Here is a 115343-nt window from a genome sequence, read left to right as displayed (position 1 = left end):
TCTGACGTGGGCGGCCACGCGGTGCCCGCGCCCGTGCGGGGCGGTACCCGAAGATGACGGCCAACGGCACCCGGCCGAAGGTCGCGCTGGTGACCGGCGCCAACCAGGGCATCGGCCGCGAGATCGCCGCCCAGCTGGCGGAACGGCGCATGACCGTGCTGCTCGGCGCCCGCGACCCGGGCAAGGGCGAGGAGGCCGCCGCCGCGCTGCGGTCGGCGACCGGCGCCGACGTGCGCACGGTCACGCTCGACGTGACCGACCGCGCGTCGATCGACGCGGTCACCCGGTACGTCGCCGAGCGGTTCGGCGTGCTGGACGTCCTGGTGAACAACGCGGGCATCCTCGGCGACGTGGCCGGGCAGGACCCGTGCGACGCCGACCTGGAGGTGGTCAGGGAGGTCTTCGAGACCAACGTCTTCGGCCTGATCGCGGTGACCACGGCGATGATCCCGCTGCTGACGCGCTCGCCCTGCGGGCGGGTCGTCAACCTCACCAGCGGCCTCGGCTCGCTGACGCTGATGAGCGACCCGGCGGGGCCGTTCGCCCGCAGGCCTCCGTCGGCGGCGTACGTGCCGTCCAAGACGGCGGTGAACGCGCTGACCGTGCAGTACGCCAACGCGCTGCGCGAGCACGGCGTGCTGGTCAACGCGGCCGACCCGGGCCCGTGCGCGACGGCGTTCGCCCCGGCCCTTTCGGGCATGGCGCGCACCGCGGCCGACGGCGCCGCGATCGCCGTGCGGCTGGCCGTCCTCGCGCCGGACGGTCCGACGGGCGGCTGCTTCGGAGCCGACGGCCCGCTCCCCTGGTAACGCTCGCGACCCTGGTGACACGGCCCGCACTCGTCGGGAGTGTCGCCTCAGCCGGGCAGGTCGTCCCCGTTCCCTTCGCCGGGGAAGGGGACGGCCTTGCCGGGGTTGAGGATGCCGTGCGGGTCGAGCGCCCGCTTGACCGCGCGGGTGACCTCCGCGCACTCGGCCGACATCTCCCGTTCGAGCCAGCGCCGTTTGAGCGTGCCGACCCCGTGCTCGCCGGTCAGGGTGCCGCCGAGCTCCAGCGCGCGGGCGAAGATCTCGTCGGCGGCCCGCGACACGTTGGCGGGGATCCCCGTCGTCCCGTGCGGCAGGACGAACAGCGGATGCAGGTTGCCGTCCCCGGCGTGGGCGACGGTGGCGATCTCGCAGGCGTGGGCGGCGGCGACGGCCTGGATGTGGCGCACCATCTCGGCGAGCCGTGACCGGGGCACGCACACGTCCTCGGTGAAGGGGACGCCGCGCCGGGCGAGCGCCGGATAGGCCAGGCGCCGCAGTCCGACGAGTTCGGCGGCCTCGGAGGCGGTCTCGGACCGCAGGGCCGTCCCCGCGCCGCCGCGGGTGAGGACCGCCAGGGCGGCGTCGGCGGCGTCCTCGCGGCCGGCGCCGTCGAACTGCACGAGCAGCAGCGCCGCCGCGTCCTCGAAGTCCATACGCGTGTGGTCGCTCAGCGCGGCCAGGGTGGCCGCGTCGAGCAGTTCCATCAGGCCGGGGTCGAGCCCGGCCCTGGTGATCTCCAGCGCGGCGGTGGCGGCGGCCTCCAGCAGCGGGAACTGCGCCACCACCGTGACCGGCGCGCCGGACGGGCGGGGGCGCAGCCGCAGGGTGGCCTCGACGATGACGCCGAGCGTTCCCTCCGAGCCGACCAGCAGGCCGGTGAGGTCGTATCCCGCGACGCCCTTGACGGTGCGCCGCCCGGTGGCGAGCACGCGGCCGTCGGCGAGCACCGTCCGCAGGCCGAGCGTCCAGTCGCGCGTCACCCCGTACTTGACGCACCGCAGCCCCCCGGCGTTGGTGGCGAGGTTGCCGCCGATGGTGGAGGTCTCGTGGCTCGAGGGGTCGGGGGCGTACATCAGCCCGTGCCTGGCCGCCGCGCGGTCGAGGTCGGCGGTGATCACGCCGGCCTGGACCACGCAGTACTGGTCGTCGGCGCGCATCTCGACGATGCGGTCCATGCCGGCCAGGCTCACCACCAGGCACCCGTCCACGGCCGTCGCGCCGCCTGCCAGACCGGTCCCGCCGCCGCGGGGCACGACGGCGACGTGGTGCCGGTGCGCCCAGCGCAGGGCCTGCTGGACGTCGCCCTCCTCCCGGGCGCGCACGACGGCGAGGGGCACGCCGGGCGCGGCGAGCGGGGCGGCGTCGTGGCGGTAGGCCTGCACGGCCTCGCCGGTCAACAGGCGGGGGCCGAGCCGGGCGCGCAGCTCGCCCACGCTTTCCGTCATATCACGGGATAAAGAAGTCACGGGGCCTCGCCATTAATTCGGGAGCGGTATCACATCCGGCCTTTAGTCATTTCTCACCGGTATAGCACAGACACCGCCGGGAACAACCGGGCGAGGAGACGCGCCGATGGCGTGCGAGCGGGCGCGACCGGCGTCGATGACGGTTCGCCCGTCACCTAACCATCCCTCGGATAACGTGGTCGGCGTCGTCCCGGGCGTCGGCGGAGACTGCTCGTCCATCGGCGCGACGGCCCAGCGCCGGCGGCATGACCGCGCCGCCGTAAAAGGGCTGCCCGCGTTTTCCGATTCCGTGGATCACAGTCCCGCCGCGGCCGGAGAAACACCCGGCGGACCACAAGGAGAAACCGATGGAACACCGGAAGCTCGGGGAATTGGACGTGTCCGCGATCGGCCTCGGCTGCATGGGAATGTCGCAGTCGTACGGCCCCTATGACGACGAGGAGTCCATCGCCACCATCCGGGCGGCGCTCGACCTCGGCATCACCCTGCTCGACACCTCGGACATGTACGGATACGGCAACGGCCACAACGAGTCGCTGGTCGGCCGGGCCATCGCCGGCCGGCGCGACCAGGCGGTCGTGGCCACCAAGTTCGGCATCAAGGGCTGGACCGGCGACGGGAGTTTCGTCCTGGACTCCAGCCCCGAGTACGCCCGCGAGGCGTGCGAGGCCTCGCTGCGCAGGCTCGGCGTGGACGTCATCGACCTGTACTTCCTGCACCGCCGCGACCGCGAGATGCCCATCGAGGAGATCGTGGGCGGGATGGCCGAGCTGGTCACCGCGGGCAAGGTGCGCTACATCGGGCTGTCGGAGGTCAGCACCGACACCCTTCTGCGCGCGCACGCGACCCATCCGATCACGGCGCTGGAGAGCGAGTACTCGCTGTTCGAGCGGTACGTGGAGAAGGACGTGCTGCCGGCCTGCCGCGAGCACGGCATCGGCCTGATGGCGTTCTCCCCGCTCGGGCGCGGCTTCCTCACCGGCACCGTGCGCGACATGGGCGCGCTGTCGCAGGACGACTACCGGCACACCGACCCCCGGTTCAAGGGCGCCAACCTCGCCCGCAACCTCGCGCTGGTGGACCGCGTGCAGAGCATCGCGGCGGAGCTGGAGATGACCCCCTCCCAGATCGCCCTGGCCTGGGTGCTCGCGCAGGACGAGCACATCGCGCCCATCCCCGGCACCAAGCGGGTCACCTACCTGCGGGAGAACGTCGCCGCGGCGCAGGTGCGGCTCACGCCGGAGCAAGTGGGCCTGCTCGAGAGCGCCGTCCCCGCCGGTTCGGTGGCCGGCGAGCGCTACCCCGAGGGGATCATGCGCACGGTCGACGCGTGAGCTTCCCGCCGCACCGAGTCCACCCGCCACCGGAGGGCGACATGTCCGTTCCACCCGCCGGGTCCGAGGAGATCGAGACCCGGACCGTACGCAAACTCGTCCGCAGGCTCATCCCCTTGATGATCGTGCTCTATTTCCTGAACTTCCTCGACCGGGTGAACATGAGCTACGCCGCGCTCGACATGAACGCCGAGCTCGGGCTGACCGCGTCGATGTTCGGCCTGGCCGCCGGCGTCTTCTTCATCGGGTACGTGCTGTTCGAGGTGCCCAGCAACATCGCGATGCTCAAGTTCGGGGCCCGGGTCTGGATCGCCCGCATCGCCGTGACCTGGGGCCTGTGCAGCGCCGCCCTGGCCTTCGCCCAGGGCCCCGGCAGCCTGTACGCGCTGCGCGCGCTGCTCGGCGTCGCCGAGGCGGGCCTGTACCCCGGGCTGCTGCTCTACGTCGCCCTGTGGTTCCCGGCCCGCCGGCGGGCGCAGATGCTGTCGATGTTCCTGCTCGGCATCCCGCTGTCGTCGGTGCTCGGGGCGCCGCTGTCCACGGCGATCATGCAGTACGGCGACGGCCTGTTCGGCATGTCCGGATGGCGCCTGCTGTTCCTGGCCGAAGGCATCCCGTCGGTGATCGTCGGCGTGTGGGCGTTCTTCTGGCTCACCAGCCGCCCGCAGGAGGCCCGCTGGCTGGCCGACGACGAGCGCGCGTGGCTGGTCGGGACGCTGGAGGCCGAGAACCAGGCGCCGCCCCACCAGAAGGGGGCGCTGGGCCGGACGGTGCGCAACCCGCGCGTGCTGCTGCTCGGCGTGGTGCTGTTCGGCCAGGCGTTCGGGCTGTGGGCGCTGACCTACTTCCTGCCACAGATGATCAAGGGGCTCGAGACGGCCTTCGGCACGAGGTTCTCCTACCTGCAGGTGGGCCTGGTCACGGCCATCCCGTTCGCCGTGGCCACGGTGGGCTTCGTGTGGTGGGCGCGCCACTCCGACCGGACGGGCGAGCGGCGCCTGCACTGCGCCGTGCCTCTGCTGCTGGGCGCCGTCGCCGTGGTCGCGTGCGTGCTGGCGAGCAACCCGTACGTGCTGGTCGCCGGCATCGCGCTCGGGCTGACCGGCATGCTCAGCTCCACCGTCGCCTTCTGGCAGCTGCCCGCCCGGGTCGTCGCGGGGACGGGCGTGGCGGCCGCGGGCGCGATCGCCCTGATCAACTGCATCGGCGCGGCGAGCGGCTACCTGGGCCCCCACCTGTTCGGCCTGCTGAAGGACTGGACGGGCTCGTTCGGCGCCGGCCTGTACGTCGTGGCCGGCTTCATGATCCTCTCCGCGGTGACGGTGCTGCTGGTCGTCCCGGCGCGCCGCGGCGCCCCGGAGACGGCCGAACCGTCGCGCGCGGTCGTCGCGTGACGGGCACATCTCGACCCACAGGGAGAAAGATCGCATGCGAAGCGGGATGATGGAATCTCCGCTCACCATTCCCGGGATGGTCACCTCGCGCGCCGAGCGGCTGTTCGCGAGGCGGCCGGTGGTCACCCGGTCACGGGCCGGCGTCACCCGCCTCACCTGGGGTGACGTGGTGGCCCGTGCCCGCCGGCTGGCGGGGGCGCTCGCCGCGCTCGGGGTCGGCCCGGGCGACCGGGTGGCGACCTTCGCCGGTGGCACGCACCGGCACGTGGAGGCCTACCTCGCCGCCACCTCGATGGGGGCGGTGCTGCACACGGTCAACGTCCACCTGCCGGCCGAGCACGTCGCCTACATCGTCGACCACGCCGACGACACGCTCGTGCTGTGCGAGGCGGGCCTGCTGCCCGCCTGGGAGGAGGCGGAGTCCCGGCTCACGCGCCGCCGCCCGGTCGTCGTGCTGCCCGACGGGGACGGCGACGAGCCGCCCGCCGGCGGGCGGCTGGGCTACGAGCGGCTGCTGGCCGAGGCCGACCCGCTGAAGGCCTGGCCGGAGGTGGAGGAGGCCGCGGCGGCGCACGTCAGCTACACCACCGGCACCACCGGACGCCCGAAGGGCGTGGTCTTCAGCCATCGCAGCACGGTGCTGCAGAGTTTCTGCGCCGGGCTCGCCGACGCCGAGAGCCTGTCGTCCGGCGACACGCTGCTCGCCCTGGTGCCCCTCTCGCTGAGCCAGGTGGGGTTGCCGTTCAGCGCGGCCATGCACGGCTGCGGCCTGCTGCTGCCCGGAGGCGACCTGACCCCGGCCGGGGTGTGCGAGCTGATCGAGCGCGAGAGGCCGACGGTGTCGGTCGGGTTCGGCGCCGCCCTCACCGGCCTGCTGGACCACTGGCGCCGCCACCGGCCCGACCTGTCCTCGCTGCGGCGCATGGTGTGCGGCGGCTCCCCCGTGCCGCGCGCGGTCTCGCGCGCCTTCGAGGAGGAGGTCGGCGTCCCGATCGTGCAGGTGTTCGGCATGACCGAGACCAGCGGGCACGGCAGCTTCAGCCGGCCGCCCGCCGAGGCCGGGGAGCGGCCCTCGGAGGAGACCCGCGCCTACTACGCGGTCTCGCAGGGCAGGCCGCTGGCCATGGTCGACATGCGCATCGCCGACGACACGGGGGGCGAGGTGCCGTGGGACGGCGCGTCCATGGGTGAGCTGCAGGTGCGCGGGCCATGGGTGGTGCGCGAGTACTTCCGCGACGGGTCGCCGCCGGACAAGTTCCAGCAGGGCTGGCTGCGGACCGGCGACGCGGCCCGCATCGACGAGCTCGGCTACATCCGCATCGTCGACCGGATGAAGGACCTCATCCGGGCCAAGGGCGAGTGGATCTCGACGGTCGAGCTGGAGGAGCACCTCATGGCGCACCCGGCGGTCGCCGACGCCGCCGTGGTGGGGGTGCCCGACGCCGAGTCGGGTGAGCGCCCGCTCGCCTGTGTGGTCCTGCGTGAGAGCGACGGCGCGCGGCCCGCCCCCGAGGAGTTCGCCGCTCACCTCGCCGGCCGGGTCCCGCCGTCGTGGCTGCCGACCGTGCGCGTCGTCACCGAGCTGCCCAGGACCGGCGTCGGGAAGGTCGACAAGCGGGCTCTGCGGGAGCGTTTCGGCGCCGCGCGCCCCGCCCCCGAGGCCTGACCGCCGCGGGCGTCGCCCTTCGCCCGCCGACAAGAAGAGAGAGAACCGATCACATGAACGTCCGGAATATTTACGGCCCGGCCGTCAGCAGCCAGGAAGTTCGCGCCCGCCTGGCCGCCCAGGGCAGGTCGCTGCCCAAGCCCTGGCAGCTCCCCGACCAGATCAAGATCGCTCCGAGCCTCGTCCGGGTGCTCGGAAACCGGGTCCTGGTGTCCGGGCACGTCCCCATCGGCGAGGACGGCACGGTGGCCGGGCCGTCGGGCAAGGTCGGCTCCGAGGTCGACCTCGCCACCGCCCAGGAGTCGGCCAGGCTCACGCTGCTGGGCATCGTCGCCGACCTCGAACGGGAGCTCGGCGACCTCGACCGCGTCGGGGCGTGGTGCCGCCTGAACTGCATGGTCAACGCCTCCCCGGACTTCATCGACTTCCCCGCCGTGTTCAACCCGGCCTCGCAGCTCCTCCTCGACGCCTTCGGCGACGAGGTGGGCGGGCACTCTCGGGTGGCCGTCGGCGTCGCGGGCCTGCCGTGGAACATGCCCGTGGAGATCGAGGCGGAGCTGGAGCTCCGCGGCTGAGAGTGGCCGGCCACCGGCCGCGCCACCGGCGAGGGAGGAAAGAAGGCCGCGGTGGTCGCGTCCCCACGAGGACGGGACCGCCGCGGCCCCTCACGTCCGGCCCGCCTCACGCTCCTGCACGGCCCGGCTCGGATCCCAGCCGTCTCACGCCGGGTTCGGCGCGCGTCCGGCCGGGCTCAGGGCCGGTCGAGCCGAGCGTCGGTCGAGCTGAGCGTCGGCCGGGCTGAGCGTCGGCCGGGCTGAGCGTCGGCCGGGCTGAGCGTCGGCCCGGGCGCCGCCGCCGTCAGAAGGTGTTGTCCGGACGGGTGGCGATGAGGATGCGGTGCATGGGCGCGTCGATCAGGGCCACCCGCCTCAGCCCCGCCGACTCCAGCCACCGGTCGTAGCGGCTCAGGCGGTAGGCGTCGCCGCCGCCGGTCGCCAGCATCGAGGCCGCGAAGAGCCGGGCGAACCGGTCCTGCTCGGACTCGCCCCGGCCGGTGTCGTCCACGATGTGGTCGGCGATGCAGATCAGCCCGCGCTCCGACAGGGAGCCGGCGGCGGTGGCGGTGAGCTTCGCGGCGCTCTCCGGCGTCTGCAGGTGGAAGATGTTGGCGAAGAACACCAGGTCGAAGCCGGCGCCCCAGGCGTCGGCCCAGAAGTCGCCGACCATGCCGCTGAAGCGGTCGTCGACGCCCAGCCGCTGAGCCTGGGCGCGGGCCAGCTCGATGATGCGCGGCGCGTCCACGCCGGTCACGTGCCAGTTCTCCCGCCGGCGGAGCATGAGCTGGCCGTACAGGCCGCTGCCGCAGCCGACGTCGAGCACCCGCGCGGGGACGCTCGCGTCCCATCCGGAGGCGTCGAGCCAGTCGTGCAGCCGGGCGACGATCGGCGGAGCCCAGAAGTTGATGCCCAGGGCCAGCGACTCGTAGTCGGCCTCGGAGATCTGGTTGGCGCGGTCGTGGCCGGCGGCGTCGCGCGAGCCGTGCCGCACGGCCTCGGCCAGGCTCCGCCACGCCGGCCAGGCGACCGCCCGGTCGTAGTCCATCTTCCCGGTCAGGCTGTAGACCCCGCCGGGCAGGACGGACGGGAGCATCCGCTCGCCGAGCACGTAGCGGGTGATGCCGTCCGGCGGCACGACGGCGTCGACCATCGCGTAGGCGTGCAGGGCGTCCAGCATGATGCGCGTGGCGCGTTCGTCGGTCTTGAGCGTCTCGGCGACCTCGACCGCGGAGGCCGCGCCCTTCGCCAGCTCGGCGAACATGCCGAGGTCGTGGGCGGCCTCGATCACGCCGGGCGCCCACAGGCCGATGAGGTGCTCGTACAGCCGGTGCGCGGCCTGGATCCGCCGGTCCTCGTCGGTGTCGCCGTCCAGCCGGGTGTGGTCCACCAGTGGCTGGACGCCGACCTCCGAACCGGGTGTCGGCGCCCGGTCAGGGCGCGCGGCCATCGCTTCGGAAAACCCATAAGACATGAGTACTCATTTCTCGGGGATGGATGATCGGTTCCCGCGGCGGGCGTGCCGGCGCGCCTGGCACCGGCACGCGCGCCGGCCACCCGGTCGCGGGTGGTCAGGCGGAGGGGCGCGGCGCGAACCGCGTGCTGACGGAGGTGTGCGAGCGGGGCAGGTGGCCGAGTTGCTCCTCGCCCTCCACCTCGATCGACCACAGCCGCAGCCACCCGTCCTTCGCCGCGATGAACACATCGTCGTTCTCGTGGCGCACGGTCCCGGGGGTGACGGAGGCGGGGTAGCGCGTCCCCACCGCCTCCATGGACAGCACGACCATCACCTCGCCGTCCTCGGTGAGGACGTAGGCTCCCGGGCGGCGGTAACCGGCCCGGACGGTGCGCAGGATGGTCTCGGTGTCCTGGGTGAAGTCGAGCCAGTGGTCCTGGTCGCCGGGTTTGCTGAAGTAGGTGCGCTTCCCCGGGTCCTGCGGAGTGAGGGGCAGCCGTCCCGCGGCCAGGCGCGGGATCAGCTCGCGCAGCAGCGCCACGTTGGCCACCGTGTGCGACTCCCTGATCTCCAGGGCCGTCTCGGTGCCGCTGAGCATGATGGGTTTGGCGGCGATGACCGGTCCCCCGTCGATCTGGGTGGTCATGGCGATGGCCGTGACGCCGCTGCGGGTCTCCCCGGTGCGCGCCATCCAGAAGAACGGCGCCCAGCCGGCGTACTTGGGCAGCGGGCTCGGGTGGAAGTTGACCGAGGTGATGCGGGGCACGCCCAGCAGGTCCGCCTTCAGGATCTGCTGGTAGTTGCCCACGATGATGTAGTCGGGCTTCAGGGCCGCGATGGCGGCGACGCTGCCGGGGTCGTTGACGTTCGCCGGGCGCATCGGCGGGATGCCCCATCCGCGTCCCTGGGCGTCGAGGTCGACCTGGTCCTCCTCGCCCAGGAAGTACGGGCAGAGCCGGCCCCGCGGGCTGGTCACCACCCCCACGAGCTCGACCAGGGGATGCTCGGCCAGGATGGACAGGAACGGCGCCCCGAGCTTCGAGTTGACCTCCGACATCAGGACGACGCGGACGGGGAGGCTCACCTCTCCCACCACTTGCCCGGCACCATGCGGGCCGTCCAGTTCTTGGAGTCGAAGATCGCGTAGCCGGGCTGCACGGGCAGCGGGGCCACCCCCGGCAGCTCCATGATCTCCATGGCCAGCCGCTCGACGAGGATGCCCTCGGCCATGGGCGGGCAGGCGCCGAAGATGGGCATGCGGCGCATGTCGAGGAACCAGCGGTCGATCTCGGCCCGGTCGGGGTAGTCCGGCATCACCGCGATGGCGCGCTCGACGAGCTTGCGCACCACGTCGTCGGTGAACTCGGCGTCCTCGGGGATGTCGTAGACCTCCTCGATGGTCATCGAGTCGTGCGTGTACTTGTAGACGATCACCGTGTGGCCGACGGTGGGGATCTTGAGCATGAACTTGCAGCGGTCGGAGGCCCGGAACGCCCTGTGCAGCGCGTAGCGGTTCTTGACCTGGTAGAACTCCATCTGGTCCATGACGTAGTCGCAGCCGTCCATGAACTCTTCCGCGCTGCCGGGGGTGATCCCCTCGGGGTAGACGTCGATGTTGACGTCCCGCGTGAGGTCGAAGGCCATCTCGGCCACCACCTCGGCCTTGTTGCGGCCGACGGTCGCCAGGTCGGCCCCCATCTGCCGCTGGATGTTCGTCACGTCGAACTCGTCGGGATCGGCCAGCTTCAGGTTGCGGGCGCCCATGCGGACCAGCCGGAGCGCGACCGCCCCGCCGATGCCGCCGGTCCCGACGATGCCGATCACCGAGTCGCGCAGCTTCTCCTGACGCTTGCGCTGCTCTTCCGGGGTGTCACCGAGCCATCCCAGATTACGATCCACCCGCTCCCAATAGAGAGCCTCGTCGTACTCGCCGCGGTATGTTTTCCGATCGGCCATGACGTCCCCTCACGAGTGAGAATCCGGTTCTCGAAACCGCGCCCGATATGCCCGGATCGCGGTATATCGAAGGACGCCGCGAAGCTTAGCAAGCCGACCGTTAGGTATCGGCCTAACTATTGATGGCACAGTCCGGACAAGGCGGGCGTCAAATACGGTTCAGCCGTACCGAAAGCAGCAAATGATGAACGCCGAAAACAACGGGGACGTCCAATGTGCCGGCCGCGTGCGAGAACGTTTCGGCCGTGACCGAATCAACCGCTCGTTATTGTGCATCGTGGATCCGCGGCGGCGCCGGCCACGCCGCCACATCGGCACGTCATCCATAATCGATTGTCAGGAGCCGACGATGACCACAGAGGCCTCGATTTTCGCCGTCGGGGACGTTTTCATCGACCGCGACGACCCGTCGACCGCGTTCCACTCCGCCAAAGAGTTCCTGCGCGGCGGCGACGTGCTATTCGGCAACTGCGAGGGCGCGTTCAGCGACATCTGGGAGCGTGCGCCGAGTTCGGGCTCGCCGGTCGTGGCGCCGGCCGTCAACGCCCGCCCGCTGGCCGAGGCGGGGTTCGACGTGGTGTCGCTGGCGAACAACCACAGTGTGGACGGCGGGTACGGCGCGCTGCTGAACACCTGCGCAACTCTTGCGGAACTCGGCGTCTCGCCGGTCGGAGCGGGAGCCGACATCGCGGCGGCCCGCCGGCCGGTCGTGGTCAACCGCGGCGGCCTGCGCGTCGCCTTCGTCGCCTACGCCTCGGTCTTCCCCTACGGCTACGAGGCCAAGGCGGCGGTGCCCGGGCTCGCGCCGCTGCGCGCGCACACCAGGTACACGCCGTGGGAGCCGAACGAGTGGCAGCCCGGCCTGGTCCCCCGCGTCACCACCGAGACCCTGGCGCAGGACCTCACGGCGCTGCGCGAGGACCTCCGGGCGGCGCGGGAGCGCGCGGACGTCGTGGTGGCCAGCTTCCACTGGGGCGACTTCACCCGCCCGTACGTGCTCACCGACCACGAACGGCGCTGCGCCCGCGTCGCGGTGGACGCCGGCGCCGACATCGTGCTCGGCCACCATCACCACATGCTGCGCGGCGTCGAGTTCTACCGCGGCAAGCCCATCTTCTACGGCCTGGGACACTACCTGTTCGACCTGCCCCGGCTGCGGGAGCGGCTGGCCAAGGACGGATACCTGAGCGCCACCGGCCCCGAGGACGAGCTCGCGCTGAGCCGCCGGTTCGGGGAGTACCGCATCCAGCCCAAGGAGGGCTACCCGCTGCTCCCCTTCCACGAGGACTCCCGGCTCACCGGCGTCGCGGTGGTCAGGGTCTCGGCGAACGACGGTCCCGTGGCGGTCGGCTTCCGCCCGGCCGTCATCGGCCCGGACAACGAGCCGGTGCACGCCTCCCCGGGCAGTGAGCAGTGGAAGAGCGTCGTGACCTACCTCGAACGATGCTGCGCCGAGGAGCGGCTCGCGACGCGGTTCGTCCCGCGCCAGGCCGGCTCTGGGCTGCCCGAGGACTGCGTGCAGATCCTGCCGGAGGACCGCGGCGAGGGCGGAGGCGCATAATCGAGTGACGGCCAGGGGTCGTGCGCTTCGCAGCGGGGAACGAGGAGACATGACCAGGACGGTTGAGAACAGGATCGACGCCGGTCCCGACATCGCCGCGGTGGCCGGGCTGCTGGGAGACCGCACCCGGGCCACCATGGTCAAGGCGCTGGTGGCCGACCGCGCCATGCCGGCCAGCGAGCTGGCCGCCCTGTCGGGGGTGTCGCGCCCGACCGCGAGCGAGCACCTGGCCCGGCTGGTCGAGCACGGCATCGTCAGCGTCGAGCGCTGCGGCCGCCACGCCTACTACCGGCTGGCCGGCCCTGAGGTCGCGACCGCCCTGGAGGCGCTGGCGGTGCTGGCGCCGATCCACCCGCCGAGGTCGCTGCGCTCCTCCTTCCACCTGGACAACCTGCGGCGCGCACGCACCTGCTACGACCACGTCGCGGGCCGGCTCGGCGTGGCCATCGCCGACGTGCTGCAGAGCCGGGGGCTGGTCAGGCGCACCGGGGACGGGCTGGAGCTCGACGTCCCCGTCTGGCAGGACCTGCGCCCGCTGGACATCGACTGCCGGCCGTCGCTGAAGGGCCGCCGGCCGGCGATCAGGGCGTGCGTCGACTGGAGCGAGCGGCGCCACCATGTGGCGGGCGCCCTCGCCGGAGCCATCACCCACCGGCTGTTCGAGCTGGGCTGGATCGTCCGGCCCCGCGACGGCGAGCGCGTGGTGAAGGTCACCGACGAGGGCTTCGACGGGCTGGCGCGGTCCTTGGGCCTGCCGGCGTCGGTGCTGAGGACCGACTCCGCGGACGATGAGCGCGGCGCCGCCTCGAGCTGACGAGCACGCCCCGGCCTGCCCGCCGCGAGGGCCGGCGCCGCTCCTGACCCTCCCGGCGCGGGCCGGGAGGGCCGGTGTCGATGGGCCGGTCAGTACCCGTGCGACAGCCGTACGCCGGGGCCGGTGACGCGCGGGTCGTCGATGTTGTCGACCAGGTTGCCGCTGGTGACGACGGACATGCCGTCGCCCTGGCCCTTCTTGAACAGCATGCCGGTCTCGCGCTTGACGCCCTGGCCGAGGATGGTGTTGCCGGTCACCGCGGCGTGCCCGGTGCCGTAGTTGACCTCGTCGAGCGCGAGGTAGACGTACTTGGCGTCCCGGGGCGGCGCGCCGGTGAGCCGGCGGGCGCGCGGGAAGGGCCCGATGCCGAGCTTGCGGGCCTTGCCGTAGGTGGCCAGCACGTCCGGCGGCGGCAGGAAGCGGTGGACGCGATTGCCGGTGACGGTCGTCGCGGCCTCGCCCTGCAGGTCGCAGCGGATGCCGTAGTAGGTCTGGCCGGCCGTCCCCTCGGCGCCGAAGTCCTCGATGTAGTTGTTCTGGATCGAGGTGCCGAAGCAGCGGTGGGCGTCGATCGCGTGCTTGGGGGTGGCGTACAGGTGCAGGTCGCTGAAGGTCCACCCGGCCGCGTTGTCGGACTCGATGGCGCTCGCGCCGCTGAAGCCGATCCAGGAGCGCTGGAAGGTCCAGTCGGTGACGGAGTTGCCGGGGTCCACCACCCGCAGGCCCGCGCCGCCCGACCCTTCGATGTCGGCGTCGCTGATGATGCTGTTCACCATCGTGTTCTGCAGCAGGGTCCCGTTCTTGGAGGGGTTGCTGATGCGGATGCCGTCGGAGGGCGCGCCGTAGACGTCCACGTCGTAGATCCTGGCGTTCCACGACCGCAGCATGAGACCGACGGTCCCGGTGTTGTTGTCCCGGTTCCCGTCGAGGGTGAGCCGCTCGACGCGCACGGTGTCGGAGCTGTACTCGGCGTCGTTCACCCAGGACTCCGAGGCGAGCATGGCGGGCAGGTTCGCGCCGTCGGCCTGCTTGATGACCGTGCCGGCCTTGCCGTCGCCGCGGTAGGTGCGGCGGTCCAGGAGGGTGATGGTCGCGTTGATCAGGCACGGGCCCTTGAAGACGACCTCGTCGCCGTCGTGGGAGCCGTCGATCGCGGCCTGCATGACCGCGGCGTCCTGGCCGGCCGCGGCGCAGGTCACCTCCACGCGGGCGGCGGAGGCGGGAGCGGTCGGCAGGAAGGCCGCGACACCGGTCGCGGCCAGGGCGAGGGCGGCGGCGCCCGCCAGAGTGCGGGCGCGCGGCCGGGCGCCGGGCAGGAGTCGTAAGCCGGTCAGCGACCGGAGTCGTAAGCGGACCGCCGGGCGGTGTGGCGCGTTGGTGGAAGACACTTCCGTCCCCTTCGGAGTTCCGGTGGAGGTTCATGGAGGCACGCGGCGCGACAATTTCCCCGTATCCCCGCATGCCGGGATCATCATGACAGCTTCCGAAAACAAACGACGATCTTCACCGGCCCGGCGGCGGTGGCGCCCCGGCCCGCGTCGGCGGCGGGAAGCAGGCCCCATGAGCTGCGGAAAGTCCGCCGCATCGCATGAATGCGATATGTCGCGGCTACTGAAACTTTCAACTCTCTGGCGTAATATTTCATTACTCGGACCTGTCAGGTAATATCCCCTTAACATATGGGAGCGCTCCCACCCACCGGAACCCCCCCACCGGAAGACGGAGAACGCAACGATGCAACGTCCTGACCTGGCGCGGCACCCTCGCTGGACGATCCGCGCCCTCGCCCTGCTGACCGTGGCCGTCCTTGCCCTGGTCCCCTGGTTCGACACCGCCTCCGCACACGGGTCGGTCATCGACCCCGCCTCCCGCAACTACGGCTGCTGGCAACGCTGGGGCAACGACTTCCAGAACCCCGCCATGGCGCAGCAGGACCCCATGTGCTGGCAGGCCTGGCAGGCCAACCCCAACGCCATGTGGAACTGGAACGGGCTCTACCGCAACGGCGCCGCCGGCAACTTCCAGGCCGTGGTGCCGAACGGGCAGCTCTGCAGCGGCGGCCACACCGAAGGCGGCCGGTACAACGCGCTGGACACCGTGGGCGCGTGGAAGACCACCAACATCTCCAACACCTTCACCATCAAGCTGTACGACCAGGCGAGCCACGGCGCCGACTACTTCAAGGTCTACATCACCAAGCAGGGCTTCGACCCGAGCACGCAGCAGCTCGGATGGAACAACCTGGACCTGGTGACCACCACCGGCAGGTACGGCCAGAGCCAGAATTACTCGATCAACGTCAGCACCTCCGGGCACCGCGGGCGCGCGGTCGTCTACACCATCTGGCAGGCCTCGCACATGGACCAGGCGTACTTCATCTGCAGTGACGTGAACTTCGTCTGACCCGCCGCACCGGATCCGGCAGGCCCCGACGCCCGACCGCCGGACCACCTCTCCGCCCCGACCGCTCCGCCGGACGCCGCCGCGTCCGGCGGAGCTCGCGTCCGGGGGGGCGCCCGCCACCGCGTTCCGCGCGTTAGGCTGGTCACGCACCCCCGTGCCCTGGCGCGACACCCTGCCCCCGTGAAGGCGGCCAGCGACCCTTCACCCGAGACGCATCGTGAGCGCCACAGGCTCCGGCCGACGCCCGCGAAGCCGCGTTCCACCCGGATGAAGTGCCGGCGGGTGTCTCGAGTCGCGGGCTTCGGAGAGTGGGCAGGGCGTTGGTAAAGTCACTGGGTAGTCGTTCCGCGTCCTGGAGCGCCGTCCTGGCGAGGCGGGCTCCACGGCCGCCGGGCGGCGCGCGCCCTGGGGAAGGTGGCTGATGGGGACGGACGGCGGCGAGCGCGGGCGGCGATCCGCCCCCGTGACCACCTCGTCGGACGGCGCGGGACCGCCGCACACCGGCTCCGACGGCGCCGGACCGCGGCACACCGGCCCGATCACCGGCCTGGACGGCGTGCGACCGCGCACCGGCCCGAACGGCGCCGGACCGCGCACCGGCTCGGACGGCGCCGGACCGCACACCGGCTCGGACGGCGCCGGACCGCACACCGGCTCGGACGGCGTGGGATCGCGTACCGGCTCGGACGCCTTGATCCAGGCCGTGCTGGACGGCGTCCCCTCCCAGACCGCCTGGTACACCCCGATCCGCGACCAGGCGGGGGCGATCGTCGACTTCGAGATCCGCGCGGCCGCCCCGCAGGCCAAGGACGTGTACGGGCGCGTCGGCAAGGAGCTCGTCGGCCTGCGCACGGTCGCCTCCTATCCGGCCGTCGCCGGCAGCCCGCTGTGGGAGGGCTACCTGCGGGCGATGGAGACCGGCGGCCCGGAGGAGATCGCCCGGTACGTGCACGTGGACACCGTCGAGGGCGTGCCGCACCGGTCCAGCTTCACGGTGAAGGCGACGCGCGTCGCCGGAGGGTTGCTCGCCTCGTGGGCGCGCGACGACGACGAGCAGCGGCTGTTCGCCCGTCTCGCCCACACCGAGCGGCTCGGGCACCTGGGCTGGGGCTATTGGAACCTGGACACCGGCGACATCGAGTGGTCGCACCAGATGTACGCCATCCACGGCCGCGACCCGGACGACGGGCCGCTCGACCTGCGCGGCTACGCGGCCATCACACACTCCGAGGACCAGCCGGTGCTCCACCACGCGCTGGCCACCATCACCAACGCCGCGGGCCCCCACGAGTTCGAGATCCGCGTGTACGTCGGCGACGCGCTGCGCCATCTGCGCATCGTGGGCGAGGCCGGCCGGGACGGCTCGGGTCAGGCCGTCGAGGTCCACGGCGTGGCTCAGGACGTCACCGAATGGCGGTACGCGCACGACCAGCTGGCCCAGACCCGGCGGCGACTGGAGGAGGAGCTGCGGCTCACCGCGGAGCTACAGCACATCATCATGCCGGTGCAGGAGAGCCTGATCCACCTGCCGGGATTGCGGGTCGGCGTACGCTACGACGCCGCCCAGACGGCTCTGCTCGGCGGCGACTGGTACCAGGCGATGCCGCTGAGTGACCACCAGGCACTGCTGGCCGTCGGCGACGTCGCCGGGAGCGGGCTGCCAGCCGCGTCGGCGATGGCGAAGCTGCGGCACGCGATCACCGGGCTGGCATTCGCCGACCACGACCCCGACCGCATCCTCGGGGCGCTGAACCGCCTGCTGCGCGCGGTGCGCCCTGACGTGCTGGCCACCGCCGTGGTCGGCCGGTTCGACCGGCGCGACCGCACGCTGACCTTCACCCACGCCGGCCACCCGCCGATGCTGCTGGTGCGCGGGAGCGCCGTGCACCGGGTGCTGCATCCCGGAGTGCTCCTCGGGGTCTTCGACGACGCCAGTTATACTCACGCCGGCATACGACTGGAACCCGACGACCTTCTGGTGATGTACACCGACGGTCTGATCGAGAGGCCCGGTCGTGACCTCTATGAGGGGTTGGACATCTTGGCGGCCACCATCGCCGAGGTGATGCGCTCCGGGCCCCCGGACCGCCTGTCCGCCGTCATGGAGGCTCTGGTGCCGAGCAACACCAGCGACGACACCTGCATCCTCGTCGCGCACGTGACGCCGAACGTCCAGGAGAGCACCTGATGTCCGATCTGTACGTCTCCACCGATGCCGCCCAGTTCGCGGCCGAACGCCGCGGCGCCGTCGGACTGGTGACGCTCAAGGGCACCCTGGACTACACCGTCCGGCTGACCTTCGAGGACTTCCTCGACCAGGCGTTCACCCGGTGCGGGCCCGACCTGGTCATCGACCTGCTCGACCTGGACCTGCTCGACTCGCGGTCCACCGGCCTGCTCGTCAACTGCTGGAAGCGGTCGGTGGAGGCGGGCGGGTGGCTGGGGCTGGCCGCGGTGCAGCGCAGCGCGGCGCGCGTGCTGTGGATCACCGGCCTGGCCGCCCGCATCCCCGTCTACCCGACCGTCGAGGAGGCCCTGGCCGCCGCTCCCGCCACCGGCGGCTGACGCCGTCGCGCGGAGTTTCGCGGCCTGCACGTCACGCCCTCGTCGTACGGGAGCCCCGTGGCCGGCGTCCGCGACAGGACTCTCTGCGTCCGCGGTCAGCGCCGGCGACAGGACGCGCTCGTCGGCGGCGGCCGCGGTCAGCGCCGGCGACGGGACTCGCGCTCGGCGGCGTCCAGGGCGGCGGCCTGCTCGGGGGTCGGGGCCGCGCCGCCGAGGTGGGCGGGCTGCCACCACGCGCCGGCGGCGTCCGCGGCGCCGGGGTAGGCCCGCTGGACGCCGTCGAGCCGCCGCTCCATCGTGGCCCGCAGGGCGGCCGTCAGCTCCTCGGTGTCCTGCCCGGGCTTGGGGTACAGCGGCTCGCCGACGTCGATGGTGACCGGGATGTGCCGCTGGGTGAGGCGCTTCGGCCGGCCCTTGGTCCACATGCGCTGCGTGCCCCACAGAGTGACCGGGATCAGCGGCACCTCGGCCTCGGCCGCCATCCGCACGGCGCCGTTCTTGATCTGCTTGACGGTGAAGGAGCGGCTGATGGTGGCCTCGGCGAAGACGCCGACGACCTCCCCCGCCCGCAGGCGCGCGACGGCCTGGCCGTAGGCCCCCGCGCCCGCCGAGCGGTCGACCGGGATGTGGCGCATCGCGCGCATCAGCGGACCGGAGACGGGATGGGCGAAGACCTCCTTCTTGGCCATGAACCGGGTGAGCCGCCCGGCGGGCAGGGCGCCGTAGCCGACGAAGAGGAAGTCGAGGTAGCTGATGTGGTTGCTCACCAGGACCGCTCCCCCGCTCGCCGGGACGTGCTCGGCCCCTCTCACGTCGATGCGCACGTCGAGCGCCTTGAACAGCCCGCGCGCGGTCGTGATCACCAGGGGGTACACGATCTCAGCCATGCCTGCACCGTAACCTACGGACGGGTAACCTGCGGTGCGGGCGGGACGGCGGCGCCCGGCCGGCGCCCGGCCGGCGCGGTGGGCGAGCCGTCCGGGACCGGGTCAGTGGCCGCGGAAGGCCTCCTCCAGCCACCACGAGCCACGGTCGGCGGTGATCTTGGCGTGGACGAGCAGCGGGCGGTCGCGCGGGCCGTCCAGCCAGCGCGACACCCCGGCCAGGCCTGCGGGCTCCCGCACGGTCACCGTGTCCCAGCCGTACCCGCGGGCGACGGCGGCGATGTCGCACGGCGGGAACCGCACCCGGTCCAAGGCGTGCCCCTGCGGGCCGAAGTGGTGGACCTCGGCGCCGTAGGCCTCGTCGTCGTACACCACGACCACCATGGGCAGGCCCAGCCGGACGACGGTCTCCAGCTCGGCGACGCCCATCAGCGCGCCGCCGTCGCCGAGCGCCGCGACGGGAAGCAGGTCGGGACGGGCCAGCGCGGCGCCCACCGCCGTCGCGAGGCCCAGCCCGACCGACTGGAACGCCTGGGTGAAGCAGAAGGCGTTCTCGTCGGGCACCGACAGGTACATCGACGGGTAGCCCATGAAGTTGCCGGAGTCGACGGAGACGAGCCGCCCGGCGGGCAGCAGGTCGTCCAGGGCGATCGACAGCGTACGCGGGTCGATGCGGCCGCCGCCCGAGCCGTCGGTGTACGGGACGTCCCGCCAGGCGACCTCGCGGGCGATCCGCTCGGCCAGGGCAGGGGTGCGCCACCCCTCGTCGCCGCCCCGCGAATCCACGGCGCCGCCGCCGGACCCCGAACCCGGCGTCTCTCCGCGTGCACGCGAGCCCGGGCTCTCGCCGCGGGGGCGGGGCCCGAGGGCCTCGGCGACCGCGCGGGCGGTGGCGGCCACGTCGCCGGCGACGCCGAGGGCGACCGGGCGGTGCGCGCCGAGGGCGTCGTGGTCGAGGTCGACCTGGACGACGGTCGCGGAGGGCCCGATGAGCGCGCCGTGCCGCGTGGTCCACATGTTCAGCCCGCACCCCCAGCCGACGACCACGTCGGAGTCGCGGATCAGCTCGGCGGCGAGCGGCGAGGCGAACCCGCCGCTGACGTCCAGGCTCCACGGGTTGCCGACGAACAGGCCGCGGGCCACGGCCGAGGTGGCGAGCAGCGCGCCGGTGCGTTCGGCCAGCCGTTCCAACTCGCGCCGAGCCCGCCTCGCCCCGCGTCCGGCGACGAAGACGGGACGGCGGGCCCCGGCGAGCACCTTGGCCAGCTCGGCGGCCGCCTCGGGCGAAGGCCGCGCGCCGTGCTCGCCCGCGCCGTGACGCGGAACCGTGACGCCGTTCCCGGCGGGAGTCTCCACGTCGTCCACCCGCGCGTTCTGCAGGCCGAGCGGAAGGTTCAGCAGGACGGTCGCGCGCCGGTCGGCGGCCAGGCGGAAGGCCCGCGCGGTGTCGGCGACGGCGGTGGCGGCCGACTCCACCCGCGCGGGCACGGCTCCGACGGCGGCGGCCAGGGCGCTCTGGTCGATGTGGAAGTTGGAGCGGGGTTCGAGCGCCTCGGCGGCCAGGACGAGCAGCGGGGTTCGGCTCTTGGCCGCCTCGGTGATGCCGGTCATCGCGTTGGTCAGCCCTGGCCCCTGGTGCACGCTGAGGACGCCGACGGTGCCGCTCATGCGGGCGTAGGCGTCGGCCATGGTGGCCGCGCCGCCCTCGTGGCGGGCGGCGACGAACCGCACGCCGTGCTCGGCCAGCGCGTTGACCAGGTGGAAGTTGCCGCTGCCGACCAGCCCGAAGGCGGTGCGGACGCCGAGCTCCGCGAGGGCGCGGCCGACGGCGCGAGCGACGGTCATCGCTCGACGAGCGCCAGGACGCGCACGGGGCTGCCCGAGCCGCCGACGATGGGCAGCGGCGGGGCCAGGACGACCGATCCGGTGACCGGGAGCCGGTCGAGGTTGCGGAGCTGGGTCAGCCCGTACTTCCCCGCGCCGAGCATGAACGAGTGGCAGGGGAAGGCCGGGTCGAAGGAGTGCCCGGCCCCGGCGTCGGTGCCGACGGTCTCCACGCCGATGCCGCGGATCGGGGTCTCCTCGGCCAGCCATCGCGCGCACTGCGCCGAGATGCCCGGGGTGTGCGAGCCGGTCTCATCGGCGTTGAGGAACTCCGCCTGGTCGCCCGCGCGGGCGTCCCAGCCGGTGCGGTAGAGCAGCCAGCCGCCGTCGGGCAGCGCCCCGTTGGCCTTCTCCCACTCTTTGACGTGCTCGATCTGGAGCAGGAAGTCGTGGTCGGCCGCGGCGTGGGCCGCGAAGTCCAGGACGACGGCGGGGCCGATCAGGCTCGGCGGCGGCACCTGCGCGACGTCCTCGCCCTCGCGGCCGGTGACCCAGTGGATCGGGGCGTCGAAGTGCGTGCCGACGTGCTCGCCGGTCACGATGTCGTTCCAATACCAGGCGGGGCCGCGGTCGTCGTACCGGCTGATCTCGGTGAGCCGGAAGGGGGCGGTGTTGGCGAACGGCTCGGGCAGCATGAGGATCGGGGTGTCGGAGCTCAGTGGGGCGGTGAGGTCGACCACCTCGATGGCCCCGGTCCGGATCCCCTCGACGAGACTGCTCAACACCGACATCCTTGCCTCCCGCTCGTGACCGTAGGAACCGATACTCCTCCCTCCGGCCGCCCCGCGTCATCACCCGCGGCGCGGTCCGCGCCGGATCGCCCGGCGCTTGCCGGATGCCGCGAACGGGGAGAGATTTGCCGAAAGACCACCAACGCGAGTCGAAGGCCGGGTCATGAAGAAGCTCATCAACAGCACCGACTCCGTCGTCACCGACGCGCTCGCCGGGATGGCCGCGGCCCACCCCGACCTGCGGGTCGACCTGGCGCACAAGGTCGTGTACCGCCGGGCGGCGCCCACGCCCGGCAAGGTGGGGCTGGTCTCGGGCGGCGGCTCGGGCCACGAGCCGCTGCACGCGGGCTTCGTCGGCCACGGCATGCTGGACGCCGCGTGCCCGGGAGAGATCTTCACCTCCCCCGTCCCCGACCAGATCATCGAGGCCTCGCACGGCGTGGACGGCGGCGCGGGGGTGCTGCACATCGTCAAGAACTACACCGGCGACGTGATGAACTTCCAGATGGCCGCCGAGGTGTGCGCAGAGGAGGGCGTCGAGGTCGGCACCGTCCTGGTCAACGACGACGTCGCCGTCAAGGACTCCCTCTACACCGCCGGGCGCCGCGGCACGGGCGCCACCGTCTTCGTCGAGAAGATGACCGGGGCGCTCGCCGAGACCGGGGCCCCGCTGGGCGAGGTGGCGAAGCTCGGCGGGCGGGTGAACGCGCGCAGCCGGTCGTTCGGCGTCGCGCTGTCGTCCTGCACCGTCCCGGCGGCGGGCGGGCCGACCTTCGACCTGGGGGACGCCGAGGTGGAGCTGGGCATCGGCATCCACGGCGAACCGGGCAGGACGCGCGCGCCCGCGGCCCCGGCGCGCGAACTCACCCGCGTCGCCATGGACGCCGTCCACGACGACCTGCCGTTGTCCGGAGAGGTCCTGGTGATGGTCAACGGCATGGGCGGCACCCCGCTCGTGGAGCTGTACGTCGTGTTCGCCGAGGTCGCCGCCTACCTGCGCGAGAAGGGGGCCGTTCCGGCGCGCAGCCTGGTCGGCAACTACGTCACCAGCCTGGACATGCAGGGCTTCTCGGTCACCGTGTGCCTGCTGACCGACCAACTGACCCAGTTGTGGGACGCTCCGGTGCAGACCCCGTCCCTGCGCTGGGGCCGCTGACCCATGGACGCCCGGTTCTTCACCGCCTGGGTCGAGGAGACGGCTCGTGCCGTCGCCGCCGACCGTGACCGCCTGACGCGGCTCGACGCCGCGATCGGTGACGCCGACCACGGGACCAACCTGGACCGCGGCTTCACCGCCGTCCGCGAGGCGCTGTCCGCCGCGTTCCCCGGCACTCCCGGAGCCGTTCTCACGCTGACCGGCACGACCCTCATCCGCAAGGTCGGCGGCGCCTCCGGCCCGCTGTACGGCACCGTCTTCCGGCAGATGGGCGCCGTCCTCACCGCCGCGCAGCGCGAAGGGCCGGGCGAGCCGGCGGGTCACGGCCCGGCGGGGCGGTCGTTACCGCCGTCGGCCGGGGACGCTCCCGGGCCCGAGGGGCCCGAGGAGCTCGAAGAGGAGGTCACGGTGACGCTCGCCGATCTCGCCGCCGCGTTCGAGGCGGGGCTGGCCGGGGTGCGCAAGCTCGGCGGGGCGCAGGAGGGCGACAAGACCATGGTCGACGCCCTGGCGCCCGCCACCCGTGCCCTCTCCGGCGCCGTGAGCGCCGGCCGCGGAGCGCGGGAGGTGTTCGACGCCGCGCTCGCCGCGGCCCGGGAGGGGGCCGTGGCGACCGTCCCCCTGATGGCGCGCAAGGGGCGGGCCAGCTACCTGGGTGAGCGGAGCATCGGCCACGAGGACCCGGGCGCCGCCTCCACGGTCCTGCTGTTCGTCGCCCTGCGCGCGGCGGCGGGCGGCTGACCGATGAGCATCCCCGAACGGCGGGTCGGCATCGTCCTGGTCTCGCACAGCGACGCCCTGGCCAGGGAGGCGGCGGCGCTTGTGCGGCAGATCGCGGGCGCGCACGCGCGCGTCGCGCCGGCCGGAGGGACCGACGAGGGCGGCTGCGGCACCAGCGCCGACAAGATCGCCGCGGCCGTCGAGGAGGTCGACCAGGGAGCCGGCGTGGTGCTGATCCCCGACCTCGGCAGCTCGGTGCTCACCGCCCGCCTGTTCGAGGAACCCGGCTCGGTGGTCATCGCGGACGTGCCGTTCGTCGAGGGGGCCATCTCCGCCGCCGTCCTGGCCGCCACCGGCGCCCCGCTCGCGGACGTCCTGGCCGCGGCGCAGGAAGCGAGGACCTACCGCAAACTCTGACCGGCGGCGGGCTCTCCCGGCCGGCCGGGGCAACAGGCGCCGGCCGGGAGACCAGGCCGCTAGGCCGCCATCGGCAGCAGGACGGCGAGCACGACCGACAGCAGGCAGAGGACCGCGGCGGGCGCGGTCTTGTCGAACTTGTCGCCCGTCCGCACGTGGACGACCACCGCGCCCGCCATGAGCAGAGCCAGGCCCACGGCGGCGGCGATGCCCAGCGGCACGACCCACAGGCCGATGACCAGACCGGCGGCGCCGGCGACCTCGGGCACTCCGATCAGGCGGTACTTGGGGTAGTCGATGCCGAGGTGCTGCGCGCTCTCCCGCATCGCCGCCGCTCCGGCCAGCTTGGCCACGCCGGAGGCGGCGAAGGTCGCCGCGAGCAGGATGGTGAGGACGATCACGGCGATGTTCATGGGAACGGCTCCAGCTCTGGGAGTTCAAAGATCGGATGAAGTGCAGGAAGAGTATCTGCTTCAGATTTGGAACCCACAAGGGGTTAGACTCCGGACATGGATGCGGACGGGGCGGACCACCTGGTCTGCGGTCATCTGTTCCACGTCTTCGCGCTGCTGGGCAAGCGGTGGAACGGCCTGATCATCGGAGCGCTGCTCGGCGGTCCCGCCCGCTTCAGCGAGCTCGAACGGGGCATCCCGGGCATCGGCGGTCCCATGCTGTCGCGCCGGCTGGTCGAGCTCGCCGAGGTCGGCCTGGTCGAACGGCACGTCGAGACCGGCCCGCCGGTCGAGGTGTCCTACCGGCTCACCCCGGCGGGCGAGGGCCTGCGCCCGTCGGTGGAGGAGCTGCGCCGATGGGGAGAGAGGTTCTGCGGCTCACCTCCCCCGCCCGCCTGCTCCTGACCGTTGACGGCGGCCGGCCGGGCGCGCCGATCGCCCGGCGCCCGGAGGCGGGCGCGCCGGCCGCGCTCGCGAAACGCTTCGATACCGCGGAGCGAAACCTTTGCGACGCAGGTGGGAACGGGGAGCTAATCGGCCGCCCGGGCCGCGGCGGGCACGGGGACGGCCCCGGACGGCTCCACGTGAACCGGGGCCCAAAACGCCGTGACCGTGTCGCAGGGAATGGCCGATTTCATAACTCGTTGCAAACCCTAACGGCGCCGGCGGCGCCGGCGGCCGGTGGAGGAACGCGACCGGCCCGCCCGGCATTCCCGGACGCCCGTACGCCCCGCCGGGCGCGTACCTCGCATGAGGAGGCGCACGGCGATGCCGCGACAGGCCGCGCCCGAGAACCACGGCGGCACCCCCACCAGGTACGCGGGCATCACCGTTGCGCTCGCACCGGGTCCGCGAGGATCGCCGTGGCGCCCGCGCCGGATCCGCGGGACGAGCCGTGGCGCCCGCCGCGAACATGAATATTCATCGGGATATCACCCCGGATATTCCGGCGTTGATACAAGTGTACCGTGATGGCCGTCTTGACGTATCCGGCGGACGCATCTTAGAGTTTCGACGGGATTAGGGGCAGGGAATGGGGCTTCCTGCGCACGGGGAATCACCATACGCCGGGCGACCGGCCGCGTACTCGACACTTCGCGCGCACTGTTCCGGTATTCAATTATTTAATTCCGGCCGTCGCACATGAGAGTGACTCATGACATACTCCGCCGCGTACTTCGCGGGCCCCCGGCCGTTGGCGGCCGGCATCCGCCGCACACCGCACCGCGCCCCGGCCGGTGAGGGGGGGCGCCGATGAACGACCCCATCGCCATCATCGGAATGGGGTTCAGGCCCCCCGGCCCGTCCGGCCCCGGCGACCTGGAAGGGCCGCTCGAAGACGCCCTGGTCACCGCCGTCGAGCCCCCCGGCCCCTCCTCCAGGAACGCGCCAATGCCCGACCGGCTGTACCTCGACACGCACGCGCCCCCCGTCGGCAGGGGCCGCACCCATCTCGGCGTCGGGGGGCCTTTCGCGCGCGCGGACAGCGTGTACGCCGAGGCGAGGAGGCGCAGGCCCGGCAGGAGGGGGCGGCCGCGGGACGCGCGGGGATGGCTCCCGGACGCGGAGGGGCTCCTGTCGCACGCCGACGGGCTCCTCCCCCACGCGCAGAGGCTTTCTCCGGACGCGGACGGCCTCCTCCCGCACGCGGAGGGGCTCGTGCCGGACATGCACGGCTTCGACGCGGTGCTCTTCGGCATGGACGCCGACCAGGCGGCGGGCCTGGACCCGCGCCAACGCCTGCTGATGATGACCGCGTGGGAGGCGCTGGAGGACGCCGGCCTTCGCCCGAGCCGCGTCGCGGGCGGCCGCACGGCCGTCTTCATCGGAAACGCGCACATGGACGAGCCCGAACGTCCCTCCCGCCCATCCCGTGCCCCCCTCAGGACGCTCACCCCGCGCGACCACCGCGGCACGCTCTCCCGGCGGTTGTCGGCCACCTTCGGACTGTGCGGGCCGAGCGTGACCCTGGACACCGCCTGCACGTCCTCGCTGACCGCCGTCCATCTGGCCTGCCAGAGCCTGCGCACCGGCGATACCGGCCTGGCGCTCGCGGGCGGGATCGACCTGCGACCGCTCGCCGACGAGGGCGCCCCAGGTCCCTGGGACGCGCTGACGGTCCAGGACGCCCGCCGCGGGTTCGCCCGCGTGCCGGCGCGCGGACGCCGCCAGGGGGATGGCGTCCGGGTCGTCGTGCTCAAGAGGCTCGACCGCGCCCTCGCGGACGGCGACGCCATCCGCGGCGTCATCCTCGGCACGGCGGTCTCCAGCGACGGCGCGACGGACGGTCCCGTGCTCAGGCCGGCCGCGTCCGGCATGATCGACGCGCTCCGCTGGGCGTACCAGGACGCCGGAGCCGACCCCACGGCCGTCGACCACCGCGAACGGCCGCCGCTCGCGGGAGCGGACGGAGGTGAAGACGGCTCGGGGCACGTGCGAGCGGACTCCGGCATGGCCGGGCTGATGAGCACCGTCCTGCGCCTGGAGCAGGAGCCGCGGCAGGACCTGGACCTGGATCTGGAGTACGGCATGGCGCCGCCGACGCCCGCTCCCGACGGCCCAGGGACGCCCGTCCCGTGGCACCGGCCGGCCGTTCCCGCGTCGCCCGCGCCACACGACCTGCCCGAGGGGGCCGTCGCCAGGGTGAGCGGCACGGGGTTGTCGGCGGTGAACGTGCACGTCGTGCTCGGCCGGGCACCGGCCGTGCCGCCCCGCCGCTCCCCCGCGTCGCGGCGCCACCACCTGTTCACCATGTCCGCCCTCAGCCAGGAGGCACTGGCCCGGCTGGCCCGCGCCTACCTCGCCCTGCTCGAAGGCGACGACGCCCCGCCGCTGAGCGACCTGTGCTACAGCGCGGCCGTCCGCCGCGACCACCACCCACTCCGGTTCGCCGCGGTCGTGGAGTCGGCGGGAGACCTGCGCGAGGCGCTGGCGGCTTTCCCTCAGCCGCGCCCCTCGACCGGCGCGCCGCTCGACGGCCTCGCCGCCAGGTACCTGCGCGGGGAGGAGCCCACCGACTGGGAGGGCGCCTTCGACGTCGGAGCGGTGTTCGTCCGTCTCCCCCTCTACCCGTGGCGAGCCGCCCCTCACTGGTCCGGCTGACCCGCCACCACGGCCGGCGCACGCCATCGCGGCGCTTCCGCGATCGCGGCCACGGGACGGACGCCCTCGCGGACAGGGGCGGACGCCTCTGTGGTCAAGGGCGGGCGCCTCTGTGGTCAGGGACGGACGCCCCGCGATCAGGGGCGGACGTTCCGGTCAAAGGACGGACGTTCCGGTCAAAGGACGGACGTTCCGGTCAAAGGACGGACGTTCCGGTCAAAGGACGGACGTTCCGGTCAAGGGGCGGCCGTCCTCGCGGCCTTGGCGGCGAGGACGGCGGACGGCGGGACCTCGACCAGGCGGGACAGGACGAACTCCCCGAGTGCCTTGGCCTGGGCGTCGAAGCGGCTGGTCGCCGTCGCCCCCTCCCCCAGCAGGCCGTGCACCACGAAGTTCAGCGCGCGCAGGTTGGGCAGCTCGTGGCGGTCGATCGGCAGGCCGGCGGCCTCGGGGAGCAGTTCGCGCAGCCGGTCGACGGTGAGCGCGCGCCGCATCCAGCCATAGGACTCCTCGTCGCGCGCCCACAGGCCGAGGTTGGCGTTCCCGCCCTTGTCTCCCGACCGCGCGTCGGCCACCTCACCCAGCGGCACCCGCACCGGGGAGTCGCCCGCGTCCTCCGGCGTCACGGCCCGCCCGCTCACGGTCGGTCGCCCGGCCCGCCCCTCCACAGCCGGTTCACTCGGGGGCGGTTCACCCAGGGCCGGCCCGCTGCCGGCCGGGGAACCGGCCGGTCGGCGCATAGTCGGGCCGGTCAGAGCGGGGCCGGTCAGAGCGGGGCCGGTCAGGATGGGGTCGGCGGTGGGGGGCCAAGGGACGGGCTCGACGGTGCCGTCGGGCAGGACGACGCGGTGGTCGACCTCGGTGATCGGGACGGTCGCCGGCCAGTACGTGCCGTAGCTGCGCGCTCCCTGGGGCGTCCCTGTGGCGTAGAACCCGGGATAGCTGCCGAGTGCGAGCCCGACGACCAGGCCGGAGAACGCCCGTCCGACGGCCTTCTCCTGCGGTCCCTTGACCGCGACGCGCAGCAGGCACGAGGCGGCGTTCTGGTCGGCGGCGTCCGGCGCGGCCGTGCCGACGCGCTGGAAGTCGGCCGAGCACCCCTCGCCCAGCCCCTCCCGCACCGCGCGCTCGGCGAGCGCGGCCTTCTCCTCGATGTGGCGGCCGGTCAGCACGAGGGTGATCTCGTTCTCGTAGCCGCCGAGCGCGGTGATCGCGACCTTGGCGAAGGGCGGCGGGGGCGCGCCGCGCGTCCCGCTGATCTCGACGCGGTCCGGGCCGGCCTGCCTCAGCGTCACGGTGTCCAGGAGCGTGGTCACGTCCGGGTTCAGGTACCGGGTGCCCTGGATCTCGTAGACGAGCTGCGCGGTGACCGTGCCGACCGTCACCGCTCCCCCGGTGCCCGGGTGCTTGGTGATGACCGCGCCGCCGTCGGCCGCGACCTCGGCGATCGGGAAGCCGGGACGGGTCAGGCCGGGGAGCTCCAGGAAGGAGGAGTAGTTGCCGCCGGTGGCCTGCGCGCCGCACTCGATGACGTGCCCGGCGGCGACGGCCCCGGCGAGGCGGTCCCAGTCGTCGCGGGCCCAGCCGTGCCACCACGCCGCCGGTCCGGCGGTGAGCGCGGCGTCGCTGACCCGGCCGCAGACGACGATGTCGGCGCCGGCCGAGAGCGCGCGGGCGATGCCCCATCCGCCGAGGTAGGCGTTGGCGGTGAGCGGCGTGAGCCCCGACCCGGCGAGCGGGGTGCCGCGCTCGGCGTGCGCCAGCGGGTGGCCGGCGGCCTGGAGTTCGCCGAGCCGGTCCAGCAGGTCGTCCCCGGTGACGCAGGCGACGCGCGGCGACAGACCGGCGGCGTCCGCCAGGGCGGTGAGACGGGCGGCCAGCCCGCGCGGGTTCAGCCCGCCCGCGTTCACGACCACCTTGGTCCCCCGGTCGAGGACCGCGCCGAGGACGGGGGCGAGCTGCGCAGGAAAGCTCGCGGCGTAGCCGGCCTCGGGGTCGCGGGCCCGCCCCTTGGCCAGGACGAGCATCGTCACCTCGGCCAGGTAGTCGCCGGTGACGACGTCCACCTCGCCGCCGGTCACCATCTCGGCGATGGCCGTGTGCCTGTCCCCGTAGAACCCCGAGGCGTTGGCGATGCGGACCGGCCGGCGCGCGGCGTCCATCGCGCCCTCCTCACCTGCTCACCCGAACGATCTTTCCGCCTACTGTGCCACGCCGGCGGCGTCCGCCGTACAGATCGCCCGGAGGAAGCGCGTGCGGGCCGGCCGGAGCCCGGCCGGCCCGCACGTCGCGATCAGACGAGGTCGAACCGGTCGAGGTTGGACACCTTGACCCACGCGGCGACGAAGTCCTTGACGAACTTCTCCTTCGCGTCGTCGCAGGCGTAGACCTCGGCGAGCGCGCGCAGCTCGGAGTTGGACCCGAACACCAGGTCGGCGCGGCTGCCGATCCACTTGACCTGGCCGGTGGCGTCGTCGCGGCCCTCGAAGGTGCCGGCGTCCTCGGCGGTCGCCTTCCACGTCGTGCCCAGGTCGAGCAGGTTGACGAAGAAGTCGTTGGTCAGGGTGCCGGGGGTCCGGGTGAAGACGCCGAGCGGCGACTGCTGGTAGTTCGCGCCCAGGACGCGCAGGCCGCCGACCAGGACGGTCATCTCGGGGGCGCTGAGGGTCAGCAGGTTGGCCCGGTCGAGCAGCAGGTACTCGGCCGGCAGCCGGTTGCCCTTGCCGAGGTAGTTGCGGAAGCCGTCGGCGGACGGCTCGAGCGCGGCGAACGACTCGACGTCGGTCTGCTCCTGCGAGGCGTCCACGCGGCCCGGCGTGAAGGGCACCTCGACGGCGAAGCCGGCGTCCTTGGCGGCCTTCTCGACGGCGGCGGCGCCGGCCAGCACGATGAGGTCGGCGAGCGAGATGCGCTTGCCGCCGGTCTGGGCGGCGTTGAAGGACTCCTGCACGCCCTCCAGGGTGCGCAGCACCGTCGCGAGCTGGTCGGGGTCGTTGACCTCCCAGCCGTTCTGCGGCTCGAGGCGGATGCGCGCGCCGTTGGCGCCGCCGCGCTTGTCGCTGCCGCGGAAGGAGGAGGCCGACGCCCAGGCGGTGGACACCAGCTGCGACACCGGCAGGCCGGAGTCCAGGACGCGGCTCTTGAGGAAGGCGATGTCCTCGGCGTCGACGAGCTCGTGGGTCACCGGGGGCAGCGGGTCCTGCCAGAGCAGCGTCTCCGAGGGGACCTCCGGGCCGAGGTAGCGCACGACCGGGCCCATGTCGCGGTGGGTCAGCTTGAACCACGCGCGGGCGAAGGCGTCGGCGAACTCGCCGGGGTTCTGCAGGAACCGCCGCGAGATCTGCTCGTAGATCGGGTCGACGCGCAGCGCGAGGTCGGTGGTGAGCATCGTCGGGGCGTGCGTCTTCAGCGGGTCGTGGGCGTCGGGCACGGTGCCGGCCCCGGCGCCGTCCTTGGGCTTCCACTGGTGGGCGCCGGCGGGGCTCTTGCTCAGCTCCCACTCATAGCCGAACAGGATCTCGAAGAAGCTGTTGTCCCAGGTGATCGGGGTGTTGGTCCACGCGCCCTCGAGGCCGCTGGTGATGGCGTCGCCGCCCTTGCCGGTGCCGAAGGAGTTCTTCCAGCCGAAGCCCTGGTTCTCCATGGGAGCGGCCTCGGGGTCGGGGCCGACGTGGTCGGCGGGGCCGGCGCCGTGGGTCTTGCCGAAGGTGTGGCCGCCCGCGATGAGGGCGACGGTCTCCTCGTCGTTCATCGCCATCCGGCGGAAGGTCTCACGGATGTCGCGGGCCGAGGCCAGCGGGTCGGGGTTGCCGTTCGGGCCCTCGGGGTTGACGTAGATCAGGCCCATCTGCACCGCGCCGAGCGGGCTCTCGAGCTCGCGGTCGCCGGTGTAGCGCTTGTCGTCCAGCCAGGTGGACTCGGGGCCCCAGTACACGTCCTCCTCGGGCTCCCAGACGTCCTCGCGGCCGCCGGCGTAGCCGAAGGTCGTGAAGCCCATCGACTCAAGGGCGACGTTGCCGGCCAGGATCAGCAGGTCGGCCCACGAGAGCGCCTTGCCGTACTTCTTCTTCACCGGCCACAGCAGGCGGCGGGCCTTGTCCAGGTTGCCGTTGTCGGGCCAGCTGTTGAGCGGGGCGAAGCGCTGCTGCCCGGCGCCGGCGCCGCCGCGGCCGTCGCTGATGCGGTAGGTGCCCGCGCTGTGCCACGCCATGCGGACCATGAACGGGCCGTAGTGGCCGTAGTCGGCCGGCCACCAGTCCTGCGAGGTGGTCAGCACCTGGGCGATGTCCTGCTTCACGGCCGGGAGGTCCAGGGACTTGAACGCCTCGGCGTAGTCGAACTCCTCACCGAAGGGGTTGGCCACGGCGGGGTTCTTGGCGAGGATCTTCACATTCAGCCGCTCCGGCCACCACTGGCGGTTTCCGCCGCCCTGGGTCGGGTGCGGGGCGCGCTCGTGCGCGACCGGGCAGCCACCTCCGCCCTCCGCCTTGGCGTCGGTGACGATTGCATCATGGTTCTCGGACATGGAGATCCTTAGGGACTAGGCGAATATCAGGGTGCTCAGGAACTGCGGGCGGTGGAACAGTCGTGGCACAGGCCCCAGTAGGTGACCTCGGCCTCGTCTATCGAGAACGCGTGGTCGTCGGAGGCGGTCAGGCACGGCGCCTCGCCGACCGCGCAGTCGACGTCGGCGACGACGCCGCACGAGCGGCACACGACGTGGTGGTGGTTGTCACCGACGCGCGACTCGTAGCGGGCCACCGAGCCGGACGGCTGGATGCGGCGCACCAGGCCCGCGGCCGTCAGCGCGTGCAGCGAGTCGTACACGGCCTGGTGGGACACCTCGGGGAGGTCACGGCGCACGGCGCGGATGATCGAGTCGGTGTCGGCGTGCGGATGCGCGTACACCGCGCTCAGCACCGCCACCCGTGGACGGGTCACGCGCATCGCCGCGCCGCGCAGCATCCGCTGGTATTCCGAGGTCGTGGCCACCGCAAAAGACTGGCCTATTTTCTTGAATCAGTCAAGAATACGCGCCGCCGAGTCGGACGATGTTCACCCGGCGGACACGCGGAGTCCCCGGGCCGGGGAGGATGAGCGGGTCACCTGGCACGGCGGGAAGGATGCGCGCGTCACCCGGCACGGCGGGGAGGGACGGCCGGTGACCGGTACGCGCACAGGACGCCTCAGACCCGGAATCCGGTACGTAGCATGCTGCATGTCAACATTCGGGACGGCAAGGGGTGTTCCGGTCATTCAGCGGTAGAGTCCCCCAGGAGTCGAATCACAGCGGAAAGGTCCCCCCTCGGTGCGAACGGTCGGCGGCGCGTCCAGCCTCACGGAGCAGGTGATCGCGGCCGTCCGTGAGGCGATCCACTCCGGCGAGCTCCGTCCCGGCGAGCTGTACTCGGTGTACCAGCTCGCCGCGCAGCTCAACGTCTCACGCACGCCCGTGCGCGAGGCCATGCTGCGCCTGGCCGAGGCGGGCATGGTCCGCTTCGAGCGCAGCCGGGGCTTTCGCGTGCTGCGGCGCGACCCCAAGGAGATCGCCGAGGTGTTCCAGCTCCGGCTGCTGCTGGAGGTCCCGGCGGCGCGCGTCGCCGCCCGCCGCGCCGGTCCCGAGGTCGTCGAGGGCATGCGCGGCGAGCTGGCGCTGATGCGCGCCGCCGCCGAGCAGGACGACGAGCCGCGTTTCATGCGCCACGACCGCGCCTTCCACGACCTGCTGCTGAACGCCGGCGCCAACCGCAGGCTCGTCGGCATCGTCGGCAACCTGCGCGACGCGACGATGACGCTGGGCGCCTCCACCGTCGACCGCTCGCGCTCGCTGGTGGACATCGCCGCAGAGCACGAGCCGATTTTGGCCGCGGTGGAGGCCGGCGACGCCGCCGCGGCGGCCGCGGCGATGCGCGCCCACGTCGCGCGCAGCGGCGAGCTGCTGCTGGCGCAGGTCGCGGCCGAGAACGGCGTCGCCGCCGACCCCGAGGACGTCGACCTGATCCGCGCCCCCGGCGTCGCCGAGGCCGAGTCCTAGCACGCCGGTCCGCCGGCCCGCGATCCGCCGGGCCGCGGATCGCCGGCCCGCGGATCGGCGGGCCGCCCTGCCGAGGCCCGCGCCTCCCGTGCGCGCCGCCGGCGGGGCGGGGAAGGCTACCGGGGCGGTTCGGCGGGGAAGTCGGTGTCGCGGTACTCCCCGGCGGGGCGGTCGCCGGCGGCGGCGTGCTTGTCCCGTTCGCCGTCGCGCAGCTCCACCCGCCGGATCTTGCCCGAGATGGTCTTGGGCAGCTCGCCGAACTCCAGCCGCCGCACCCGCTTGAACGGCGCGAGGTGGGCCCGGCAGTGCGCGAAGATGGCCGCCGCGGTCGCGGCCGTCGGGTCCCACCCGGCCGCCAGGACCACGTACGCCTTGGGCACCGCCAGCCGCACCGGGTCGGGGGACGGGACGACGGCGGCCTCGGCGACGGCCTCGTGCTCGATCAGCACGCTCTCCAGCTCGAACGGCGAGATGCGGTAGTCCGAGGCCTTGAACACGTCGTCGGTGCGGCCGATGAAGGTGATGTAGCCCTCGGCGTCCCGGGCTCCGATGTCGCCGGTGTGGTAGTAACCGCCGGACATGGCCTCGGCCGTGCGCCCGTCGTCGCCGTGGTAGCCGGCGGTCAGCCCGAGCGGGCGGCGGGCCAGGTCCAGGCAGATCTCGCCCTCCTCGGCCGGCTCTCCGGTGATCGGGTCCACCAGGACCACCCGGTACCCGGGCGCGGGACGTCCCATCGCGCCCGGCTTGAGCTGCTGCCCGGGCGTGTTGGCCACCTGGACGGTGGTCTCGGTCTGCCCGTAGCCGTCGCGGATGGTCAGCCCCCAGGCGGCGCGCACCTGGTCGATCACCTCGGGGTTGAGCGGCTCACCCGCGCTGACCGCCTCGCGCGGCGGGGTGCGCAGGCACGACAGGTCGGACTGGATGAGCATCCGCCACACCGTGGGGGGCGCGCAGAAGGCGGTGACCCCGCAGCGGTCGATCTCGCGCAGCAGCCGCGCCGCGTCGAAGCGGGTGTAGTTGAACACGAACACGCACGCCTGCGCGTTCCAGGGCGCGAACACGTTGCTCCAGGCGTGCTTGGCCCACCCCGGCGAGGAGATGTTCAGGTGCACGTCCCCGGGCCGCAGCCCGATCCAGTACATCGTGGACAGGTGGCCGACCGGGTAGGAGGCGTGGGTGTGCTCCACGAGCTTGGGCCGGGCCGTGGTCCCCGAGGTGAAGTACAGCAACAGCGGGTCGTCGGCCGCGGTGGGCCCATCCGGTTCGAAGGCGGGGTCGTGGTCGTAGGCGGCGGCGTAGTCCAGCCAGCCGGGCACCGGCCCGCCGACGGCCACGCGGGTGTAGGCGCCGGGCACGCCGTCGAACTTGGCGGCGTCCGCCGCGCCCGCGACCACGTGCCGCGCGCCGCCGCGCTCGACGCGGTCGCGCAGGTCGGCGGGGCCGAGCAGCGGCGCCGTGGGGATCAGCACCGCCCCCAGCTTCATCGTCGCCAGGATCGTCTCCCACAGCTCGACCTGGTTGCCGAGCATGAGCACCAGGCGGTCGCCGCGGCGCACGCCCTGGGCGCGCAGCCACCCGGCCACCTGCGAGGAGCGGCGGGACATGTCGGCGAAGGACAGCCTGCGCTCGGAGCCGTCCTCCTCGACGATCCACAGCGCGGGGTCGTCGTTGCCCCTTGCGATGACGTCGAACCAGTCGAGCGCCCAGTTGAACCGGGACGGCGCCGGCCATTCGAACTTCTCGTAGGCGGTGGCGTAGTCCTCGCGGTGGGCGAGCAGGAAGTCGCGGGCCGCGCGGAACACCTCCGTGCCGTCAGTGGTCTGCACCATGTCGTTCTCCTCCCGGCGCTGCCGTGCCTGCACGATGGTGGACCCGGACGGCCCCCTCGTGCCACCCCCGGACGGCGCCGGACGCCGCTCCCGCCCGGCCCGCGCACCGCGTTCACGGCCGTGACCTGCGCCTTCGGGCGGAGTTATCATCGAAGAGAGGAAGCGATCGAACGCCTGAACGCCTTCGGCCTCGCGGCGCCGCCCCGCTCGGGCGGCGCTTGGACCCGGCTCTGCGCATGGCCGACCGCTTCCTCCATCTCTGCCCGCCGCTCCCCGAGGTGTGCGGCGCCGGCGGGGGCGGCGTCCACGGCGAGGTGACGCTCAGAGCGAGGGCGACAGCTGAGGAGAGGCGTTCAGCTCCGGTAGAGGCGCTCGGCGTACTGGGCGCCGTAGTAGCGCTCCAGCTCCGCGAGGCTCTCCTCGGTCGGCTGGATGGCCTTGACGATCTGCGCGTGCGGCGGCAGGACGCCCGGGTCCCAGGTGGCGGGCTTCCAGAGCGACGAGCGCATGAACGCCTTGGCGCAGTGGAAGAAGATCTGCTCGATCTCCACGACGAGGGCCAGTTGCGGCCGGTGTCCCTTGACGACCATCTGGTCGAAGAACGGGGCCTCGCGCAGCAGGCGGGCGCGGCCGTTGATGCGCAGCGTCTCGTTGCGGCCGGGCACGAGGTAGATCAGGCCGACGTGCGGGTTGGCCAGGACGTTGAGGAAGCCGTCGGCCCGGCGGTTGCCCGGGCGCTCGGGGATGGCGATCGTGGTGTCGTCCAGGACGAGCGTGAACCCGGGCGGGTCGCCCTTCGGTGAGACGTCGCAGGCGCCGTCCGCGTCCGCCGTGGCGATCAGGCAGAACGGGGAGGCCGCGAGCCACTCACGGTCGAGCTCGTGCAGGGCCGTGCGCTCCTTGGTGACCGCCCGGGGCATCACCTCGCCGAGCAGCGCGCGCAGCTCGGCTTCGGAGGTGACCTCGGCGTATCCCTCCCGCGAGGCCCGCGTGCCGGACGCCGCGCCGGACGCGCGCCCGATGGCCTCCTCCAGCCGGTCGGCCGCACAGGCGGCCCCGCTCTCCTCGACGTCCTGGACGTTCTCCGGCACGGTGTCCCCTTCCGCTAGCCGATCATGACCGAGGTCAGCCTATTTCATCGGTCTTATACGCTTTTGCGGGGGTCGTCACCCTTTGCGTCACTTCCAGCGGAAGTAGACGAACAGGCGGCCGTGGTTCTTGGCGTCCTTGTCGATGCGGTGGTACAGGGCCTTGACCTCCTTCTGGTCGAGGAAGCGCAGCACCTTCTTCTTGAGCTGGCCGGACCCCTTGCCGGGGATGATCTCGACCTCGGTGGCCTTCTTCTGCACCGCCTCCTGGATGATGCCGCGCAGCGCCCGGTCGATCTCGCCGCCCTTGTTGTAGATGTCATGGAGATCAAGCTTCAGCTTCACGCCCGTGATTGTACGCGGCCCGCTTTGGAACGGTCCGCTAACTGCGACGATCACAGCATTTAACCGTTCCATGTCCACATTTGGTCAGATATTGCTGCTGATCGAGGCTTACCGCGATCTAGGCGGAAAAGTGGCGCGCATCTAGACTCCGTCTGAGTTCGGCGACCCGGAGACGGCTCGCCGGCCAGTGTCGCCCGACGGGGAGGGTGGGGTCCTTTCCCGTGCGCACGGGTGACGCGACTCCTCCATGCCCGCCGGGCGGCGAGTCCAGGTGGTTCACCAGGAGGTGTCGTGCCACGCAAGCCCCTTCCCACCCTCTTATCCCGGTCGCGCCGCGTCGCGGCGGCCGGAGCGAGTCTCGCGGTCATCGCGGTGATGAGCCCGGCCGTGCCGGCGTCCGCCGATCCCTCGCCGAGCACGGCGACGGGCTCGGCGAGCCCCGCGACCGGTTCGACCAGCAAGTGGAAGGCCACCGCGCTGACCCCGGCCGACCGCGTCCAGGGGGCCAGGTCCCCGAGCGGCAAGCTGGCCAGAAGTGACGCATCCCTGTTCGGGGCGACGTCGGCCAAGCCCGTCAACGTGGTCGTGAAGCTCGACTACGACTCCCTCGCCGCCTACAAGGGCGGAGTGGACGGGCTCAAGGGCACCAGCCCCTCGGTCACCGGCAAGAGCCTGGACGTCACCAGCACGGCGGCCAAGCAGTACGAGAAGCACATCGAGGGCGTCGAGAACGCCTTCCTCGGCGAGCTCGGCAGGCGCCTCCCCGGCGCCAGGGCGGGCCAGAAGCTGCGCACCGTCTACGGCGGCATCGCGCTCAGCGTCCCGGCGAACAAGGCCGCCGACCTGCTGAAGCTGCCCGGCGTCGCCGCCGTGCAGAAGGACGACCTGCAGCACCCGCTGACCGACGCCAGCTCCGACTTCATCGGCGCCCCCACGATCTACAACAAGCTCGGCGGCACCAACTCCTCCGGCAAGGGCGTCATCTTCGCCAGCCTGGACTCGGGCGTCTGGCCCGAGCACCCCTCCTTCGCCGACCCCGGCGGCCTGCCCGCTCCCCCGCCCACCAAGGACGGCACGCCGCGCGTGTGCGACTTCGGCGACAACCCGCTGACGCCCGCCGCCGACCCGTTCGTCTGCAACCACAAGCTGGTCGGCGGCCGGCCGTTCATCGACACCTACAACGCCGTCTACGGCGGCGAGGTGTACCCCGACAGCGCCCGCGACTCCAACGGGCACGGCACCCACACCGCCTCCACCTCGGCCGGCGGGCCGGTGGCGGACGCCAACCCGCTCGGCATCAGCCGCGGCCCGATCCACGGCATCGCCCCCGCGGCGGCCGTGTCGGTGTACAAGGTCTGCGGCGCCGAGGGCTGTTTCTCCTCCGACTCCGCCGCCGCCGTGGGCCGCGCCATCCTCGACGGCGTCCGCGTGATCAACTTCTCGATCTCGGGCGGCGCCGACCCCTACAGCGACCCGGTCGAGCTGGCGTTCCTGGACGCGTACGCGGCCGGGGTCTTCGTCTCCGCCTCGGCCGGCAACGCAGGGCCCGGCGCCGGGACCACCGACCACGCCTCGCCGTGGGTGACGACCGTCGCCGCCTCCACGCAGACGCGCACCTTCCGCTCGACGATCACGCTCAACGGGACCGGCGGCGCCAAGGCCACCATTTCGGGCGCCTCCATCACCCAGGGTGTCACCACCGCCCGGCCCGTGGTGTCGGCCGCCGCCCCGCCGTACTCCGACCCGTTGTGCCTCACCCCGGCGCCTCCGGGCCTGTTCAGCGGCAAGATCGTCGTCTGCCAGCGCGGCCCCAACCGGGTGCTCAAGGGCTTCTCGGTCCGGCAGGGCGGCGCGGCGGGCATGATCCTCTACAACGCGACGCCGCTCGACGTGATGACCGACAACCACTGGCTGCCGGCCGTCCACATCGACCAGCCCGAGAGCACGACCCTGCTGAACTTCCTGGCCGCCAACCCCGGCGCGACGGCGTCGTTCACCCAGGGCGCCAAGACCACCTGGCAGGGCGACGTCATCACGACGTTCTCCTCGCGAGGGCCGGCCGGCGACTTCCTCAAGCCGGACGTCACCGCGCCGGGCCTGCACATCCTGGCCGGGCAGACCCCGACGCCGGAGTCTCCGCTGGAGGGCCCGCCCGGCAACCTCTACCAGGTGATCGCCGGCACCTCGATGTCGTCGCCGCACGTGGCCGGGGCCGGCGCGCTGCTGTTCGCGCTGCACCCGGACTGGACGCCGGGCCAGGTCAAGTCGGCGCTGGAGACCACGGCCAAGACCGCGGTCACCAAGCAGGACCGGGTCACCCCCGCCGACCCGTTCGACTACGGCGGCGGCCGCATCGACCTCACCAAGGCCGGCGACCCGGGGCTCACCCTGGACGAGACGGCGGTCAACTACGCGGCCTCGGCGGCCGACCCGCTGAACCGCATCGACCTCAACGTGCCGTCGGTGAACGCGCCGGTCATGCCCGGCATCATCACCGCCAAGCGGACGGTCACCAACGTCACCGACAAGACGCTCACCTACACCGCGACCGGCACCGCGCCCAGCGGCGCCAACGTCACGGTGCTGCCCCCGCTGTTCAGCGTCAAGCCCGGCAAGAGCGCCAAGCTGACCATCGTGGTCACCGCGCCGGACCTGCCCGAGGGGCAGTACTTCGGCCAGGTGAACCTCAAGCAGGTCGGCGGCTCGCGCGACCTGCACCTGCCCGTCGCGTTCTACCGCAAGGAGGGCGTCGTGCCGGTCGACCAGACCTGCGCGCCGGCCACCATCGCCAAGAACACCGGCGAGTCCACCTGCACGGTGACCGTGGAGAACACCACGCTCAAGGACACCGAGGTCACCGCGCTCAGCACCCTGGACGCGCGGCTGCGGCTGAACGGCGTGACCGGCGCGACCAAGGTGGGCACGCAGATCGCCACCACCAAGGCCACACTGGCCGGGCGGCAGCCCGACCGCCCGGCCATCGCCCCCGGCGCCGGCCCGGCGGGCTACCTGCCGCTGGACGCGTTCGGCATCGCGCCGACCCCGATCGGGGACGAGGAGTCGGTGAACTTCAACGTCCCGGCCTTCACCTACGCGGGCAAGAGCTACACCCGCCTCGGCGTGGTCTCCGACGGCTACAGCGTCGTGGGCGGCACCAACGGGTCGGCGGACGTCTCCTTCAGCCCGCAGACCCTGCCCGACCCGGCGACGCCGAACAACGTGCTGGCCGCCTACTGGACCGACCTGGACGGCGGCGGCGCCCCCGGCGTCTACGCCGGCACGCTGACCGACGGCGTGTCCACCTGGCTCGTCATCGAGTGGCGCGTCCACCTGTACGGGACCTCGAGCCTGAAGGTCTTCCAGCAGTGGATCGGCGTCAACGGCGCCGAGGACATCACCTACGCCTACGACCCGTCCAACCTGCCCGGTGATCCCGGCGCCTCCTACGGGCTGACCGTGGGCGCCGAGAACTCCGACGGCACGGCCGGCGCCCAGATCTCCGGGCCGCCGACCGAGGACTACCGGGTCAGCAGCACCCCCGGCGCCCCCGGCGGCAAGCTGACCTACACCATGAAGGTCAAGGGCGTGAGCTCCGGCGTGGGCTCGGTCACGACCGCCACCTCCACCGACGAGGTGAAGGGCATCACCATCGAGGTGGACAAGATCACCGTGCAGTGACCCGGTCGCCTCGGTGCTCACTCAGGTGAGCACCGAGGCGATCTCGGCAAGGGCCCGGTCCCCTCCGCACGGGGCGGCGTGCGGAGGAGACCGGACGGTCGCGGGCGGCGGGCCGTTCGTCAGACGAAGTTGACGTCGCTGCAGAAGTAGTAGTTCTGGTCCGCGTGCGAGGCCTTCCAGATCGTGTAGATCACGTGCCGGCCGGTGCGGGACCCGCGCGAGATGTTGTTGATCATGTAGGTGTTGGCCTGCGCGTACCTGCCGGTCTCCCGGACCAGTTCCAGGTTGTTCCAGCCGAGCGGCGTGGTGAGGGCGTTGTAGCCCTGGCGGGTGATGTAGACCCTGATGTAGTCCGCGCCGTGGGCGGCCTGGTCCATCAGGTTGATGTTGAACGTGCTGCCCAGGTTGGTCATCTTCCACGCGCCGGGCCTGTCCATGGAGCGATAGCGGCCGTTCTCGGTCAGACCGGCGCTGCAGAGCTGGCCGTTGGGGATGACGCCCTGGTGGTTGCCGGCCACGTTCTCGCGGTAGAGCCCGTTCCAGTTCCACATGGCGTTGACGTTGTCCTGCCACGCCTGCCAGCACATCGGGTCCTGCTGCTGCATCGAGGGGTTCTGGAAGTCGTTGCCCCAGCGCAGCCAGCAGCCGTAGTTGCGGGAGGCGGGGTTGACGACCGACCCGTGCGCCGACGCGGTCCCGGTGAAGGGGACCGAGGACAGCAGGACCGCGCACATCAGGACGGCCAGCGCGCGAAAGGCGCGACGGGGTGAGCGAAGAATGCGGTGGGACATCGTGCGGTCTCCGTGTTCCGGTCGGGGGGATTCCGGGGAAGGGGAGCGCTCCCGCACCCGCGACGCTATCTGACGCCCCACCTCCACACAAACGACCTCGGCAGGTCAACCCCGGACTGACCAGCGAAGATCGCCCTATTAGTTTGGCGACCAGCCGAAAGACGCGGCCCCACGGCCATCGGCCCCCCTGAAAATTTCAGCAGGCCGGCTCAGAACCGTCGGAGGTGCACGGCCTTGATGGACGCCTCCAGGATGTCCACGCCGGCGTGCAGCTCGTCCTCGCTGATCGTGAGAGGCGGGGCGATGCGGAAGATGCCGCCCATCCCCGGAAGCTGGACGATGTTCATGTGCAGCCCGCGTTCGAGACAGGCCGAGGTGACCGCCTTGCCCAGCGCGTCGGCGGGCGCCTTGCTCTTCTTGTCCTCGACGAGCTCGACCCCCTGGAGCAGACCCCGGCCGCGGACGTCGCCGACCACCTCGTACTCGTCGCGAAGCGCCAGCAGCCGCTCGGCGAGCAGGCCGCCCAGCGTCGCGGCACGCTGCGGGAGGCTCTCGCGGTCGATGACGTCGAGGACCGTCAGGGCCACGGCGGCGGCCAGGGGGTCGGAGACGTGGGTGGTGTAGAACAGGAAGTCCCGGTCGTGGCAGACCTGCTCGATCTCGGCGGTCGTGACCACGGCCGCCACCGGCAGCCCGGCTCCCAGGGTCTTGGACAACGTCAGGATGTCGGGCGCGACCCCGTCGCGCTCGAACGCGTACATCAGCCCGGTGCGGCCGAGAGCGGTCTGCGCCTCGTCCAGGATGAGCAGCATGCCGCGTTCGTCGCACATCTCTTTGAGGCGGCGCAGATACCCGGGCGGCAGGTCGATGATGCCGCCCGAGGACAGGATGGGCTCGATGAGGCAGGCGGCGAGACTGCCGGCGGACTGCCGGTCGACCAGGGCGAAGCCGTAGTCGAGTTCGGCCTCCCAGTCGTGCGACCCGTCGGAGGACCGGAACGGCGAGCGATAGGCGTTCGGCGCGGGCAGCGCGAGGTTTCCCGGCATCGGGGGACCGTAGCCGCGCCGCCCGGCGGAGAAGGTCGCGGCGGCGGCCCCCTGCGTCATGCCGTGCCAGGAGCGGTCGAATGAGACGATCTCGAAGCGGCCGGTGGCGAGCTTGGCCATCTTGATCGCTGCCTCGTTCGCCTCGGCTCCCGTGGTGAGCAGCAGCATCTTGGCGAGCGACTCGGGCAGGGTCGCGGTGAGCCTGCGGGCCAGCTCCAGCACCGGAGCGCTGAGCATGCCACTGAAGAGGTGGTCCAGCGAAGCGACGGCCGAGGAGACCGTGGCCACGATGTCCGGGTGGGCGTGGCCGAGGATGGCGCTCATCTGCCCCGAGGTGAAGTCGAGGATCGCCCGGCCCTGGCGATCGTAGACGTACGCACCGGCGGCACGCTCGATGACCCGTGGGGTGAAGCCGCCTCCATACCGGACCAGAAGGCGGTCCGCATCGTCCCAGAACGCCGAATCCATGCCAACCCTCTCACCGCGTCCGAAGACGACGCGGGATCTTCCCCTCCACGCCGTCCCCGATCGCGAAACTCGCAACCAGCGAACGAACACGACGCATCATCCTCTTCGGCGGCGTCGGCCGCATCAACGGCTCACCCCTTGGCGCCGGGCGTGCGTCGTCGTTCGGAGGTGACCAGGAGGAGGACGACGAGGGCGAAGGCGGTGAGGACGGTGCCGGTGCGGATGAGGTTGAACATCTCCCACCGGTCGAGGACCGCGGCGTACCCGGGGGGCGGCGATGTGACCGCCCACTTCTCGATCAGCGGGTGGAGGGGGACGTTGCCGAACCGGGTGATCAGGAACGTGGTGAGCACCAGCGCCGCCGAGGCCGCGGCCAGCAGCCTCGGGACGCCGGCGGCCATGACGGCCAGCGCCAGCGTGCTGAGCAGCGTCAGGCCCATCAGCGCCTGCATCACCACGCCGTTGACCTGCATCAACGCCGCGTGGAAGGTCAGGCGCACCGGGACGGGCACGGCGTGGAAGGCGTAGACCACGTTCACGACGCCGTAGCCGAAGGCCCCCGCGAGCAGGCCCGTGGTGAGGGCGGTCAGCGCTTTGACGAGTCGGAAAAGCACGATTGGAAGCTCCTGCCGAGATGATGTCCCCGGACGGCGATCGTCGTCCGAGCGGCGATCGTCGCCCGTCCGGCGCCCGCCCGTCGTCCGGCCGCGGGAGATGCCCCGGTACGCCCCGGAGCGCACGGGCCGGCGGATGTACCACGGCGGGAGTAGGCCGGGTTACGCCCTGGAGCGGAGGAGACGCGGCGCGGCAGGCTCTACCGTGCTGGGATGGGGTTCGCGCACGAAGGCCGGGCACCGGCCGTGTCCTCCGGGCGGCCGTGGCGCCCGCTCGCGATCGACGTCCTGCTCGCCGCCGTGGTCACCCTGCTGTCGGTGGCCGACGCCGTGTCGCTCCCCCGCGCGGACCCGCTGGACTACCTGATCCTGCTGGCCGGCACCTGCTCCGTCGTGGCCTGGCGCAGGGCTCCGGCGGCCGCCCTGGTCGTCGCCACGACGTTCATGCTGGTCTACGCGCTGCGGACGCACCCGGGGCCGTCGGCGGCCTTCCCGGTGCTCATCGCGGTGTTCGCCGTGGTGCGGTCGGGCCGCCGTATCCTGCCCGCCGTCGCCGGCGCCGCGTTCCTGCTCGGCATCGTGGCCGACAACGTGCTGACCGCCCCCGTGCAGGACCGCCAGCACCTCAACCAGTCGGCCGTCCTGCTGCTCGGCTGGTTCCTCGCGGCCGGCGTCGGGGGGACGGTCACCCGGCACCGGCAGGCCTACCTCGAACAGGCGCGGCAGCGGGCCGCCGAGGCCGAGCGCACCCGCGAAGAGGCCGCGCTGCGGCGTGCCGGGGAGGAGCGCCTGCGCATCGCCCGGGAGCTGCACGACTCGCTCACCCACAGCATCTCCATCATCAAGGTTCAGGCCGGCGTGGCCGTCCACCTCGCGCGCGGGCGCGGCGAGGAGGTTCCGGAGGCGCTGGTGGCCATCCAGGAGGCCAGTGGCGAGGCGATGCGCGAGCTGCGCGCCACCCTTGAGGTGCTGCGCGACTCGGCCGGGGACCCGCCCGGCACCGGGCTGGACCGGCTGGACGACCTGGTGGCCCGGGCGCGCTCGGCCGGCCTGCCGGTCACCGTGGAGATCACCGGTGAGCCCCGCGCGCTGCCCGCCGGCGTCGACCGGGCCGGCTACCGCATCGTCCAGGAGGGGCTCACCAACGTGACCCGCCACGCCGCCGGGCACACCGGTGCACGGGTCCACGTGGGCTACGGCCCGGCGGCGCTGACCGTGCGGGTCGATGACGACGGCGTCCCGCCGGCCGGCCCGCCGCCCGTGCCGGGCGTGGGACTGACCGGCATGCGCGAACGGGTCGCCGCCCTCGGCGGCCGGCTGCACGCCGGGCCCCGCCCCGGCGGCGGCTTCACCGTCCGCGCCGAACTCCCCTTGCAGGACCGCCCGTGAGCGGTTCCCGCGCGGCACCTCCCGGGCCGCCCCTCCCTCCGCGGGACCGCCCGTGATCCGTGTGCTGCTGGTCGACGACCAGGCGCTCATCCGCGCGGGTTTCCGCGCGCTGCTCGCGCCCGAGAAGGACATCGAGGTGGTGGGCGAGGCGCCGGACGGCAGGCAGGGCGTGGCCCTGACCCGCGAGCTGGTCCCGGACGTCGTGCTCATCGACGTGCAGATGCCGGTGATGGACGGCATCGAGGCGACGCGGCGCATCGTGGCCGACGAGCGGCTGCCCGGCGTGCGCGTGGTGATCCTCACCAACTTCGGGCTGGACGAGTACGTGTTCGACGCGCTGCGCGCGGGGGCCACCGGGTTCCTGGTCAAGGACGCCGACCCCGCCGACCTGCTGCACGGCATCCGCGTCGCGGCGCGCGGGGACGCGCTGCTCGCCCCGTCCATCACCCGCCGCCTGATCGGTGAGTTCGTCGCCCGCCGGCCGCGCGCGGTGCCCGCCGGGCTGTCCTCGCTCACCAACCGGGAGCGCGAGGTGGTGGCGCTGGTCGCGCGGGGCATGACCAACGACGAGATAGCCGCGCACATGGTGATCAGCCCGCTGACCGCCAAGACCCATGTGAGCCGTGCCATGGTCAAGCTCCACGCCCGCGACCGCGCCCAGCTCGTCGTCTTCGCCTACCAGTCGGGCCTGGTCACCCCGGACGGCACGGCCTGAGCACGGCCCGAGCACGGCCGGACGGCTGGCCGGCCGGCCTGCGCGCCGTCCGTCAGGAGGTGAGGAGCTTGGCGAAGCAGCGGCTCTTCTCGCTGTTTCGGTAGTGGCCGAACTTGACGCAGAGTTCGTAACCGCTGGAGGCATAGAGCGCGATCGCCTCGGGCTGGGCGTCGCCGGTCTCGAGCACCATGCGCGTGCGCCCCGCGGCGCGGGCGTCGGCCTCCAGGTGGGCCAGGATGCGGCGGGCCAGGCCCCTGCCGCGCAGCGCCTCCACCACGTACATCCGCTTGATCTCGGCGTCGCCGTCGGAGTAGTTCTCCTGGTCCGCCTCGTCCCGGGCGCGCCAGCCGCCGGTGGCGACGGGGAGGCCCTCCTCGTCGTAGGCGATGACGTACAGGCCGTTCGGGGGCTCGAACATCGAAGGGTCCAGCGGCGTCGCGTCGCCGTCGCTCTGGTAGCGGCGGCCGTACTCGGCCTGTACTTCCTTGTTCAGCCTGACCGCGTCCGGGTGGTCGAACGAGACACGGCGAATCTCCACTGAGGCGCCTTTCTGGGGGGACGAAACGCTCGCGGCAAAAATACCGGCCGGTCGGCGGCGGCCCTGCGCCGGGGCGCATGCGGACGGGGACCAGGCGGCCTCGGCGATGAGCGGACCGCCGAGACGGATGAGCGGACCGTCGAGACGGAGGGCGGGAGCGGCGATCCGAAAGCTTTCGGGTCTTTCACCGCCGTTTCAGCAGAACAGGTGCTCCTTAAGCGGTTAATCGGGGCGAAACGTTCCTGATGTTTGTTGACACGTTTCAGGGGTCTTCTCACAATGAGTCCACATCTCGGCCCCATCCCGTACCAGCCGGGCGAGCGACGGTGAAACCGCAGCTCACCCGCGCTTTCGCGCGCCCGCGCGCACCCCCGGCACGTCCTTGGCTTGATCTAGGAAGGGATCAAGTACGTGAAACGATTCCTCAGGGCCCTGCTGGCCCTCGCGATCGTCCCCGCCATCGCGGCGACCTCGATCGTGCTCACCAGGCCGGCCTCGGCGGCCTCGCTCACCCGGGTGACGAGCTTCGGGAACAATCCCACCAACCTGAACATGTACATCTACGTGCCGGACAACGTGGCACCCCGGCCGGCGCTGCTGGTCGCGATCCACTACTGCACCGGCTCGGCGTCGGCCGTCTTCAACGGCTACGCCCGCGACTACGTCACCGCGGCCGACCGATACGGGTACGTCATCGTGTTCCCCGAGGCCACCCGCAGCGGGCAGTGCTTCGACGTCTACTCCCCGCAGGCGCTCAGGCGCGGCGGCGGCAGCGACCCCGTCGGCATCATGTCGATGGTCGACTACGCCAAGCAGCGCTACAACGTCGACCCGGGCCGCGTCTTCGTCACCGGCTTCTCCTCCGGCGCGATGATGACCAACGTCATGGCCGCCGAGTACCCCGACGTCTTCGCCGCCGGCTCGGCCTTCATGGGCGTGCCCGCCGGGTGCTTCGGCACCACCGACGGCTCCACCTGGAACAGCCAGTGCGCCAACGGCCAGATCACCAAGACGGCCCAGCAGTGGGGTGACCAGGCCCGCGCGATGTACTCCGGCTACAGCGGCTCCTACCCGCGCATGCAGTTGTGGCACGGCACCGCCGACGACACTCTGCGCTACCCGAACTTCGGCGAAGAGATCAAGCAGTGGACCAACCTCAACGGCGTCAGCCAGACGCCGGTGTCCACCACCACTCCGCAGTCGGGCTGGACGCGCACCCGCTACGGGTCCAACCTCACGCAGGCCCCCGTCGAGGGCATCAGCGTCCAGGGCGTCGGCCACTCGCTGCCGCAGAGCGGCATGGTGCAGTACGCCATCGACTTCCTCGGCCTCAACGCCGCCGCACCCACGCCCACACCGACCCCGACGCCCACACCCACCCCCACTCCGACGCCCACCCCGACTCCGACGCCCACCCCCACGCCGACCCCCACTCCCACGCCGACTCCCACGCCGACTCCCACGCCGGGCGAGCCCGGCACCACCCTCGGCGCCGCGGCGGCCCGGACCGGCCGGTACTTCGGCACGGCCATCAGCGCGAGCAAGCTGGGCGACTCGCAGTACACCACGATCGCCGGCCGCGAGTTCAGCATGGTGACGCCCGAGAACGAGATGAAGATCGACGCCACCGAACCGAACCAGGGGCAGTTCAACTTCACCAACGCCGACCGGGTCTACAACTGGGCGGTGCAGAACGGCAAGCGGGTGCGCGGCCACACCTTGGCCTGGCACAACCAGCAGCCCGGCTGGATGCAGTCGCTCTCGGGCAGCGCGCTGCGCCAGGCGATGATCAACCACATCAACGGCGTGATGGCCCACTACAAGGGCAAGCTCTACGCGTGGGACGTGGTCAACGAGGCCTTCGACGACAGCAGCGGCGGCCGGCGGGACTCCAACCTGCAGCGCACCGGCAACGACTGGATCGAGGTCGCCTTCCGCACCGCGCGCGCGGCCGACCCGGACGTGAAGCTCTGCTACAACGACTACAACATCGACAACTGGACCTGGGCCAAGACGCAGGGCGTCTACAACATGGTCAAGGACTTCAAGTCCCGCGGCGTGCCGATCGACTGCGTCGGGCTGCAGTCGCACTTCAACAGCGGCAGTCCCTACAACTCCAACTACCGCACCACGATCTCCAGCTTCGCCGCCCTCGGGGTGGACGTGCAGATCACCGAGCTGGACGTCCAGGGCGCGTCGGCCACCACCTACGCCGCCATCGTCAACGACTGCCTGGCGGTGCCGCGCTGCGCCGGCATCACGACCTGGGGCGTGCGTGACAGCGACTCCTGGCGCTCGGGCGACACCCCCCTGCTGTTCGACGGCAACGGCAACAAGAAGGCCGCCTACACCTCCGTCCTCAACGCGCTGAACGCCGCGGGCGGCCCCGGACCCGACCCGACGCCCACCCCGACGCCCACGGTGACCCCCACCCCGACTCCCACGCCGACGCCCACGCCGGGCACCGGGGCGTGCTCGGCGACGTTGAGCACGGTCAGCAGCTGGCCGGGCGGCTTCCAGACGACGGTGACGGTCACCGCGGGCTCCTCGGCGGTCAACGGGTGGACCGTGCAGTGGACCTGGCCGAGCGGGCAGAGCTTCAGCAGCGTGTGGAGCGGAACGCCGACCGTCTCCGGCTCCAACGTCTCGGTGAAGAACGCCGCCTACAACGGGTCCATCCCGGCGAACGGGTCCACGACCTTCGGCTTCACCGCCAACGGCACCGCGGCCACCCCGACCGCCACCTGCACCAGCCCCTGACCCATTCACCAGGCCCGTCCGGCCGGCCTCCACGCCGGCCGGACGGCCCTCAGGGCGACCGCTCGAATCACCACGGCACGACCATTGTCATCACAACAGCACGGCCGTTCTCATCGTCCGGGCGCGACCGCGACCATGGCGGGCGGGTCACAGTCGCGTCCGGGCCTCCTCGATCTGCCGCAGGATGGCCTCGGCGCCGGCGGCCTCGGCGATCGCCGTGGCCTCGTCGAGGAGCGCGAGCGCGTCCTGGCCGCGTTCCTGCCCGGCGGCGACGTAGGCCAGCCCGACCAGGTTGGCGGCCACACCGGGCAGGAAACCCGCCTCCCTGCGCAGCCGGGTGGACTCCTCCAGCCGCTCACGCGCCACCTCCAGGTGGCCGGCCATGTGCTCGACGAAGCCGAGGTGACGCAGCGCGTACGACATCGTCAGCGCGTCACCGGCCTCGGCCGCGAGCGCGCGAGACCGCTCGAACCAGACCACGGCGGCCTCGAGATCGTCCAGGACGACCTGGTGGCAGGCGCCGACCCAGAACAGCGCCTCCGCCTCGCCCCGCTCGTCCCCGAGCCCGTGATACAGCTCCACGGCCCGCTCGAACAGCGCCATCTCCTCGGCGCCGGTCAGGGCCGCGACGTCCGGCGACTCCTCGCCGCGCCGGTCGACGAACCGGGCGTGGAGCACCTTCCCCCGGGCCAGCGCCAGGTCGGCCTCCATCGCGTCCAGCAGGCGCTCGACGCTGACCAGCGCACCCGCGTCCCCGCCGAAGACGGCCCTGTCGTACAGCGTCCGCGCTCGCTCCACTCGATCTTCCGCGCTCATAGGTAGCCAAGTGTCGGGCCCCTCCGCCACACGCGCAACAGCAACCGTCCGCGACGCCTCCTGCGCCGCCACGGCGACGCCGCCGGGCAGGTCCTCACACACGGACGAGCGCGCGACCGGGCGGGCGCCTCAGGCGTGGCCGAGCCGGTGGACGGCGTACGCCTGGACGGCGCGCGCCAGCCAGGACGGCAGCTCCGGGTCCTCGGCCGCGACGATGGCGCGCTGCTCGGGATTGTCCTGGATGAGCTCGCCCAGGGCGTGGTAGGCGGCGGCGTCCGCCGGCCACAGGGCGCGCACCGCCGCGTAATGTCCGGCCACCAGGTCCAGTGCCTCCGGCGCGTCGGGCGCCACACCGCGCCGGCGCGCCACGGACAGGCGTGCCAGCAGGCGTCGTCCCTCGTCGGCGACGCGCTCGTACTCCCGCCTGGTCCACTCGCTCGTGGAGCGCTCGGCGACGGCGACCTGCGCCTCGGCCTTCGCGCCGTACCGGGCCCGCAGGTCCTCGCGCAGGCGGCGCCTGCCCTCGGCCAGGCCGGTGAAGAAGTCCTCGTCGCTGATCGGCCGCTCCCCCGACAGGCCGGCGATCGTGCGGTCGACGGTGTCCAGGATCCGGTCCAGGCGGTCGCGCTCGGCCGCCAGCCGCTCGCGGTGCCCGCGCAGCGCCACCAGCTCGTCGGTCTCGCCGTCCAGGGTCGCGGCGATGAGGTCCAGCGGCATTCCCAGCTCCCGCAGCAGCATGATGCGCTGCAGGCGCAGCAGCTCGGGGCGCCCGTACCAGCGGTACCCGTTCGCCGAGACGCGGGCCGGCCGCAGGACGCCGATCTCGTCGTAATGGCGCAGCGCCCGGGAGGAGATGCCCGCCATCTTGGCGACCTGGCTGATCGAGTGCTCCATGCCGCGAAGGTTAGCCCCCCGCCCCGATACCGGCACCGGTACCGGCGCCGTCGCCCACCGGGGCTCATGCCACCTCACCCATGGCCGGCGCCTGACCCGGCGAGCGTTCGGGACGGCGCGCTGTTCATGGGTTGACCTTCTCGTTGCGTCAACTTCTACCGTCGGGCGCATGAGCGCGCACCAGCCCTTCACCATCAGCGGCGTCCGCGTCTTCGACGGCGGCGACGTCATCGCGGCGACCCATCTGCGGGTCGTGGACGGGCGCGTCGACGCGGTCGGCGACGCCGCGATCGCCCGTCCTGGCGACACCCTGGTCCCCGGGGACGGCGGGACGCTCCTGCCGGGGCTGATCGACGCCCACGTTCACCTGCTGCCCGGATGCACCCAGCTCGCGGCCCTCTTCGGCGTCACGACGGTGATCGACCAGTTCAGCAAGCCCGAAGTCATCGCCCCCGAACTCGCGGCGGTCGCGGCCTCGGAGCAGGGCGCCGGGCCGGTCCGCGCGGGCCTGCGCACCTCGGGCATCGGCGCGACCGCGCCCGGTGGCCATCCGACGCTCGCCTACGCCCCCATCCCCTACGTGACCGGGCCGGCCGACGCCGAGCCGTTCGTCGAGGCCCGGCTGGCCGAGGGCGCCACCCACCTCAAGGTCATTTACGACGATGGCTCCGGCGCCATGCTCGACATCCCCTCGCTGGACCCCGGCACCATCGAAGCGCTCGCCGGCGCGGCCCACCGCCACGGCCTGCCGGTGGTGGCGCACGTCTCGACGGCGGCGGGCGCGGTCACGGTCGCGCGGTGCGGGGTGGACGTGCTGGCGCACGTGCCCTTCGACCGCATGTCGGATCGCGAGGTCGGCGAGGTGGCCGGCACCGGCGTGGCCGTGATCACGACGCTGTCGGTGATCGACGGCTTCCCAGGGCCGGACGGCGTCATGCCGCTGTCGGCCGATCCCGTGCTCGCCGCCCGCCTGACGCCGCGGTGGCGCAAGGTGCTCACGGCCCAGTCGAGACGGTGGATGCCTCCGCACCCGCCGGACGGCGCCGCGGCGCGGTACAACGCGGTCGCCCTGCTGGAGTCGGGGGTGCGGCTGCTCGCCGGCACCGACACGCCCAACCCCGGGCTGGTGTTCGGCGCGAGCCTGCACCGCGAACTGCGGCATCTGGCCCGGGCGGGCCTGCGTCCGGCCGAGGCGCTGGCCGCGGCCACCTCCGTCCCCGCCGAGGTCTTCGGCCTCGCGGACCGGGGCAGGCTGCTCCCGGGCCGCCGGGCGGACCTCGTCCTGGTCGACGGCGACCCGACGACGGACCTCGCCGCGACCGGGTCGCTCCGTCAGGTGTGGGTGGCGGGACGGCCCGCCGACCCCGGCGCCTACGCCGGGAGCGCCGTCGAACGCGAGGGTGTCGTCCGGCTCAGGGAGTCCAACGAGAAGATCATGGAGGGGATCCGGAGGGCGTGGCCGGGCGTCCCGGCGCCGGAGGAGGTTCGCCGCGACGACGGCGAGGTGCTGGGACGGCTGGTCCCGACCGCGGGCGGCTGGCAGGCCACCACCGTGTTCGGCGCGCCGCTCGGAGAGGTCACCGACCGGGATGGGGCGCTGGAGACCCTGCACGAGACGGGGCTGGCCTGCCTGGCCGAGCCGTGGTGGGTCCAGACGCTGGACGGCGCCGGCCCGCGCGAAGCCATGCTGGTCGAGGTCCGCCCCGACCGCGTCCGCCTCCGCTGGATCGACCCCCTGCTCGACCAGCCTCCTTCCGGCCGGTGGTACGACCTGGCCGACATCGACCTGTCCCGGCACCGCCCGGTCGCCTCATCCCTCCTGGAGGAGGTCGGCGATGGCGGCGATGCCGGCTTCGATGGCGGGTTTCGGGGTGTCGCCGAAGCCGAGGACGAGGCGCGGCCCGGCCGGGGGCGCCGCGCGGTGCATCCGGGCCATGCCGTAGAGGCCGACGCCGCGCCGCCCGGCCTGCCTGACCAGCTCGTCTTCGTCGGCACCTGCGGGCAGGTGGAGAACGGCATGGAAGCCCGCGGCGAGGCCGGTGACGCGCAGCGCGGGGGCGTGGGCGGCGAGGGTGGCCAGCAGCGTCTTCCTGCGGGCGGCGTACTCGGCGCGGGCCCGTCGCAGGTGCCGGTCGTAGCGGCCCGACTCGATGAGCGTGAGCAGCGCGAGCTGGTCGAGGGACGGGCTGCCGCGGTCGGCGACGCGCTTGCCGCCCGCCAGCGCGCCGAGCAGCCGTTCGGGGGCGATCACCCAGCCGAGGCGCAGCGCGGGCGCGAGTGACTTGCTGACCGTCCCGAGCGAGACGACGCGGTCGGGCGCGAGCCCCTGGAGCGAGCCCACCGGATCGCGGTCGTACCGGAACTCGGCGTCGTAGTCGTCCTCGACGATCACGCCGTCGCGTCGCCGCGCCCACGCGATCAGCTCCTGCCGGCGATGCCCGGCGAGCACCACGCCGGTCGGCCACTGGTGGGCCGGGGTCACCAGCACGGCCCGGGCCGGGGTGCGATCAAGTGCGGCGACGTCGAGCCCGTCCGCGTCGACCGGGACGGGCACCGCGGCCATCCCGGCGGCGACCGCCTGTTCGGTCGTCGAGACGCCGGCCCCCGGGTCCTCGAAGGCCAGCGTGTCCACGCCGTCGCCGGCGAGCACGCGCAGGACGAGCCCGAGCGCCTGCGCCATGCCGGTGCAGACGACGACCTGGTCGGCGGTCGCCGCCACCGCCCGCACCCGCCGCAGGTAGGCGGCCAGCACCTCGCGCAGCCGCGGCTCGCCGATCGGGTCACCGTAGTCGAAGGCGGAGTTCGGGGCCGTGCGGCAGACCTCCCGGACGGCCCACGCCCAGTCCTCGCGAGGCGCGAGGCGAAGGTCGGGGACGCCGTGCCGGAAGTCGGCGACCGCGTGACGGGGCCGGGCCGGTCGGCTCGCCGGCGACGGCGCTTCCGGGCGGACGACCGCGCCCGCCGCCACGCGCGTGGCCGACCCGGGCCGGCTGGTCAGGTAGCCCTCGGCCTGCAACTGCGCGTAGCAATCCTGGACCAGGCCGCGCGACAGCCCCAGGGCGCGGGCGAGCTCGCGCGAGGACGGCAGCCGCTCGCCGCCGGCCAGTCGACCGCTGCGGACCGCGTCGCGCATCTGGTCTTCGAGCTGCGAGCGGAGCCCGGCGCCGCTGTGCCGGTCGATCGTGACGAGTAGTTCAGGACCCCAATCGGCCCACTCCACGGGCATGGAACTGGACCTTATCACTGGCCCAGTTCCCCCATAGCGTTCTCGGCATGACCACTGATCTTCACCCCCGCCCCCGCACCCGGCCGGCCCGCACCGGGCTGGTGTCCCGGGCGCTCCTGCTGCGTTTCGTGTCCATCGTCGGCGCGTCCATCGGCTTCTACCTGCCCCTCTCCGTCGTGCCGCTGTACGCCAAGCAGGCCGGTTCGGACAGCGCCGCGGGCCTGGCGACGGTCGCGCTGTTACTGGCCACCGTGGCCTGCGAGCTGGTGACCCCGCGACTGATCGCCCGGCTCGGCTACCGGTGGGCGCTGGCTCTCGGGCTGGTCCTGCTCGGCACGCCGACCCTCGTCCTCACCATGAGCGACGACATCTGGGTGATCATCGTGGTCAGCGTGGTGCGCGGCGCCGGCTTCGCGATCACCGTCGTGGCCGGCGGCGCCGTCACCGCCCTGCTGATCCCGAAGGACCGGCGCGGTGAGGGCCTCGCGCTCGTCGGGGTCGTCAGCGGGGTGCCCACCCTGCTCGCGTTGCCCGCCGGTGTGTGGGTGGCGGCTCACTGGGGGTACACCCCCGTGTTCGTGATGACGACGGTGGCAACTCTGCTGGCCCTGCTGCCGCTGCCCGCGCTGCCGAGGCGCACCGAGACGGCGCAGGCCGACGATCACCACGGCGTGGTCGCCGGCCTGCGCAACCCCGCCCTGACGCGGCCCGCGACCATCTTCGCCGCGACGACCGCGGCGGTCGGGGTGCTGGTCACCTTCCTGCCGCTCGCCACCTCCGGGCAGCCGGCCTGGGTCGCCGCGAGCGCGTTGCTCGCCCAGCCCGCGGCGGCCACCCTGGCCCGCTTGTTCGTCGGACGGCTCGGCGACCGGCACGGCCCGGCCCGCCTGCTGGTGCCCGGGCTGGTGCTGTCCGCCGCCGGCATGGCCGCGCTCGCCGCCACCGGCACGCCGTCGGCGGTGATCGGCGGGGCGCTGGTGTTCGGCGTCGGATTCGGCGCCCTGCAGAACGCGACGCTGACGCTGATGTACGCCCGCGTGCCGTCCGGCGGCGAGAGCGCCGTGAGCGCGATCTGGAACGCCGCCTACGACCTCGGCATGGCCGCCGGCGCCCTCGGCGCCGGCCTGGTCATCGCCTCGATCGGCTACCCCCTGACCTTCGCCCTCACCGCCGCCGCGATCCTCCCCGCCCTCGTACTGGCCCACCGCGACCGCCGCCCCTGAACCGGGCCTTCAGACCCCGCGGACGGAGGCGACGGTGAGAGGGGTCCACGGGGGGGCTCCGTCCGAACAGCCTCTTGAGTTCTCACCGCGTCGAGGCACTGACCCGGTCCAGCAGAGCGATCTCGTCGGCGGCGAGCCGCAGGGTCAGGTACGGCAGCAGGTCGGCGAGCTGGGCCGGGTTGCGGGCTCCGGCAAGGGGAACGGCGACGGTGGGCTGGACGGAGAGCCAGGCCAGCGCGACCGCGGCCATCGTGGTGTGACGCGCCGCGGCGACCTCTTCCAGGGCGGCCAGTACGGCCGGGCCGTTGCCGTCCAGGTGAGCGCGGGCCTGATCGGCGCGGGGACTGTCCACCCTGGGTCCGCCGGGGCGGTACTTGCCGGTGAGGAAACCACGTGCCAGCGCGACGTAGGGCAGGCAGACCAGTCCGGTCCGCGCCACGGTGGGCGCGAGCTCCCGTTCGTAGGTCTCGCGCTGCACCAGGTTGTATTCCGCCTGCAAGGCGACGTACCGGGCGAGCCCTTCGCGGTCCGAGGTCTCCAGTGCCGCCGACAGCCGTGCCGCGGTGTAGTTCGACGCCGCGATGTACCGCACCTTGCCGGACCTGACCAGTTCGTCGAACGCCCCGAGCGTCTCGGCCAGCGGGGTGTCGGGGTCGTCCACATGCGCGTAGTACAGGTCGATGTGATCAAGCCCGAGCCGCCGCAGTGAGTCATCGGCGGCGCGCCGGATCGTCTCCGGCCTCAGGCCGTCGAACCCCGGGAGCGCACCCACCTTCGTGGCGATCACCATCTGGTCCCGGTTGCCGCGGGCCTTCAGCCAGCGGCCGATGATCGTCTCGGACTCACCGCCCCTGTTGCCGGGCACGCGGAAGCTGTACATGTCCGCGGTGTCGACGAAGTTGCCACCCGCCCCGGCGAAGGCGTCCAGCACGGCGAACGAGGTCCGCTCGTCCGCCGTCCAGCCGAAGGGATTGCCGCCCAGGCACAGCGGTGACACCTCCAGATCGCTGCTTCCAATCTTCATGGCGGCAACGCTAAAGGTCCGCAGGGAACCATCCGGTGCCCTGCGGCGGTCAGCCGTCGTCGGCCTCCGCGAGTTCGCCGGCGTGTTCCTCGGCCCACCGGGCGAGCACCGACACCGGCTCAAGGAGGCTTTCCCCCAGGGCGGTCAGCCGGTACTCCACACCCGCGGGCGCGGTGGGCAGGGTCCGCCGCTCCACCAGGTTGCCGCGCTCCAGCTTGCGCAGCGTCTGGGTCAGCATCTTGTTGCTGATCCCGCCGATGCGGTCGCGCAGTTCGGTGTACCGCAGCGGACCACGCCCGAGCCCGAACACCACCACGACGGACCAGGCATCGGCCACCAGGTTCAAGGTGGTGCGAGCCGGACAGTCGGCCAAGAACACGTCGGATCTCATGCCTGCCCGCCGGCCGTTGTGGTGGAGAGGCGATCGCATCCGAGTTCCATCCCCCCGCGGGGATGATCACTGCTCTTGCCCATCCTCCGATCGTACTGAGATGGGCTCCGCGCCACCCTTTCTGAACGGTGATCGTGCGTCGTCAACACGGCCGGGTCCCCGGTGTCACAGGGCGACGATCTGCCATTCCTGGTTGGCGCCGCTGTTACCGCTCCATTGGATGACTCGGGCGCCGTCGGCCGTGGAGCCTCCTTCGACGTCCGCGCAGAGGCCGTTGCCGACGTTGACGAGCTGGTGGTAGCCGCTTGTTGCCGCAGGGACGAGTTTCCACCGCTGGTTGGCGCCGTTGTTGCCGGTCGTCTGGACGAGGGCGGCGCCCTGGGTGGCGTTCGGGCTGGTGAGGACCTTGCCGCTGCCTGCACCGGCCAGCCGGACCGAGCCGTCGGAGTTCTGCGTCATCTGCCACTGCTGGTTGGCCCCGCCGGTCCAGGGCCACTGGACGATGGCGGCGCCGTCGGCGGTGGAGCCGCCGTAGACGTCCAGCACCTTTCCGCTCTTGCGGTTGACCAGGCGGACGACGCCGGTGGACGGGCCGCCGCCACCGCCCAGCCCGACGGTGATCTGGGTCGTGGCGCCCGCGGTGAGCGACACCTGCCGGGCGTGGTCGCCCAGAGGTGAGGCGGCGACGCCCGCGCCGGTGGTGATGGAGGTGATCCCGCGCCGGCAGATGAGCGTCACGGTCTGGGTGATGTCGGAGACGACGGTGGCGGTGACGGTCCGGGCGGTGATGTCCCAGGTGAGCGAGTCGATCCGGATACGGTTGCGGCCGCGCACGCCGGTGATCGTGCCCTTGGCGAACTGGTCGGGCAGCGCGGGCAGCACCTCCAGGATGCCGGGCCTGGTGTAGATCAATGCCTCGGCGAGGATCGCGGGCAGGGAGTTGGCGGCGTCGGCGTTGTAGATCGCCAGGTTCGGGTTGTGCGAGGTCATCAACGACCGGAAGACCATGTTGTTGCCCAGGATCTTGCGCAGGTTGCCGTACACGCCGGCGCCGTCCTTCAGCCGGGCCCGGGCGAGGCTGCGGTGGATGGCGCCGTGGGCCTCTTCCGACTCGTCCCCGCGCAGGTCCAGGGCGCGGCTCGCGTAGCGGATGAGGTCGGGCTTGTCCTCGGGGTTGATCTCGTGCAGTGGCCAGACCGGGTACATGTGCTGGACGTGACGGTGGTTGTACCGGTCGGTCAGGCTGGGCCACGACCATTCCGCGAGCGCTCCGTCGCCGTTGATCCGATAGTCGGGCATCTTGGCCAGCAAGGCGGTCCAGCGTTGCACGCCTTGGCCCGCGCCCTGCTCGGTTCCGAGGAAGCCGGCCGCCTCGATGGCGGCCCGCAGCGCGTGCTTGCCCGCGGCGATCTCGCCGGTCGCATTGATCGACAACTGCCTGCCGGTGTTGCCGGGGCTGTTCTCCATGGAGAAGCACGGCACGAAGATGACCTTGCCGCCCGCGTCGGTGCGGGTGAGGAAGTCCTCGTAGAACGCCGCGAGCTCGATCAGGACCGGGGCGAGCTTGGTGCGGTAGAAGGTGGCGTCGCCGGTGACCTCGTAGTACTCCAGCAGCGGATAGAGCAGCCAGTCGGCGCCGCCGATCCAGGTGTGGCCGGGGAAACCGCCGTCGAAGTGCAGCATCTTGCCGTACTCGCCGTCGGTCCGGGAGGGAGCGAGCAGGCCGCGAATGCCGTAGAGATTCTTGGCGTTGGTGCGCCAGTCGTTGATCTGGCCGAGGATCAGGGTGAAGTAGCCGTCCATGACCTCGGTGAGGGACAGGATGTTGCCGCCGGCGACCTGGAAGTTGACGTTGGCGTCGGTGGTGAAGTCGCCGGCCCACGCCGCGTCCCACGCGCCCGTCCACAGGCCGGTCAGCCGCGGTGGCAGGACGCCGCTGGAGGACAGGAACAGGTAACGGCCGGAGTCGTACATCCGCTCCAGCAACGCGAGGTCGATGACGTTGCGGTTGGCGTTCTGCCGCGCGATCAGCTCACCGGTCGACAGTTGCCGGTCGGCGGCGCTGACGTTCAGGTCGAGGCGTGAACGGTCGTACAGCGGGGTGTGCAGGGCGGTGTGCCGCGTGAGCAGCGCCGCGTAGTCGGTGCTCAGCGCGGCCAGTGCCGCGTGCAGCGGTTTGGCGTCCCACGCGGTGGACGACTCGTAGCGGTCCAGCTTGGTCAGCAGCACGAGTCTGGTCGCCGCGGCCACGACGATGGACGTCCCGCTCACCCGTACCGAACCGCCGGACACGACCACCCGGGTGACGCCCTCATAGCCGAACGCCCCCTGGCCGGAGGGGTATCTGCCCCTCAGGTTCAGGTAGCCGTCACCGTTGTCGACCGTGGCCAGGGTGGTGAAGCCGACGGACCCCGGCACGCCGCTCAGGCTCGTGTTGACGCTGAGCGTGGTGTCGATCGTCCGGCCCGGCGCGGGAGTGAGTTCGTGGACGATCACCCGGTCGGCTCGGGAGACGAAGGCCCGGCGCGTCCACGCGCCATTGCCGTCGGTCCACGTCGAGGTCACCTCACCGGTCCTGAAGTCGGTGATCCGGGCGTAGTTGCCGACCGTCGTCATCCCCGGGGTGCTGATCTGCAGCTCATAGCCGGGATGGAAGGTCTGGGTCCAGCGCAGCGACCAGCCGGAGGTGAAGTCGCCGGTGGCGCCGTTGTAGTCACCGGCGAGCGCCTTGTCCCTGACTCCCGCCAACCGGCCCGACAGCACCGGCGGAGTCACATTGCGGGTGCCGTTGGGCATCACGAACCGATGATGGGTGAAGACGACCTTCTCCAGGGCGGGCGCACCGTAGAGCATGGCGCCGTACTCACCGTTGCCGGTCAAGAAGGCATCGGTCCAGTTCGCCGCGGCGGCCGTGTCGTAGATGCCCCGCTGCGGCAGCGACACCTGCGGCGGCACGGCGGCGGCCGCCCGGTCAGCGAAGATCGTCGAGGGCAGCGCGGCGGCACCGACGGCAGCCGCCGTGGTCGCGATGAAACGTCGGCGGTTCAGCGGCATGTTCATCGAAGCTCCCGGTGACGAGCTGGGGATGACGGTCGCGGCCACGTGCCGCCTGTGCCGCGATGGATGGTCCGTCGCCTTGGTGACGGTCGTCGTTCGACGGGGCACCTTGATGCGGAGCACTCGGTCAAAGGTGCCTCCGACGGCAAGGACATCATGCGGCTTCCGGAAATACATCCCATGAATGAAGCGTGCGTAACGTACGACGTCTCATGTGTGCCGTCAAGAACGCCGTGTCATCTCCGGTCCGATCTCCAGGACAGCCGAGGGCTCTCCCCCGAGTTCCGTGCAACTTTCATCAGCCGGATGACCGGGATCCAAGACGGGGACCACGAGGTGCGCCCACCGCATACCATCGCCTTCACCCTTTCGTTGCCCGGAATTCATCCCACCTTAGAGGGGTGATGAGCTGACACGGCGCCGGCGGCTCCAGCACGCCCCGGGCACAAGGGTGCCATCGTCGCCGCATCGTTGACCGGACGGTCCCTGTCAGGCCGGGTCGCCCGTGTCCTCCGTCCGTTCTGGGAGGAAGATCTGCTCGATGGTCAGGCCGAAGACGTCGGCGAGGGTGAACGCCAGAGGCAGGCTGGGGTCGTACCGCTCGGTCTCGATGGCGTTGATGGCCTGCCGGGAGACCCGGCACCGGTCGGCCAGGTCGGCCTGGCTCCAACGGCGGGCCGCACGCAGTTCGCGTAGCCGGTTCTTCATGCGCGCCGTCACCGGTGCAGGCGGGTGCGCAGGTCCGCGATCAGCAGCCACAGCGCCACGCCGCCGATGAGGATCAGCTGCGCGAGCTGCTGGAGCCGGATGATGCCCGCGGCATCGAGCAGGGTGGCCACCTGCAACCCCACGAGGACCGCGGCGAACGCGATGGCCATGCTCTCCAGCTGAACCCTGCGCAGGTACTCGTCTGCGCGCCGGAACGCCCGCAGCAGCACCCAGGCGATCGCGAGGGTGAACACGGTGGTGGTCGCGATCCACCAACCCTTCTGGACGGCGCTCTGATCGGGGCTGCTGCCCAGCGCCAGGGCTACCACCCCCAAAGTGGACACGGGTATGCCGTCGATGAGCACGGCGCGGCGGGCCGCGCGCGTCACCTGATCCTGCTGCATCTCTTTTGCCATGCCATGAATGTAAAGCGAACCTTCCATTAGGTCAAGCGACCCTGACTCAACGGAAGGTACGCCTTACATCTCGGCGACGTGGAACCACACCGTTCTGTCCGCGTCGTCGTGGTGGGAGCCCCAGGCGGTGGCGATCGTGTTGACCAGCCACAGGCCCCGGCCGCCGTCGCTGTCCGCCTCGACCAGCCGCGCCACGGGCGCACTGGTGGCCGAACCGGCGTCGGTCACCTCCACGTGGACCGTCCGCGAGGCCACGGCGACGCGTACCGTGACCCGCCCGCCCACCGCGCTTCCGGAGTCGGAGTGGGCCACCGCGTTGGTCACCACCTCACTGAGCAGGAGCAGGACGTCGTCCAGGGCCGTCGCGGCGACCCTCGTTGCCAGCAGCCCCCGCGCCCACGCCCGGGCGGCCGGCACGGAGGCGATGTCACCGGGAAACTCCCCGAACCACGTCTCCGCCCCCGGCACCTCACCCCCATGCCGAACCACCTGCTCGTCCGACCTCACGACCCCACCCCCGACCAGCCCACGCCGGCCTCGCTGACGGCCCGCGTCCACACGCGCTGCGGGCCGTCCGCGCGCCTCCGGTAAGGGCCGGCCGGGCGCAAAAGACCGCCGTTCGGGTCACGCATAACGGCTCCCCTTTCTTGGTCGCTGGACGTTCATTCGCTTTCTTCATGGCCTGACGACCAAAGAAGACGTGTGCTTAGATTGGCCCGTGACCAGCGAATCCACGTTCCAATCAGCACGCCGGAAGATGACCGGCGATACCAGGAACGGGTTTGACTAAACCGCCGCCTGGCATTACCCGCGCAACCAGAAAGTCCGTTTTCATCCTGTTTCTGGAGGACCGCGATGAGCGTCGATCCTTTCCCAGGGCCGGAATCCCCTCGCGCGCGTTTCGGCGCAGAAATGCGCCGCCTGCGAGAGGCAGCCCAGCTCTCCCAGGCCGCCGTCGCCACCCGCCTCGGCTGCACCCAGACCCAGGTGAGCCGCCTGGAGGCCGCAACGCGCACGCCGTCTGTCTCCGACGCCGAACGGCTGGACCGGCTCTTTGGCGCGGGCGACGGCACCTTCTTCACGGACCTGCGCAAGTACATCGTCGCCCGCCCGGGCGGGCCCGCATGGTTCATGGACTGGGTGAACGAGATCGAACCGGCGGCCCGCGTCCTGTGGTCCTGGGACCCCCTCCTGGTCCCCGGCCTCCTCCAGACCCCGTCCTACGCCCGGCATCTCTTCGACCAGGAGCCCCAGATCAGCCCGGAAGAAGTGGAAGCGCGCGTAGAGGCCCGCACACTACGACAGAGCTTCCTCGACCGCGAAGATCCTCCTCTGCTGGTGGCACTCATCGATGAAGGCGTGCTGCGTCGGGAGGTAGGCGGACCAGAGGTGATGCGCAAGCAACTCGACTACTTGCTTGAGGTCGCCGAGAAGCCCACTATCTCCATCCAGGTCGTCGACGCGCACTGCCTTATCGGCTTGCTCGGCGCTTTCATGATCGCCGAGCTCAAGGGCGGACAGCCGCACGCCATTCATGCGGAATCTTCAGCCGAGGGCCAGTGCACCACTGACCACAGTATGGTGACCACGATCCGAAACCGATATGAAGCGATGCGTCTTTGGGCATATCCTGAGCGCGTATCCCTAAATGTGATCGAGAAGGCGAGACAGGAATGGACTTGAGTAGCGCCCTGTGGCGCAAGTCGTCTTTCTCCGGCGGTACCGGCGGGCAGTGCGTCGAGGTCGCTGACAATCTGCCCGGCGTGGTCGCCGTGCGCGACAGCAAGCGTCCGGATGGCCCCAAGTTGCTTGCCAGCCCTGCCGGATGGCGCACCTTCATCGGCGGTGTCAAGGCGGGAACCATCACTCCCCTGTCCTGAAATCAGCGAGGAATCGAGGCAAGCATGGACCTGGACGCCGCCGTGTGGCGGAAGTCGTCGCGTTCTTCTGACAACGGCGGGCAGTGCGTGGAAGTCGCCGACAACCTGCCCGGCGTGGTCGCCGTGCGCGACAGCAAGGTTTCGGATGGCCCCAGGTTGGTTGCCGACCACTCGGGGTGGCGCACCTTCATCGGCAGCATCAAGGCAGGAAAGATCGTCCTTCTGTCCTGACATCAGCGAGGAAACGAGACGGGCATGGACCTGGACGCCGCCGTCTGGCGGAAGTCGACCTACTCCGGCGGGAATGGTGGTCAGTGCGTGGAGGTGGCCGCGAACCTTGCCGGGGTGGTCGCGGTGCGCGACAGCAAGGTTTTCGATGGCCCCGAGGTGCTCCTCAGCCCCTTGGGATGGCGCAGCTTCGTTAGCAGCCTCAAGGCAGGAAGCTTCGCCACCCTGATCTGACTTCATCGCATTGGCTCTCGTGACACTCCTGGACGAAAGTCGCCTGAGCGCTCTCGCCTGTCTCGCCCCCGATCGGTCGACCGGCCGGAGGCCTCGCGTGCGGAAGAAGCCCGTTCGCCATCGTTCGGTGGGTGGATCAGGTGGACGTCCGCTCAGGGGCGGCCGCGTCGGGTTCCGGGAGGTCGGTCTCCGGGTCCTGGGGCGGGTCGGTGAGCTGTTCGCGGAGGTAGTTCCACACCACGGCGATCAGGGCGGCGACCGGTACGGCGAGCAGGCTGCCCACGATGCCCGCCAGGCTGCCGCCCAGCGTCACCGCCAGCAGGACCACCGCCGCGTGCAGGCCGAGACCACGGCTCTGCACCATTGGCTGGAACACGTTCCCCTCGAGTTGCTGCACGACGACGATGATGGCGAGCACGATCAGCGCGTCCGTCCAGCCGTTGGACACCAGCGCGATGAGGACCGCCACGAAACCGGCGAACAGGGCGCCGACGATGGGGATGAACGCCGAGACGAAGGTCAGGACGGCCAGGGGAAGAACAAGCGGCACGCCCACGATCCACAGGCCGAGACCGATGAAGACGGCGTCGAGCAGGCCCACGAAGGCCTGGGAGCGTACGAACGAGCCGAGGGTGTCCCAACTGCGGGCGGCCACGATCGGCACGTCCGTGGCGAGGCGGCCGGGTAGCTGGCGGGCCAGCCAGGGCAGGAACCGCGGGCCGTCCTTGAGGAAGAAGAACATGAGGAAGAGCGCCAGGACCGTGGTCACCAGGCCGTTGACCACGGTGCCCACGCCGGTGAGGGTGGCGGTGACGATGCTGCCGACGCTGGACTGGACGCGCTTGACCGCGCTGTCGAACGCGGTGCTGACCTGGTCCGCGCCGATGTTCAGCGGCGGCCCGGCGGCCCAGTCGCGCAGCTTCTGAATGCCGTCGCCCACGCCGGTGGACAGCTCGCCGGACTGGGACGCCACCGGGACGGCGATCAGCACCACGGTCCCGGCGGCGACCAGGAGGAAGAGCACGGTCACGGCCGACGCGGCCAAGGCGGGTGGCCAGCCGTGCCGGCGCAGGAAACGGGCCAGGGGCCAGGTCAGTGTGGTGAGCAGCAGGGCGATCACGAGCGGCCATAGGACAGACCACATCCGGCCGAGAATCCACAGAGCCACCGCCGTCATCAGCACGACGAGCAGCATCTCCAGGGAGATGCGCGCCGAAGTGCGCAGTGCGGTGCGCGTCTTGGTGGCATTGAGCGTGGCAGGCACAAGGACACCCTAGACATTGCCCATGCTTTACGCGGACAGGGCGACCTTCGAGCGGACGGTCTTGACCGTTGGGGTGGGGGGACGGACACTCTGGCCGGCGCGGGACCGGAGTGTTCTCCGGGGTCGCCGCCGGCCTGTCTCCGATCCAAGGCGAAGGGTGGGCGTTGAGCCCCACGTCATCCGTGCCTCCACCGGATGTTCGCGCCGCCGTGATCCGTCATGCCGCCGGGCCGCGGTCCCCGCCGGCGGCGCTCGCCGTACTCGCCCCCATGAAGCTTTCAACGCGAGCTTCGAACGCTGGCCCCTCATCGCCCGGCGGAGCGTGTCCCACGGCGCTCTCGCCGGCAGGAGTAGGAGAGACCGTGCGACACACACAGGTGAAGGCGGCGCTGGCCGCGCTGGCGGTGGCGGCCACGCTGCTGCCGACGGCCGCCAACGCGGCGAGCCCTTCCGAGACGACGTACGCAGGCAGTCCGGCGGCGGCCGCAGGCAGTGCGGCGGCGGCCGTTCTGGCGACATCCGCGGGCAGGCACGCGGCGGCCGTGCTGGCCAGGGCGCACACCGCCGGCCGGGTACAGGTCGCCGGCGACGCCGTGCGGTACAGCTGGCCGGGCGTCTACTTCGAGGGCCGCTTCGTCGGCACCGGAGTAGGGATCGCCCTGAACGACGCCGTGAACGACTACGACGTCCAGATCGACGGCGCCACCGTCGCCACGCTGGTGACCCCCGGCCGCACCACGTACTGGGTCAAGAATCTGCGCTACGGCGTGCACGGCGTGCGGCTCGTCAAGCGCACCGAGAGCCAGTCGGGCATCGGCGAGTTCGGCGGGTTCCTGGCCGCCCCCGGCGGCGTCGTCCTGCCCAGGCCCCCGGATCGCCGACGGCAGATCGAGTTCATCGGCGACTCCTACACCGCCGGCTACGGCAACCTCTCCCCCACCCGCGAATGCCCGGCTCCTGGGCAGCTCGACAGGAACACCAACGCCGACCTGAGCTTCGGCGCCCTCACCGCGCGCGGCCTCGGCGCCGACTACCAGCTCAACGCCTTCTCCGGGCGCGGGATGGTGCGCAACTACAACGGCATCGAGCCGGGCACCGACTACCGCACCTACTACGACCGTGCCTTGATCAGCGTGCCCGGCGACGTCTGGAGGAATCCGGGCACCTGGCACCCGCAGCTCATCGTGGTCGGGCTCGGCATCAACGACTTCTCCACCGCCATCAACCCCGGCGAGCCGTGGACGCCCGAATCCCTCGTCGCCGCCTACAAGACCGCCTACCAGGGCTTCATCGACAAGCTGCGCGCCCGCTACGGCAAGCGCGCGGTCATCGTGGTCAGCGCCACCTACGTGTACAACACGACGGCGCTCGCCGACGCGGCGCGACAGGTCGTGCAGGACCGCAACGGGCAGGGCGACGACCGGGTCGTCTACTGGTACTACGACAACGCCGACCTGGACTACGGCGGCTGCGACTGGCACCCCTCGGCCCACGATCACCAGATCATCTCGCAGCGGCTGAACGACTTCATCGCCGCCCTTCACCTGCGCTGGTAGGGGCGCGAAGCACAGAGCACGACACGCGCCGGGCGGCCGGGCCGTCCGGCGCGTGCCCGTGCGCCGCGTCTTGTCGCGTCTTGTCGCGTCGTCAGGACGAGACCTCACCGACGGAACGAACCGAGCAGAAGGCGAGAACGGGGCGATCGCCGGGCGAGAATGGGCCTGTGGTGTCCCCCGCGCCGTCGCCCGTTCGTCGTGCAAGGGGAGAGCCCCTGACTTCGGAGGTCGCGATGCAGTACGCGCTGATGATCTACACCCCGCCCGGCTACGTGGAGTCGCTGTCGGAGGCGGAGATGGACGCGGTGTACGCGGACTACTTGGCGCTGGCCGATGACGACCGGTGCATCGAGCACGCGCAGTTGCAACCGGCCGAGACGGCGACCAGTGTTCGGGTGGCCGACGGCCGGACGCTGATGACCGACGGCCCGTTCGCCGACACCAAGGAGGTGCTCGGCGGCTTCTGCCTGGTCGAGGCGGCCGATCTGGACGAGGTGCTGGAGATGGCGGCCCGCGTCCCGGCCGCCCGGATGGGCGGCGCGGTGGAGATCAGGCCGGTGGTGCGGCGCTGACCGTGCTGGAGCAGGTCTTCCGGGACGAGTGGGGGCGGGTGCTGGCCTCGCTGGTCGGGTTCCTCGGCGACTTCGACAGGGCCGAGGAGGCCGCGCAGGAGGCGTTCGCGATCGCGGCGGAGCGCTGGCCCGCGTCCGGCGTGCCGGACAACCCGGGCGCGTGGCTGACGACGACGGCCCGCAACCGGGCGATCGACCGGATCCGCCGGGAGCACACCCTGGCCGAGAAGATCCACCTGCTGCCGGCGGCCGAGGCCGTCATGATGGACGAGGTCGACGACACCGTGATCAAGGACGAGCGACTGGAGCTGATCTTCACCTGCTGTCACCCGGCGCTGCCGCTGGAGGGGCAGGTGGCGCTCACGCTGCGGGCCCTGGGCGGCCTTTCGACCGCCGAGATCGCCCGCGCGTTCCTGGTCTCCGAAGAGACCATGAAGCGGCGCCTGTCGCGCGCCAAGACCAAGATCAAGGCGACCGGGATCCCGTTCGCCGTTCCCGGCGCGCACCTGCTGCCCGACCGCCGCGACGCCGTGCTGGCCGTGGTCTACCTGATCTACAACGAGGGCTACAGCGGCCGGGTCGACCTCGGCGGCGAGGCCATCCGCCTCGGACGCGTGCTCACCGCGCTCATGCCGGACGAGCCGGAGGCGCACGGGCTGCTCGCGCTGATGCTGATCCACCATGCCCGGCGACGGGCCCGGTTCTCCGGCGAGGACCTCGTGCTGCTCGACGATCAGGACAGGTCGCTGTGGGACGTGCGCCAGATCGCGGCGGGACGGGTGGTGCTCGACCGCGCGCTCGCGCTGGGCGGGCGAGGCGCCTACGTCGTGCAGGCCGTGATCGCCTCGCTGCAGGCGCGGGAGCGCATCGACTGGCGGCGGGTCGCCCGGATGTACCGGCGGCTGGCCGACCTCACCGGTTCCCCGGTGGTCGAGCTCAACGGCGCCGCGGCGCTCGCCCAGGCCGGCGACCCCGCCGCGGCGCTGGCCGCCGTCGACCGCCTGGACCTGGACGGCTACCTCTACTTCCACTCGACCCGCGGCGAGCTGCTGCGGCGTCTCGGCCGTGAGGACGAGGCCCGGGCGGCGTACCGCCGAGCGCTCGACCTGGCCACCTCGACCCCCGAGCGGCGGTTCCTCACCGGGCGGCTCGAACAACTCTGACCCGGCCTGTCCCCCGGGTGGGTGGTCGTTCGTCGCCCGAGTATGAGCGACGTTCGTCCGAACCAGAGGAGAAACGACATGTCAGCGACCCGGCCGACCCATGACCTGGGGGTCTTCGCCCGCCTTCATGAGGCCGTCAACAGCGGCGACGCGGAACTCGTCTTCAAGACGATCGACGAGGTCGTCGACCCCGATGTGGTGGTCCGCACCCCGCTGCCGATCGACGCGACGGGGGCGCAGGCACTGAAGGAGGTGTTCGGCAGGCTCCTGCGGGCCTTTCCCGACCTGCACATCGCGGTCGAGGACGTGATCGCCGAAGGAGACAAGATCGTCTACCGGAACACCGTCACCGGCACCCACCAGGGCGAGTACATGGGCCTGGCTCCCACCGGCCGGTCCATCTCCTACAACGAGATCTTCATCTTCCGCTTCGCGGACGGCCGGATCACCGAGACCTGGGGCGTCGTCGACGTCCTGTCCCAGATGCGGCAACTCGGGATCATCTCCGGCGCCTTCTCGTAACCGGGACTCGCGCCCGCGCGGCGAAGGACGCGGGTGCACCGCCGTACCCGGGCGCCGGCGCACCGCACCACATCCCTGCACCGAGATCGCCGCGCCCGACATGACCACGCAGGAGGCGATCGCCGCCGGTATGCCGCCGGCAGGCGTCAGGTCGCACGAATTCATCGACGTGGCCGGCCAGTCGGCCCGCCCGGAATTCGCGCGGGCCTATGGCATCCCGCTCACGACCTTCGAGGACTGGGCACACGAGCACCTTCGGCCCGCCGCCTGACGCCTGCCAGGGTCGGCAGGCTCAGCCGTGGAGGTAGTCGACCAGGTGGGCCTTTTCGGTCTCCAGCTCCTCGATAGCGCTCTTGACGACGTCGCCGATGCTCACGATGCCGGCCAGGCGGCCCTGGCTGACCACGGGGAGGTGGCGGATGCGGTGGTCGGTCATGGTCTTGCGCAGGTCTTCGACGTCGGCGTCCGGCTCACAGGTGCGCACGGGAGTCGTCATGATCGACGACACCGGCTCCTCCAGCACGCCGGGGCCGCGCTGCTGGAGCCCGCGCACCACGTCGCGCTCGGAGACGATGCCGACGATCGTCTCGCCGTCCTCCGACACCACGACGGCGCCGATGTTGTGGCTGGCCAGGGCTGCGAGCAGCTGGGTGACCGTCGCCTGCGGCCGCACGGTCGCCACCGTGCTTCCTTTACTTCGCAGGATCGCGCTGATGAGCATCGACACCACCTCGTCACGGTAAGGAGAGGCCAGGGAGAGTATCAGTGACTTCCCCACCTCGTGCCAACGTTAAGCGTGAGGACGGGCAAAGCCGGTCCGGCGTCCCGGGGGCGGCATGAGTACCATGCCACGCACCACTTCTCTCCAGGGGACCGCGAGATGAGCGATCGACTGAACACCGGCAGCCACGACCTGCCCATATCCGATGCGCTGGCCGCCTTCATGACCGGCGGCTGGGCCGACACGAGCCGCCCGGACCTGGCGGCGCTGCCGCCGGCGTCCTACACCGCCAAGCGCCGGGCCGCCCTGGTCCAGCGGTTCCCCGGCGAGCGGCTGGTCATCCCGTCCGGGACGCTGAAGGTCCGCAGCAACGATTCCGATCACCGCTTCCGCCCCCACAGCGCCTTCGCGTACCTGACCGGCGGGCAGGAGCCCGACGATGTGCTGGTCATCGCGCCCTCGGGGGCGGCGACGCTGTTCACCCGCCCCCGGTCGCCCCGCTCGGCGGAGGGCGCGGCGGGGCAGGAGTTCTACCGCGACCGCAAGTACGGCGAGTTCTGGGTCGGCGCCCGGCCCACCCTGGCCGAGGCCGAGGCGCTGTACCAGATCGAGTGCGCGCCGATCGACCGCCTGCCCGAGGCCCTCACCGGCACGGCCCGGGTGCTGCGCGAGGTGGACGCCTCCGTCGACGCGCGGGTGGCGCCACACGAGGGGGACGAGGAGCTGACCGCGTTCCTGTCGGAGATGCGGCTGATCAAGGACGACTGGGAGGTCGCCCAGCTGCAGCACGCCGTCGACGCCACGGGCCGTGGTTTCCAGGACGTGGTGCGCGCGCTGCCGCAGGCCCTCGCCCACCCGCGCGGCGAACGGTACGTCGAAGGCGTCTTCGGGCTGCGGGCCCGGCTGGAGGGCAACGCGACCGGATACGACAGCATCGTCGCCTCCGGCGCGCACGCCTGCGTCCTGCACTGGATCCGCAACGACGGCGCCCTGAACCGCGACGAGCTGCTGCTGCTCGACGCCGGCGTCGAGTCCGACGACCTCTACACCGCCGACGTCACCCGCACGCTGCCGCTGTCAGGGCGGTTCAGCCCCGTCCAGCGGCAGGTCTACGAGCTGGTGTACGAGGCCCAGAGCGCGGCCATCGCCGTCCTGCGGCCGGGGGCCCGCTTCCGTGACTTCCACGCCGCCGCGATGCGCGTCATCGCCGAAGGGCTGCGCGAGTGGGGGGTGCTGGACTCGGCCGACGGTGACCTGCACCGCCGCTACACGTTGTGCAGCAGCGGGCACATGCTCGGCCTGGACGTCCACGACTGCGCCAGGGCCCGCACGTCGGTCTACCTGGACGGGGTGCTGGAGGCCGGTCAGGTGCTCACCGTCGAGCCCGGCCTCTACCTGCAGCCGGACGACCTCACCCTGCCGCCGGAGCTGCGCGGCATCGGCGTGCGCATCGAGGACGACCTGCTGATCACCGAGGACGGCGCCCGGCTGATGTCCTCGGCCCTCCCCCGCCACCCCGACGAGGTCGAGTCCTGGATGGGAGCCCTGCTCGGCTGACCCGGACGCTCGACAGGTCCGTTCGGCGTCGTCAACGACGGCCGGCAGGCCCGCTCGGCGTCATCCCGGACGGCCGAGCGGGCCGGGTTGGGTCTGCGCCCCCCGGCGTGATCGCCGGGCCGTTAGGGTGGGCGGGTGCGCGATTCGATCGTGATGGCCGGGCGTGCCGACGCCGTGCTGGCCGCTGTGGGCGGCACGCTGACCGACACCGAGCGCGAGCGGGCGTCCCGCTTCGTCCGCGAACGTGACCGGGACGACTTCGTGGCCGCCCACCTGCTGGTCAGGCAGTGCGCCGCCACCCTCCTCGGACGGCCCGCCGAGGAGCTGACCCTGATCCAGTACTGCGACAAGCACGGCCCCGGTCACGGCCGCCCGTCCATCGCCGAGGTGCCCGAGCTGGGCGTCAGCCTGTCGCACACGGCCGGGTACGTGTGCGCGGTCGCGGGGCCGGGCCGGGTCGGCGTGGACGCCGAGCACGTGCCGCGGGGCGACGTGGACCGCGGCCTGGTCGAGTTCACCCTGTCCCCGGCCGAGTTCGCCCTGATCGGTCACGACAAGCGGCGGGTGATCCGCCAGTGGGTGCGCAAGGAAGCCCTGGTCAAGCGGGGCGAGCTGACGATCGACGACTTCCCGCTGACCGACCTTTCCGACATGGACGGCGAGGTGGATCCGTCGGGCTCGTCCGGCTGGCGCGGGCGCCGGCTACTGGAGTGGACGGCCGGCGCCGTCATCGGCTGCGCCGTCACCGACCACCCGGCCGAGCTGCGCCGGATCGACGGCTGAGGGCACCGGCGGCCGCGCCGCGCGGCGCGGGGCGTCGGGCCCCGGCGTGGGGTCGAGGAAGACGTGCGTGACACCTCGGAAACGATCCCTCAGCCGGTGCTCGATGTCGTCGGAGACCTGCTCCAGCCGGTCGCCGGAGCACTCGTCCACGAAATCGATCTTCGCGGCGACCAGCACGTCGTCCGGGCCGAGCATCATGGTCAGCAGTTCGACGACCTCGTTGACCTCGGCCCGTCCGGTGATCTCCTCGAGGATCGCGCGCTGGACGCGCGGCGGGGCCGCCTGGCCGATCAGCAGCGAGGCGTTCGCCTTGATCAGATACAGCGCGACGCCGAGCAGCAGCAGGCCGATCACGATCGAGGCCAGGCCGTCCCACACCGCCGACCCGGTGAGCTGGAAGCCCAGCAGGCCGAGGGCGGCCACGCCGATGCCGACCAGCGCCGCGGAGTCCTCGAACACGACCGCCTTGACCGCCGTGTCGGTGGTGTGCACCACGTACCGCTGCGGGCTCACGTTCAGCCGGTCGGCCTCCCTCCGCACCTGGTGGACGGCGCGGAAGAACGAGACGCCCTCCAGCACGAACGCGATCACCAGCACGATGTAGGACACCTTGAGGTCGCCCAGGTCCTCGCCGTCCCTGATCGTCTGCACGCCGTGGGTGATCGAGAACCCGGCGCCGATCAGCAGCGTCGCGCCGGCCGCCATCAACGCCCAGAAGAACCCGGCCTTGCCGTGCCCGAAGGGATGCCGGGAGTCGGCCGGGTGCCCGCTGCGCCGGACCGCGACCAGCAGCAGCACCTCGGTCACCGTGTCGGCGGCCGAGTGCGCGGCCTCCGACAGCATGGCCGACGAGCCGCTGATCAGGCCGGCCACCATCTTGGCCACCGCGATCGCGAGGTTGATGCCCGCGGCCACCGCGACCGTGAGGAAACTCTCCTGGCCGGAATCCGGCTCCGTCGCCTTCTCGCTCATCTCGCCGCTCCTTCCCCCCGTCTGGGCCGGGATACATCGTTCCAGTCGGAAAATTTCCTAAATAAGGGACGATCCGGGGATCCGACCGAGGTCAACCGCCTCATGAACGCTCCCGGAGAGATAGATTCACAACCATGAGCACGGCGGAATCCGACGACCTGGACACCAATTGGCTGAGCGGCGGGGAGCAGCGAGCGTGGCGCGCCCACCTGGCGGCCCACAAGCTTCTCGAGCATCGGCTCGACCGCGAGCTTCAGGCGTCCGGACTGTCGCTGAACGACTACGAGATCCTGGTGAACCTGTCAGAGAGCCCGGGTCATCGCATGCGCATGAGCGACCTGGCCGAGGCCACCATCCAATCTCGCAGCCGCCTGTCCCACCAGATCGCGCGCATGGAGGCCGCCTCCCTGGTCAGCAGGGAGAGCTGCCCGGACGACCGGCGGGGAACGTTCGCGGTGCTCACCGAGCAGGGGTGGGAGACGATGCAGCGGGTGGCGCCCATGCACGTCGCCAACGTCCGCTACCACTTCATCGACCGCCTCACGCCTGAGCTGGTGCAGGCGCTGGAGGTCGCCTACACCCCCGTGGTCAAGCACCTGCTGCGCCTGCGCGCCGAAGAACGCGCCTAGCCTCTCAGGGGCCGTCCGGCCTGGCCGGGCGGGTCCGGGTCGTCCGACCCCAAACCGATACCTGGGAAAGTCGTGGATGCGCCGCCCGCGGTGGCTAGCATCCCGGCTGTGTCGAATAGGTCGCTCGCTTCCCGGTCCCGCCTAGCCGCATCCCCCGGCGACGGTCCCTCCCGGCTCGCCCCCGCGCGCACGGGCCCCTCGCCGCGTACCGCCTCCCGCGACGGCGCACCGCCGCCGCGGCGGGCGCCGGTGCTGGTGACGTGGCTGATCGCCTCGCTGTTGCTGGCCCTGGCCTGCACCTCCGCCTGCACGTCCTCGCCGGGCGGCGACGCGCTGCCGGCCGGACGCGACCTGCTCGACAAGGCCGCGGCGGCGATGCGCGAGGTCAAGACCGTCGCCTTCACGATCACGACCGAGGGCAAGCCCCCGGTGCCGGTCAAGAACGCCGACGGCTCTCTGACCCGTGAGGGCGACGCCAAGGGCACTCTGCAGATCGACGTCCTGGGCAACCTTCAAGAGCTCAACTTCGTTCTGACCGGCGACACCGTCTACTTCAAGGGCCCCACCGGCGGCTACCAGACGATGACCCGCAAGCAGTTGGCCGGCATCTACGACCCCTCGGCCATCCTCAACCCCGACACCGGGGTGGCCCGGCTGCTGTCCACCGCCACCGACCCCAAGACCGAGGCCGCCGAGAAGGTCGGCGGCGTGGACGCCTACCGGGTGGCGGTGACGCTGTCGCAGCAGGTCATCATCACGCTGGTGCCGGGGGTGAACCAGGGGGTCACAGGGCAGGTGTGGGTGGCCAAGGACACCGGCCGCCTGCTGAAGGCGAGCCTGCCGCTCGGCAGCGGCGCCAACACCGGCACGGTCGTGGTCGCCCTCGACGACTACGACGCCCCGGTGACCATCGCCACCCCGAGCGCGAGCCCATGAGCCGTTCCGGCGAACCGGTCCCCGCTTCCTCTCCGGCGCCCCATGCGGAGCCCGGCTCGGCGGCCGCGCCCGCCGGCCCGGTCGCGGTCCGGCGGGTGGCCCTGGGCGTCGGCGGGACGGCCGTCCTGCTGGCCGCGCTGGACGCCTACGTCGTGGTGACCGTCCTGATCGACGTCGCCCGCGACCTTGGCGTGCCCGTCAACCACCTCGAACGGGCCACCCCGATCGTCACCGGCTTCCTGCTCGGCTACGTGGCCGCCATGCCGCTGCTCGGCCAGCTCTCCGACCGGTACGGGCGACGGCCGCTGATCCACGCCTGCCTGGCCGGGTTCGCGGCCGGCTCCGCGGTCACCGCGCTCGCCGCGTCGGTCCCGCTGCTCACGGCCGGCCGCACGCTCCAGGGCATCGCGGGCGGCGCGCTGCTGCCGATCACGATGGCGCTCGTCGGCGACCTGTGGGACGAGCACGCCCGACCGGTCGCCCTGGGGGCCGTGGGCGCGGCGCAGGAGCTGGGCAGCGTCCTCGGCCCCCTGTACGGGGCGGGAGTGGCCGCGCTGGTGGGCTGGCGGGGCATCTTCTGGGTCAACATCCCGCTCGCCCTGATCGCGGCGGTGGCCGTCCACCGGGCGGTGCCGCCGCCCGCGCCGCGCGGCGGGCCCCGGATGCGCGTCGACGTGGTGGGCGGGCTGCTGCTGGCCCTCGCGCTGGGCCTGCTCGTGGCCGGGCTGTACAACCCCGAGCCCGACAAGGCGGTCCTGCCCTCCTGGGGCGTGCCGGCGATCACGGCGGGCGTGGTCGCCGTCGCGGGGTTCGTCGCGTGGGAGCTGCGCGCGCCGGTGCGGCTGCTGGACATGGCCGGCGTGCGGCGCGCCCCGTTCTGGGCGTCGCTTGGGGTCAGCTTCCTCACCGGGGCGGCGCTGCTGGTCACCCTGGTGGACGTGCAGCTCGCCGCCCAGACCCTGCTGGGCGAGGACACCGTCGGGGGTGCGCTGGTGCTCTCGCGGTTCCTGGTCGCCCTCGCGCTCGCCGCGCTGGCGGGCGGGGTGCTGGCCCGCCGGTTCGGCGAGCGGACGGTCGCCGTGGCAGGGCTGGTCGTGGCCGCCGCCGGGTACTTCCTGATCTCCCGCTGGCCGCTGGACCCCGCGGCCGCCTCCTACCCGTTCGGCCTGTCGCGCGTGGACGTCGACCTGGCCGTGGCGGGCCTGGGGCTGGGCGCGGTGATCGCGCCGGTGTCCTCGGCCGTGCTGCGGGCGACCCCCGCCGGACGCCACGGGGTCGCCTCGGCGGCGGTCGTGGTGACCCGCATGATGGGCATGCTGCTGGGCGTCGCCGCGCTGTCGGCCTGGGGATTCCACCGCTTCCAGTCGCTGACGGCCCATCTGGACACGCCGCTGCCGTTCGGCGTGGAATCCGCGGAGTACGCCCGGCGGCTGGCCGAGTACAGCGCGAAGGTCGTCCAGGCGCTGCACACGGAGTACACCGAGATCTTCCTGCTGACCGCCGCCCTGTGCGCCGTGGGCGCCGTGACGGCCCTCGCCCTCCCCCGCCGCCGGCCGTGAGCCGGGCGGGCGGGGAGAGGTGAGCGGCTACTTCTTCTTGGCGGCGCCGCGCTTGTCGCGGATGCGCATGCTGACCTCCACCGGGGAGCCGGCGAAGCCGAACTCCTCGCGGATGCGCCGCTCGATGAAGCGGCGGTAGGTCTCCTCCAGGAAGCCCGAGGTGAACAGCACGAACTTGGGCGGCTCGGTCGACGCCTGCGTGGCGAACAGGATCTTGGGCTGCTTGCCGCCGCGCACCGGCGGCGGGGTGGCGGCGACCAGGTCCGACAGGAAGGTGTTGAGCCGGGCCGTCGGCACGCGCGTGCTCCAGGACTCAAGGGCCCGCTCGATCGCCGGGACCAGCCGCTCGACGTGCCGCCCGGTCTTGGCGGAGATGTTGACCCGCAGCGCCCACGGGACGCGGACGAGCTGGCGGTCGATCTCCTTCTCCAGGTAGTGGCGGCGGTCCTCGTCGACCAGGTCCCACTTGTTGAACGCGACGACCATGCAGCGGCCCGACTCGGTGACCATGCTGATGATGCGCAGGTCCTGCTCGGTGAGCACCTCGGAGGCGTCGATGAGCACGACGGCGACCTCCGACCGCTCCAGGGCGGCCTTGGTGCGCATGCCCGCGTAGAAGTCGGCGCCCTGCAGCTCGCGCTCGCGGCGCCTGATGCCCGCGGTGTCGACGAAGCGCCAGGTCTTGCCGCCCAGCTCGACCAGCTCGTCGACCGGGTCGCGGGTGGTGCCCGCCATCGGGTCGACCAGCACCCGCTCCTCGCCGGCCAGCTTGTTCAGCAGCGAGGACTTGCCGACGTTCGGCTTGCCGACCAGCGCGACCCGGCGGGGGCCGCGCTCGACGCCGAACCGCTGCGGCGGGGCCTCGGGCATGATCTGCAGCAGGACGTCCAGCAGGTCGCCGCTGGAACGGCCGTGCAGGGCCGACACCGGCTGCGGCTCGCCGAGGCCGAGCGACCACAGGGCCGTCGCCTCCAGCTCCATGCGCTGGTCGTCCACCTTGTTGGCGGCCAGCACGAGCGGCTTGCCCGAACGGCGCAGCACCGCGGCGACGGTCTCGTCGGCGTCGGTCACCCCGACCGTGGCGTCCACCACGAACAGGATCACATCGGCCAGCTCGACCGCGATCTGCGCCTGCTCGGCGATGCGCAGCGCCATGCCGGTGGCGTCGGGATCCCACCCGCCGGTGTCCACCAGGGTGAAGCGGCGGCCCCGCCAGGTGCCCTCGTAGGTCACCCGGTCGCGGGTCACGCCGGGCACGTCCTCCACGACCGCCTCGCGGCGGCCGATGATGCGGTTGACCAGCGTGGACTTGCCCACGTTCGGACGCCCCACGACGGCGACCACCGGCAGTGGGCCGGCGTCCGGCTCGGCCTCGGCGGCCGCGCCGTCCTGCTCGAATTCCGCGAGGTCGGCCTCGATCCAGCCGGCCTCGTCGTCGTACTCCCCCGTCACGTCACGTCCGTTTCCATCGGGGCCCATCCTTGCCTCGGCGGCCGGCGGGCGCGGCGCCCCGGAGGGCGTCCCGCTCGCGCGTCACCGGATCAGGTGCGCTCTTTCACAAGTCTGAGGACCTCGGAGACGACCTCTTCGAGGTTGAGCTCCGTGGTGTCCAGCTCGACCGCGTCCGCCGCCATCACCAGAGGGTCGGCCTTGCGGGTCGAGTCAAGGGTGTCACGCCGCGCCATCGCGGCCCGCTGGGCCTCCACGGTGGTGCCGGTCAGCTCGGCGGTGCGGCGCCGGGCGCGGGCCTCGGGGCTCGCGGTCAGGTAGATCTTGACGGGCGCGCCGGGGGCCACCACGGTGCCGATGTCGCGTCCCTCGACCACGATATCGCCCTCGCCGATGATGGCGCGCTGCTCGGCGACCAGCCGGGCGCGCACCTCGGGCACCGCGCTGACCGCGGACACCGCCGCGGTGACCTCGCCGGTGCGGATCTCGGCGGAGACGTCGCGGCCGTCCGCCGTGACGCCCGGGGCGTCCGGGTCGGTGGCGATGACGAGCACCGGCTCGCCGGCCCGGCCGGCGACCGCGGCCGCGTCGGCCACCTCGACGCCGTGCTCGAGCATCCACCAGGTGATCGCGCGGTACATCGCCCCGGTGTCGAGATAGCGCAGCCCGAGCGCGCGCGCCACCCCGCGCGACGCACTCGACTTGCCCGACCCCGAAGGGCCGTCCATGGCGACGACCAGTGCGGTCACGGCATCTCCCTCTGCGTCCCGATTGAGTTGTCCGCAATGAGGGTACCGGGAATCCTCCACCACCCGGGCATCGTCGGCCCAAGCCCCTGACGGGACTAGGGCACGTGCCACCCGTGCGAGCGCAGGGCCTCGGCGAGCACCTCGGCGGACTCGGGCTGGACCGACAGTTCGGCGGCGCCCAGCGGCAGCCCGGGGGCGTGCTCCAGGCGGACGTCCTCGATGTTGACCCCGGCGTCCTGGGCCACCTGGAACAGGCGCGCCAGCTCGCCGGGCCGGTCGCCGACGAGCACCTGCACCACGGCGTACGCCCGCGCGGGCCCGCCGTGCTTGCCGGGGATGCGGCTCCGGCCGGCGTTTCCGCGCCGCAGCAGCTCGGTGACCCGCGCGATGGCCCCGTCGTCGTCCACCGAGACCGCGCGCAGGGCCGCCGCCGCTGCGGCCAGGTCGGTGGCGACGGCCTCCAGGACCTCCGCCACCGGGCGGGCGTTGCCCGACAGGATGACCGTCCACAGGTCCGGATCGCCGCCCGCGACCCGGGTGACGTCCCGCACTCCCGGCCCGGCCAGGCCGAGCGCGGTGTCGGAGGCGCCGACCAGCCGCGCGGCGACGGCGGAGGCGGCCACGTGCGGGGCGTGCGAGATCAGCGCGACGGCCTCGTCGTGCGCCACCGGGTCGACCTTGACGGCGTTGCCGCCGCACAGCTCGATGAGCGACAGCACGGCCGCGACGGCGCGCGGCGAGGTCTCGCGCCCGGGGCAGTACGCCCAGGGACGGCCGAGGAACACATCGGCCCGGGCCGCGCCGGGCCCGGACCGCTCGCGGCCGGCCAGCGGGTGGCCGGCCACGTAGGCGCTCATGTCACAGCCGAGCCGGCGCGCCTGCTCGATGGGCAGCGCCTTGACGCTGGCCACGTCGGTGTAGAAGCGGGCGGCCTCGGTCTTCTGCAGGTCGAGCAGCCAGTCGGCCACGAACTGGGGCGGCACGGCGATCACGGCCAGGTCGACGCGGCCGCCGCCCGGCTCCCACTCGTCCCCGGCGCCGAGCTCGCACGCCACGCGCACCGCACCGGGGCTCTGGTCGGTGAGCTTGACGGTGACGCCGTGCTCGCGCAGGGCCAGGGCGACCGACGTGCCGATCAGCCCGGTGCCGACGACCAGGACGCTCTCGATGCCGTGCGGCCGTTCGTTCACTGGGCGATGTCCACTCTCAGCGCGGCGGCGCCGCGCAGGTAGACGTGCTGGATCTGCTGGCGGGGGCGGTCGGTGGCCACGTGGGCCATCAGCCGGACGACCCGGGGCAGCGCCCCGGGCACGTCGATCTCGCTGGCGCAGATCAGCGGCACGTCGTGGAAGCCGAGCTTGCGGGCGGCGAGCGCGGGGAACTCCGCGGTGAGGTCGGGAGTGGCCGTGAAGATCACGCTGATCACCTCGTCGGTGGTCAGCCTGTTGCGCTCCATGACCTCGCTGACCAGCTCGGTCACTCCCTCGAGGATCGCCTCCCGATCGTTGGAATCGATCTGGACGGCGCCCCGGATGGCCCGCACCATGGCTTTCCCCTCTCGCAGGGCGTCCGGTCGTGCTCCGCTTCCCGCCAGGCTACATTCCCACGGTGGCGTAGAGTTCGCCGACCTCCACGAGGGTGAGCGCGCGCAGGGTGCCCGGCTTGAGCCGGCCGAGCTTGACCGGCCCGAACTCGATGCGGGCCAGGTCGATCACGTTGTGACCGGCGAGCTCCAGCATGCGCCGCACGACGTGCTTGCGCCCCTCGTGCAGGACGACCTCGACCAGGGCCTGCTGACCGTGCTCCTGCACGATCTTGAACTCGTCGGCCTTGACCAGGCCGTCCTCCAGCTCGACGCCCGACTTCAGCCGGCGGCCCAGGTCGCGCGGAATGGGCCCGGGCACCTTGGCCCAGTACTTCTTCTGCACGCCGAAGCTCGGGTGGGTCAGCCGGTGGGCCAGCTCGCCGTCGTTGGTGAGGATGATCAGGCCCTCGGTCTCGGTGTCCAGGCGCCCGACGTGGAACAGCCGCTCGGTGCGGTCGGCCACGTAGTCGGCCAGCGACGGACGGCCCTCGGGGTCGGACATGGTGCTGACGACGCCGATCGGCTTGTTGATCGCGAAGTAGACCAGGTCGGGGGCGGTGGGGATGCGCTTGCCGTCGACGTGGATGACCTGCTTGGCCGGGTCGACGCGGGCGCCGAAGCGCCGCACGACCTGGCCGTCCACGGTGACCCGTCCCTCGCCGATCATCTCCTCGCAGGTGCGCCGCGCCGCGACGCCGGCCTGGGCGAGGACCTTCTGCAGTCGGATGCCGTCGGGCACCTCGGTGGTGTCGCGCTCGTCGGTGTAGCCGGCGGGGAAGAAGTCGGGGTCGCGCAGCGGCTGGCGGGCGGTCTTGAACGCGCCGCCGCGCTCGGGACGGGCGGCCTGCCCGCGCCCGGCCGGGGCGCCGGAGCGCGTCGCCTTGCCGCGCGCAGCGGAAGCGCTGTCGCGGCCTGCCCCGCCGCGGCCCGCGGGCGCGGCGCCACGGCCGAAGCGGTCCTGCGCCCGGCCGCCCTCGGGGCGGCCGTAGCGGCCACGGGTGCCGGCGGACGAGCCGCCGAGCGAGCCGCCGATGGTCTGCACCTCGTCGCGCCGGCCCTCACGCCGGTCGTCGCGCCCGTACCGGCCGCCGGAGCCGCCGGCGAAACGGCCCTCGTCGCGGACGGGCCGGTCGCGGCCGGTCTCGTCCCTGCCGTAGCGCTCGCGGGAGCCGCCGCGCCCGGTGCGCGGAGTCGCGCGGTCGTCGTCGCGGAAGGAACCCCGGCGGTCGTCGCCGAAGGAACCGCGCCGCTCGTCACTCCGGAACGGAGGACGCCGATCGTCGCCGCGCGGGGCACCGCCCCGGTCGTCGCGGAAGGAGCTCCTGCGGTCATCGCTGCGGGACGAACCGCCTCGGTCGTCGCGGAAGGAACCCCGGCGGTCGTCACCGAAGGAGCCACGCCGCTCGTCACTCCGGAACGGAGGACGGCGATCATCCCCGCGCGGGGCACCGCCCCGGTCATCGCGGAAGGAGCCCCGGCGGTCGTCGCCGAAGGAACCGCGCCGCTCGTCACTCCGGAACGGAGGACGCCGATCATCCCCGCGCGGGGCACCGCCCCGGTCATCGCGGAAGGAGCTCCTGCGGTCGTCACCGCGGGGGGAACCGCTCCGGTCGCCGCGGAAGGAGCCCCGGCGGTCGTCACCACGGGACGAACCGCCCCGATCATCGCGGAACGAGCCCCGGCGGTCGTCGCCGAAGGAGCCACGCCGCTCGTCGCCCCGGAACGGGGCACGGCGGTCGTCGCCGGACGCCCCGCCTCGGTCGTCGCCCGGCCTGCCGTATCGCGCGCGAGAGCCGCTCTGGCCGCCTCCTCGCGGGCCGCCTCCGCTCCGGAAGCCGCCGGAGCCGCCACGGGCTCCGGCCCCTCCACGGGAGCCTGAGGCGCCGCCGGGGGCGCCGCCGCGTCCTCGACCGCGTCCATCACCGGACGGGGTACCACGCCTGTTGTTCACTTCTGATGCTCCTCTAGGTTTTCCACGTCGTCGGGGAGGAACGGGGCGAGCGCGGGCAGCTCGTCGAGGCTCCGCAGCCCCAGCCTCTCCAGGAAATACGAGCTCGTGCGGTAGAGCACCGCCTGGCTCTCGGGATCGGTGCCGGCCTCCTCGACCAGCCCGCGCGCCGCCAGCGTGCGCATGACGCCGTCGCTGTTGACCCCTCGTACGGCGGCGACCCTCGCCCGGCTCACCGGCTGGCGGTAGGCCACGACCGCGAGGGTCTCCAGGGCGGCCTGCGTCAGACGGGCCTGCTGCCCGTCACGGACGAAGCGCTCCACCACCGCGGCGCACCCGGCCCGCGTGTAGAGACGCCAGCCTCCGGCGACCTCCCGCAGGTCGAAACCCCGCCCGTCGGCGGTGTATTCCGCCGACAGCTCACGCAGGGCCTCGGCGACCTCACGCGAGGGGCGCTCGAGCACCTGGGCCAGGGTGACCTCGGCGACCGGTTCGTCGACGACGAGCAGGATGGCCTCCAGGCCGGCCCGCAAGCCCGGCTCGGCGGTCTCGCCGGCGGGGACGGGCGCGTCGCCGGGCGGGCGCCCGGCGTCAGGACTCATCGGCTGCATCTTCGCTCTCTCGGCCTTCGGGGTGCGGCCGGCCGCCGGCGTCGTCGCCGTCCTGCCGGTCGCGGTCGCCCGCGGGGCCCTCGTCGTAGTCGTCGACCACCGCGACGTCTCCGTCGTCGGCGCCCGTCCAGGTCACGTGCAGATCTCCGAGCGGCTCTATCTGCTCGAAGGAGACCGCGGCCTCCCGATAGAGCTCAAGGACGGCCAGGAAGCGCGCGATGACCTCGAAGGTGCCCGCGCAGTCGGCGGTCAGGGCCCGGAACGTCGCGGTGCGCACGCGCCGGAGCCGCTGCACAAGGATAGCCGCTTGCTCGCGGACGTTGGCGACCGGTTGGTAGATGTGGGCGGTGGACACCGACGGCGCGGCCTTCGGCGTGAACACCCTCGCCGCGATCTTGGTCAGCCGCTCGGGGCCGATGCCGAGCACCAGTTCGGGCAGCAGCCCCGCGAACTGCGGCTCCATGGGCACCGACCGGGGGAAGCGCAGGGCCTCCTCGGCCATCCGGCCGGCGAAGACCTTCGCGACCTCCTTGTAGGCGCGGTACTGCAGCAGGCGGGCGAACAGCAGGTCGCGGGCCTCCAGCAGCGCCAGGTCCTCCTCGTCCTCCACCTCGCCCGTGGGCAGCAGGCGGGCGGCCTTGAGGTCCAGGAGAGTGGCGGCGACGAGCAGGAAGTGGCTGGCCAAATCCAGGTCCCACTCGGGGCCGCGGGAGCGGATGTGCGCGATGAACTCGTCGGTCACCTGGTGCAGGGACACCTCGGTGATGTCGAGCTTGTGCTTGGAGATCAGCGCGAGCAGCACGTCGAAGGGGCCTTCAAAGACCTCCAGGTGCACCTGGAAGGCGTCCGGCCTGGCCTGGGCCGTCTCGGGCACTGGGGTCACCGGCCCATTGTCCCGCACGGCGGCCGCCGCCGCGCGGGACCGCCCTCACGGCCGGCGGTGCGGACCGGTCGGCGGTGCGGGCGGATCAGCCCTCCTGTGACCAGCGGGCCAGGACCTCGCGGGCCAGCTCGCGGTAGGCGGTGGCGCCCATGGAGGCGGAGTCGAACTGGGTGATCGGCTCGCCGGCGAGGGTGGCGTCGGGGAACCGGACGGTGCGGTTGATCACCGTGTGGAAGACCTTGTCGCCGAAGCCCTGCATGATCGTCTGGAGCACCTCGCGCGCGTGCAGCGTACGCGGGTCGTACATGGTGGCCAGGATGCCGTCGATCTCGAGGTTCTTGTTCAGGCGCTCCTGCACCTTGGTGATCGACTCCATCAGCAGGGCGACGCCCCGCAGCGCGAAGAACTCGCACTCGAGCGGCACCATGACGCTGTGCGCGCAGGTCAGCGCGTTGACCGCCAGCAGGCCGAGCGAGGGCTGGCAGTCGATCAGGCAGATGTCGTAGTGCGGGAGCAGCGGCTCCAGCGAGCGGCCGAGGGCGTACTCGCGGGCCACCTCGTTGACCAGCCGGATCTCGGCGCCGGACAGGAAGATGTTGCTGGGCAGCAGGTCCATGTTCTCGACGCTGGTGGCCAGCAGGACGTCCTCGGCGGTGACGTCATGCTCTTCCATGATCAGGTCGTAGATGGTCGCCTCGAGCGGGCGCGGGTCGATGCCCAGACCGACCGAGAGCGCGCCCTGCGGGTCGAAGTCGACGAGCAGGACCTTCTGCCCGCACTCGGCGAGCGAGGCCCCGAGGTTGATCGTCGTGGTGGTCTTGCCGACGCCGCCCTTCTGGTTGACCATGGCCACGACCCTCGCGGGGCCGTGCGTGGTCGGGGGCACCGGATCTGGGAAGACGGGACGCGGCCGGCCGGTGGGACCAAGGATCCCGTCGCTCCTGGTGTCACCCCATCCACCCTCGGGGGCACCGGGAATCTCCCGGATTGAAGCGTCTGTGGTCGCAGTCACCAGTTGAACCTCCCTGACGGCCCCGAACCGGACCGTCCGGACGGACACTATGGGGTGGGCACGTAAGCGGCAAGGCGACGCGCCCGAGAGCTATGAAGTTGGACGATCGGCCCCGTCTTGGACCGCCGCGTAGGCCGCGCGGAGCCGGTCGACCCCGACGAGGGTGTAGACCTGGGTGGTCGCGACCGAGGCGTGGCCGAGCAGTTCCTGGACAACCCTAACGTCCGTTCCTCCGTCGAGGAGGTGAGTTGCGAACGAATGGCGCAACATGTGCGGCGAGACACCGGTCAGTCCGGCCCGCTCGGCGGCCGACCGCAGCACCTCCCAGGCCCCCTGGCGGGTGAGCCGGCCTCCGCGGGCGTTGAGGAACAGCGCCGCGCCGCCGCCCCCCTGCGCCCAGATCAGCGGCCGTGCCCGCGCCAGGTAGGCGCCGAGGGCCTCGCGGGCGAACCGGCCGATCGGCACCACGCGGGCGCGCCCGCCCTTGCCCCGCAGCCGCACCCGCTCGGGCTCCACGTCCTCCACGGTCATCCCCACGGCCTCGGAGATGCGCGCCCCCGTGCCGTACAGGACCTCCAGCAGGGCCCGGTTGCGGTGGGTCAGCGGCGCGTCCTTCGGCCCGGCGGCGGCGATGAGCCGCTCGACCTCGGCCACCCCGATCGCCTTGGGCAGGTGACGCAGCCGGCTCGGCGGGTGCACCTCGCGCGCGGGGTCGTGCGCCGTCATCCCCTCGCGCGCGGCGAACCGGTGCAGCCCGCGCACGGCGGAGACGGCCCTGGCGGCCGAGCTGGCCACCAGGGCGGGATGACGCTCGTCGCCCTCGCGCAGGGCCGTCAGGAACGCCTCGACGTCCGCCTCGGCCACCTGGGCCAGGGACGGGCACCCGCGCGAGCGCAGGTGCTCCAGATAGCGCCGGAGGTCACGCCGGTAGGAGGCGAGGGTGTTGACCGCCAGGCCCCGCTCCACCGCGAGGTGGGCGAGGTAGGCGGCGGACACGGCCTCGGCGTCGGCGTGTGCGCTCAGGACGGGACCTCCTGTCAGGCCTCCTCGGCGTCGGCGGGACGCAGGGTGGTGAAGCCGTCCGGCAATGCGGCGTACGCGGCGAGAATACCCGCGACGGCGGGACCATTGTGGATCATTCCGCTCAGCGTCTTATGCACGGCTTCGAGCAGCGGAACCCATACGACGGGCATGTCCACCTCCTCGTGCCGGCGCTCGAACGCCATCTCCTCCTCGGGGATCGCCTCCAGATCGCGGGCCAGGAAGACGCGGATGCGCTCGTCGGACATGCCCGGCGAGGTGAAGGTGTCCAGCAGCGTGTGCCAGGTCTTGGCCCGGTAGCCGGACTCCTCGGCCAGCTCGCGCGCCGCGCACTCGACCGGCGGCTCGCCCTTGACGTCCCGGATGCCGGCGGGCAGCTCCCACAGCAGCTTGCGCACGGGATGGCGGTACTGCCGCAGCAGCAGCACCCGGTCGTCCTCGTCGAGCGCGACGACGGCGACCGAACCGGGGTGCACGACGTAGTCGCGCTCGGCGACCTCGTCGCCGGGCATGCTGACGGTGTCGGTGCGCACCGTGATCACCCGCGCCGTGAGGTGGACGCGCTCGCCCCGCACCTCCCAGGAGGAGGGCACGTCCTGGACGTCCTCGGTGCTCAGGTCGCGGGCGGGCGGGCGGCCCGGGGCGGCGCTCACGCGCCCCGCCCGGCCTTGGCGGCGGCCTCGCGCACGTCGGCGTAGGTCAGAGCCGCGTCGATCAGGCCGCGGAACAGCGGGTGCGCGCGGGTCGGGCGGGACCGGAACTCCGGGTGCGCCTGGGTGCCGACGAAGAACGGGTGCGTGTCGGCGTCCAGTTCGGCGTACTCCACGAGCCTGCCGTCCGGGGACAGCCCGGAGAACACCATGCCGACCTTCTCCAGCGGTTCGCGGTAGGCGTTGCCGACCTCATAGCGGTGGCGGTGGCGCTCGCTCACCGTTCCGGTGCCGTACAGCCCCCGCACGATCGACCCCTCGGCGAGCCGGGCGGGGTACAGGCCGAGCCGCATGGTGCCGCCCATGTCGCGCTCGCCCGCCACCACGTCCTCCTGGTCGGCCATGGTGCTGATCACCGGGTCGGCGGTCTCGGGGTCGAACTCGGTGCTGTCGGCGCCCTCGATGCCGGCCAGGTTGCGGGCGGCCTCGATGACCATGCACTGCATGCCCAGGCAGATGCCGAGCAGCGGGACCTGCCGCTCGCGGGCGTGCCGCACCGCGCCGAGCTTGCCCTCGATGCCGCGCACGCCGAAGCCGCCGGGGATGAGCACGCCGTCCACGCCGTCGAGCTCGCGCTCGGCGCCCTCGGGGGTCTCGCAGTCGTCGCTCTTGACCCAGCGGATGTTGACCCGCGCGTCGCAGGCGAACCCGCCGGCGCGCAGCGCCTCGGTGACCGACAGGTAGGCGTCGGGCAGGTCGATGTACTTGCCGACCAGCGCGATCGTGACCTCCTTGGCCGGGCGGTGCACCCGGCGCAGGAGCTGGTCCCACTCGTGCCAGTCGACGTCGCGGAACGGCAGGCCGAGGCGGCGGATCACGTAGGCGTCCAGGCCCTCGGAGTGCAGGACCTTCGGGATGTCGTAGATGCTCGGCGCGTCCACGGCCGACACCACGGCGTCCTCGTCCACGTCGCACATGAGGCTGATCTTGCGCTTGAGCGAGGTGGTGATGGGCCGGTCGGAGCGGCAGACGATGGCGTCGGGCTGGATGCCGATGCTGCGCAGCGCGGCGACCGAGTGCTGGGTCGGCTTGGTCTTCAGCTCGCCGCTCGGGCCGATGTACGGCAGCAGCGAGACGTGCAGGAAGAAGACGTTGTCCCGGCCGACCTCGTGGCGGACCTGGCGCACGGCCTCGAGGAAGGGCAGCGACTCGATGTCGCCGACGGTGCCGCCGACCTCGGTGATGACCACGTCCACGTCGGGGCCGGCCATGCCGCGGATGCGGTCCTTGATCTCGTTGGTGATGTGCGGGATCACCTGGACGGTGTCGCCGAGGTACTCCCCGCGCCGCTCTTTGGCGATGACGTTGGAGTACACCTGGCCGGTGGTGACGTTGGCCGAGCCGTGCAGCTCGGTGTCCAGGAACCGCTCGTAGTGACCCACGTCCAGGTCGGTCTCGGCGCCGTCGTCGGTGACGAAGACCTCGCCGTGCTGGAAGGGGTTCATCGTGCCGGGGTCGACGTTGAGGTAGGGGTCCAGCTTCTGCATGGTGACCCGCAGGCCGCGGAGCTTCAGCAGGCGCCCCAGGCTCGAGGCTGTCAGCCCTTTGCCGAGACTGGAGGCGACGCCTCCGGTGACGAACAGATGCTTGGTGTTTGCGGCGCTGCGCAAGGAGGGTCTCCCGTGGTCCGTTCTGATCGTGGCCGTCCGACGGGCGACCTCGTGTCCACGGGCTCTCAGGATATCAAAGGACGCTCGCGAAGTGCCCGAACGGTCCGGGGCGTCCGTTCCCTGCATGCTAACCAAGCGGTAACTTTTCCGGTTATGTCACCCCGTGATGCACTACGCCGGATCATCAACGGCCTCATCCACCGCGCGTGGGCCGCGATCCGCGCGACCGGAGCGGTCACGCCCAAGACCCCGGCCGGGTACCGCTTCCGCCGCCTCGGCGAGGGGGCGTGCCTGTCGTTCCCGCAGGGAGCGATCTTCGGGGAGGCGTGGATCGAGATCGGCGACCACACGCTGGTCGGGGAGCGCGTCTCCATCTCGGCCGGCATGGGACCGGGGGTCGACCTCGGCCCCCGCTCGATCGTCCGCGTCGGCGGCGGCTGCTCCATCGGGCGCGGCAGCCACATCGTCGGCCACCAGTCGATCGACATCGGCGACGACGTGTTCACGGGACCGTACGTCTACATCACCGACCAGAACCACGTGTACGACGACCCCGAGCTGCCCATCGGCCGCCAGTGGCCGCGCAACAACCCGGTGTCCATCGGGTCCGGGTCCTGGATCGGCGCCGGGGCGGTCATCCTGCCCGGCACCCGCATCGGCAGGCAGTCGGTCGTCGCCGGCGGCGCGGTGGTGCGCGGCGAGTTCCCCGACCACTGCGTCATCGCCGGCGTCCCGGCCCGCGTCGTGCGCCGCTACACCCCCGAAACCGGCTGGCACTCCCCCTCCGAGGCCCCACCGCCCCCCGGTGGCTCTCCGTCCCCGGCCGACCTCGCGGCCCCGGAGATCCTCGCGGCGCCGAACGGTCCCGCGATCCCGGACGACCCCGCAGGCCTGGACGACCCCGCGGACCTCGACGACCCCGCGATCCCGCACGACCCCGCGGGCCTGGACGACCCGGCACTCATGGACGACCACTCACCCGTCCCCGGACGGATGCCGGCGCCGATCCCCGCGCCGGTCGCCGCACCCGCCTCCGCGCCGATACCCGAGCCGGTCTCCGAGCGGGCCGCCTCGCTGCCCACCACCTGACCGCCGGCCGCCCGGCACGCATCGTCCGGTAACGGACCTGGACCGGGGCGGTCGCGCGGGTTACCGTCGCGGCATGCGGACGGGAATCAGTGACATGTTCGGGGTCGAGTTCCCTCTGTTCGCCTTCAGCCACTGCCGGGACGTGGTGGCCGCGGTGACCAACGCGGGCGGGTTCGGCGTCCTCGGCGCGGCGGCCCACTCCCCCGAGCAACTCGACCGCGAGCTGTGCTGGATCGACCGGCAGGTGCGCGGCCGGCCGTACGGCGTGGACGTGCTCGTCCCCGCGCGCATCGACCGGGCGGCGGCCGACCCCGCCGAGCGGCTGCTCGACCACATCCCCGAGGTCCACCGCGACTTCGTCACCCACCTGTTCGCCAAGTACGGCGTGGGCAAGGGCAAGCCCTTCACGCTCGGCTCGGTCGGCGGCCACGCCGACGAGGTCGGGCGCCGGGTCACGCACTCCGGCGCGACCGGTCTGGTCGACGTGGCGCTCCGGCACCCGATCCGCCTGATCGCCAACGCGCTCGGCCCGCCGCCCCCGGCCATGGTCGCCAAGGCCCGCGCCGCCGGAGTGCCGATCGCCGCGCTGGTCGGCACGGTCGAGCACGCCCGCCGCCAGGTCGCCGAGGGAGCCGACCTGATCGTCGCCCAGGGCACCGAGGCCGGCGGGCACACCGGCGAGGTGTCCACGATGGTGCTCGTCCCCCAGGTCGTGGACGCCGTGGCGCCGATCCCGGTGCTCGCGGCGGGCGGGGTGGCGAACGGCCGGCAGATGGCCGCGGCGATGGCCCTCGGCGCCGAGGGCGTGTGGTGCGGCTCGGTCTGGCTCACCACCGAGGAGGCCGAGACCCCCTCGGTCGTCAAGCGCAAGATGCTCGCCGCCACCTCCCTGGACACCGTGCGGTCGCGGGCGCGCACCGGCAAGCCGGCGCGGCAGCTCGTCTCGGCCTGGACCACCGAATGGGACGAGGCCCCAGAGAGCCCCGGGCCGCTGCCGATGCCCCTGCAGATGCTCCTCGCCGAGGGGGCTCTGGCACGCATCGGCGACGCGGCGGAGAACGGCGAGCCGGGCGCCCGGGAACTGGCGAACTACTTCGTCGGCCAGGTCGTCGGCCAGCTCGACCAGGTCAAACCGTCCCGCCAGGTCGCCTACGAGATCATCGAGGAGTTCGCCTCGGCCGTCGAGCGGCTGCGGCGGATCACCGGCGCCTGATCCCGCCGCCGCCCGTTCGAACACTCACGCGACTTCGCGACGCCGTGCTTGACGGCGGGAACGATGGGCATCTGCTCATTCGTCTTCTCCATCGGAAAGCATGGAAAGGTGGAGGTGCGATGCTCGCGGCGCTGACCGGTCTCGGGCTGTCCACGGCCGCGGGGCTCAACGCCTACATCCCGCTGCTGGTGGTCGGCCTGCTGGCCAATTTCACGAACGTCGTCCGGCTGCCGCACGACTACGCGTGGCTGACCAACGGGTGGGTGCTGGCCATCATCGGGGTGCTGCTGGTGGCCGAGATGGTGCTCGACAAGGTGCCGGTCGTCGACCACGTCAACGACATGATCCAGACGGCCGTGCGTCCCGCCGCCGGCGGCGTGGCCTTCAGCGCCACACAGGCGGCCTCGCAGCTCGACCACTCCACCTGGATGGCGCACAACCCCTGGGTGAGCTGGGTGCTCGGCATCGGCGTCGCCCTGGCGGTGCACGTGATGAAGGCCACGGCCCGGCCGGTCGTCAACGTCTCCACCGCGGGCGTCGGAGCCCCGGTGGTCAGCACCATGGAGGACGCCGGGTCGCTGGGCATGAGCCTGGTCGCCGTCTTCTTCCCGGTGCTGGTCGTCGTGGGGCTGGTCGTGCTGGCCGTCCCGGCCTGGTGGGCCTTCCGCCTCCTGCGCCGGCGCCGCGCCCGCAAGATGGCGTCCCGCCTCCCGCAACCCTCCTGACCGCCCCGCCACCACAGGACCACGCGGCGATCGGGATCCACCGCGGCCGGCTGCGGACCGGTATCGGTTCGCAGGCGGACGTCGAGCTCGATCTTCGCAAGGTCATCCGTTGGCGGGCGCCGCCGGCGACGTCGAACACCCGGCCGAGGCCCGCGTGAGCGCGGGGCCTCGGCCGCTCGGTGGACGGTGGTCAGTGGACGGTGGTCAGTGGACGGTCGTCAGCGGACGGCGGGTCAGTGGACGGTCGTCAGCGGACGGCGGGTCAGTGGACGGTCGTCAGCGGACGGCGGGTCAGTGGACGGTCGTCAGCGGACGCCGGCCTCCCGCATGTCGCGGACTTCGCGTTTGAGCTCCTTGATCTCGTCGCGGAGGCGGGCGGCGACCTCGAACTGCAGGTCGGCCGCGGCGGTGTGCATCTGCTCGGTCAGCGACTGGACCAGCGACTCCAGCTGGGCCCTCGGCATCTCGCCGGCGATGGCCTTGGCGTGCTGGCCGGTCTGGCGGGCGCTCAGCCCCGGGACCGGCGCCTTGCCGCGGCTCTGCTGGCGGCCGCCGCCGAGGAGCTGCTCGGTGTCGGCGTCCTCCCGGACGAGGGAGTCGAGGATGTCGGCGATCTTCTTGCGCAGCGGCTGCGGGTCGACGCCGTTCGCCTCGTTGTAGGCGACCTGCTTGGCCCGGCGCCGGTTGGTCTCCTCGATCGCGCGCTCCATCGAGGGCGTGACCCGGTCGGCGTACATGTGGACCTGGCCGGAGACGTTGCGCGCCGCGCGGCCGATCGTCTGGATCAGGGACGTCTCGCTGCGCAGGAAGCCCTCCTTGTCGGCGTCGAGGATGGCCACCAGCGACACCTCGGGCAGGTCGAGGCCCTCGCGCAGCAGGTTGATGCCGACCAGGACGTCGAACTCGCCCATGCGCAGCTCGCGGAGCAGCTCGATGCGGCGCAGCGTGTCGACCTCGCTGTGGAGGTAGCGCACGCGGATGCCGAGCTCGAGGAGGTAGTCGGTGAGGTCCTCCGACATCTTCTTGGTCAGGGTGGTGACCAGGACCCGCTCGTCCTTCTCGGCGCGCTCGCGGATCTCGTGGACCAGGTCGTCGATCTGCCCCTTGGTCGGCTTGACGACCACCTCGGGGTCGACCAGGCCCGTGGGGCGGATGACCTGCTCGACGACCTCGCCCTTGCTGCGGCCGAGCTCGTAGGGCCCCGGCGTGGCGGACAGGTAGACGGTCTGCCCGATGCGCTCGAGGAACTCCTCCCACTTGAGCGGGCGGTTGTCCATGGCCGAGGGCAGGCGGAAGCCGTGGTCGACCAGGGTGCGCTTGCGCGAGGCGTCGCCCTCGTACATCGCGCCGATCTGCGGCACGGTCTGGTGGGACTCGTCCAGGACCAGGACGAAGTCCTCGGGGAAGTAGTCGAGCAGGGTGTTGGGCGCGGTGCCCGCCTCGCGGCCGTCGATGTGCCGCGAGTAGTTCTCGATGCCGGAGCAGGTGCCGACCTGGCGCATCATTTCGATGTCGTAGGTGGTGCGCATGCGCAGCCGCTGGGCCTCCAGCAGCTTGCCCTGCTTCTCCATGGTGGCCAGGGTCGCGGCCAGCTCGGCCTCGATGTCGCCGATCGCGCGCTCCATGCGCTCGGGGCCGGCGACGTAGTGGGAGGCGGGGAAGATGTAGAGCTCCTCGTCCTCGGTGATGACCTCTCCGGTGAGCGGGTGGAGCGTCGCCAGCTTCTCGATCTCGTCGCCGAACATCTCGATGCGGACGGCGAGCTCCTCGTACTGCGGGATCACCTCGACGGTGTCGCCGCGCACGCGGAAGGTGCCCCGGGTGAAGGACAGGTCGTTGCGGGCGTACTGCATGTCGACCAGGCGGCGCAGGAGCTGGTCGCGCTCGATCTGCTGGCCGACCTTGAGCCGGACCATGCGGTCGACGTACTCCTGCGGGGTGCCGAGGCCGTAGATGCACGACACCGAGGCCACCACGACGGTGTCGCGGCGGGTCAGCAGCGAGTTGGTCGCCGAGTGCCGCAGCCGGTCGACCTCGTCGTTGATCGAGGAGTCCTTCTCGATGTAGGTGTCGGTCTGCGGGACGTACGCCTCGGGCTGGTAGTAGTCGTAGTAGGAGACGAAGTACTCGACCGCGTTGCCGGGCAGCATCTCGCGAAGCTCGTTGGCGAACTGCGCGGCGAGCGTCTTGTTCGGCTGCATCACCAGAGCGGGGCGCTGAAGCCGCTCGATGAGCCAGGCCACGGTGGCGGTCTTGCCGGTGCCCGTGGCGCCCAGCAGGACGTTGTCCTTCTCCCCGGCCTTGACCCGCCGCTCGAGCTCGGCGATCGCCGCCGGCTGGTCGCCCGAGGGGGTCATGTCGGTGACGACCTGGAAGGGCGCCACCCTGCGCTGCAAATCAGTTACCGGCCTCACATCTCCATAACCTACGCGCCGCCACCGACAATTCCGCCGCCGCGACGGCGGCCGGCCGCGATCGGCGTCGCGAAGCCCGGCACTGGCCTCCGGTTTACCCTCCCGTTACCATGACCACGGGGCTTACTGATCGTCGAGGCGGGGCGGGCGCCATGGAGCGCATGGGCAGGTTCGTTGCTTGGGTCGGCAAGAACGCCGACGGCGTCATCGCCCTGGTGCTGGCGGTCTTCATCGCCTTCCTCGGCCTGACCGCGAGCGACGAGATCATGGGCCAGCCCAAGAGCGAGCTGATCAGCGGGGTGACCCTGCTCGTGCTGGGCCTGCTCACCGCGGCGATCCTTCGCGACCGGTGGCGGCAGGAGCCCATGGAGGAGACGATCAAGGAGAACTTCCGCACGACCTCCGGCGCGCTGGCCGACCTTCCCGCGCGCCTCGACCGGCTCACCCACCTCGAGGCGGTCGTCCAGAGCGCCAAGCGCGTGCTCGACGACCTGCAGGTGGTGCAGGTGCTCAACGGCGCCGACGAGATCGCCGAGGCACACGCCGAGGCGCGGCGCTCCACCGACCGCTGGTACTTCAAGGGCGGCACGGGCACCTACGTGCGGGCGGTGACCCTCCCCGAGCTGGTCGTGGCCGCCCGCCGCGAGCGCAAGGCCCTGCTCGTGCGCCTGGAGATCATCGACCCCACCCACCTCGGCGTCTGCGAGGCGTACGTGCGCTTCCGCCGGTCGGTGTCCGACGCGCCCGACGGCACCGGCGAGTACTGGACGGTCGACCGCACGCGCAAGGAGTCCTACGCCACCATCCTGGCGGCCTGCTGGTACCGCCAGCGGTTCAGCCTGCTGGACATCCACCTCGGGCTGGCGGCGACCATGACGACGTTCCGGTGGGACCTGTCCGCGAATCATGTGATCATCACGGTGGAGGACCCCAACCGCGCCCTGGTGACCCGGCGCGGCAGCTTCTACTACGACCACTGCGCCACCGAGCTGATCGCGAGCCTCGACCAGGCCAGGCGCGTCCCCCTGGAGTCGGCCAAGGCGACGCAGGTGGGCGAAGAGCCCACCGTCGACGAGGTGCGCAAGCTGTTCGAGGCCCTCGGGCTCGGCCTGCCGAAGGCCTACGGCGACCGCGACGTGGTCGAGATCATCCGCAAGGCCATCCGTGCGAAGAACCCCTACTCGGCATGAGGCCCGCGTGAGGTACGACGACCTGTACGAGGAGGTGGCGTCGGGCGCGGCGCCCCGCGCCCTCCCCGGCCGGGTGCTGCGCCTGCTGCGGGACATCGCGGCTGGCCGGTCGGCGATCAGGGCGGTGCGCCATCCGCTCGGGTTCCTGTGCCTGCCGGTCGAGCGCAGCGGCGAGCACGGCGTGTGCGTCCACATCTGGTCGGCCGACGTGCCGAGCGTCGCCACCACCACCTCCGGCGTCCACTGCCACAGCTGGGACCTGATCAGCTATGTCCTGTTCGGCCAGGTGCGCAACGAGCTGGCCACGGTGGCCGACCGCGCCGCCGGAGCCTCCCACCGGGTGTTCGAGGTGGTCAGCGCGGGCGATGTGGACAGCATCCGCCCCACCGGGCGCACCGTCTCCTACGCGCCGGGGGCGTCGTCGCTCTACGGCGCCGGCGAGGTCTACACCCTGCGCGCCGGGGTGTTCCACCGCAGCGTGATCCCCGAGGGCACCGACACCGCCACGATCGCGCTGGGCAACGGGCGTCCGGGCATGGCCGATCTGTCCCTCGGGCCGCTCGGCACGCGCCCCCACCGGGTGGTCCGGCGCCGCTGCGACGATGAGGAGACCGCGCGGGCCGCCCGGCTGGCCGCGGAGCACCTGGCGCGAGCATAGGAGGGTCCCGATGGATCTCGAACACGCCCGGCGGGTGGCCGTGGAGGCCGCGGAGGCCGCGGGGACGCTGCTGCGGGAACGGGCCTCGGGCACGTTCGCGATCCGCGCCAAGAACGGCGGCGACCTGGTCACCGACCTGGACGTCGCCGCCGAGAAGCTCCTGCTGGAGCGCATCCAGGCCGCCTTTCCCGCGCATCGCGTGGTGGCCGAGGAGTCCGGCGCGTCCGGGGACGCGGGCGCCGACTGGACGTGGTTCGTCGACCCGCTCGACGGCACCAACAACCTGGCGATCGGCCTGCCGCTGTACGTGGTCGGGCTCGCGCTGTGCCATCAGGGGCTGCCGCGGCTCGGCGTCGTCCACGACCCCGTCGGCGGGCAGACCTGGTCGGCGGTGCGGGGGCAGGGCGCGCTCGGCCCCCGCGGGCCGGTGCGCCGCCCACAGCGCCCGGCGGGGACGCACGGGCCGGTGCTGGCCTGGACCCAGGGGCACGAGGTCGTCCGCGACGACCCGGCCATGCGGTCGCTGAAGGCGGCGCTCGACCTGCGGGCGCGCAGAGTGCTGCAACTGTGGGCCCCGCTGCTGGGCTGGGTGATGCTCGCGCGGGGCGACATCGACGCGGTGGTGGGCTACCGCGCCGAGGCGGTCGACCTGCCCGGCGGCCTGCTGATCGCGCAGGAGGCGGGCCTGTGCGTGCGGGGGTTCGACGGCAGGCCCTTCGACGGGCGCACCGACCTGCCCGCGCACCGCCGCAACTTCGTCGCCGCCGGCCCTGAGCTGATGGACGACCTGCTCGGGCTGGTCGCCGCCGCTACGCGGTGAGCAGCAGCGCCGTGATCGTGGCGGCGATGCCGGCGGCGCACAGGCCGACCCCGGTGAGCACGAACTTGAGCAGGGGCACCTTCACGGCGCGGCGGCGGCACCACTCGAACCACAGCAGCGTCGCCAGCGACCCCCACGGGGTGATCACCGGCCCGACGTTGGTGCCGATGAGCAGCGAGAGCAGCTGGTCGTGGTTGGCCGGGGGGATCACCCGCTCGCCGGCGTAGTAGGCGGGCAGGTTGTTGACCAGGTTGGACAGCCCCGCGCCGGCCGCGGCGGCGCGGTAGTCGCCCGCGGTGTCGCCCGTGCCGCCGATGATCGCGCGCATGAGGTCGTCGAGCCCGTACCGGCTCAGCGTGGGCACCACGAGGAACAGCCCGGTCACGAAGACCAGCAGCTGCCAGGGGAACAGCCCCCAGGTCAGCTTGGAGCGGTCGCGCCACGCGAAGGCGGCGATCACCAGGACGGCCGCCACCGCCGCGGCCGCGCCGATCTGAACGCTGGCGAGGATGGCCGCGATGAACAACAGGCAGGCGCCGCCCGCGACGAAGAACAGCACCCGGTCGCCCACCGGGGCCGGGGACGGCGGCTGGTACCGGTCGGCGCCCCGCTCGCCGCGCCGCCAGTAGAAGACCCACAGGAACAGCATGGTCACGGCGATGGAGGCGACCTGCGGCGCCCACATGCGCACGGCGAAGTCGCGGGTGGACAGCCCGACCCGGTCCATGGCGAGCAGGTTGGTCAGGTTGGAGACCGGCAGCAGCAGGCTCGCGGTGTTGGCCAGCCAGATGGTGGTCATCGCCAGGGGCAGGGTGGCGATGCGCGCGCGGGGCGCCAGGGCCAGCATGACCGGCGTGAGCAGCACCGCCGTGGTGTCCAGGTTCAGAAATATCGTGACAAATGATGCGAAAGCCGTGCAGAGCAGGAAAAGAGCGGCATAGTTGCCGCGTCCGATGATCGCGAGCCGGCCGGCGAGGACGTCGAAGACGTCGGCCTCCTTGGCCAGCTCGGCCAGCACGATGACCGCCGCCAGGAAGAGCAGCAGCGGCCCGATGCGCCGCACGTTGGCGAGGGCCTCCTCCGCGGGCAGCAACCCGGTGGCCACACATGCCAGGCCCACGGCGAGCACCCCGAGCCGGACCCAGTCCAGCACCGCCAGCCGCCGTATCACGCTGGCCATGATCGCATACCCATGAGAGATCGAAATCCTCCAAAGCCCCGGCGCAGCAGAGGATAATGGCTCCCCTGACGGCACGGCGCCCCGGGGGCGGCCCTGACGGGCGGTTCCGATGAACGGTTCTGATGAACGGTTCTGATGAACGGTTCTGATGAACGGTTCTGATGAGCCGTCCTGCCGGGCGGGACTGACGGGCGACGCGGACGGGCCGTCGCGGCGAGCCGGGAGGCACGCCGGGGCGAGCGCGCGGCGCGAGCGCGGGAAAGGGCGTCGAGCACAGGGCGGTCACGCCGGGGGTCACGCCGGGTGGCGCAGGCGAGCGATGGGAGTCCGCATGGACGGTGGCGACGGCGCGCGGATCGACATCTTCGTCAGCTACTCCCCCGCCGACGAGCGGTGGGCGGGCTGGATCGCCTGGCAGCTGGAGACCGCCGGATACCGCACCATGCTCCAGGCGTGGGACTTCGTCCCGGGCACCAACTTCGTCGACTTCATGGACCGGGGCGTCAGCCAGGCCAAGCTGATGGTGGCGGTGCTGTCCAACAACTACCTCGGGTCCCGCTTCGGACGGCAGGAGTGGCTGACCGCCTTCCGCGCCGACCCCGACAATCCCGGCAACCGACTGGTGACGATCCGCATCGAGGAGTGCCCGCTCGAAGGGCTGCTGTCGACGATCACGTGGGTCGACCTGGTCGGCGTGACCGATGCCGGGCAGGCCAGGTCGCTGCTGCTCGACCGCATCCGGCACACGCTGGCGGGCCGGGCCAAGCCCGCCGAGCAGCCCGGCTTCCCCGGCGGACCGGCCAAGACCATCCCCGGCACCCTGGTGCGGGACGCGGCCGGCGGGCGTCCCGCCCACCAGGGCGCCATCGGCGTTCCCCACCCGGCGGCCGGCGCCGCGATCGGCGTGCCGCTTCCGGGCCCGGACGCCGTGAGCCGCGTCCCGGGCGAGGGCGGGGAGACGCCGGGCGCGCGGCACCGGCGCAGGACGCCCGTGACCCCGCCCGCGTTCCCGGCGGCGGCGCCCGTCCGGCGCGAACGCCAGGCGGTCACGGTGCTGCACGTCGCCGGGCCGCGCTTCGGGCGCGGGCTCGCCGAGGCGGACGAGCCGCTCGGCGCAGGCGAGCTTCAGTCCAGCGTGTGGGCCGACCTGACGCGCCTGGCCGACGCCGGGGTCCCCCGTCCCGACCTGCTGCTGGTCACCGGCGACATCACCGAGTCGGGCAGCGTCCGCGAGTACGGCGAGGCGCTCGCGTTCCTGACCGGGCTTCGCGTGCTCCTCGGCCTCGAACAGCGCAGGCTGGTCATCGTGCCCGGCCCCCGTGACGTCACCAAGGCGGCGAGCCGGGCGTACTTCGCCACCTGCGAGGCAGACGACGTGGCGCCCGAGCCGCCCTACTGGCCCAAGTGGCGGCACTACTCCGGCCTGTTCAAGGACCTCTACCAGGGGCTGGCCGACCCCGAGTTCGACAGCGCCCAGCCCTGGAGCCTGTTCGCCGACCCCGAGCTGAAGGTCGTGGTCGCCGGGCTCAACTCCACCATGGCCATGAGCCACCGCGAGGAGGACGCCTACGGCCACCTCGGGCAGGCCCAGGCCGCCTGGTTCGCCGAGCGCCTGCGGCCGTTCGAGGAGACCGGCTGGCTGCGCGTCGGGGCCGTCGGCCATCCCCCCTCCGCCCTGCGCGACCGGGGCACGCTCGAACGGCTGCTCGGCACCCGGCTCAACCTGCTGCTGCACGGCGGCGGCCCCGACGAGGTCGGCCACATCGGCGAGCTGCCCTGCGTGCCGTCCCTCGCGCCGGGGCGCCACCAGATCATCGAGATCACCCCCGACGGCATCCGCCGCTGGGCGCGCGACCGCGAGGAGATCACCCCGCCCGACGAGATCACCTACGACCGGCGCTCCGTGCACGGCACCTTCCCACCGGTGAGCGCCGTCGAGCAGGCCGCTCTGGACCCCTTGCAGGCCCCTCCGGACTCCGGCGCCGAGCCCGAGCGCGAGGCGAGCCCGTCGAGCCTGCTGCTGGACCGCGTCGCCGAGGTGTGCGAGACGCGCAGCGACCGGGCCAAGATCCGCAAGGTGCCGGGCGAGCCGCCGCACCTGCTGGTCACCGTCGCCGAGGACGGCTTCGTCCGCCAGCAGCTCATCGGCGCGCACGCGGGCCCGGTCTCCGCGGAGGATGTGTCGGCCTTCCTGCGCCAGGTGCACGCCGCCGGCCTGGAGCACGGCTCCGAGCTGGTGTACCAGGGGCCCGGCCCCTCGCGCGCCGTCCGCGACGACGCCCTGCGGCGCGGCGTGCGGCTGCGCAGCTTCACCGAGTTCCAGGGGCTGCTGGACCTGTCCGACCACGTCGCCGACCAGACGGCGCGGCTGGTGAGCGACCGGCGTTATCCCCCCGGCCTGTACGTCGCGCAGCGCTACCGCGAGGTCGACCGCGCCGGCCAGGGCGTCCGCGACGATCTCACCGGCGAGCTGATGCGGCTGCTGGCCGCCGACCACGGCCGGTTCGTGCTGCTGCTCGGCGACTTCGGGCGCGGCAAGACCTTCGCCCTGCGGGAGGTCGCGCGCAGGATCCCCGCCGAGCTGCCCCACCTGACGCCGATCCTCATCGAGCTGCGCGCGCTGGACAAGGCGCATTCGGTGGACGGGCTGGTGGCCGCGCACCTGGCCAACCACGGCGAGGAGCTCATCGACCTCAAGGCCTTCCACTACATGCTGCGCCAGGGCCGCATCGTGCTGCTGTTCGACGGGTTCGACGAGCTGGTCACCCGGGTCACCTACGAGCGCGCGGCCGACCACCTCGACACGCTGCTGCAGGCCGCCGAGGACAAGGCCAAGATCGTGGTGGCCAGCCGCACCCAGCACTTCAAGTCGCACGCCCAGGTGCTGACCGCGCTGGGCGAGCGGGTCGGCACGCTGCCGCACCGGCGGGTGCTCAGCGTCGAGGAGTTCACCCCCGCGCAGGTGCGCGCCTATCTCGCCAACCGGTACGGCGGGGACGAGCGGGCCGCCGCCGACCGCATGAGCCTGCTGACCGGCATCTCCGACCTGCTCGACCTCGCGCAGAACCCCCGCATGCTGAGCTTCATCGCCGACCTGCCCGACGAGCGGCTGCGCGCGGTGGCCCAGGCGGGCGAGGCCATCAGCGCCGCCGGCCTGTACTCGGAGATCCTGGACAACTGGCTGCTGTTCGAGGAGCGGCGCACGCACGTGCCCGGCGCGCCGGGCGGGCTGAGCGCCGAGGAGCTGCGGCGGGCGGCGACCACGCTGGCGCTGCGCCTGTGGGAGAACGGCGAGTCCTACCTGCGGCCGTCCGAGCTCGCCGAGGTCGCCGAGACGCTCGCCGAGCCGACCGGCGGCCGCCTGCCGGCCGGCCAGACCGCGCACGCGATGGGCACCGGCAGCCTGCTCGTCCGCACCGACGAGGGGCTGTTCGGCTTCATCCACTCCTCGGTGATGGAGTGGATGGTGGCCTGCCACATCGCGCGCACGCTCGGCGAGCACCTCGCGCTGCGCCCGCTGTCGGCGCTGATGGTCGACTTCCTGTGCGACCTGGCCGACACCGGCCGGCTCCAGGCGTGGGCGGCCCGCACGCTCGCCGACCCCGCGGCCGACGACACCGCGCGCGCCAACGCCATCAAGATCACCACCAGACTGCGCACGCCCGCCAGGACCGACCTGCGGGGCGCGCGGCTGCACGGCGAAGACCTGTCCTACCGCGACTTCGCGGGGGTGGACCTCAGCGGCGCCGACCTGACCGACGCCCAGCTCGTGGGCGCCAACCTGACCCGCGCGATCCTGCGCGACGCCCGCCTCAACGGCGCGCGGCTCGACGAGGCCGTCCTCGCGGGCGCCGACCTGCGGGGCGCCGACCTGACCCGCGCCCGGCTCCCCCGGGCCGACCTGCGCGACGTCGCCACCGACGGCGGCCGCTGGGACCGCGCGGCGCTGATCGACGTCACCGCCTCCCCGGCGTTGGCGACCGCCCCCGCCCTGCGCGGCGCCGCCATCGCCCCGGGCCACCCCGTGACGCCCGAGCTGGCGCCCCCGCTCGTCGGCGTGCCCTACGGCTACCACTTCCAGAGCAGCCGGCTGCCGGAGCCGGTGGCCTACAGCCCCGACGGCGGGCTGCTGGCCTTCGGCAGCGAGGACGGCGGGGTACTGGTGTGCGACAGCGTCAGCGGATCACCGCTGCGCACACTGCACGGTCACCGGGGGCGGGTGTACAAGGTGGCGTACGGGCCGGGGATGCTCGTCACGGGCGCCGCGGACGGCACCATCCGCATCTGGGACCCCTCCACGGGGGCCGAGCGCCTGGTCATCACCGGGCACGCCGAAGGGGTCTGGCCGGTCGTGCTCAGCCCGTCCGGCGAGCTGGTGGCCGCGGGCGGCGCCGACGGCGTGATGAACGTGTGGTCGGCGGCCACCGGTGAGCCGGTGGCCTCGCTCCCCGGGCACACCACCCCCATCTACACCGCGGTCTTCCTGCCCGGCAGGCTCGTGACCGGCGACGCGGGGGGCGCCATCCGCGTCTGGGACCTCGGCACCGGGCGGCTCAGCCACCGGCTCACCGGCCACCAGGGCACGGTCTACCGTCTCGCGCTCAGCCCGGACGGCCGCCTGCTGGCCGCGGGCGACCACACCGGAGCGGTCAAGATCTGGGATCCGGCGAGCGGCGAGCTGCTGCACGATCTGCGCGGCCACACCGGCCGGGTCTATGCCCTGGACTTCCACCCCTCCGGGGATCTGCTGGTCTCCGGTGACACCTCCGGCGCCGTCCGCCTGTGGGATCCGCGCCGCGGGCGGCCGGAGGGCGCGCTGCCGAGCCACTCCGGCGCGGTCTACCAGGTGCTCTTCGGCCCCGGCGGTGACACGCTCGCCACAGGCGACAGCAACGGTGTGGTGCGCATGTGGGAGCCGGACACCGGCCGCCAGCGCGCCGAGCTCGCGGGCCACCGCGGGTCGGTGTGGCCGTTCGTCTTCCGCCCGGACGGCCGGCAGCTCGCCACCGCGAGCAACGACGGCACCGCGCGCCTGTGGGACCCCGAGACCGGCCAGTGCCGCCAGACGCTGCGCGGCCACGGGCGCCGCATCACCGCCGCGCGGTTCAGCGCCGACGGCACCATGCTGGCCACCTGCGGCAACGACGGGTACGTCCGGCTGTGGGACCCGCGCACCGGACGCCGGCTGCGCGAGCTGACCGGCGCCGCCGACCGGCTCATCTCGGCGATCTTCAGCCCGGCCGGTCCGCTGCTCGCCACCGCGAGCAACGACGGCGGCGTCTACCTGTGGAACGTGGCGGCGGGCACCTTCGAGCGCGAGCTCAACGTGGAGACCGACCACGTCTGGGCCGAGGCGTTCAGCCCGGACGGCGAGATCCTCGCCACCGCCAACGACGACGACAGCGTCCGGCTGTGGTACCGCACCTCGGGACGGGAGGTCGGCAACCTCGCCGAGCACCGCGGGCGGGTGCGCTCGATCGCGTTCAGTCCGGACGGCGCCACCGTCGCCACCGGATGCGACGACCGCGTGGTGAGGTTGTGGGATGTGCATTCCGGCGCGCGGCTGGCCGCCCTCGAAGGGCACACCGACCGGGTGTACGCGGTGCGGTTCGACCCCACGGGAAGGCTGCTGGCCAGCGCGGGCAACGACGGCACCGCCCGCGTCTGGCGACTCGGCGCCGAGGGCGGCGCCTGGGCGGCCGACCCTCTGCACACGCTGAGACGCCACACCGGGCGCCTCTGGACGGTGGACTTCAGCCCGGACGGCACCCGGCTCGCCACCGCGGGCGACGACCTGGTCGTGCGGCTGTGGGACGCCGCGTCGGGACACCATCTGCACACCCTGGTCGGCCACACCCGCCGCGTCTGGTCGGTGGCGTTCTCCCCCGCGGGCGACGTGCTCGCCAGCACGGGCGACGACGGCGTGGTGATCCTGTGGGACCTGACCGCGGAGGTGCCGACCCAGCGGGCCACGCTCCTCGGGCTGCCGGAGGGGTGGGCGGCGATCAGCCCGGACGGCCGGTACAAGATCGAGGGAGAGGTCACCGGGCAGTTCTGGTACGTCATCGGCATGTGCCGGTTCGACCCGGGCGAGCTGGACCCGTACCTGCCCGCCGTCCGGCAGATCGCCCTGGACGCCCCCTTCTGACCCTGGCACCGGGTCCCTGAAGAGGCGGAGCCGTCTTGGTCAGGCGTCGGCGGTGCGGTGTCGCCGGATGCGGGCCCAGACCTCCTCGACCCGGGCGTCGAGGTCGTCGAGGTCGCCCTCGTTCGGGACGACGATGTCGGCGATCTTGAGCCGGTCCTCCCGGGTGGCCTGCGCCTTGATGCGGGCGACGGCGTCCTGTTCGGCCATGCCGCGCAGGCCGGTGAGCCGGGCCAGCCGCGTCCGGTCGGAGGCGTCCACCACGACGACCAGGTCGTACATCGGCGCCAGGTTGTTCTCGGCCAGCAGCGGCACGTCGTAGACCACGACGGCGTCGGCGGGCGCGGCGCGCTGCAACTCGGCCACCCGCTCGCCGACCCTCGGATGAACGATCTCGTTGAGCCGCGCGAGTTTGCCGGAGTCGGCGAACACGATCTGCCCGAGCTTCTCGCGGTCGAGCGAGCCGTCCTCGCGCAGGACCTGCGGGCCGAAGGCCGCCTCGATGAGCGCGAGCCCGCTGGTGCCGGGCTCGACCACCTCACGCGCGATCTTGTCGGCGTCGATGACCACGGCGCCCCGCGCGGCCAGGCGCCGGGCGACCTCGCTCTTGCCCGACCCGATGCCGCCCGTGAGCCCGACCTTCACCATGAACGCAAAGCGTAGCCAACGCTAGGCGGGCTTGCGCATATGGACCATGGTCAGGTGCTCGTGGACACGCTCGCGCCGGGTCTCGCGGTAGCCGAGACGGCGGTACAGGCGCAGGTTGCCCTCCGACAGATGGCCGGTGAACAGGTCGAACGCCTCGACCTGGGGGCTCAGCTCGCCCTCCACGGCCTTCATCAACGCGGTGCCGAGCCCTTGCCCCTGCCGGTCCGGGGCCACCACGAGCCGGCCGATGAGGCCGCTGCGCTCGCCGAGCCGGCCGCGTACCGAGCCGACGATGCGGCCGGACTCGACGGTCTTGAGCACCGTCGCCGACGCGATCGCCCCGCGCAGGCCCTCCAGCGACTCCACCAGCGGCGCGATGAACGGGTCTCCGTACAGCTGGGCCTCGACCACATAGGCGGCCCGCTGGAGGGTGAGGATCTCCCCGGCGTCCTCGGGCCGGGCCCGCTCGATCGGCGTCACCCGCCCACTGTAGGGCCGCGCCCGGACGACCACACCTCGGCGGCGCGGAAAGGGCGACAGGCCGGGTTCGTGGGGAATCGTCCCCGGGGAGCACGTCCGGGCTCCGGTGCAGCACGCAGGGCCGCACAGGGCCGCACAGGGCCACGCAGGGCCACGCAGGGCCACGCAGGGACGCACAGGGAGGCAAGGGCGGCGCGCAGGGGCGCGCAGGGAGGCACAGGAAGGTTTAGGCGGCACGCAGGGCCGCGCAGGCAGGCACAGGGGCCGCGCAGGGGCAGAGCGCAGGGGCCGCGCACAGGGTCGCGCCGGGCCGCACAGCCCGCGCGGGGAGGTCCTGGGACGCGAAAAGGGCCCCACCGAAGTGGGGCCCTTTCCTCGCAATCAGCGGTCGTTCAGAGCGTCAGCTCTGGCCGCCCGCCAGCTTCTCCCGCAGAGCCGCCAGGGCCTCGTCGGAGGCCAGGGCGCCCGCGGCCGGAGCCGAGCCACTGCTGGAAGAGGACGAGGGAGGCGTCTCACCGGAGTAGGACGACGGCCCCGCGGCCTCGGCCTCGTCGGCGCGCGCCTTCTCGACCTGCGTCTTGTGGGCCTCGAAGCGGGTCTGGGCCTCGGCGTACTGCCGCTCCCACTCCTCGCGCTGCTTCTCGTAGCCCTCGAGCCACTCGCCGGTCTCGGGGTCGAAACCGTCGGGGTAGATGTAGTTGCCCTGGTCGTCGTAGGTCGCCGCCATGCCGTACAGCGTGGGGTCGAACTCGACGTCAGCGCCCATCGCGCCCTCGTTGGCCTGCTTGAGCGACAGCGAGATGCGCCGACGGTCGAGGTCGATGTCGATGATCTTCACGAAGATCTCGTCGCCGACCTGGACGACCTGCTCGGGGATCTCGACGTGGCGCTCGGCCAGCTCGGAGATGTGGACCAGGCCCTCGATGCCCTCCTCGACCCGGACGAACGCGCCGAACGGCACCAGCTTGGTGACCCGGCCGGGAACGACCTGGCCGATCTGGTGGGTGCGGGCGAACTGCTGCCAGGGGTCTTCCTGCGTCGCCTTGAGCGAGAGGGAGACGCGCTCGCGCTCCATGTCGACGTCGAGAACCTCGACGGTGACCTCCTGGCCGACCTCGACCACCTCGGAGGGGTGGTCGATGTGCTTCCAGGACAGCTCGGAGACGTGGACCAGACCGTCGACGCCGCCGAGGTCCACGAATGCGCCGAAGTTGACGATCGAGGAGACGACGCCCTTGCGGACCTGACCCTTCTGCAGGGTGTTGAGGAAGGTCTGGCGGACCTCCGACTGGGTCTGCTCGAGCCAGGCACGGCGGGAAAGAACCACGTTGTTGCGGTTCTTGTCCAGCTCTATGATCTTGGCCTCGAGCTCACGGCCGACATACGGCTGCAGATCGCGGACCCGGCGCATCTCGACCAGGGAGGCCGGCAGGAAGCCGCGCAGCCCGATGTCGAGGATCAGACCGCCCTTGACGACCTCGATGACCGTGCCGGTGACGATGCCGTCCTCGTCCTTGATCTTCTCGATCGTGCCCCAGGCGCGCTCGTACTGCGCGCGCTTCTTGGAGAGGATCAGCCGGCCTTCCTTGTCCTCCTTCTGGAGGACCAGGGCCTCGACGTGCTCTCCGACCTCGACGACCTCGGCCGGGTCGACATCGTGCTTGATCGAGAGCTCGCGCGAGGGGATGACACCCTCGGTCTTGTAGCCGATGTCGAGCAAGACCTCGTCTCGATCGACCTTGACGACGGTGCCTTCGACGATGTCGCCGTCGTTGAAGTACTTGATGGTCTCGTCGATCGCGGCGAGGAAGGCCTCCTCGGAACCGATGTCGTTGACCGCTACCTGCGGGGTGCTCGAGGTGGCCTCAGTGCTGCTCGTCATGTGTGGAATTGCTCCGAACGCGGACAGATGTCGATGTGGCGGACGCGCGGCAGGCCCTCTTTTTCGCTCAAGCCGAGGATGGTCGGGATGACCCGTGGTCGACATGACCGAGCGCGAGCCCGCTCCGTCCGAGGCGCACGCGAGCCCACAGCGCAGCGATCAGCATATGAGAGTACGCGGGCGTGGTCAATCCGGCGCTCACCCGCACAACCCCGCAAGCCCCTAGTAAACGATCTTCACCCTGTCGAGCTTTGCCAGGATCTTACTCCCCAGTCGACGTGGCATGGAGACGTGCGTCGGGTCCCCGTCGGAGGTGTATCGCCTATCAGGATGCTTCTCGAGCCACCCCAGCCAGTACTCCGAGCACCACTTGCGACATTCCCCCTTTTTACCGTTTGACTGGATTCGTGGGATGTCGTACCGGTCGTAGGCCTTCGCGTAGGGCGAAATCGCCGGCTCCGCCCCGGCCAGGAAGACGGCCTGGAAATGGAAGGAGGTGCCCTTCCACTTCCCCGAGCGGGCCGTCGCCCGCTTCTTGGGGTTGCTGCCGTAGGGCAGGGCGAAGGTGGAGGAGGCGGGCGCGCCGAGCCCGGTCAGCAACCGCTCCTCGCGGGCGATCACCTCGGTCACCTTCTTGCCGGACAGCCGGTGCAGATCGGGATGGCCGAAGGTGTGGTTGGCCACCTCGAAGCCGCGGTCGACCAGCCAGCGCACCGCCGCCGCCTGGCGATCATGGGAGACCAGTCCGAAGGGGTGGTCGTTCACCCAGAAGGTCGCCACCGGCCGGAAGCCCGGATGCCGGGCGGCGACGTCGTAGATGATGCGCACGACGGTGTCCTTCTTCGGCGTGCCGGAGGAGTCCAGGGCGAAGTGCGAGGGGTGGCCGTCGTCGAAGGTCAGCACGACCGGGTGGGCGCCGGCCGGCAGGTCGATCAGCCCGGCCGCGAACTCCGCCGCCGTGATCGGCACGTAGCCGTCCGCGGCGAGCCGCTCCAGCTCCTTGCGCAACTGGGCGGGGGTGCGGTCGATGGAGGCCCGGCGCTTCTTCAGGATGCGGTGGTACATGATCACCGGTATCGCGCCGAGCTCGTTGGCCTTGACCTTCCGGGCGGACTCCACGGTCGCCGCCGCGACCGGCGCGGGGCTGGCCGGGGCCGCGGAGGCGGACGGCGAGGGGGCCGCGCGTCTCGGCTCGGGCGACCCGCCACTGAACGGCAGGACGAGCAGCGCCACCACGGCGACGATCATCACCCCGACGTTCACGATGCCGAGGACGGTGGTCAGGCCGGGCGTGCTCCGCACGGTGTTCTCCTGGATCGGGCGGCTGGTCGGCATTCACCCTAGGACAGACCAATCGACCTCGTGGCGATCCAGCACACACGCCGGGCATGTGTTGAAATTTGCTTGTGAACTGGAGTCTGCGGGCCTGCGGCCGCCATGGGCACGTCACCTACGCCCCCACCGAGGAGGCGCTGCGCGGGCGCCTGCGGGCCGACACCGCTCTCGGGGAGGCGTGGCGCTGCCTTCGGTGCGGCGACTTCACCCTCGGCGAGCCGCACGGCTCCGGGCCCGCCGCGGACGCGCCCATCGTGCTGCGCGGCAAGGCGCTGCGCGACGCCACGATCCTGCGGCTGCTCGCCGTCTTCCGGTGGGCCAAGGGCCTACTGGTGCTCGGGGCGGCGTTCGGCATCTGGCGGTTCCGCGCCCACCAGAACGCGATCGGCCTGGCCTTCGACGAGGACCTGCCCCTGCTCCAGCCGCTGGCCGACAAGCTGGGCTGGAACCTGGAGGAGTCGGGCGTCGTGCACACGCTGCGCACCGTGCTGGCCGCCGAGACCCGCACACTGACGTGGATCGGACTCGGCCTGCTGGTCTTCGGGGCGCTGCTGATGACCGAGGGCGTCGGGCTGTGGCTGCTCAAGCGCTGGGGCGAGTACTTCGCGGTGGTGGCGACGTCGCTGTTCGTCCCGGTCGAGGTCTACGAGCTGGTCGAGAAGGTCACCTGGTTGAGGGTCGTCATCCTGCTGGTCAACCTGGCGGCCGTGCTGTACATCCTGCTGTCCAAGCGGCTGTTCGGCCTGCGCGGCGGTCGCGCCGCCCACGAGGCCGAACGGCACGAGACGAGCCTGCTCGAAGTAGAGACCGCCACCCTCGAAGCCACCCTCTCAGGCCACCGCCACCACCACGCCCCGGCCACCGCCGACTGAACCCCGGCGCGGGTGGGGTCAGTGGCCGGCGTCTTGCCAGGTGCGGCCGGTGCCGACCGAGACGTCCAGTGGGACGCGCAGGTGGTAGGCGTCGCACATCTGGCCGACGACCAGCTCGCGCAGCGGCTCCATCTCGCCCGGAGCCACCTCGAACACCAGCTCGTCGTGGACCTGCAGCAGCATGCGCGACCGCAGCCCCTGCTCGCGCAGGGCCCGCTGCACGTTCAGCATGGCCACCTTGATGATGTCTGCGGCCGACCCCTGGATCGGGGCGTTGAGCGCCATGCGCTCGGCCATCTCGCGGCGCTGGCGGTTGTCGCTGGTGAGGTCGGGCAGGTAGCGGCGGCGGCCGAGGATGGTCTCGGTGTAGCCGTCGTGACGGGCCTGGGCGACGATCGCGCCGAGGTAGTCGCGCACGCCGCCGAACTCCTCGAAGTACTCCTCCTTGAGCGCACGGGCCTCGGCGACCGGGATGGTGAGCTGGCCGGCGAGCCCGAAGTCGGACAGGCCGTAGGCCAGGCCGTAGTTCATCGCCTTGATGCGGGCGCGCAGCTCGCCGTCGACCTGCTCGGGTGGGATGTCGAACACCCGGGCGGCGGTCGCCTGGTGGAAGTCGTGCCCGGACTCGAAGGCGGCGATGAGCGCCTCGTCCTGCGACAGGTGGGCCATGATGCGCAGCTCGATCTGGCTGTAGTCGGCCGTCAGCAGGCTTTCGTACCCCTCGCCGACCACGAAGCCCTGGCGGATGCGGCGGCCCTCGGCGGTGCGGATGGGGATGTTCTGCAGGTTGGGCTTCTCCGACGACAGGCGCCCGGTGGCCGCGATGATCTGGTTGTAGTAGGTGTGGATGCGCCCGTCGTCGCCGACCTCCTTGATCAGGCCCTCGACGGTGGTGCGCAGCTTGGTCTGGTCGCGGTGGCGCAGCAGGATCGTCGGCAGCTCGTTGTCGGTCTGGGTGGCCAGGGCGGCCAGCGCGTCGGCGTCGGTGGTGTAGCCGGTCTTGATCTTCTTGGTCTTGGGCAGCCCGAGCTTGACGAACAGGATCTCCTGGAGCTGCTTGGGCGAGCCCAGGTTGAACTGCTCGCCGACGACGCGGTGGGCCTCCTCGACGGCCTGCTTGACCGCGGCGCCGAACTCGGCCTCCAGCCCGGTGAAGTAGTCGCGGTCGGCGGCGATGCCGGCCCGCTCGAGCTCGGCGAGCACCCGCACCAGCGGCAGTTCGACCTCCTGCATCAGGTGGGTGCCGCCCCGGGGCGCGAGATGGGCCTCCAGGGCCTCGGCGAGGTCGCGCACGGCCTGGGCGCGGACGGCGAGCTCCTCCCCCGCGTTGTCGGCGGGGTCGTCGAACAGCGCCGCCTGGCCGCCGGTGTCGGCCTCGGCGCGCAGCTCGCGGTGGAGGTAGCGCAGCACCAGGTCGTCCAGCGGGAACGAGCGCTGCCCGGGCATCGCCAGGTAGGCGGCCAGAGCGGTATCGCAGGTGAGACCGCGCAGGTCGAGCCCGTGCGCCCACAGGGCCAGCAGCGGGCCCTTGGCGTCGTGCAGGGCCTTGGGCCGCGACTCGTCGGCCAGCCACCGGCCCAGCGCGTTCTCGTCGGCCTGGGTGAGGGCGCTCAGGTCGAGATAGGCGGCGCGCTGCCGCCCCTCGCCGTCGGTGGGCACGGCGATGGCCAGCCCCTCGATGGTGCCCGTGCCGCTGCCGTAGGCGCCCTTGACCGCCAGCCCCGCGCGCCCCTCGGGCATGGCGGCCAGCCACGCCTCGACCTCGTCGGGGCCGAGGGCCGCCACCTCGACCTCGAAGCCGGACTCGGCCTCGGGTTCGGGGGTGCCGATGCTCTGGTAGAGCCGGTCGCGCAGGACGCGGAACTGCAGCGTGTCGAACAGCTTGTGGATCTCGTCGCGATCCCAGGTGCCCATCTTGAGGTCGGCCACGTCGACGTCCAGGGGGACGTCGCGGCGCAGCTCGGTGAGCTGGCGGTTGTGGATGACCTGCCCGAGGTGCTCGCGGAGCTTGTCGCCGACCTTGCCCTTGACCTCGTCGACCCGGTCGACCAGGTCGGTGAGCGAGCCGAACTCCTTGACCCACTTGGCGGCGGTCTTCTCGCCCACGCCGGGGATGTTGGGCAGGTTGTCGCTGGGGTCGCCGCGCAGCGCGGCGAAGTCAGGATATTGCGTGGGGGTGAGGCCGTACTTCTCCACGACGGCGTCGGGGTCGAAGCGGGTCATGTCGCTGATGCCGCGGCGGGTCATCAGCAGCGTGATGCGGTCGTTGACGAGCTGCAGGGCGTCGCGGTCGCCGGTGACGATCAGCACGTTCATGTCGCGCTCGGCGGCCCGGTGGGCGAGGGTCGCGATGAGGTCGTCGGCCTCGTACCCGGCGAGCGAGAGGTGGGGGACGCGCAGCGCGTCGAGCACCTCGAAGATCAGGCTGACCTGGCCGCGGAAGTCCTCCGGCGTCTCCTGCCGGTTGGCCTTGTACTGCTCGTACGCCTCGTGCCGGAAGGTGGGCTCGGACCTGTCGAAGCAGACGACGACGTGGGTCGGCCGCTCGTCGCGAAGGACGTTGATCAGCATCGAGGTGAAGCCGTACACCGCCTCGGTGTGCTGGCCCTCGGTCGTCATGAGATTCGCGTCCTTCAGCGCGTAGAACGCGCGGTACGCGAGCGAGTGCCCGTCCAGCAGGAGCAGGCAGGGGCGTGAGGGGGTCGGTTCCTTCTTCGGCACACCCGCAGCCTAGTCTCCATGTACGACAGAACACGGCCGGCAGTGCAAGTGGAGGCCTCCCTTTGACCATGATGAAGCCCGAGGACCAGGCCCGCCTGGACGCGGTGTACGACGGTGACCACAAGGGCGCCTTGATCAGCTCCATGGGCATCGAGTTCCTGGAGGTCAGCGCCGAGCGCGTGGTCGCGCGCATGCCCGTCGAGGGCAACACCCAGCCGTACGGGCTGCTCCACGGCGGGGCCTCCTGCGTGCTGGCCGAGACCATCGGCTCCACCGGCGCCGCCGTGCACGCCGGCCCCGGCCGCCGGGCCGTCGGCGTCGAGATCAACGCCACCCACCACCGGTCGGCCACCTCCGGCCACGTCACCGGGGTCGCCACGCGCCTGCATGGCGGGCGCACCATCGCGACCTACGACATCGAGATCATCGACGAGCAGGGACGCCGGGTCTGCACCTCGCGCCTCACCTGCATGCTCCGTGACGCCACGTGACATTCCTCTCGTATCACGGTGCGATTTGCCACTCTCTTTGCACGGGAGCCTCATAGCTCGCTAGCGTTGTGACGCCAGAGCCCGTGGGTGGTCGAGTAGACAACGTGTGCGGCCGGGGAAGCCCTACATGGCCCCAAAGACCACCCGCGGGCTCCTTGCGTCCCCGAGGGCGCCTGTGGACCTGAAACGGCCCCCGGCGGCCGAGAAGCCGCGCGGGGGCCGGTGCGCCCGTCTCGGGGGCCTCAGCGGGCCTGCGCCGAGGTCTCGCCGGCGCCGGACACGTCGTCGTCCGAATGCGTCGGGTCGAGCACCCGCCTGAGGAAGGTGCGCGTGCGCTCGTGCCGCGGAGCGCCGATCACCTGCTCCGGCGGCCCCTCCTCGACGACCACCCCGCCGTCCATGAACACCACGCGGTCGGCGACCTCGCGCGCGAAGCTCATCTCGTGCGTGACCACCAGCATCGTCATGCCGTCCTGGGCGAGCTTGCGCATGACCGACAGCACGTCCCCCACCAGCTCGGGGTCCAGCGCGGAGGTCGGCTCGTCGAACAGCATCAGGTCGGGGTCCATGGCGAGCGCCCGGGCGATCGCCACGCGCTGCTGCTGGCCGCCCGACAGTTGCGGCGGGAAGGCGTCGCACTTGTCCGCGACGCCGACCTTGTTCAGGTTGTCGCGGGCGATGCGCTCGGCGTCGCCCTTGCCCCGCCTGAGCACCCGCCGCTGGGCGATCATGACGTTCTGCAGCACCGACATGTGCGGGAACAGGTTGAACGACTGGAACACCATGCCGAGCCTGCGCCGCGCCGCGTCGATGTCGACGTCGGGGTCGGTCAGCTCGACCCCGCCGACGCGCACCGTGCCCTTGCTGGGTTGCTCCAGCAGGTTGACGCACCTCAGCAGCGTCGACTTGCCCGACCCCGACGGGCCGATGATGCAGACGACCTGGCCCTGGTCGACCGTGAAGTCGATGCCCTTGAGCACCTCGAGGTCGCCGAAGGACTTGTGCAGGTCCTTGATCTCGACGACGTGGGTCATCGCCGTCACCGCCCCTTCGCCTGACGCTTCTCAAGGCGTCCCGCCAGGTATCCCAGCGGGATGGTGACCAGCAGGTACGTCAGGCCCACCACCATGATGGGCGTGGCGTTGCTCGTCGTCGACGCCAGGTCGTTACCGAACTTGGTCAGCTCGACGTACTCGCCGCTCACGCCGAGGAACAGCACGAGCGAGGAGTCCTTGAGCAGGGAGACGAACTGGTTGGTCGTCGGCGGGATGACGATGCGGATCGCCTGCGGGATGACCACCGAGACCATCGCCCGCGAGTGGGACATGCCGAGCGAGCGCGCCGCCTCGGTCTGCCCCTTGGGGACGGCCTGCAGGCCGGCCCGCAACGTCTCTGCCATGTAGGCCGCGCTGACGATCGTCAGACCCAGAATGCCCTGCCCGTATGTGCCGCCCGGCACCTGGAACCCGGGCAGCGCCAGCGGCAGGAACAGGATGAGCAGGAAGATCAGCAGCGCCGGCAGGCCGCGGAAGATCTCGATGTAGACCACGGCGATCCACCGGTACGGACGGACCGAGCTCAGCCGCATGAGAGCCAGCAGGAGTCCGAGGAGTGAGCCGAAGACGAAGCCGGCGACGGTGTAGACGATGGTGTTCCTGAGCGCGACCGTGAACAGGTCGGGGAACGCCTGCCGCGCCACGTCCATCTTGGCGAAGTTCTCGGCGAGGCCCTTCCAGTTGGTCAGGAGCACGACCGCGACGAGCGCGAGGATCAGGATGACGTACTGGACGCCGCGGCTGATCCGCTGCTTCTTCCGGGGGCTGACCCGCGACCCGCCGGGCGCGGGCCCGGCGGGTCCGGCCGGCTCGGCCGTGATGGGCTGGTCGGTCATGGAATCAGGAGGCTCCGAGCTCGCCGGGCTTCTTGCCGAACCACTTGACGAAGATCTGCTCGTAGGTGCCGTCGGACTTGGCCTTGGCGATCTCCTCGTTGATCACCTTGGCGAGGGCGTCGTTGCCCTTCTTCATGCCGATGCCGTACTGCTCGCCGGTGTCGAGGCTGGCGATCAGCTCGAACTTGTCGGCGATCTCGGGCTTCTTCAGCCAGGTGAGCACGACGGGAAGGTCCTGGACGATCACGTCGGCCTGGCCGGACTGCAGGCCGAGCAGTTCCTTGGGCGAGTCGGCGAACTCGGTCGGGTCGAAGCCCTTGCCCTTGACGTAGTCCAGGCCGGTGGTGGAGGCCTGCGCGCCGAGCTTGAGGTTCTTGGCCTTGACGTCCTCCAGCGACTTGGCGCCCGTGCCCTTCTTGGCCAGCAGGGCCTGCGTGGCGTCGAAGTAGGGGTCGGAGAACAACAGGTTCTTCTGACGCTCGGGAGTGATCGTCATGCCCGCGGCGGCGACGTCGCACTTGCCGGCGTTCAGGGCCGCGCCACTCTTGATCACCGCGAAGTCGATGTCCACGATGTCCTGGGTCACGCCGAGCTTCTTGGCCGCCAGGTCGACGATGTCGACGTCGAAGCCGACCGTCTTGGCGCCCTGCTTGAACTGGAACGGCTCATAGGGCAGGTTGGTGCACGTGGTGAGCTTGCCCGGGTTGATCAGCTTGATCCCCGAGGCGGCCGGGGCACTGCCGGCCGGCGCGTTGGAGGCGGTGGCACCGGTGTCCGATCCGCCGCCGCAGGCGGAGAGAAGGCACGCGGCGCCCACGACGAGCGCCCCGATTGATGTCATACGGCGACGCTTGGACCAAAAGACCACAACGTCCTCCTCTTTAGCTGTATGTCGGAGTTAAGTTAAGTTACCGTAACCCTGGCCATGGTCCCGCACCTGGTCACCAGGGGTATTACCGGAAAGAAACGATCGCACAACACATCACCGCGCCTGGCGCTCCGGGATCATCGGAGGGTTAGTGTTCGATCGTGCGGGCGCCTCTCCTCCTGGTGGGCTTCACGCTCATCGCATCCATGTCCCTGTCCCTGACCGGCTGCTCCGGCGCTTCCGGCGACCCCGGCAAGCCGTCGCCGACGCCGTCCGCGACCTACGCCGTCCCCGCCGAGACCGCGCGGCCGGACGAGACGGTCATCAAGGCCCCGGCCGTGACCGACGGCCTGATGCGCTTCCGCGTCCTGGCGTTCCGCGACGGCATGCCCAGCCTGGTGGGCAGTCACGCCGAGTGGCCGGCCAAGGGGCAGTACGTCCGCATCCGCGTCCTCGTCGAGAGCATCGACCGGAGCAACCAGCAGTTCGACGCCCGCCAGCAACTGGCGATCGCCTCCGACGGCCGCTCCTTCCACATCGACCTGGCCGCCCAGACCACCAAGCGCCAGCCCTTCGAACTGGTGGTCGGCAGTTTCGTGCGCATGGAGTTCGACCTGTGGTTCGACGTGCCCAAGGACGCCAAGATCACCAAGATGCGGTTGTTCGGCGAGCCTCCGCTCGGCGTCATCGGCAAGTCCAAGGGCGTCGAGGTGACGATCCGCTGAGCCTGGGCGCGTCACCGAGCCTGGACGCGTCGCTGCACGCGGACGCGTCGCCGGGCCGGGACGCGCGACGGCCCGGCCGGAGGCGTCCGGCCGGGCCGCTCAGAACGTCGCGACGCTCGCGCGGCACCCGTCAGTGGGCGCCGAGCTCGCCGCCGAGGTACGCCTCGCGGACCTGCGGGTCGTCCAGCAGCTCCGAGGCGGCGGCCGACTTCACCACCCGCCCGGTCTCCAGGACGTACGCGCGGTGGGCGAGCTGCAGCGCCTGCTGGGCGTTCTGCTCGACCAGCAGCACGGTGGTGCCCCGGTTGTTGATCTCCTTGATGATCGAGAAGATCTGGGCGACCAGCATCGGCGCCAGGCCCATCGACGGCTCGTCCAGCAGCAGGACCTTCGGCTTGCTCATCAGCGCGCGGCCGATGGCGACCATCTGCTGCTCGCCGCCGGACATCGTGCCGCCCGCCTGGTTCTTGCGCTCGGCCAGCCGCGGGAACAGCTCGAAGACCTCGTCGAGGTCCTTGGTGAGGTCGCCGCTGCGGGTGTAGGCGCCCATCAGCAGGTTCTCGGTGACGGTCATGCCGGGGAACACCCCGCGGCCCTCCGGGGACTGCCCGATGCCCGCCAGCACCCGCTTGTGCCCGGGAAGCTTGCTGATGTCCTTGCCGTCGAAGGTGACCGTGCCCGACGACAGGGGCCGCAGGCCCGAGATGGTCTTGAGGGTCGTCGTCTTGCCGGCGCCGTTTGCGCCGATGAGCGTGACGATCTCACCCTCGGCGACCTCGAGCGAGATGCCCTTGATCGCCTCGATCTTGCCGTAGTGGACGTGCATGTCCTTGACTTCAAGAAGCATCTGCGGGAGCCCCCAAGTACGCCTCGATGACCCGCGGGTCGTTCTGCACCTCGGAGGGGAGACCGTCGGCGATCTTCTGCCCGAAGTCCAGCACCGCGATGCGGTCGCTGATGCCCATGACCAGGGCCATGTCGTGCTCGATCAGCAGGACCGTGCGGCCGGCGTCGCGGATCTTGCGGATCAGGCCCTGCAGGGACTCCTTCTCGGCCGGGTTCATGCCCGCCGCGGGCTCGTCCAGCAGCAACAGCTTGGGCTTGGTGGCGAGCGCCCGCGCGATCTCCAGCCGCCGCTGGTCACCGTAGGGCAGGTTCTTGGCCGTCTCCCCGGAGCGGTTGCCGATGCCGACGAACTCCAGCAGCTCGTGGGCCAGGGCCTTGCCGTCGCGCTCCTCGTGGCGGTGCCACGGCAGGCCGAGGGCCGCACTGAACATGCCGGCGCGGTGGTGGGCGTCGGCGCCCACCATGACGTTCTCCAGCGCGGACATGTTGTGGAAGAGCCGGATGTTCTGGAACGTGCGGGCGATGCCGCGCTTGGTGACCTTGAACCGCTTCATGCCGTCGATGCGGTCGCCGTCGAACACCACCTGGCCGGACGTCGGGCG

100 protein-coding genes and 1 pseudogene (2 of these 101 cut by a window edge) are annotated in these 115343 nt (G+C 72.0%); 47 read left to right on the top strand and 54 right to left on the bottom strand.

The window, feature by feature from the left end; translation table 11 throughout:
* Together ABZT47_RS24550 and ABZT47_RS24545 are read left to right on the top strand one after the other, a co-directional pair.
* Nucleotides 1-5: the 3' end of an NAD(P)-dependent oxidoreductase gene (locus ABZT47_RS24550; RefSeq protein ID WP_354846320.1), read on the top strand. 886 nt of this gene lie to the left of the window's left edge; the window shows 5 of its 891 coding nt (coding positions 887-891); its start codon lies off the left edge, out of view; the stop codon is at nt 3-5.
* A gap of 48 nt (nt 6-53) precedes the next feature.
* Nucleotides 54-809 carry an SDR family NAD(P)-dependent oxidoreductase gene (locus ABZT47_RS24545; RefSeq protein WP_354846317.1) on the top strand — a complete coding sequence of 252 codons (756 nt, stop codon included), beginning with the start codon at nt 54-56 and terminating at the stop codon, nt 807-809.
* A 47-nt stretch (nt 810-856) separates the two neighbouring features.
* Here the strand turns inward: ABZT47_RS24545 and ABZT47_RS24540 are convergent, their stop codons facing one another.
* Complete coding sequence (locus ABZT47_RS24540) at nt 857-2254, bottom strand: FAD-linked oxidase C-terminal domain-containing protein (RefSeq protein WP_354846314.1); 1398 nt, start codon at nt 2252-2254, stop codon at nt 857-859.
* A gap of 368 nt (nt 2255-2622) precedes the next feature.
* On the opposite strand from ABZT47_RS24540, the gene ABZT47_RS24535 reads away from it, so the two are divergent.
* Genes ABZT47_RS24535 through ABZT47_RS24520 form a run of 4 tightly spaced genes read left to right on the top strand, consistent with a single transcriptional unit; the run spans nt 2623 to nt 7244 of the window.
* The gene (locus tag ABZT47_RS24535) at nt 2623-3609 is read left to right on the top strand and encodes an aldo/keto reductase (protein ID WP_354846311.1); all 987 of its coding nucleotides are present in this window, start codon (nt 2623-2625) and stop codon (nt 3607-3609) included.
* A 41-nt stretch (nt 3610-3650) separates the two neighbouring features.
* Entirely contained in the window at nt 3651-5003 is a 1353-nt protein-coding gene (locus ABZT47_RS24530) for an MFS transporter (RefSeq protein ID WP_354846308.1), read from the top strand.
* A 34-nt stretch (nt 5004-5037) separates the two neighbouring features.
* Nucleotides 5038-6669, top strand: a complete 1632-nt coding sequence (locus tag ABZT47_RS24525; RefSeq protein WP_354846306.1) for a long-chain-fatty-acid--CoA ligase — start codon at nt 5038-5040, stop codon at nt 6667-6669.
* A 53-nt stretch (nt 6670-6722) separates the two neighbouring features.
* Complete coding sequence (locus ABZT47_RS24520) at nt 6723-7244, top strand: RidA family protein (protein ID WP_354846303.1); 522 nt, start codon at nt 6723-6725, stop codon at nt 7242-7244.
* 283 nt (nt 7245-7527) lie between these two features.
* Here the strand turns inward: ABZT47_RS24520 and ABZT47_RS24515 are convergent, their stop codons facing one another.
* The 3 genes from ABZT47_RS24515 to ABZT47_RS24505 all read right to left on the bottom strand — a co-directional run bounded on the left by ABZT47_RS24515 (nt 7528) and on the right by ABZT47_RS24505 (nt 10635).
* Complete coding sequence (locus ABZT47_RS24515; protein WP_354846301.1) at nt 7528-8697, bottom strand: class I SAM-dependent methyltransferase; 1170 nt, start codon at nt 8695-8697, stop codon at nt 7528-7530.
* Nucleotides 8698-8794: 97 nt separating this feature from the next.
* Nucleotides 8795-9763 (bottom strand): formyltransferase family protein, encoded by a 969-nt coding sequence (locus ABZT47_RS24510; RefSeq protein ID WP_354846298.1) that lies wholly within the window; start codon nt 9761-9763, stop codon nt 8795-8797.
* Nucleotides 9760-10635, bottom strand: a complete 876-nt coding sequence (locus ABZT47_RS24505; RefSeq protein ID WP_354846289.1) for a ThiF family adenylyltransferase — start codon at nt 10633-10635, stop codon at nt 9760-9762. The genes ABZT47_RS24510 and ABZT47_RS24505 overlap by 4 nt, the downstream gene beginning before the upstream one ends.
* A 349-nt stretch (nt 10636-10984) precedes the next feature.
* On the opposite strand from ABZT47_RS24505, the gene ABZT47_RS24500 reads away from it, so the two are divergent.
* Nucleotides 10985-12196, top strand: a complete 1212-nt coding sequence (locus tag ABZT47_RS24500) for a CapA family protein (protein ID WP_354846286.1) — start codon at nt 10985-10987, stop codon at nt 12194-12196.
* Between the two features lie 49 nt (nt 12197-12245).
* Nucleotides 12246-13010, top strand: a complete 765-nt coding sequence (locus ABZT47_RS24495) for a helix-turn-helix domain-containing protein (protein WP_354846283.1) — start codon at nt 12246-12248, stop codon at nt 13008-13010.
* Between the two features lie 89 nt (nt 13011-13099).
* Here ABZT47_RS24495 and ABZT47_RS24490 read toward each other — a convergent pair whose 3' ends face one another.
* Nucleotides 13100-14398 carry a right-handed parallel beta-helix repeat-containing protein gene (locus tag ABZT47_RS24490; RefSeq protein WP_354846280.1) on the bottom strand — a complete coding sequence of 433 codons (1299 nt, stop codon included), beginning with the start codon at nt 14396-14398 and terminating at the stop codon, nt 13100-13102.
* Between the two features lie 346 nt (nt 14399-14744).
* Between ABZT47_RS24490 and ABZT47_RS24485 the strand changes: the two genes are divergently transcribed.
* The 3 genes from ABZT47_RS24485 (at nt 14745) to ABZT47_RS24475 (ending at nt 17978) form a co-directional block, all read left to right on the top strand.
* Complete coding sequence (locus tag ABZT47_RS24485) at nt 14745-15413, top strand: lytic polysaccharide monooxygenase (protein WP_354846277.1); 669 nt, start codon at nt 14745-14747, stop codon at nt 15411-15413.
* Between the two features lie 421 nt (nt 15414-15834).
* The gene (locus ABZT47_RS24480; RefSeq protein WP_354846274.1) at nt 15835-17601 is read left to right on the top strand and encodes a SpoIIE family protein phosphatase; all 1767 of its coding nucleotides are present in this window, start codon (nt 15835-15837) and stop codon (nt 17599-17601) included.
* A complete protein-coding gene (locus ABZT47_RS24475; protein ID WP_354846271.1) occupies nt 17601-17978 on the top strand; it encodes an anti-sigma factor antagonist in 378 nt (125 codons plus the stop codon). Before ABZT47_RS24480 ends, ABZT47_RS24475 begins: the two co-directional genes overlap by 1 nt.
* 137 nt (nt 17979-18115) lie before the next feature.
* On the opposite strand, the gene ABZT47_RS24470 is transcribed toward ABZT47_RS24475, so the two are convergent.
* The 3 genes from ABZT47_RS24470 to ABZT47_RS24460 form a co-directional block, all read right to left on the bottom strand.
* Nucleotides 18116-18865, bottom strand: a complete 750-nt coding sequence (locus ABZT47_RS24470) for a lysophospholipid acyltransferase family protein (RefSeq protein ID WP_354846268.1) — start codon at nt 18863-18865, stop codon at nt 18116-18118.
* A 102-nt stretch (nt 18866-18967) separates the two neighbouring features.
* Nucleotides 18968-20707 (bottom strand): thiamine pyrophosphate-binding protein, encoded by a 1740-nt coding sequence (locus tag ABZT47_RS24465; protein ID WP_354846266.1) that lies wholly within the window; start codon nt 20705-20707, stop codon nt 18968-18970.
* Nucleotides 20704-21477, bottom strand: coding sequence for a cyclase family protein (locus tag ABZT47_RS24460; protein WP_354846263.1), 774 nt, complete (start codon nt 21475-21477; stop codon nt 20704-20706). Before ABZT47_RS24460 ends, ABZT47_RS24465 begins: the two co-directional genes overlap by 4 nt.
* A 163-nt stretch (nt 21478-21640) precedes the next feature.
* On the opposite strand from ABZT47_RS24460, the gene dhaK reads away from it, so the two are divergent.
* The 3 genes from dhaK to dhaM are packed head-to-tail and all read left to right on the top strand — an operon-like array spanning nt 21641 to nt 23770.
* Entirely contained in the window at nt 21641-22633 is a 993-nt protein-coding gene (dhaK, locus tag ABZT47_RS24455) for a dihydroxyacetone kinase subunit DhaK (RefSeq protein ID WP_354846260.1), read from the top strand.
* Between the two features lie 3 nt (nt 22634-22636).
* Nucleotides 22637-23374 (top strand): DAK2 domain-containing protein, encoded by a 738-nt coding sequence (locus tag ABZT47_RS24450; RefSeq protein WP_354846257.1) that lies wholly within the window; start codon nt 22637-22639, stop codon nt 23372-23374.
* A 3-nt stretch (nt 23375-23377) separates the two neighbouring features.
* A complete protein-coding gene (gene dhaM / locus ABZT47_RS24445) occupies nt 23378-23770 on the top strand; it encodes a dihydroxyacetone kinase phosphoryl donor subunit DhaM (RefSeq protein WP_354846254.1) in 393 nt (130 codons plus the stop codon).
* A 59-nt stretch (nt 23771-23829) separates the two neighbouring features.
* Here dhaM and ABZT47_RS24440 read toward each other — a convergent pair whose 3' ends face one another.
* On the bottom strand, nt 23830-24183 hold the full coding sequence (locus ABZT47_RS24440) for a DoxX family protein (RefSeq protein ID WP_354846252.1): 354 nt from the start codon (nt 24181-24183) through the stop codon (nt 23830-23832).
* A gap of 96 nt (nt 24184-24279) precedes the next feature.
* On the opposite strand from ABZT47_RS24440, the gene ABZT47_RS24435 reads away from it, so the two are divergent.
* Entirely contained in the window at nt 24280-24627 is a 348-nt protein-coding gene (locus ABZT47_RS24435; protein WP_354846249.1) for a helix-turn-helix domain-containing protein, read from the top strand.
* Nucleotides 24628-25476: 849 nt separating this feature from the next.
* Nucleotides 25477-27324: a beta-ketoacyl synthase N-terminal-like domain-containing protein gene (locus ABZT47_RS24430; RefSeq protein ID WP_354846246.1), complete on the top strand. Its 1848-nt coding sequence runs from the start codon at nt 25477-25479 to the stop codon at nt 27322-27324.
* Nucleotides 27325-27560: 236 nt separating this feature from the next.
* Here ABZT47_RS24430 and ABZT47_RS24425 read toward each other — a convergent pair whose 3' ends face one another.
* From ABZT47_RS24425 to ABZT47_RS24415, 3 genes are all read right to left on the bottom strand, one after another.
* A complete protein-coding gene (locus tag ABZT47_RS24425; protein ID WP_354846244.1) occupies nt 27561-29486 on the bottom strand; it encodes an acyclic terpene utilization AtuA family protein in 1926 nt (641 codons plus the stop codon).
* A gap of 131 nt (nt 29487-29617) precedes the next feature.
* Complete coding sequence (katG, locus tag ABZT47_RS24420; RefSeq protein ID WP_354846241.1) at nt 29618-31849, bottom strand: catalase/peroxidase HPI; 2232 nt, start codon at nt 31847-31849, stop codon at nt 29618-29620.
* A 35-nt stretch (nt 31850-31884) separates the two neighbouring features.
* Nucleotides 31885-32289 carry a Fur family transcriptional regulator gene (locus tag ABZT47_RS24415; RefSeq protein WP_354846515.1) on the bottom strand — a complete coding sequence of 135 codons (405 nt, stop codon included), beginning with the start codon at nt 32287-32289 and terminating at the stop codon, nt 31885-31887.
* A 343-nt stretch (nt 32290-32632) separates the two neighbouring features.
* Here ABZT47_RS24415 and ABZT47_RS24410 point away from each other — a divergent pair, with 343 nt between their 5' ends.
* Nucleotides 32633-33358 (top strand): GntR family transcriptional regulator, encoded by a 726-nt coding sequence (locus tag ABZT47_RS24410; RefSeq protein ID WP_354846239.1) that lies wholly within the window; start codon nt 32633-32635, stop codon nt 33356-33358.
* A 116-nt stretch (nt 33359-33474) separates the two neighbouring features.
* Here ABZT47_RS24410 and ABZT47_RS24405 read toward each other — a convergent pair whose 3' ends face one another.
* The 3 genes from ABZT47_RS24405 to ABZT47_RS24395 all read right to left on the bottom strand — a co-directional run bounded on the left by ABZT47_RS24405 (nt 33475) and on the right by ABZT47_RS24395 (nt 36620).
* Complete coding sequence (locus ABZT47_RS24405) at nt 33475-35187, bottom strand: AMP-binding protein (protein WP_354846236.1); 1713 nt, start codon at nt 35185-35187, stop codon at nt 33475-33477.
* Nucleotides 35188-35540: 353 nt separating this feature from the next.
* Entirely contained in the window at nt 35541-36209 is a 669-nt protein-coding gene (locus ABZT47_RS24400) for a pyridoxamine 5'-phosphate oxidase family protein (RefSeq protein ID WP_354846512.1), read from the bottom strand.
* 156 nt (nt 36210-36365) lie between these two features.
* The gene (locus ABZT47_RS24395) at nt 36366-36620 is read right to left on the bottom strand and encodes a Smr/MutS family protein (RefSeq protein WP_354846233.1); all 255 of its coding nucleotides are present in this window, start codon (nt 36618-36620) and stop codon (nt 36366-36368) included.
* Nucleotides 36621-36911: 291 nt separating this feature from the next.
* Here ABZT47_RS24395 and ABZT47_RS24390 point away from each other — a divergent pair, with 291 nt between their 5' ends.
* Entirely contained in the window at nt 36912-40298 is a 3387-nt protein-coding gene (locus ABZT47_RS24390; protein WP_354846230.1) for a S8 family serine peptidase, read from the top strand.
* A 119-nt stretch (nt 40299-40417) separates the two neighbouring features.
* Here the strand turns inward: ABZT47_RS24390 and ABZT47_RS24385 are convergent, their stop codons facing one another.
* From ABZT47_RS24385 to ABZT47_RS24375, 3 genes are all read right to left on the bottom strand, one after another.
* Nucleotides 40418-41089, bottom strand: a complete 672-nt coding sequence (locus tag ABZT47_RS24385; protein ID WP_354846228.1) for a lytic polysaccharide monooxygenase auxiliary activity family 9 protein — start codon at nt 41087-41089, stop codon at nt 40418-40420.
* A 209-nt stretch (nt 41090-41298) separates the two neighbouring features.
* Nucleotides 41299-42603 (bottom strand): aspartate aminotransferase family protein, encoded by a 1305-nt coding sequence (locus ABZT47_RS24380; RefSeq protein WP_354846225.1) that lies wholly within the window; start codon nt 42601-42603, stop codon nt 41299-41301.
* 131 nt (nt 42604-42734) lie between these two features.
* Nucleotides 42735-43217 carry an anthrone oxygenase family protein gene (locus ABZT47_RS24375; protein WP_354846222.1) on the bottom strand — a complete coding sequence of 161 codons (483 nt, stop codon included), beginning with the start codon at nt 43215-43217 and terminating at the stop codon, nt 42735-42737.
* 213 nt (nt 43218-43430) lie between these two features.
* On the opposite strand from ABZT47_RS24375, the gene ABZT47_RS24370 reads away from it, so the two are divergent.
* Nucleotides 43431-44606, top strand: coding sequence for a histidine kinase (locus tag ABZT47_RS24370; RefSeq protein ID WP_354846220.1), 1176 nt, complete (start codon nt 43431-43433; stop codon nt 44604-44606).
* Nucleotides 44607-44658: 52 nt separating this feature from the next.
* Nucleotides 44659-45321 (top strand): response regulator transcription factor, encoded by a 663-nt coding sequence (locus ABZT47_RS24365; RefSeq protein WP_354846217.1) that lies wholly within the window; start codon nt 44659-44661, stop codon nt 45319-45321.
* Between the two features lie 52 nt (nt 45322-45373).
* Here the strand turns inward: ABZT47_RS24365 and ABZT47_RS24360 are convergent, their stop codons facing one another.
* The gene (locus ABZT47_RS24360; RefSeq protein WP_354846214.1) at nt 45374-45859 is read right to left on the bottom strand and encodes a GNAT family N-acetyltransferase; all 486 of its coding nucleotides are present in this window, start codon (nt 45857-45859) and stop codon (nt 45374-45376) included.
* A 411-nt stretch (nt 45860-46270) separates the two neighbouring features.
* Here ABZT47_RS24360 and ABZT47_RS24355 point away from each other — a divergent pair, with 411 nt between their 5' ends.
* Nucleotides 46271-48619: a PHB depolymerase family esterase gene (locus ABZT47_RS24355; RefSeq protein WP_354846211.1), complete on the top strand. Its 2349-nt coding sequence runs from the start codon at nt 46271-46273 to the stop codon at nt 48617-48619.
* 147 nt (nt 48620-48766) lie between these two features.
* Here ABZT47_RS24355 and ABZT47_RS24350 read toward each other — a convergent pair whose 3' ends face one another.
* Nucleotides 48767-49417, bottom strand: a complete 651-nt coding sequence (locus ABZT47_RS24350; RefSeq protein ID WP_354846208.1) for a hypothetical protein — start codon at nt 49415-49417, stop codon at nt 48767-48769.
* Nucleotides 49418-49564: 147 nt separating this feature from the next.
* Nucleotides 49565-50329: a MerR family transcriptional regulator gene (locus ABZT47_RS24345; protein WP_354846205.1), complete on the bottom strand. Its 765-nt coding sequence runs from the start codon at nt 50327-50329 to the stop codon at nt 49565-49567.
* On the opposite strand from ABZT47_RS24345, the pseudogene ABZT47_RS24340 reads away from it, so the two are divergent.
* A pseudogene (locus ABZT47_RS24340) lies at nt 50289-51674 on the top strand (amidohydrolase family protein); the annotation flags it as partial. The gene ABZT47_RS24345 and the pseudogene ABZT47_RS24340 sit on opposite strands and share 41 nt — an antisense overlap.
* Nucleotides 51675-52139: 465 nt before the next feature.
* On the opposite strand, the gene ABZT47_RS24335 reads toward ABZT47_RS24340, so the two are convergent.
* Nucleotides 52140-53555: a PLP-dependent aminotransferase family protein gene (locus ABZT47_RS24335; protein ID WP_354846203.1), complete on the bottom strand. Its 1416-nt coding sequence runs from the start codon at nt 53553-53555 to the stop codon at nt 52140-52142.
* Nucleotides 53556-53602: 47 nt separating this feature from the next.
* On the opposite strand from ABZT47_RS24335, the gene ABZT47_RS24330 reads away from it, so the two are divergent.
* On the top strand, nt 53603-54778 hold the full coding sequence (locus ABZT47_RS24330; RefSeq protein ID WP_354846200.1) for an MFS transporter: 1176 nt from the start codon (nt 53603-53605) through the stop codon (nt 54776-54778).
* 82 nt (nt 54779-54860) lie between these two features.
* Here the strand turns inward: ABZT47_RS24330 and ABZT47_RS24325 are convergent, their stop codons facing one another.
* The 6 genes from ABZT47_RS24325 to ABZT47_RS24300 all read right to left on the bottom strand — a co-directional run bounded on the left by ABZT47_RS24325 (nt 54861) and on the right by ABZT47_RS24300 (nt 60881).
* Nucleotides 54861-55802 (bottom strand): aldo/keto reductase, encoded by a 942-nt coding sequence (locus ABZT47_RS24325; RefSeq protein ID WP_354846198.1) that lies wholly within the window; start codon nt 55800-55802, stop codon nt 54861-54863.
* 49 nt (nt 55803-55851) lie between these two features.
* Nucleotides 55852-56139 (bottom strand): helix-turn-helix domain-containing protein, encoded by a 288-nt coding sequence (locus tag ABZT47_RS24320; protein WP_354846195.1) that lies wholly within the window; start codon nt 56137-56139, stop codon nt 55852-55854.
* A 219-nt stretch (nt 56140-56358) separates the two neighbouring features.
* A complete protein-coding gene (locus tag ABZT47_RS24315) occupies nt 56359-59253 on the bottom strand; it encodes a glycoside hydrolase N-terminal domain-containing protein (RefSeq protein WP_354846192.1) in 2895 nt (964 codons plus the stop codon).
* Between the two features lie 486 nt (nt 59254-59739).
* Nucleotides 59740-59958 carry a helix-turn-helix transcriptional regulator gene (locus ABZT47_RS24310; RefSeq protein ID WP_354846509.1) on the bottom strand — a complete coding sequence of 73 codons (219 nt, stop codon included), beginning with the start codon at nt 59956-59958 and terminating at the stop codon, nt 59740-59742.
* Between the two features lie 8 nt (nt 59959-59966).
* Nucleotides 59967-60374 (bottom strand): hypothetical protein, encoded by a 408-nt coding sequence (locus ABZT47_RS24305; protein ID WP_354846189.1) that lies wholly within the window; start codon nt 60372-60374, stop codon nt 59967-59969.
* Between the two features lie 63 nt (nt 60375-60437).
* Entirely contained in the window at nt 60438-60881 is a 444-nt protein-coding gene (locus ABZT47_RS24300; RefSeq protein ID WP_354846186.1) for an ATP-binding protein, read from the bottom strand.
* 348 nt (nt 60882-61229) lie between these two features.
* Here ABZT47_RS24300 and ABZT47_RS24295 point away from each other — a divergent pair, with 348 nt between their 5' ends.
* Genes ABZT47_RS24295 through ABZT47_RS24280 form a run of 4 tightly spaced genes read left to right on the top strand, consistent with a single transcriptional unit; the run spans nt 61230 to nt 62716 of the window.
* Nucleotides 61230-62057, top strand: coding sequence for a helix-turn-helix transcriptional regulator (locus ABZT47_RS24295; RefSeq protein ID WP_354846184.1), 828 nt, complete (start codon nt 61230-61232; stop codon nt 62055-62057).
* A complete protein-coding gene (locus tag ABZT47_RS24290) occupies nt 62048-62254 on the top strand; it encodes a DUF397 domain-containing protein (protein ID WP_354846181.1) in 207 nt (68 codons plus the stop codon). The genes ABZT47_RS24295 and ABZT47_RS24290 overlap by 10 nt, the downstream gene beginning before the upstream one ends.
* A gap of 24 nt (nt 62255-62278) precedes the next feature.
* Nucleotides 62279-62485 carry a DUF397 domain-containing protein gene (locus ABZT47_RS24285; protein ID WP_354846178.1) on the top strand — a complete coding sequence of 69 codons (207 nt, stop codon included), beginning with the start codon at nt 62279-62281 and terminating at the stop codon, nt 62483-62485.
* Nucleotides 62486-62509: 24 nt separating this feature from the next.
* A complete protein-coding gene (locus ABZT47_RS24280; protein WP_354846175.1) occupies nt 62510-62716 on the top strand; it encodes a DUF397 domain-containing protein in 207 nt (68 codons plus the stop codon).
* A gap of 136 nt (nt 62717-62852) precedes the next feature.
* On the opposite strand, the gene ABZT47_RS24275 is transcribed toward ABZT47_RS24280, so the two are convergent.
* Nucleotides 62853-63980 (bottom strand): AI-2E family transporter, encoded by a 1128-nt coding sequence (locus ABZT47_RS24275; RefSeq protein WP_354846172.1) that lies wholly within the window; start codon nt 63978-63980, stop codon nt 62853-62855.
* Between the two features lie 362 nt (nt 63981-64342).
* On the opposite strand from ABZT47_RS24275, the gene ABZT47_RS24270 reads away from it, so the two are divergent.
* The 5 genes from ABZT47_RS24270 to ABZT47_RS24250 all read left to right on the top strand — a co-directional run bounded on the left by ABZT47_RS24270 (nt 64343) and on the right by ABZT47_RS24250 (nt 68064).
* On the top strand, nt 64343-65536 hold the full coding sequence (locus ABZT47_RS24270) for an SGNH/GDSL hydrolase family protein (RefSeq protein ID WP_354846170.1): 1194 nt from the start codon (nt 64343-64345) through the stop codon (nt 65534-65536).
* A 233-nt stretch (nt 65537-65769) separates the two neighbouring features.
* Complete coding sequence (locus tag ABZT47_RS24265) at nt 65770-66108, top strand: YciI family protein (RefSeq protein ID WP_354846167.1); 339 nt, start codon at nt 65770-65772, stop codon at nt 66106-66108.
* 2 nt (nt 66109-66110) lie between these two features.
* Nucleotides 66111-67271 (top strand): sigma-70 family RNA polymerase sigma factor, encoded by a 1161-nt coding sequence (locus ABZT47_RS24260; protein ID WP_354846165.1) that lies wholly within the window; start codon nt 66111-66113, stop codon nt 67269-67271.
* 78 nt (nt 67272-67349) lie between these two features.
* Entirely contained in the window at nt 67350-67793 is a 444-nt protein-coding gene (locus ABZT47_RS24255; protein ID WP_354846162.1) for an ester cyclase, read from the top strand.
* 100 nt (nt 67794-67893) lie between these two features.
* Nucleotides 67894-68064 (top strand): hypothetical protein, encoded by a 171-nt coding sequence (locus ABZT47_RS24250; RefSeq protein WP_354846160.1) that lies wholly within the window; start codon nt 67894-67896, stop codon nt 68062-68064.
* A 21-nt stretch (nt 68065-68085) separates the two neighbouring features.
* Here ABZT47_RS24250 and ABZT47_RS24245 read toward each other — a convergent pair whose 3' ends face one another.
* Nucleotides 68086-68514, bottom strand: coding sequence for a CBS domain-containing protein (locus tag ABZT47_RS24245; protein WP_354846506.1), 429 nt, complete (start codon nt 68512-68514; stop codon nt 68086-68088).
* 159 nt (nt 68515-68673) lie between these two features.
* On the opposite strand from ABZT47_RS24245, the gene ABZT47_RS24240 reads away from it, so the two are divergent.
* Entirely contained in the window at nt 68674-70071 is a 1398-nt protein-coding gene (locus tag ABZT47_RS24240) for an aminopeptidase P family protein (RefSeq protein ID WP_354846157.1), read from the top strand.
* A 135-nt stretch (nt 70072-70206) separates the two neighbouring features.
* Complete coding sequence (locus ABZT47_RS24235) at nt 70207-70854, top strand: phosphopantetheinyl transferase-like protein (RefSeq protein ID WP_354846155.1); 648 nt, start codon at nt 70207-70209, stop codon at nt 70852-70854.
* Here ABZT47_RS24235 and ABZT47_RS24230 read toward each other — a convergent pair.
* On the bottom strand, nt 70774-71826 hold the full coding sequence (locus tag ABZT47_RS24230) for a cation diffusion facilitator family transporter (RefSeq protein WP_354846153.1): 1053 nt from the start codon (nt 71824-71826) through the stop codon (nt 70774-70776). The two genes, ABZT47_RS24235 and ABZT47_RS24230, sit on opposite strands and share 81 nt — an antisense overlap.
* A gap of 134 nt (nt 71827-71960) precedes the next feature.
* Between ABZT47_RS24230 and ABZT47_RS24225 the strand changes: the two genes are divergently transcribed.
* From ABZT47_RS24225 to ABZT47_RS24215, 3 genes are all read left to right on the top strand, one after another.
* Nucleotides 71961-72455, top strand: coding sequence for a MarR family transcriptional regulator (locus tag ABZT47_RS24225; protein WP_354846150.1), 495 nt, complete (start codon nt 71961-71963; stop codon nt 72453-72455).
* Between the two features lie 108 nt (nt 72456-72563).
* Complete coding sequence (locus ABZT47_RS24220) at nt 72564-73391, top strand: LppX_LprAFG lipoprotein (RefSeq protein WP_354846148.1); 828 nt, start codon at nt 72564-72566, stop codon at nt 73389-73391.
* Nucleotides 73388-74950: an MFS transporter gene (locus ABZT47_RS24215; RefSeq protein ID WP_354846145.1), complete on the top strand. Its 1563-nt coding sequence runs from the start codon at nt 73388-73390 to the stop codon at nt 74948-74950. The genes ABZT47_RS24220 and ABZT47_RS24215 overlap by 4 nt, the downstream gene beginning before the upstream one ends.
* A gap of 27 nt (nt 74951-74977) precedes the next feature.
* Here the strand turns inward: ABZT47_RS24215 and der are convergent, their stop codons facing one another.
* The 11 genes from der to ABZT47_RS24160 form a co-directional block, all read right to left on the bottom strand.
* Complete coding sequence (gene der, locus ABZT47_RS24210; RefSeq protein ID WP_354846142.1) at nt 74978-76402, bottom strand: ribosome biogenesis GTPase Der; 1425 nt, start codon at nt 76400-76402, stop codon at nt 74978-74980.
* Between the two features lie 89 nt (nt 76403-76491).
* Nucleotides 76492-77127, bottom strand: coding sequence for a (d)CMP kinase (gene cmk / locus ABZT47_RS24205; protein WP_354846503.1), 636 nt, complete (start codon nt 77125-77127; stop codon nt 76492-76494).
* 116 nt (nt 77128-77243) lie between these two features.
* Nucleotides 77244-78338: a prephenate dehydrogenase gene (locus tag ABZT47_RS24200; protein WP_354846139.1), complete on the bottom strand. Its 1095-nt coding sequence runs from the start codon at nt 78336-78338 to the stop codon at nt 77244-77246.
* Entirely contained in the window at nt 78335-78694 is a 360-nt protein-coding gene (gene aroH, locus ABZT47_RS24195) for a chorismate mutase (RefSeq protein ID WP_354846136.1), read from the bottom strand. Before aroH ends, ABZT47_RS24200 begins: the two co-directional genes overlap by 4 nt.
* Nucleotides 78695-78743: 49 nt before the next feature.
* Entirely contained in the window at nt 78744-79775 is a 1032-nt protein-coding gene (locus tag ABZT47_RS24190) for a pseudouridine synthase (RefSeq protein WP_354846134.1), read from the bottom strand.
* A 905-nt stretch (nt 79776-80680) separates the two neighbouring features.
* Nucleotides 80681-81283: an SMC-Scp complex subunit ScpB gene (gene scpB / locus ABZT47_RS24185; RefSeq protein WP_354846131.1), complete on the bottom strand. Its 603-nt coding sequence runs from the start codon at nt 81281-81283 to the stop codon at nt 80681-80683.
* The gene (locus ABZT47_RS24180) at nt 81273-82166 is read right to left on the bottom strand and encodes a segregation/condensation protein A (protein WP_354846500.1); all 894 of its coding nucleotides are present in this window, start codon (nt 82164-82166) and stop codon (nt 81273-81275) included. Before ABZT47_RS24180 ends, scpB begins: the two co-directional genes overlap by 11 nt.
* A gap of 94 nt (nt 82167-82260) precedes the next feature.
* A complete protein-coding gene (locus ABZT47_RS24175) occupies nt 82261-83106 on the bottom strand; it encodes an AAA family ATPase (protein ID WP_354846497.1) in 846 nt (281 codons plus the stop codon).
* A gap of 171 nt (nt 83107-83277) precedes the next feature.
* Nucleotides 83278-84183: a site-specific tyrosine recombinase XerD gene (locus ABZT47_RS24170; protein WP_354846128.1), complete on the bottom strand. Its 906-nt coding sequence runs from the start codon at nt 84181-84183 to the stop codon at nt 83278-83280.
* 41 nt (nt 84184-84224) lie between these two features.
* Complete coding sequence (locus tag ABZT47_RS24165) at nt 84225-84821, bottom strand: NUDIX hydrolase (RefSeq protein WP_354846494.1); 597 nt, start codon at nt 84819-84821, stop codon at nt 84225-84227.
* A 56-nt stretch (nt 84822-84877) separates the two neighbouring features.
* Nucleotides 84878-86548 (bottom strand): CTP synthase, encoded by a 1671-nt coding sequence (locus ABZT47_RS24160; protein WP_354846125.1) that lies wholly within the window; start codon nt 86546-86548, stop codon nt 84878-84880.
* A 153-nt stretch (nt 86549-86701) separates the two neighbouring features.
* Here ABZT47_RS24160 and ABZT47_RS24155 point away from each other — a divergent pair, with 153 nt between their 5' ends.
* From ABZT47_RS24155 to ABZT47_RS24145, 3 genes are all read left to right on the top strand, one after another.
* Entirely contained in the window at nt 86702-87637 is a 936-nt protein-coding gene (locus ABZT47_RS24155; protein ID WP_354846122.1) for an acyltransferase, read from the top strand.
* A gap of 73 nt (nt 87638-87710) precedes the next feature.
* On the top strand, nt 87711-88850 hold the full coding sequence (locus ABZT47_RS24150; RefSeq protein WP_354846119.1) for a nitronate monooxygenase: 1140 nt from the start codon (nt 87711-87713) through the stop codon (nt 88848-88850).
* Nucleotides 88851-88969: 119 nt separating this feature from the next.
* Nucleotides 88970-89575, top strand: a complete 606-nt coding sequence (locus ABZT47_RS24145; RefSeq protein ID WP_354846116.1) for a DUF4126 domain-containing protein — start codon at nt 88970-88972, stop codon at nt 89573-89575.
* Between the two features lie 305 nt (nt 89576-89880).
* On the opposite strand, the gene uvrB is transcribed toward ABZT47_RS24145, so the two are convergent.
* On the bottom strand, nt 89881-91989 hold the full coding sequence (gene uvrB / locus ABZT47_RS24140) for an excinuclease ABC subunit UvrB (protein WP_354846113.1): 2109 nt from the start codon (nt 91987-91989) through the stop codon (nt 89881-89883).
* A gap of 161 nt (nt 91990-92150) precedes the next feature.
* Between uvrB and ABZT47_RS24135 the strand changes: the two genes are divergently transcribed.
* From ABZT47_RS24135 to ABZT47_RS24125, 3 genes are read left to right on the top strand one after another with little or no spacing between them, the layout of a single operon-like run.
* On the top strand, nt 92151-93179 hold the full coding sequence (locus ABZT47_RS24135) for a hypothetical protein (RefSeq protein ID WP_354846110.1): 1029 nt from the start codon (nt 92151-92153) through the stop codon (nt 93177-93179).
* A 7-nt stretch (nt 93180-93186) separates the two neighbouring features.
* Complete coding sequence (locus ABZT47_RS24130) at nt 93187-93837, top strand: hypothetical protein (protein ID WP_354846107.1); 651 nt, start codon at nt 93187-93189, stop codon at nt 93835-93837.
* A 10-nt stretch (nt 93838-93847) separates the two neighbouring features.
* Complete coding sequence (locus ABZT47_RS24125) at nt 93848-94657, top strand: inositol monophosphatase (RefSeq protein WP_354846104.1); 810 nt, start codon at nt 93848-93850, stop codon at nt 94655-94657.
* On the opposite strand, the gene ABZT47_RS24120 is transcribed toward ABZT47_RS24125, so the two are convergent.
* Nucleotides 94647-95837 (bottom strand): SLC13 family permease, encoded by a 1191-nt coding sequence (locus tag ABZT47_RS24120; RefSeq protein ID WP_354846102.1) that lies wholly within the window; start codon nt 95835-95837, stop codon nt 94647-94649. The two genes, ABZT47_RS24125 and ABZT47_RS24120, sit on opposite strands and share 11 nt — an antisense overlap.
* A 331-nt stretch (nt 95838-96168) precedes the next feature.
* Between ABZT47_RS24120 and ABZT47_RS24115 the strand changes: the two genes are divergently transcribed.
* Nucleotides 96169-101985, top strand: a complete 5817-nt coding sequence (locus ABZT47_RS24115; RefSeq protein WP_354846099.1) for a TIR domain-containing protein — start codon at nt 96169-96171, stop codon at nt 101983-101985.
* Between the two features lie 39 nt (nt 101986-102024).
* Here the strand turns inward: ABZT47_RS24115 and coaE are convergent, their stop codons facing one another.
* The 4 genes from coaE to ABZT47_RS24095 form a co-directional block, all read right to left on the bottom strand.
* The gene (gene coaE, locus ABZT47_RS24110; RefSeq protein ID WP_354846097.1) at nt 102025-102630 is read right to left on the bottom strand and encodes a dephospho-CoA kinase; all 606 of its coding nucleotides are present in this window, start codon (nt 102628-102630) and stop codon (nt 102025-102027) included.
* 21 nt (nt 102631-102651) lie between these two features.
* A complete protein-coding gene (locus tag ABZT47_RS24105; protein ID WP_354846094.1) occupies nt 102652-103110 on the bottom strand; it encodes a GNAT family N-acetyltransferase in 459 nt (152 codons plus the stop codon).
* Nucleotides 103111-103510: 400 nt separating this feature from the next.
* Entirely contained in the window at nt 103511-104992 is a 1482-nt protein-coding gene (gene rpsA, locus ABZT47_RS24100; protein ID WP_354846091.1) for a 30S ribosomal protein S1, read from the bottom strand.
* Nucleotides 104993-105214: 222 nt separating this feature from the next.
* Nucleotides 105215-106327, bottom strand: coding sequence for a polysaccharide deacetylase family protein (locus tag ABZT47_RS24095; protein WP_354846088.1), 1113 nt, complete (start codon nt 106325-106327; stop codon nt 105215-105217).
* 71 nt (nt 106328-106398) lie between these two features.
* Between ABZT47_RS24095 and ABZT47_RS24090 the strand changes: the two genes are divergently transcribed.
* The gene (locus ABZT47_RS24090) at nt 106399-107199 is read left to right on the top strand and encodes a DUF2127 domain-containing protein (RefSeq protein WP_354846086.1); all 801 of its coding nucleotides are present in this window, start codon (nt 106399-106401) and stop codon (nt 107197-107199) included.
* 18 nt (nt 107200-107217) lie between these two features.
* Here ABZT47_RS24090 and polA read toward each other — a convergent pair whose 3' ends face one another.
* Entirely contained in the window at nt 107218-109920 is a 2703-nt protein-coding gene (polA, locus tag ABZT47_RS24085; RefSeq protein ID WP_354846083.1) for a DNA polymerase I, read from the bottom strand.
* A 71-nt stretch (nt 109921-109991) separates the two neighbouring features.
* On the opposite strand from polA, the gene ABZT47_RS24080 reads away from it, so the two are divergent.
* Nucleotides 109992-110411: a hotdog fold thioesterase gene (locus ABZT47_RS24080; RefSeq protein WP_354846491.1), complete on the top strand. Its 420-nt coding sequence runs from the start codon at nt 109992-109994 to the stop codon at nt 110409-110411.
* A gap of 242 nt (nt 110412-110653) precedes the next feature.
* Here the strand turns inward: ABZT47_RS24080 and ABZT47_RS24075 are convergent, their stop codons facing one another.
* The 3 genes from ABZT47_RS24075 to ABZT47_RS24065 are packed head-to-tail and all read right to left on the bottom strand — an operon-like array spanning nt 110654 to nt 113143.
* Nucleotides 110654-111445 carry an amino acid ABC transporter ATP-binding protein gene (locus tag ABZT47_RS24075; RefSeq protein ID WP_354846081.1) on the bottom strand — a complete coding sequence of 264 codons (792 nt, stop codon included), beginning with the start codon at nt 111443-111445 and terminating at the stop codon, nt 110654-110656.
* 5 nt (nt 111446-111450) lie between these two features.
* On the bottom strand, nt 111451-112302 hold the full coding sequence (locus ABZT47_RS24070; protein ID WP_354846077.1) for an amino acid ABC transporter permease: 852 nt from the start codon (nt 112300-112302) through the stop codon (nt 111451-111453).
* Nucleotides 112303-112306: 4 nt separating this feature from the next.
* Nucleotides 112307-113143 carry an ABC transporter substrate-binding protein gene (locus ABZT47_RS24065; protein WP_354846074.1) on the bottom strand — a complete coding sequence of 279 codons (837 nt, stop codon included), beginning with the start codon at nt 113141-113143 and terminating at the stop codon, nt 112307-112309.
* Between the two features lie 188 nt (nt 113144-113331).
* Here ABZT47_RS24065 and ABZT47_RS24060 point away from each other — a divergent pair, with 188 nt between their 5' ends.
* Nucleotides 113332-113895, top strand: a complete 564-nt coding sequence (locus tag ABZT47_RS24060; protein ID WP_354846071.1) for a DUF4352 domain-containing protein — start codon at nt 113332-113334, stop codon at nt 113893-113895.
* 130 nt (nt 113896-114025) lie between these two features.
* On the opposite strand, the gene ABZT47_RS24055 is transcribed toward ABZT47_RS24060, so the two are convergent.
* Together ABZT47_RS24055 and ABZT47_RS24050 are read right to left on the bottom strand one after the other, a co-directional pair.
* Entirely contained in the window at nt 114026-114742 is a 717-nt protein-coding gene (locus tag ABZT47_RS24055; protein ID WP_354846068.1) for an ABC transporter ATP-binding protein, read from the bottom strand.
* Nucleotides 114732-115343: the 3' portion of an ABC transporter ATP-binding protein gene (locus tag ABZT47_RS24050; protein ID WP_354846065.1), read on the bottom strand. Its footprint extends 171 nt past the window's final position; only the last 612 of its 783 coding nucleotides appear in the window; its start codon lies off the right edge, out of view — the gene reads right to left on this strand; its stop codon occupies nt 114732-114734. Before ABZT47_RS24050 ends, ABZT47_RS24055 begins: the two co-directional genes overlap by 11 nt.

It is taken from the genome of Sphaerisporangium sp. NPDC005289, from assembly GCF_040607455.1.
Lineage (GTDB): Bacteria > Actinomycetota > Actinomycetes > Streptosporangiales > Streptosporangiaceae > Sphaerisporangium > Sphaerisporangium rhizosphaerae.
Note: the sequence above shows the minus strand (reverse complement) of the source record. Positions and strands in the feature narration are given on the sequence as shown.

Coding starts and splice junctions, on each gene's coding strand:
- ABZT47_RS24545 (WP_354846317.1), top strand. CDS start 54: ATGACGGCCAACGGCACCCGGCCGAAGGTCGCGCTGGTGACCGGCGCC.
- ABZT47_RS24540 (WP_354846314.1), bottom strand. CDS start 2,254: ATGACGGAAAGCGTGGGCGAGCTGCGCGCCCGGCTCGGCCCCCGCCTG.
- ABZT47_RS24535 (WP_354846311.1), top strand. CDS start 2,623: ATGGAACACCGGAAGCTCGGGGAATTGGACGTGTCCGCGATCGGCCTC.
- ABZT47_RS24530 (WP_354846308.1), top strand. CDS start 3,651: ATGTCCGTTCCACCCGCCGGGTCCGAGGAGATCGAGACCCGGACCGTA.
- ABZT47_RS24525 (WP_354846306.1), top strand. CDS start 5,038: ATGCGAAGCGGGATGATGGAATCTCCGCTCACCATTCCCGGGATGGTC.
- ABZT47_RS24520 (WP_354846303.1), top strand. CDS start 6,723: ATGAACGTCCGGAATATTTACGGCCCGGCCGTCAGCAGCCAGGAAGTT.
- ABZT47_RS24515 (WP_354846301.1), bottom strand. CDS start 8,697: ATGTCTTATGGGTTTTCCGAAGCGATGGCCGCGCGCCCTGACCGGGCG.
- ABZT47_RS24505 (WP_354846289.1), bottom strand. CDS start 10,635: ATGGCCGATCGGAAAACATACCGCGGCGAGTACGACGAGGCTCTCTAT.
- ABZT47_RS24500 (WP_354846286.1), top strand. CDS start 10,985: ATGACCACAGAGGCCTCGATTTTCGCCGTCGGGGACGTTTTCATCGAC.
- ABZT47_RS24495 (WP_354846283.1), top strand. CDS start 12,246: ATGACCAGGACGGTTGAGAACAGGATCGACGCCGGTCCCGACATCGCC.
- ABZT47_RS24485 (WP_354846277.1), top strand. CDS start 14,745: ATGCAACGTCCTGACCTGGCGCGGCACCCTCGCTGGACGATCCGCGCC.
- ABZT47_RS24480 (WP_354846274.1), top strand. CDS start 15,835: ATGGGGACGGACGGCGGCGAGCGCGGGCGGCGATCCGCCCCCGTGACC.
- ABZT47_RS24475 (WP_354846271.1), top strand. CDS start 17,601: ATGTCCGATCTGTACGTCTCCACCGATGCCGCCCAGTTCGCGGCCGAA.
- ABZT47_RS24470 (WP_354846268.1), bottom strand. CDS start 18,865: ATGGCTGAGATCGTGTACCCCCTGGTGATCACGACCGCGCGCGGGCTG.
- ABZT47_RS24465 (WP_354846266.1), bottom strand. CDS start 20,707: ATGACCGTCGCTCGCGCCGTCGGCCGCGCCCTCGCGGAGCTCGGCGTC.
- ABZT47_RS24460 (WP_354846263.1), bottom strand. CDS start 21,477: ATGTCGGTGTTGAGCAGTCTCGTCGAGGGGATCCGGACCGGGGCCATC.
- dhaK (WP_354846260.1), top strand. CDS start 21,641: ATGAAGAAGCTCATCAACAGCACCGACTCCGTCGTCACCGACGCGCTC.
- ABZT47_RS24450 (WP_354846257.1), top strand. CDS start 22,637: ATGGACGCCCGGTTCTTCACCGCCTGGGTCGAGGAGACGGCTCGTGCC.
- dhaM (WP_354846254.1), top strand. CDS start 23,378: ATGAGCATCCCCGAACGGCGGGTCGGCATCGTCCTGGTCTCGCACAGC.
- ABZT47_RS24440 (WP_354846252.1), bottom strand. CDS start 24,183: ATGAACATCGCCGTGATCGTCCTCACCATCCTGCTCGCGGCGACCTTC.
- ABZT47_RS24435 (WP_354846249.1), top strand. CDS start 24,280: ATGGATGCGGACGGGGCGGACCACCTGGTCTGCGGTCATCTGTTCCAC.
- ABZT47_RS24430 (WP_354846246.1), top strand. CDS start 25,477: ATGAACGACCCCATCGCCATCATCGGAATGGGGTTCAGGCCCCCCGGC.
- ABZT47_RS24425 (WP_354846244.1), bottom strand. CDS start 29,486: ATGGACGCCGCGCGCCGGCCGGTCCGCATCGCCAACGCCTCGGGGTTC.
- katG (WP_354846241.1), bottom strand. CDS start 31,849: ATGTCCGAGAACCATGATGCAATCGTCACCGACGCCAAGGCGGAGGGC.
- ABZT47_RS24415 (WP_354846515.1), bottom strand. CDS start 32,289: ATGCTGCGCGGCGCGGCGATGCGCGTGACCCGTCCACGGGTGGCGGTG.
- ABZT47_RS24405 (WP_354846236.1), bottom strand. CDS start 35,187: ATGGTGCAGACCACTGACGGCACGGAGGTGTTCCGCGCGGCCCGCGAC.
- ABZT47_RS24385 (WP_354846228.1), bottom strand. CDS start 41,089: ATGTCCCACCGCATTCTTCGCTCACCCCGTCGCGCCTTTCGCGCGCTG.
- ABZT47_RS24380 (WP_354846225.1), bottom strand. CDS start 42,603: ATGGATTCGGCGTTCTGGGACGATGCGGACCGCCTTCTGGTCCGGTAT.
- ABZT47_RS24370 (WP_354846220.1), top strand. CDS start 43,431: ATGGGGTTCGCGCACGAAGGCCGGGCACCGGCCGTGTCCTCCGGGCGG.
- ABZT47_RS24345 (WP_354846205.1), bottom strand. CDS start 50,329: ATGGAGCACTCGATCAGCCAGGTCGCCAAGATGGCGGGCATCTCCTCC.
- ABZT47_RS24335 (WP_354846203.1), bottom strand. CDS start 53,555: ATGCCCGTGGAGTGGGCCGATTGGGGTCCTGAACTACTCGTCACGATC.
- ABZT47_RS24330 (WP_354846200.1), top strand. CDS start 53,603: ATGACCACTGATCTTCACCCCCGCCCCCGCACCCGGCCGGCCCGCACC.
- ABZT47_RS24325 (WP_354846198.1), bottom strand. CDS start 55,802: ATGAAGATTGGAAGCAGCGATCTGGAGGTGTCACCGCTGTGCCTGGGC.
- ABZT47_RS24315 (WP_354846192.1), bottom strand. CDS start 59,253: ATGAACATGCCGCTGAACCGCCGACGTTTCATCGCGACCACGGCGGCT.
- ABZT47_RS24310 (WP_354846509.1), bottom strand. CDS start 59,958: ATGAAGAACCGGCTACGCGAACTGCGTGCGGCCCGCCGTTGGAGCCAG.
- ABZT47_RS24305 (WP_354846189.1), bottom strand. CDS start 60,374: ATGGCAAAAGAGATGCAGCAGGATCAGGTGACGCGCGCGGCCCGCCGC.
- ABZT47_RS24295 (WP_354846184.1), top strand. CDS start 61,230: ATGAGCGTCGATCCTTTCCCAGGGCCGGAATCCCCTCGCGCGCGTTTC.
- ABZT47_RS24290 (WP_354846181.1), top strand. CDS start 62,048: ATGGACTTGAGTAGCGCCCTGTGGCGCAAGTCGTCTTTCTCCGGCGGT.
- ABZT47_RS24285 (WP_354846178.1), top strand. CDS start 62,279: ATGGACCTGGACGCCGCCGTGTGGCGGAAGTCGTCGCGTTCTTCTGAC.
- ABZT47_RS24280 (WP_354846175.1), top strand. CDS start 62,510: ATGGACCTGGACGCCGCCGTCTGGCGGAAGTCGACCTACTCCGGCGGG.
- ABZT47_RS24265 (WP_354846167.1), top strand. CDS start 65,770: ATGCAGTACGCGCTGATGATCTACACCCCGCCCGGCTACGTGGAGTCG.
- ABZT47_RS24255 (WP_354846162.1), top strand. CDS start 67,350: ATGTCAGCGACCCGGCCGACCCATGACCTGGGGGTCTTCGCCCGCCTT.
- ABZT47_RS24250 (WP_354846160.1), top strand. CDS start 67,894: ATGACCACGCAGGAGGCGATCGCCGCCGGTATGCCGCCGGCAGGCGTC.
- ABZT47_RS24245 (WP_354846506.1), bottom strand. CDS start 68,514: ATGCTCATCAGCGCGATCCTGCGAAGTAAAGGAAGCACGGTGGCGACC.
- ABZT47_RS24240 (WP_354846157.1), top strand. CDS start 68,674: ATGAGCGATCGACTGAACACCGGCAGCCACGACCTGCCCATATCCGAT.
- ABZT47_RS24230 (WP_354846153.1), bottom strand. CDS start 71,826: ATGAGCGAGAAGGCGACGGAGCCGGATTCCGGCCAGGAGAGTTTCCTC.
- ABZT47_RS24225 (WP_354846150.1), top strand. CDS start 71,961: ATGAGCACGGCGGAATCCGACGACCTGGACACCAATTGGCTGAGCGGC.
- ABZT47_RS24215 (WP_354846145.1), top strand. CDS start 73,388: ATGAGCCGTTCCGGCGAACCGGTCCCCGCTTCCTCTCCGGCGCCCCAT.
- cmk (WP_354846503.1), bottom strand. CDS start 77,127: ATGGACGGCCCTTCGGGGTCGGGCAAGTCGAGTGCGTCGCGCGGGGTG.
- aroH (WP_354846136.1), bottom strand. CDS start 78,694: ATGGTGCGGGCCATCCGGGGCGCCGTCCAGATCGATTCCAACGATCGG.
- scpB (WP_354846131.1), bottom strand. CDS start 81,283: ATGAGTCCTGACGCCGGGCGCCCGCCCGGCGACGCGCCCGTCCCCGCC.
- ABZT47_RS24155 (WP_354846122.1), top strand. CDS start 86,702: ATGTCACCCCGTGATGCACTACGCCGGATCATCAACGGCCTCATCCAC.
- ABZT47_RS24150 (WP_354846119.1), top strand. CDS start 87,711: ATGCGGACGGGAATCAGTGACATGTTCGGGGTCGAGTTCCCTCTGTTC.
- ABZT47_RS24145 (WP_354846116.1), top strand. CDS start 88,970: ATGCTCGCGGCGCTGACCGGTCTCGGGCTGTCCACGGCCGCGGGGCTC.
- ABZT47_RS24135 (WP_354846110.1), top strand. CDS start 92,151: ATGGGCAGGTTCGTTGCTTGGGTCGGCAAGAACGCCGACGGCGTCATC.
- ABZT47_RS24125 (WP_354846104.1), top strand. CDS start 93,848: ATGGATCTCGAACACGCCCGGCGGGTGGCCGTGGAGGCCGCGGAGGCC.
- ABZT47_RS24120 (WP_354846102.1), bottom strand. CDS start 95,837: ATGGCCAGCGTGATACGGCGGCTGGCGGTGCTGGACTGGGTCCGGCTC.
- ABZT47_RS24115 (WP_354846099.1), top strand. CDS start 96,169: ATGGACGGTGGCGACGGCGCGCGGATCGACATCTTCGTCAGCTACTCC.
- coaE (WP_354846097.1), bottom strand. CDS start 102,630: ATGGTGAAGGTCGGGCTCACGGGCGGCATCGGGTCGGGCAAGAGCGAG.
- rpsA (WP_354846091.1), bottom strand. CDS start 104,992: ATGACGAGCAGCACTGAGGCCACCTCGAGCACCCCGCAGGTAGCGGTC.
- ABZT47_RS24095 (WP_354846088.1), bottom strand. CDS start 106,327: ATGCCGACCAGCCGCCCGATCCAGGAGAACACCGTGCGGAGCACGCCC.
- ABZT47_RS24080 (WP_354846491.1), top strand. CDS start 109,992: ATGAAGCCCGAGGACCAGGCCCGCCTGGACGCGGTGTACGACGGTGAC.
- ABZT47_RS24075 (WP_354846081.1), bottom strand. CDS start 111,445: ATGACCCACGTCGTCGAGATCAAGGACCTGCACAAGTCCTTCGGCGAC.
- ABZT47_RS24070 (WP_354846077.1), bottom strand. CDS start 112,302: ATGACCGACCAGCCCATCACGGCCGAGCCGGCCGGACCCGCCGGGCCC.
- ABZT47_RS24065 (WP_354846074.1), bottom strand. CDS start 113,143: ATGACATCAATCGGGGCGCTCGTCGTGGGCGCCGCGTGCCTTCTCTCC.
- ABZT47_RS24055 (WP_354846068.1), bottom strand. CDS start 114,742: ATGCTTCTTGAAGTCAAGGACATGCACGTCCACTACGGCAAGATCGAG.